The organism is Brevibacterium marinum, from assembly GCF_011927955.1.
Classification (GTDB): Bacteria; Actinomycetota; Actinomycetes; order Actinomycetales; family Brevibacteriaceae; genus Brevibacterium; species Brevibacterium marinum.
The window spans coordinates 2,593,172-2,707,169 of record NZ_JAATJN010000001.1 but is presented as its reverse complement, the minus strand read 5'-3'; the positions used below and the strand labels follow the sequence as shown (position 1 = coordinate 2,707,169).

The 113,998-nt window shown below is 63.4% G+C and carries 110 protein-coding genes, 5 tRNA genes, 1 other RNA gene and 1 pseudogene (2 of these 117 cut by a window edge); 50 read left to right on the top strand and 67 right to left on the bottom strand.

The genetic code is table 11. The annotated features are described in order from the left end of the window. A protein-coding gene (istB, locus tag BKA07_RS11990) for an IS21-like element helper ATPase IstB (protein ID WP_167950409.1) crosses the window boundary here: on the top strand, positions 1-298 show its 3' portion. Its footprint begins 479 nt before the window's first position; 298 of the gene's 777 nt are visible here — the last part of the coding sequence; the start codon falls outside the window, past its left edge; it ends in the stop codon at positions 296-298. Between the two features lie 835 nt (positions 299-1,133). Here the strand turns inward: istB and ctaF are convergent. The 6 genes from ctaF to BKA07_RS11960 all read right to left on the bottom strand — a co-directional run bounded on the left by ctaF (position 1,134) and on the right by BKA07_RS11960 (position 6,770). After that, entirely contained in the window at positions 1,134-1,535 is a 402-nt protein-coding gene (gene ctaF, locus BKA07_RS11985) for an aa3-type cytochrome oxidase subunit IV (protein WP_167951086.1), read from the bottom strand. Next, positions 1,532-3,229: an aa3-type cytochrome oxidase subunit I gene (ctaD, locus tag BKA07_RS11980; RefSeq protein WP_167951085.1), complete on the bottom strand. Its 1,698-nt coding sequence runs from the start codon at positions 3,227-3,229 to the stop codon at positions 1,532-1,534. The genes ctaF and ctaD overlap by 4 nt, the downstream gene beginning before the upstream one ends. Continuing rightward, complete coding sequence (ctaC, locus tag BKA07_RS11975; protein WP_167951084.1) at positions 3,226-4,098, bottom strand: aa3-type cytochrome oxidase subunit II; 873 nt, start codon at positions 4,096-4,098, stop codon at positions 3,226-3,228. Before ctaC ends, ctaD begins: the two co-directional genes overlap by 4 nt. 108 nt (positions 4,099-4,206) lie before the next feature. Beyond that, a complete protein-coding gene (locus tag BKA07_RS11970; protein ID WP_167951083.1) occupies positions 4,207-4,911 on the bottom strand; it encodes a leucyl/phenylalanyl-tRNA--protein transferase in 705 nt (234 codons plus the stop codon). A 36-nt stretch (positions 4,912-4,947) separates the two neighbouring features. Next, positions 4,948-5,301: a HesB/IscA family protein gene (locus tag BKA07_RS11965; protein WP_101618722.1), complete on the bottom strand. Its 354-nt coding sequence runs from the start codon at positions 5,299-5,301 to the stop codon at positions 4,948-4,950. Between the two features lie 95 nt (positions 5,302-5,396). Beyond that, the gene (locus tag BKA07_RS11960; RefSeq protein ID WP_167951082.1) at positions 5,397-6,770 is read right to left on the bottom strand and encodes a dipeptidase; all 1,374 of its coding nucleotides are present in this window, start codon (positions 6,768-6,770) and stop codon (positions 5,397-5,399) included. Between the two features lie 77 nt (positions 6,771-6,847). Here BKA07_RS11960 and BKA07_RS11955 point away from each other — a divergent pair, with 77 nt between their 5' ends. After that, on the top strand, positions 6,848-7,408 hold the full coding sequence (locus BKA07_RS11955; protein WP_342449047.1) for a DUF3043 domain-containing protein: 561 nt from the start codon (positions 6,848-6,850) through the stop codon (positions 7,406-7,408). Positions 7,409-7,436: 28 nt separating this feature from the next. On the opposite strand, the gene BKA07_RS11950 is transcribed toward BKA07_RS11955, so the two are convergent. Continuing rightward, positions 7,437-8,531, bottom strand: coding sequence for a quinone-dependent dihydroorotate dehydrogenase (locus BKA07_RS11950; RefSeq protein ID WP_167951080.1), 1,095 nt, complete (start codon positions 8,529-8,531; stop codon positions 7,437-7,439). 163 nt (positions 8,532-8,694) lie between these two features. On the opposite strand from BKA07_RS11950, the gene BKA07_RS11945 reads away from it, so the two are divergent. From BKA07_RS11945 to sucB, 3 genes are all read left to right on the top strand, one after another. Further along, on the top strand, positions 8,695-10,188 hold the full coding sequence (locus tag BKA07_RS11945; RefSeq protein ID WP_167951079.1) for a leucyl aminopeptidase: 1,494 nt from the start codon (positions 8,695-8,697) through the stop codon (positions 10,186-10,188). 152 nt (positions 10,189-10,340) lie between these two features. After that, positions 10,341-11,729 (top strand): dihydrolipoyl dehydrogenase, encoded by a 1,389-nt coding sequence (gene lpdA / locus BKA07_RS11940; protein ID WP_167951078.1) that lies wholly within the window; start codon positions 10,341-10,343, stop codon positions 11,727-11,729. A 20-nt stretch (positions 11,730-11,749) separates the two neighbouring features. Next, complete coding sequence (sucB, locus tag BKA07_RS11935; RefSeq protein WP_167951077.1) at positions 11,750-13,678, top strand: 2-oxoglutarate dehydrogenase, E2 component, dihydrolipoamide succinyltransferase; 1,929 nt, start codon at positions 11,750-11,752, stop codon at positions 13,676-13,678. A gap of 92 nt (positions 13,679-13,770) precedes the next feature. On the opposite strand, the gene BKA07_RS11930 is transcribed toward sucB, so the two are convergent. Continuing rightward, positions 13,771-15,225, bottom strand: coding sequence for a hypothetical protein (locus BKA07_RS11930; protein ID WP_167951076.1), 1,455 nt, complete (start codon positions 15,223-15,225; stop codon positions 13,771-13,773). Between the two features lie 178 nt (positions 15,226-15,403). Between BKA07_RS11930 and lipB the strand changes: the two genes are divergently transcribed. Genes lipB through BKA07_RS11915 form a run of 3 tightly spaced genes read left to right on the top strand, consistent with a single transcriptional unit; the run spans position 15,404 to position 17,892 of the window. Beyond that, entirely contained in the window at positions 15,404-16,042 is a 639-nt protein-coding gene (gene lipB / locus BKA07_RS11925) for a lipoyl(octanoyl) transferase LipB (RefSeq protein WP_167951075.1), read from the top strand. A 10-nt stretch (positions 16,043-16,052) separates the two neighbouring features. Further along, positions 16,053-17,105 carry a lipoyl synthase gene (gene lipA, locus BKA07_RS11920; RefSeq protein ID WP_167951074.1) on the top strand — a complete coding sequence of 351 codons (1,053 nt, stop codon included), beginning with the start codon at positions 16,053-16,055 and terminating at the stop codon, positions 17,103-17,105. A gap of 55 nt (positions 17,106-17,160) precedes the next feature. Then, complete coding sequence (locus tag BKA07_RS11915) at positions 17,161-17,892, top strand: DUF4191 domain-containing protein (protein WP_167951073.1); 732 nt, start codon at positions 17,161-17,163, stop codon at positions 17,890-17,892. A 193-nt stretch (positions 17,893-18,085) separates the two neighbouring features. Here the strand turns inward: BKA07_RS11915 and BKA07_RS11910 are convergent, their stop codons facing one another. Further along, positions 18,086-18,526, bottom strand: coding sequence for an RDD family protein (locus tag BKA07_RS11910; RefSeq protein WP_167951072.1), 441 nt, complete (start codon positions 18,524-18,526; stop codon positions 18,086-18,088). Between the two features lie 143 nt (positions 18,527-18,669). Between BKA07_RS11910 and glnA (BKA07_RS11905) the strand changes: the two genes are divergently transcribed. Both glnA (BKA07_RS11905) and BKA07_RS11900 read left to right on the top strand, forming a co-directional pair. Then, positions 18,670-20,094 (top strand): type I glutamate--ammonia ligase, encoded by a 1,425-nt coding sequence (gene glnA / locus BKA07_RS11905; RefSeq protein ID WP_167951071.1) that lies wholly within the window; start codon positions 18,670-18,672, stop codon positions 20,092-20,094. Positions 20,095-20,249: 155 nt separating this feature from the next. Next, the gene (locus tag BKA07_RS11900; protein WP_167951070.1) at positions 20,250-21,719 is read left to right on the top strand and encodes a mycothione reductase; all 1,470 of its coding nucleotides are present in this window, start codon (positions 20,250-20,252) and stop codon (positions 21,717-21,719) included. Positions 21,720-21,763: 44 nt separating this feature from the next. Here the strand turns inward: BKA07_RS11900 and BKA07_RS11895 are convergent, their stop codons facing one another. Genes BKA07_RS11895 through BKA07_RS11885 form a run of 3 tightly spaced genes read right to left on the bottom strand, consistent with a single transcriptional unit; the run spans position 21,764 to position 26,375 of the window. Further along, on the bottom strand, positions 21,764-24,805 hold the full coding sequence (locus BKA07_RS11895; protein WP_167951069.1) for a bifunctional [glutamine synthetase] adenylyltransferase/[glutamine synthetase]-adenylyl-L-tyrosine phosphorylase: 3,042 nt from the start codon (positions 24,803-24,805) through the stop codon (positions 21,764-21,766). Positions 24,806-24,809: 4 nt separating this feature from the next. After that, positions 24,810-26,168 carry a type I glutamate--ammonia ligase gene (gene glnA, locus BKA07_RS11890; RefSeq protein WP_167951068.1) on the bottom strand — a complete coding sequence of 453 codons (1,359 nt, stop codon included), beginning with the start codon at positions 26,166-26,168 and terminating at the stop codon, positions 24,810-24,812. A 3-nt stretch (positions 26,169-26,171) separates the two neighbouring features. Then, complete coding sequence (locus tag BKA07_RS11885) at positions 26,172-26,375, bottom strand: hypothetical protein (RefSeq protein ID WP_167951067.1); 204 nt, start codon at positions 26,373-26,375, stop codon at positions 26,172-26,174. Positions 26,376-26,691: 316 nt separating this feature from the next. On the opposite strand from BKA07_RS11885, the gene ald reads away from it, so the two are divergent. Then, positions 26,692-27,810 carry an alanine dehydrogenase gene (ald, locus tag BKA07_RS11880; RefSeq protein ID WP_167951066.1) on the top strand — a complete coding sequence of 373 codons (1,119 nt, stop codon included), beginning with the start codon at positions 26,692-26,694 and terminating at the stop codon, positions 27,808-27,810. 38 nt (positions 27,811-27,848) lie between these two features. Here ald and BKA07_RS11875 read toward each other — a convergent pair whose 3' ends face one another. Continuing rightward, complete coding sequence (locus BKA07_RS11875) at positions 27,849-28,574, bottom strand: FadR/GntR family transcriptional regulator (RefSeq protein WP_167951065.1); 726 nt, start codon at positions 28,572-28,574, stop codon at positions 27,849-27,851. Positions 28,575-28,735: 161 nt separating this feature from the next. Between BKA07_RS11875 and map the strand changes: the two genes are divergently transcribed. From map to BKA07_RS11860, 3 genes are read left to right on the top strand one after another with little or no spacing between them, the layout of a single operon-like run. Beyond that, the gene (gene map, locus BKA07_RS11870; protein WP_167951064.1) at positions 28,736-29,644 is read left to right on the top strand and encodes a type I methionyl aminopeptidase; all 909 of its coding nucleotides are present in this window, start codon (positions 28,736-28,738) and stop codon (positions 29,642-29,644) included. A gap of 1 nt (position 29,645) precedes the next feature. Continuing rightward, positions 29,646-30,479, top strand: a complete 834-nt coding sequence (ppgK, locus tag BKA07_RS11865; protein ID WP_167951063.1) for a polyphosphate--glucose phosphotransferase — start codon at positions 29,646-29,648, stop codon at positions 30,477-30,479. Between the two features lie 31 nt (positions 30,480-30,510). Then, positions 30,511-31,143: a hypothetical protein gene (locus BKA07_RS11860; protein WP_167951062.1), complete on the top strand. Its 633-nt coding sequence runs from the start codon at positions 30,511-30,513 to the stop codon at positions 31,141-31,143. 12 nt (positions 31,144-31,155) lie between these two features. On the opposite strand, the gene rnpB is transcribed toward BKA07_RS11860, so the two are convergent. Further along, an RNA gene (gene rnpB, locus BKA07_RS11855) (RNase P RNA component class A) lies at positions 31,156-31,523 on the bottom strand. Between the two features lie 152 nt (positions 31,524-31,675). Between rnpB and BKA07_RS11850 the strand changes: the two genes are divergently transcribed. Then, on the top strand, positions 31,676-32,452 hold the full coding sequence (locus tag BKA07_RS11850; protein WP_342449045.1) for a YaaA family protein: 777 nt from the start codon (positions 31,676-31,678) through the stop codon (positions 32,450-32,452). 20 nt (positions 32,453-32,472) lie between these two features. On the opposite strand, the gene BKA07_RS11845 is transcribed toward BKA07_RS11850, so the two are convergent. Both BKA07_RS11845 and BKA07_RS11840 read right to left on the bottom strand, forming a co-directional pair. Further along, a complete protein-coding gene (locus BKA07_RS11845; RefSeq protein ID WP_167951061.1) occupies positions 32,473-33,201 on the bottom strand; it encodes a zinc ribbon domain-containing protein in 729 nt (242 codons plus the stop codon). Positions 33,202-33,247: 46 nt separating this feature from the next. Next, a complete protein-coding gene (locus BKA07_RS11840) occupies positions 33,248-34,081 on the bottom strand; it encodes a Nif3-like dinuclear metal center hexameric protein (protein ID WP_167951060.1) in 834 nt (277 codons plus the stop codon). Positions 34,082-34,225: 144 nt separating this feature from the next. On the opposite strand from BKA07_RS11840, the gene BKA07_RS11835 reads away from it, so the two are divergent. The 3 genes from BKA07_RS11835 (at position 34,226) to BKA07_RS11825 (ending at position 38,061) form a co-directional block, all read left to right on the top strand. Then, positions 34,226-35,767, top strand: a complete 1,542-nt coding sequence (locus BKA07_RS11835) for a fatty acyl-CoA synthetase (RefSeq protein ID WP_167951059.1) — start codon at positions 34,226-34,228, stop codon at positions 35,765-35,767. A 214-nt stretch (positions 35,768-35,981) separates the two neighbouring features. Next, the gene (locus tag BKA07_RS11830) at positions 35,982-37,262 is read left to right on the top strand and encodes a uracil-xanthine permease family protein (RefSeq protein ID WP_209044242.1); all 1,281 of its coding nucleotides are present in this window, start codon (positions 35,982-35,984) and stop codon (positions 37,260-37,262) included. A 58-nt stretch (positions 37,263-37,320) separates the two neighbouring features. Further along, positions 37,321-38,061 (top strand): L,D-transpeptidase family protein, encoded by a 741-nt coding sequence (locus tag BKA07_RS11825; RefSeq protein ID WP_167951057.1) that lies wholly within the window; start codon positions 37,321-37,323, stop codon positions 38,059-38,061. Between the two features lie 63 nt (positions 38,062-38,124). Here BKA07_RS11825 and BKA07_RS11820 read toward each other — a convergent pair whose 3' ends face one another. The 4 genes from BKA07_RS11820 to BKA07_RS11805 all read right to left on the bottom strand — a co-directional run bounded on the left by BKA07_RS11820 (position 38,125) and on the right by BKA07_RS11805 (position 41,060). Next, entirely contained in the window at positions 38,125-38,670 is a 546-nt protein-coding gene (locus tag BKA07_RS11820; protein ID WP_167951056.1) for a YceI family protein, read from the bottom strand. A gap of 232 nt (positions 38,671-38,902) precedes the next feature. Continuing rightward, positions 38,903-40,207 (bottom strand): M24 family metallopeptidase, encoded by a 1,305-nt coding sequence (locus BKA07_RS11815; protein ID WP_167951055.1) that lies wholly within the window; start codon positions 40,205-40,207, stop codon positions 38,903-38,905. Between the two features lie 243 nt (positions 40,208-40,450). Next, a tRNA-Val gene (locus BKA07_RS11810) sits at positions 40,451-40,524 on the bottom strand. A 53-nt stretch (positions 40,525-40,577) separates the two neighbouring features. Further along, complete coding sequence (locus BKA07_RS11805) at positions 40,578-41,060, bottom strand: TetR family transcriptional regulator (RefSeq protein WP_167951054.1); 483 nt, start codon at positions 41,058-41,060, stop codon at positions 40,578-40,580. A gap of 83 nt (positions 41,061-41,143) precedes the next feature. Here BKA07_RS11805 and BKA07_RS11800 point away from each other — a divergent pair. Next, positions 41,144-41,217 (top strand) — tRNA-Pro (locus BKA07_RS11800). A gap of 63 nt (positions 41,218-41,280) precedes the next feature. Here BKA07_RS11800 and BKA07_RS11795 read toward each other — a convergent pair. Continuing rightward, positions 41,281-41,625: a cupin domain-containing protein gene (locus tag BKA07_RS11795; RefSeq protein WP_167951053.1), complete on the bottom strand. Its 345-nt coding sequence runs from the start codon at positions 41,623-41,625 to the stop codon at positions 41,281-41,283. 100 nt (positions 41,626-41,725) lie between these two features. On the opposite strand from BKA07_RS11795, the gene BKA07_RS11790 reads away from it, so the two are divergent. Next, a complete protein-coding gene (locus BKA07_RS11790; RefSeq protein WP_167951052.1) occupies positions 41,726-42,325 on the top strand; it encodes a DUF2249 domain-containing protein in 600 nt (199 codons plus the stop codon). Positions 42,326-42,360: 35 nt separating this feature from the next. On the opposite strand, the gene BKA07_RS11785 is transcribed toward BKA07_RS11790, so the two are convergent. Beyond that, a complete protein-coding gene (locus tag BKA07_RS11785; RefSeq protein WP_342449044.1) occupies positions 42,361-43,236 on the bottom strand; it encodes an ABC transporter substrate-binding protein in 876 nt (291 codons plus the stop codon). 307 nt (positions 43,237-43,543) lie between these two features. Between BKA07_RS11785 and BKA07_RS11780 the strand changes: the two genes are divergently transcribed. After that, entirely contained in the window at positions 43,544-44,356 is an 813-nt protein-coding gene (locus BKA07_RS11780) for an AraC family transcriptional regulator (RefSeq protein WP_167951050.1), read from the top strand. On the opposite strand, the gene BKA07_RS11775 is transcribed toward BKA07_RS11780, so the two are convergent. Further along, complete coding sequence (locus tag BKA07_RS11775; protein WP_167951049.1) at positions 44,311-44,787, bottom strand: Lrp/AsnC family transcriptional regulator; 477 nt, start codon at positions 44,785-44,787, stop codon at positions 44,311-44,313. The two genes, BKA07_RS11780 and BKA07_RS11775, sit on opposite strands and share 46 nt — an antisense overlap. 109 nt (positions 44,788-44,896) lie before the next feature. On the opposite strand from BKA07_RS11775, the gene BKA07_RS11770 reads away from it, so the two are divergent. Beyond that, positions 44,897-46,078 carry a trans-sulfuration enzyme family protein gene (locus tag BKA07_RS11770; protein WP_167951048.1) on the top strand — a complete coding sequence of 394 codons (1,182 nt, stop codon included), beginning with the start codon at positions 44,897-44,899 and terminating at the stop codon, positions 46,076-46,078. A 91-nt stretch (positions 46,079-46,169) separates the two neighbouring features. Further along, positions 46,170-46,940 (top strand): MerR family transcriptional regulator, encoded by a 771-nt coding sequence (locus tag BKA07_RS11765; RefSeq protein ID WP_167951047.1) that lies wholly within the window; start codon positions 46,170-46,172, stop codon positions 46,938-46,940. 10 nt (positions 46,941-46,950) lie between these two features. Here the strand turns inward: BKA07_RS11765 and BKA07_RS11760 are convergent, their stop codons facing one another. Genes BKA07_RS11760 through BKA07_RS11750 form a run of 3 tightly spaced genes read right to left on the bottom strand, consistent with a single transcriptional unit; the run spans position 46,951 to position 48,321 of the window. Beyond that, positions 46,951-47,355 (bottom strand): HIT family protein, encoded by a 405-nt coding sequence (locus tag BKA07_RS11760; protein WP_167951046.1) that lies wholly within the window; start codon positions 47,353-47,355, stop codon positions 46,951-46,953. A gap of 58 nt (positions 47,356-47,413) precedes the next feature. Beyond that, positions 47,414-47,881 carry a redoxin domain-containing protein gene (locus tag BKA07_RS11755; protein ID WP_167951045.1) on the bottom strand — a complete coding sequence of 156 codons (468 nt, stop codon included), beginning with the start codon at positions 47,879-47,881 and terminating at the stop codon, positions 47,414-47,416. Beyond that, on the bottom strand, positions 47,878-48,321 hold the full coding sequence (locus tag BKA07_RS11750; RefSeq protein WP_245161934.1) for a DUF3052 domain-containing protein: 444 nt from the start codon (positions 48,319-48,321) through the stop codon (positions 47,878-47,880). Before BKA07_RS11750 ends, BKA07_RS11755 begins: the two co-directional genes overlap by 4 nt. Before the next feature lie 262 nt (positions 48,322-48,583). On the opposite strand from BKA07_RS11750, the gene aceE reads away from it, so the two are divergent. The 6 genes from aceE (at position 48,584) to BKA07_RS11720 (ending at position 56,326) form a co-directional block, all read left to right on the top strand. Continuing rightward, positions 48,584-51,346, top strand: a complete 2,763-nt coding sequence (gene aceE, locus BKA07_RS11745) for a pyruvate dehydrogenase (acetyl-transferring), homodimeric type (protein ID WP_167951044.1) — start codon at positions 48,584-48,586, stop codon at positions 51,344-51,346. A gap of 118 nt (positions 51,347-51,464) precedes the next feature. Then, complete coding sequence (locus BKA07_RS11740; protein WP_167951043.1) at positions 51,465-52,664, top strand: PucR family transcriptional regulator; 1,200 nt, start codon at positions 51,465-51,467, stop codon at positions 52,662-52,664. Positions 52,665-52,719: 55 nt separating this feature from the next. Then, the gene (locus BKA07_RS11735) at positions 52,720-53,625 is read left to right on the top strand and encodes an acyltransferase domain-containing protein (RefSeq protein WP_167951042.1); all 906 of its coding nucleotides are present in this window, start codon (positions 52,720-52,722) and stop codon (positions 53,623-53,625) included. Positions 53,626-53,644: 19 nt separating this feature from the next. Continuing rightward, entirely contained in the window at positions 53,645-54,646 is a 1,002-nt protein-coding gene (locus tag BKA07_RS11730) for a beta-ketoacyl-ACP synthase III (protein ID WP_167951041.1), read from the top strand. 118 nt (positions 54,647-54,764) lie between these two features. Continuing rightward, entirely contained in the window at positions 54,765-55,016 is a 252-nt protein-coding gene (locus BKA07_RS11725; RefSeq protein WP_167951040.1) for an acyl carrier protein, read from the top strand. A 65-nt stretch (positions 55,017-55,081) separates the two neighbouring features. Then, complete coding sequence (locus tag BKA07_RS11720) at positions 55,082-56,326, top strand: beta-ketoacyl-[acyl-carrier-protein] synthase family protein (RefSeq protein ID WP_167951039.1); 1,245 nt, start codon at positions 55,082-55,084, stop codon at positions 56,324-56,326. Between the two features lie 396 nt (positions 56,327-56,722). Here BKA07_RS11720 and BKA07_RS11715 read toward each other — a convergent pair whose 3' ends face one another. From BKA07_RS11715 to BKA07_RS11690, 6 genes and pseudogenes are all read right to left on the bottom strand, one after another. Next, on the bottom strand, positions 56,723-57,214 hold the full coding sequence (locus BKA07_RS11715) for a DUF3145 domain-containing protein (protein WP_143921891.1): 492 nt from the start codon (positions 57,212-57,214) through the stop codon (positions 56,723-56,725). Between the two features lie 534 nt (positions 57,215-57,748). After that, a tRNA-Ile gene (locus tag BKA07_RS11710) sits at positions 57,749-57,822 on the bottom strand. Positions 57,823-57,934: 112 nt separating this feature from the next. After that, complete coding sequence (locus BKA07_RS11705) at positions 57,935-59,194, bottom strand: EAL domain-containing protein (protein WP_167951038.1); 1,260 nt, start codon at positions 59,192-59,194, stop codon at positions 57,935-57,937. A gap of 84 nt (positions 59,195-59,278) precedes the next feature. Next, complete coding sequence (locus tag BKA07_RS11700; RefSeq protein WP_245161932.1) at positions 59,279-60,688, bottom strand: MFS transporter; 1,410 nt, start codon at positions 60,686-60,688, stop codon at positions 59,279-59,281. 187 nt (positions 60,689-60,875) lie between these two features. Beyond that, positions 60,876-61,928: pseudogene (locus tag BKA07_RS11695) on the bottom strand (LLM class flavin-dependent oxidoreductase). Positions 61,929-62,086: 158 nt separating this feature from the next. Continuing rightward, positions 62,087-62,159: transfer RNA gene (locus BKA07_RS11690), tRNA-Asn, on the bottom strand. A 266-nt stretch (positions 62,160-62,425) separates the two neighbouring features. Between BKA07_RS11690 and BKA07_RS11685 the strand changes: the two genes are divergently transcribed. Next, positions 62,426-63,337, top strand: coding sequence for a DMT family transporter (locus tag BKA07_RS11685; protein ID WP_342449043.1), 912 nt, complete (start codon positions 62,426-62,428; stop codon positions 63,335-63,337). Continuing rightward, positions 63,338-64,552: a glycosyltransferase gene (locus BKA07_RS11680; RefSeq protein ID WP_342449146.1), complete on the top strand. Its 1,215-nt coding sequence runs from the start codon at positions 63,338-63,340 to the stop codon at positions 64,550-64,552. 5 nt (positions 64,553-64,557) lie between these two features. Here BKA07_RS11680 and gluQRS read toward each other — a convergent pair whose 3' ends face one another. The 13 genes from gluQRS to BKA07_RS11615 all read right to left on the bottom strand — a co-directional run bounded on the left by gluQRS (position 64,558) and on the right by BKA07_RS11615 (position 76,274). After that, positions 64,558-65,517 (bottom strand): tRNA glutamyl-Q(34) synthetase GluQRS, encoded by a 960-nt coding sequence (gene gluQRS, locus BKA07_RS11675; protein WP_167951036.1) that lies wholly within the window; start codon positions 65,515-65,517, stop codon positions 64,558-64,560. After that, entirely contained in the window at positions 65,514-65,831 is a 318-nt protein-coding gene (locus BKA07_RS11670) for a GNAT family N-acetyltransferase (protein ID WP_167951035.1), read from the bottom strand. Before BKA07_RS11670 ends, gluQRS begins: the two co-directional genes overlap by 4 nt. A gap of 101 nt (positions 65,832-65,932) precedes the next feature. Beyond that, positions 65,933-66,781: an amino acid ABC transporter permease gene (locus BKA07_RS11665; RefSeq protein ID WP_167951034.1), complete on the bottom strand. Its 849-nt coding sequence runs from the start codon at positions 66,779-66,781 to the stop codon at positions 65,933-65,935. Then, positions 66,778-67,440, bottom strand: coding sequence for an amino acid ABC transporter permease (locus tag BKA07_RS11660; protein WP_167951033.1), 663 nt, complete (start codon positions 67,438-67,440; stop codon positions 66,778-66,780). Before BKA07_RS11660 ends, BKA07_RS11665 begins: the two co-directional genes overlap by 4 nt. Before the next feature lie 67 nt (positions 67,441-67,507). Continuing rightward, positions 67,508-68,407, bottom strand: a complete 900-nt coding sequence (locus BKA07_RS11655; RefSeq protein WP_167951032.1) for a glutamate ABC transporter substrate-binding protein — start codon at positions 68,405-68,407, stop codon at positions 67,508-67,510. A gap of 71 nt (positions 68,408-68,478) precedes the next feature. Next, the gene (locus BKA07_RS11650; protein ID WP_167951031.1) at positions 68,479-69,228 is read right to left on the bottom strand and encodes an amino acid ABC transporter ATP-binding protein; all 750 of its coding nucleotides are present in this window, start codon (positions 69,226-69,228) and stop codon (positions 68,479-68,481) included. Between the two features lie 121 nt (positions 69,229-69,349). After that, positions 69,350-71,044 carry an AMP-binding protein gene (locus tag BKA07_RS11645; protein ID WP_167951030.1) on the bottom strand — a complete coding sequence of 565 codons (1,695 nt, stop codon included), beginning with the start codon at positions 71,042-71,044 and terminating at the stop codon, positions 69,350-69,352. Positions 71,045-71,068: 24 nt separating this feature from the next. Beyond that, the gene (locus BKA07_RS11640; RefSeq protein ID WP_167951029.1) at positions 71,069-72,763 is read right to left on the bottom strand and encodes an ABC transporter permease; all 1,695 of its coding nucleotides are present in this window, start codon (positions 72,761-72,763) and stop codon (positions 71,069-71,071) included. A gap of 51 nt (positions 72,764-72,814) precedes the next feature. Beyond that, positions 72,815-73,570: a molybdate ABC transporter substrate-binding protein gene (gene modA / locus BKA07_RS11635; RefSeq protein WP_167951028.1), complete on the bottom strand. Its 756-nt coding sequence runs from the start codon at positions 73,568-73,570 to the stop codon at positions 72,815-72,817. Between the two features lie 154 nt (positions 73,571-73,724). After that, entirely contained in the window at positions 73,725-74,126 is a 402-nt protein-coding gene (locus BKA07_RS11630; RefSeq protein WP_167951027.1) for a TOBE domain-containing protein, read from the bottom strand. Next, entirely contained in the window at positions 74,123-74,545 is a 423-nt protein-coding gene (locus BKA07_RS11625; RefSeq protein WP_167951026.1) for a molybdenum cofactor biosynthesis protein MoaE, read from the bottom strand. The genes BKA07_RS11630 and BKA07_RS11625 overlap by 4 nt, the downstream gene beginning before the upstream one ends. Continuing rightward, entirely contained in the window at positions 74,542-75,012 is a 471-nt protein-coding gene (gene moaC / locus BKA07_RS11620) for a cyclic pyranopterin monophosphate synthase MoaC (RefSeq protein ID WP_167951025.1), read from the bottom strand. The genes BKA07_RS11625 and moaC overlap by 4 nt, the downstream gene beginning before the upstream one ends. Next, a complete protein-coding gene (locus BKA07_RS11615; protein WP_245161930.1) occupies positions 75,009-76,274 on the bottom strand; it encodes a molybdopterin molybdotransferase MoeA in 1,266 nt (421 codons plus the stop codon). The genes moaC and BKA07_RS11615 overlap by 4 nt, the downstream gene beginning before the upstream one ends. 42 nt (positions 76,275-76,316) lie before the next feature. On the opposite strand from BKA07_RS11615, the gene moaA reads away from it, so the two are divergent. Together moaA and BKA07_RS11605 are read left to right on the top strand one after the other, a co-directional pair. Further along, positions 76,317-77,405, top strand: a complete 1,089-nt coding sequence (moaA, locus tag BKA07_RS11610) for a GTP 3',8-cyclase MoaA (protein WP_167951024.1) — start codon at positions 76,317-76,319, stop codon at positions 77,403-77,405. Further along, the gene (locus BKA07_RS11605; protein WP_167951023.1) at positions 77,406-77,651 is read left to right on the top strand and encodes a MoaD/ThiS family protein; all 246 of its coding nucleotides are present in this window, start codon (positions 77,406-77,408) and stop codon (positions 77,649-77,651) included. Between the two features lie 60 nt (positions 77,652-77,711). Here BKA07_RS11605 and BKA07_RS11600 read toward each other — a convergent pair whose 3' ends face one another. Both BKA07_RS11600 and BKA07_RS11595 read right to left on the bottom strand, forming a co-directional pair. Next, positions 77,712-78,824: a ThiF family adenylyltransferase gene (locus tag BKA07_RS11600; protein WP_167951022.1), complete on the bottom strand. Its 1,113-nt coding sequence runs from the start codon at positions 78,822-78,824 to the stop codon at positions 77,712-77,714. 17 nt (positions 78,825-78,841) lie between these two features. Beyond that, the gene (locus BKA07_RS11595; protein ID WP_167951021.1) at positions 78,842-80,071 is read right to left on the bottom strand and encodes a molybdopterin-binding protein; all 1,230 of its coding nucleotides are present in this window, start codon (positions 80,069-80,071) and stop codon (positions 78,842-78,844) included. 87 nt (positions 80,072-80,158) lie between these two features. Between BKA07_RS11595 and BKA07_RS11590 the strand changes: the two genes are divergently transcribed. Continuing rightward, positions 80,159-81,007 carry a CPBP family intramembrane glutamic endopeptidase gene (locus tag BKA07_RS11590; protein WP_342449042.1) on the top strand — a complete coding sequence of 283 codons (849 nt, stop codon included), beginning with the start codon at positions 80,159-80,161 and terminating at the stop codon, positions 81,005-81,007. 102 nt (positions 81,008-81,109) lie between these two features. Here the strand turns inward: BKA07_RS11590 and BKA07_RS11585 are convergent, their stop codons facing one another. Both BKA07_RS11585 and BKA07_RS11580 read right to left on the bottom strand, forming a co-directional pair. Beyond that, positions 81,110-82,579, bottom strand: a complete 1,470-nt coding sequence (locus BKA07_RS11585) for a peptide MFS transporter (protein ID WP_167951020.1) — start codon at positions 82,577-82,579, stop codon at positions 81,110-81,112. Between the two features lie 139 nt (positions 82,580-82,718). Then, positions 82,719-83,981 (bottom strand): MFS transporter, encoded by a 1,263-nt coding sequence (locus tag BKA07_RS11580; protein WP_167951019.1) that lies wholly within the window; start codon positions 83,979-83,981, stop codon positions 82,719-82,721. A 292-nt stretch (positions 83,982-84,273) separates the two neighbouring features. On the opposite strand from BKA07_RS11580, the gene BKA07_RS11575 reads away from it, so the two are divergent. After that, on the top strand, positions 84,274-84,687 hold the full coding sequence (locus BKA07_RS11575; RefSeq protein WP_167951018.1) for a phage holin family protein: 414 nt from the start codon (positions 84,274-84,276) through the stop codon (positions 84,685-84,687). A 109-nt stretch (positions 84,688-84,796) separates the two neighbouring features. Continuing rightward, positions 84,797-85,027 (top strand): hypothetical protein, encoded by a 231-nt coding sequence (locus tag BKA07_RS11570; RefSeq protein WP_167951017.1) that lies wholly within the window; start codon positions 84,797-84,799, stop codon positions 85,025-85,027. Positions 85,028-85,113: 86 nt separating this feature from the next. Here the strand turns inward: BKA07_RS11570 and BKA07_RS11565 are convergent, their stop codons facing one another. After that, the gene (locus BKA07_RS11565; protein ID WP_167951016.1) at positions 85,114-85,992 is read right to left on the bottom strand and encodes an alpha/beta fold hydrolase; all 879 of its coding nucleotides are present in this window, start codon (positions 85,990-85,992) and stop codon (positions 85,114-85,116) included. Beyond that, on the bottom strand, positions 85,989-86,888 hold the full coding sequence (locus BKA07_RS11560) for a universal stress protein (protein ID WP_167951015.1): 900 nt from the start codon (positions 86,886-86,888) through the stop codon (positions 85,989-85,991). The genes BKA07_RS11565 and BKA07_RS11560 overlap by 4 nt, the downstream gene beginning before the upstream one ends. Positions 86,889-87,704: 816 nt before the next feature. On the opposite strand from BKA07_RS11560, the gene BKA07_RS11555 reads away from it, so the two are divergent. Together BKA07_RS11555 and BKA07_RS11550 are read left to right on the top strand one after the other, a co-directional pair. Next, the gene (locus tag BKA07_RS11555) at positions 87,705-87,932 is read left to right on the top strand and encodes a hypothetical protein (protein ID WP_167951014.1); all 228 of its coding nucleotides are present in this window, start codon (positions 87,705-87,707) and stop codon (positions 87,930-87,932) included. Positions 87,933-88,107: 175 nt separating this feature from the next. Beyond that, positions 88,108-88,180: transfer RNA gene (locus BKA07_RS11550), tRNA-Ala, on the top strand. 19 nt (positions 88,181-88,199) lie between these two features. Here BKA07_RS11550 and BKA07_RS11545 read toward each other — a convergent pair. The 4 genes from BKA07_RS11545 to yczR form a co-directional block, all read right to left on the bottom strand. Next, on the bottom strand, positions 88,200-88,751 hold the full coding sequence (locus BKA07_RS11545; RefSeq protein WP_167951013.1) for a methylated-DNA--[protein]-cysteine S-methyltransferase: 552 nt from the start codon (positions 88,749-88,751) through the stop codon (positions 88,200-88,202). After that, entirely contained in the window at positions 88,742-90,268 is a 1,527-nt protein-coding gene (locus BKA07_RS11540) for an Ada metal-binding domain-containing protein (RefSeq protein WP_167951012.1), read from the bottom strand. The genes BKA07_RS11545 and BKA07_RS11540 overlap by 10 nt, the downstream gene beginning before the upstream one ends. Positions 90,269-90,337: 69 nt before the next feature. Then, positions 90,338-91,117 (bottom strand): YggS family pyridoxal phosphate-dependent enzyme, encoded by a 780-nt coding sequence (locus tag BKA07_RS11535; RefSeq protein WP_167951011.1) that lies wholly within the window; start codon positions 91,115-91,117, stop codon positions 90,338-90,340. A 23-nt stretch (positions 91,118-91,140) separates the two neighbouring features. After that, complete coding sequence (gene yczR, locus BKA07_RS11530) at positions 91,141-92,631, bottom strand: MocR-like transcription factor YczR (RefSeq protein WP_245161929.1); 1,491 nt, start codon at positions 92,629-92,631, stop codon at positions 91,141-91,143. 90 nt (positions 92,632-92,721) lie between these two features. On the opposite strand from yczR, the gene yczE reads away from it, so the two are divergent. Beyond that, positions 92,722-93,387: a membrane protein YczE gene (gene yczE / locus BKA07_RS11525; protein ID WP_167951010.1), complete on the top strand. Its 666-nt coding sequence runs from the start codon at positions 92,722-92,724 to the stop codon at positions 93,385-93,387. 93 nt (positions 93,388-93,480) lie between these two features. Here the strand turns inward: yczE and BKA07_RS11520 are convergent, their stop codons facing one another. Next, positions 93,481-94,854, bottom strand: a complete 1,374-nt coding sequence (locus BKA07_RS11520; protein WP_167951009.1) for a pyridoxal phosphate-dependent decarboxylase family protein — start codon at positions 94,852-94,854, stop codon at positions 93,481-93,483. 219 nt (positions 94,855-95,073) lie between these two features. Between BKA07_RS11520 and BKA07_RS11515 the strand changes: the two genes are divergently transcribed. The 5 genes from BKA07_RS11515 (at position 95,074) to helR (ending at position 101,280) form a co-directional block, all read left to right on the top strand. Continuing rightward, positions 95,074-95,946 (top strand): TetR family transcriptional regulator C-terminal domain-containing protein, encoded by an 873-nt coding sequence (locus BKA07_RS11515; RefSeq protein ID WP_167951008.1) that lies wholly within the window; start codon positions 95,074-95,076, stop codon positions 95,944-95,946. Further along, entirely contained in the window at positions 95,946-96,857 is a 912-nt protein-coding gene (locus tag BKA07_RS11510) for a beta-keto acid cleavage family enzyme (RefSeq protein WP_167951007.1), read from the top strand. The genes BKA07_RS11515 and BKA07_RS11510 overlap by 1 nt, the downstream gene beginning before the upstream one ends. Next, positions 96,854-98,305, top strand: coding sequence for a 3-hydroxyacyl-CoA dehydrogenase NAD-binding domain-containing protein (locus BKA07_RS19810; protein WP_342449040.1), 1,452 nt, complete (start codon positions 96,854-96,856; stop codon positions 98,303-98,305). Before BKA07_RS11510 ends, BKA07_RS19810 begins: the two co-directional genes overlap by 4 nt. A 76-nt stretch (positions 98,306-98,381) precedes the next feature. Continuing rightward, on the top strand, positions 98,382-98,933 hold the full coding sequence (locus BKA07_RS11500; protein ID WP_167951006.1) for a YdeI/OmpD-associated family protein: 552 nt from the start codon (positions 98,382-98,384) through the stop codon (positions 98,931-98,933). A gap of 190 nt (positions 98,934-99,123) precedes the next feature. After that, positions 99,124-101,280 (top strand): RNA polymerase recycling motor ATPase HelR, encoded by a 2,157-nt coding sequence (helR, locus tag BKA07_RS11495; protein WP_167951005.1) that lies wholly within the window; start codon positions 99,124-99,126, stop codon positions 101,278-101,280. Here the strand turns inward: helR and BKA07_RS11490 are convergent. Then, complete coding sequence (locus BKA07_RS11490; protein ID WP_167951004.1) at positions 101,272-101,655, bottom strand: DoxX family protein; 384 nt, start codon at positions 101,653-101,655, stop codon at positions 101,272-101,274. The two genes, helR and BKA07_RS11490, sit on opposite strands and share 9 nt — an antisense overlap. A gap of 129 nt (positions 101,656-101,784) precedes the next feature. On the opposite strand from BKA07_RS11490, the gene BKA07_RS11485 reads away from it, so the two are divergent. Next, on the top strand, positions 101,785-102,006 hold the full coding sequence (locus tag BKA07_RS11485; protein WP_167951003.1) for a hypothetical protein: 222 nt from the start codon (positions 101,785-101,787) through the stop codon (positions 102,004-102,006). Positions 102,007-102,334: 328 nt separating this feature from the next. Here the strand turns inward: BKA07_RS11485 and BKA07_RS11480 are convergent, their stop codons facing one another. From BKA07_RS11480 to BKA07_RS11470, 3 genes are all read right to left on the bottom strand, one after another. Continuing rightward, positions 102,335-102,961: a hypothetical protein gene (locus tag BKA07_RS11480; protein WP_167951002.1), complete on the bottom strand. Its 627-nt coding sequence runs from the start codon at positions 102,959-102,961 to the stop codon at positions 102,335-102,337. A 255-nt stretch (positions 102,962-103,216) separates the two neighbouring features. Beyond that, positions 103,217-104,071 carry a hypothetical protein gene (locus BKA07_RS11475; protein ID WP_167951001.1) on the bottom strand — a complete coding sequence of 285 codons (855 nt, stop codon included), beginning with the start codon at positions 104,069-104,071 and terminating at the stop codon, positions 103,217-103,219. A 177-nt stretch (positions 104,072-104,248) separates the two neighbouring features. Further along, complete coding sequence (locus BKA07_RS11470; protein ID WP_167951000.1) at positions 104,249-105,334, bottom strand: IS630 family transposase; 1,086 nt, start codon at positions 105,332-105,334, stop codon at positions 104,249-104,251. Between the two features lie 11 nt (positions 105,335-105,345). On the opposite strand from BKA07_RS11470, the gene BKA07_RS11465 reads away from it, so the two are divergent. Then, on the top strand, positions 105,346-106,413 hold the full coding sequence (locus BKA07_RS11465; RefSeq protein ID WP_167953147.1) for a PDDEXK nuclease domain-containing protein: 1,068 nt from the start codon (positions 105,346-105,348) through the stop codon (positions 106,411-106,413). Positions 106,414-106,539: 126 nt separating this feature from the next. Here BKA07_RS11465 and BKA07_RS11460 read toward each other — a convergent pair whose 3' ends face one another. Further along, a complete protein-coding gene (locus BKA07_RS11460) occupies positions 106,540-107,154 on the bottom strand; it encodes a TetR/AcrR family transcriptional regulator (RefSeq protein ID WP_167950999.1) in 615 nt (204 codons plus the stop codon). Between the two features lie 100 nt (positions 107,155-107,254). Here BKA07_RS11460 and BKA07_RS11455 point away from each other — a divergent pair, with 100 nt between their 5' ends. Together BKA07_RS11455 and BKA07_RS11450 are read left to right on the top strand one after the other, a co-directional pair. Next, positions 107,255-108,031: an SDR family oxidoreductase gene (locus tag BKA07_RS11455; RefSeq protein WP_167950998.1), complete on the top strand. Its 777-nt coding sequence runs from the start codon at positions 107,255-107,257 to the stop codon at positions 108,029-108,031. Positions 108,032-108,062: 31 nt separating this feature from the next. Further along, the gene (locus BKA07_RS11450; protein WP_167950997.1) at positions 108,063-108,464 is read left to right on the top strand and encodes a GlcG/HbpS family heme-binding protein; all 402 of its coding nucleotides are present in this window, start codon (positions 108,063-108,065) and stop codon (positions 108,462-108,464) included. 240 nt (positions 108,465-108,704) lie between these two features. Here BKA07_RS11450 and BKA07_RS11445 read toward each other — a convergent pair whose 3' ends face one another. The 6 genes from BKA07_RS11445 to BKA07_RS11420 all read right to left on the bottom strand — a co-directional run bounded on the left by BKA07_RS11445 (position 108,705) and on the right by BKA07_RS11420 (position 112,956). Next, positions 108,705-108,986 carry an N-acetyltransferase gene (locus tag BKA07_RS11445; protein ID WP_167950996.1) on the bottom strand — a complete coding sequence of 94 codons (282 nt, stop codon included), beginning with the start codon at positions 108,984-108,986 and terminating at the stop codon, positions 108,705-108,707. 97 nt (positions 108,987-109,083) lie between these two features. Continuing rightward, a complete protein-coding gene (locus BKA07_RS11440; protein WP_209043953.1) occupies positions 109,084-110,529 on the bottom strand; it encodes an MFS transporter in 1,446 nt (481 codons plus the stop codon). Continuing rightward, the gene (locus BKA07_RS11435) at positions 110,519-111,796 is read right to left on the bottom strand and encodes an alpha,alpha-trehalose-phosphate synthase (UDP-forming) (protein ID WP_342449039.1); all 1,278 of its coding nucleotides are present in this window, start codon (positions 111,794-111,796) and stop codon (positions 110,519-110,521) included. Before BKA07_RS11435 ends, BKA07_RS11440 begins: the two co-directional genes overlap by 11 nt. Positions 111,797-112,064: 268 nt before the next feature. Then, complete coding sequence (locus BKA07_RS11430) at positions 112,065-112,262, bottom strand: CsbD family protein (RefSeq protein WP_167950995.1); 198 nt, start codon at positions 112,260-112,262, stop codon at positions 112,065-112,067. A 61-nt stretch (positions 112,263-112,323) separates the two neighbouring features. Beyond that, entirely contained in the window at positions 112,324-112,596 is a 273-nt protein-coding gene (locus BKA07_RS11425; RefSeq protein WP_167950994.1) for a GlsB/YeaQ/YmgE family stress response membrane protein, read from the bottom strand. A gap of 48 nt (positions 112,597-112,644) precedes the next feature. Further along, the gene (locus BKA07_RS11420; protein ID WP_167950993.1) at positions 112,645-112,956 is read right to left on the bottom strand and encodes a YflT domain-containing protein; all 312 of its coding nucleotides are present in this window, start codon (positions 112,954-112,956) and stop codon (positions 112,645-112,647) included. A 263-nt stretch (positions 112,957-113,219) separates the two neighbouring features. Between BKA07_RS11420 and BKA07_RS11415 the strand changes: the two genes are divergently transcribed. Beyond that, positions 113,220-113,885 (top strand): TetR/AcrR family transcriptional regulator, encoded by a 666-nt coding sequence (locus BKA07_RS11415; RefSeq protein ID WP_167950992.1) that lies wholly within the window; start codon positions 113,220-113,222, stop codon positions 113,883-113,885. A gap of 42 nt (positions 113,886-113,927) precedes the next feature. Beyond that, positions 113,928-113,998, top strand: partial view of a hypothetical protein gene (locus BKA07_RS11410; protein WP_245161928.1) — the beginning only. Its footprint extends 1,018 nt past the window's final position; the window shows 71 of its 1,089 coding nt (coding positions 1-71); the start codon lies at positions 113,928-113,930; the stop codon falls past the right edge of the window.

Genomic DNA, 113,998 nt, shown 5'->3' with positions numbered 1-113,998 from the left:
GACCGTGGAGCGGTTGCTGCGAGCCGATCTGGTCGTCGTTGACGATATCGGGTTGCTGCCGGTCAGCGAGGATGCTGCCGAGGGGCTGTATCGGCTTGTCGATGCTGCTTATGAGAAACGCTCGATCGCGATCTCATCGAATCTACATCCGGCGGCATTTGACCAGCTGATGCCCAAGACCGTAGCCACAGCCACCGTCGATCGCCTCCTTCATCATGCTCACCTGGTTCAGACCAGTGGCGAATCGATTCGGTTGAGCCAGGCTGTTTCTGGTGCGGGGGTGGTCGCCTTGAACTGAGGGTGATCGAGCCCGGTGGCCACGACCAGACACGAGTTTCGGATGGGCAGAAATCGTGGCCACCTATGGGCAGTTCTGCTGGCCGCCCATGGGCAATTCCCACTGGCCGTTGACACCCCACACGGGCCCTTCACATCTATGCTCTGCCGCCCACCGCCCCGGGGAGCCACTTCGGCGTTCCACAATGCTGCGTGAAGTTCCCAGGCGATGCGAACTGCATCTACACACGCTGGCTCAGCCACACGCGAAGGAAGCGGCGAGTCGGCAGTCCCCGATTCGGCGTAGCCCCGACAGTCTGCGCGGCGCACGGCAGCCTCCGCAACGGATCAACGCCCTGCCGCGGAGCGCCGCCTTGCCTCGGAGCTGTGCACAGCTCCGGGAGGCGTTCTCACAGTCCCCGGAAGCGTTCTGAAATGCCGTGGCCCCGCGCACACCATTGTCGACTACTTGTGAGGGCTACTGAACCCTCGACGCGCTGGTGCCGCAAGACGCGATCGGCGGACCCCAATGACGTGAATATTCACGGCCTTCGGGAATTGCCACGGCCTCCACGACACGTACCCGCTGTCGACCACCGAACTTGCCCACGAACGGCCACACACCCGTGCTGTACGACGGCGGGATCGCGGGCACCGTGAGCGGATTATGGGTGGCGACGGGCGCAGGTCCATCACCACACCAAGGCACCTGCAAGAGGCCCTGCACCAGTGTCCGAAGCCGAGACGACCGATGAGACTCCGCAACGACATCGCGCATGAATAGACCGCTGGCCCGGACTCAGATGAGTACGGGCCAGCGGTCTGTTATCTGGTGGAAGCCTCAGCTTCTCCGCGGATCAGTGGGCGTGGTCCCCACGGTCGTGTTCGAAGGCGAGGCCGACGAGGGCGACGAGCCCGAGAAGAGCACCGAAGGGGAAGATCCACCATCCCATGGCAATTCCGTAGAACGACACTGCGGCCGCTCCGGCACATGCAATCGGCCACCAGCTCCACGGGCTGAAGAAACCGTAGTCGGCATCGGCATCGGAGATCTCGGCATATTCAGCATCCTGAGGCTGGCGACCGACGCGACGGTCGGTCAGCCACAGGTAGACGCCGATCATGCCGGACATGAAGCCGGTGAGAAGCAGCGCAGGGAATCCGACCATCTCGGTGAACTCCGTGTAGAGACCGTAGATGAACGCCACGACGACGAAGAACACGGCATTGACCAGGAACAGGGTGATCGATGACTTCACTTGACGTTACCTCCGGCGAGTTGCGGTTCAGCGGTGCCATGCCCGGCGTATTCGAGCAGCTCCGGATGGTTCACGTCGAACGCCGGACGCTCCGAGCGGATGCGAGGCAGAGAGGTGAAGTTGTGGCGGGGAGGTGGGCAGGAAGTCGCCCATTCCAGAGAACCGCCATAGCCCCACGGATCATCGACTGTGACCTTCGGTGCATTGCGAGCCGTGATCCACACGTTCCAGAAGAACGGAACCATCGACAGACCCAGGATCATTGCGCCGACCGTGGAGACCTGGTTCATCCAGGTGAAGCCATCCTGCGGCAGGTAGTCCGCGTAACGACGCGGCATACCATCGACACCCAACCAGTGCTGAACGAGGAAAGTGCCATGGAAGCCGATGAACAGCATCCAGAAGTGGATGTGTCCGAGCTTCTCGTTGAGCATCCTTCCGGTCCACTTCGGCCACCAGAAGTAGAAACCGGCGAACATCGCGAACACGACGGTGCCGAAGACCACGTAGTGGAAGTGCGCAACGACGAAGTAGGTGTCGGAGACCTGCATATCAAGTGCGGGGCTGGCCAAGATGACACCGGTGAGACCGCCGAACAGGAAGGTGACGAGGAAGCCGAGGGACCAGACCATCGGGGTCTCGAAAGTGATCGACCCTCGCCACATCGTGCCGATCCAGTTGAAGAACTTCACTCCCGTCGGAATGGCGATCAACATCGTCATGAACGCGAAGAACGGAAGAGCGACGACACCGGTGACGTACATGTGGTGAGCCCACACTGTTACGGACAGGGCGGCGATCGCAATCGTAGCGAAGACCAGCTCCTTGTAGCCGAAGACCGGCTTCCGGCTGAAGACAGGGAAGATCTCGGTGACGATGCCGAAGAACGGCAGGGCGATGACATAGACCTCAGGGTGACCGAAGAACCAGAACAAGTGCTGCCAGAGGATCGGTCCCCCATTGCCGGGGCTGAATACATGCGATCCCAGTATTCGGTCCGATCCCAGGACGAGCAGAGCCGCCGCGAGGGGCTGGAAGGCCATGAGGACCAGAATGCCGGTGATGAGCACGTTCCAGGTGAAGATGGGCATCCGGAACATGGTCATACCAGGGGCACGCATCGTGATCACGGTGGTGATGAAGTTGACCGAACCGAGGATCGTTCCGATTCCCTGCAGGGCCAAGCCGAGAACCCAGAGGTTGCCGCCGGCACCCGGTGTGAACGTCGTATTGCTCAGCGGCGCGTACGCAGTCCAACCGAACGACGCCGCACCCTGAGGAGTGAGGAAGCCGGAGAGGGCGATGAGCGAGCCGAAGAGGAACATCCAGAAGGCGAAGGCATTCAGACGTGGGAATGCCACGTCCGGGGCACCGATCTGCAGAGGCATGATGACGTTGGCGAAACCGGCGAACAGAGGAGTCGCAAACATCAGCAGCATCAGAGTGCCGTGCATCGTGAACAGCTGGTTGTACTGCTCCTTGGTCTCAATGATCTGCATGCCCGGGTCGAAGAGCTCGAGACGGATGATGAGCGCCATGACGCCGCCGACACAGAAGAAGATGAACGACGCGATGAGGTACAGGTACCCGATCGTCTTATGGTCGGTCGACGTGATCCAGTCGACGATGATCTTTCCCTTGCTCCGCGGAACGACCGGGGCGTCAAGGGCCGACTGATTCATCGTTGCGGTCATTTTTCAGCACCTTCTTTCGGGTACCAGTTGCGATCGTACTCAGGACCGAGCTGACCGGTGTTGCCTTGGTCGGCGAGTGACTGGGTGTAGTCCTCGAACTCCTCCTGGGAGACGACCTTCACATTGAAGAGCATCTCGGAGTGGTATTCACCGCAGAGCTCGGCGCACTTGCCCACGTACTCGCCTTCCTTCTCCGCGCGCAGATGCAGACTCTGGTCGTGACCAGGAATCATGTCGCGCTTCTCGAGGAATGCGGGCACCCAGAACGAGTGGATGACATCGCGTGAATGCAGTTTGATCTCGAGGTCGGTGTCGACGGGGAGGTAGAGGGTCGGTGCCTTCTCCCCCGGCTCCTCGCTGCCGTTGAGGTGGACCTGTGTTCCAGCGAAGTACACATCTTGATTGACGTAGTTGAAGTCCCATGCCCACTGTTTGGCGCCGACTTCGATGACCTGATCACCCGGTGTGGTGTCGTCGGTCGTCTGCTCCATGACCTGGACGCTCTGGAAGAAGAATCCGAGGACCAGGATGACAGGAGTGACGGTGAACAGGATTTCGATGGGCATACTGTAGCGCAGCTGCACAGGCAGTCCGCGATCGTTCTTGCGGCGGCGGTAGGCGACCATCGACCACAGAATGAGCCCCCACACGATCAGCCCCACGATCAGCAGGGCGATCCATGCACCGTTCCACAGCGAGGTATACGCCTCTGTGTGGTTGGTGGCGCCCTTTGATTCGGCGGGGAAGAATCCTGTGGAGACCTGCTCTTTCGTGCAGCCGGACAGCAACGCCAGTACAGCGACGGCGCCCAGAGTGCCGAGCCGCTTCGCCCAGGACCTTCCCGGTCCTGCCTGATTCGGAGAATCCACGTGCAGCCTTTCACAACCTTCTTCGTCCTACGGGGCCCGTAGGACGAATTCTTACTTTGTCACTCCCCAGAGTACCGCTACAAGCGGTAGAAATTCACATGCGAATGATCATTTGTTGAGAAATACCTGACAATGATCGCCGCGGAGAGCGGAATCAAGCCGGGCAGCGTACTCGAGACCACTGATCTCCGACACGCCGAGACTGGCCAGATGTGAGGTCTGCCACTGTGTGTCGATCAGCCAGTCCGGGGCCTCCTGCCGAGCGTCTGCCGAGGTGGGATCACTCGAACCGATCGGCGTCGCAGCCCGAGTGGTGGTGTTCGCCGGTGGAGGGTCGTCGAAGAGCGAGACGAGGTGGACGAGTGCCGCCTTCGACGCGTCTCTCTGATTGTGGAACATCGACTCACCCGCGAAGAGCGATCCCATGGCGACCCCGTAGAGCCCTCCGACGAGGTCGCCCTGTGATCGGACTTCCACCGAATGCGCCCAACCGTCTGCGTGAAGTCCGAGATAGAGCCCGATCATGTCCTCGGTGATCCAGCTGCCTGGCCTGCTGGGGTCCGCGCAGGCGCGAATGACCTGCTCGAAATCCGTGTCGATGCTGTAGTCGAAGCGGCGCATCGATTTGCGCAGACTCTTGGTGACTCTGATATCGCCCGGCAGCAGGACACCGCGTCGTCGAGGTGCCCACCAACCCATTCGTCCGGTGCCACCGCTGCCGATGCCCATCGGGAACAGTCCGGCCCGATACGAAGAGAGGACCTGGGGCTGCGTGGCCGTGTACGACACAGCACGCAGATCCTCCAGGTCCATCTCAGTGACTTTCAGGTCTGTTTCAGCGGGCGGACTTCAGTGGAACGAGTCGCCGCACGCGCAGGATCCACCGGCGTTCGGGTTGTCGATCGTGAAGCCCTGCTTTTCGATGGTGTCGGCGAAGTCGATGGTCGATCCGCCGAGGTAGGGCACGCTCATCCGGTCGACGATGACCTCGACGCCATCGAAGTCGCGCACTGCGTCACCGTCGAGCTGACGTTCGTCGAAGTACAGCTGGTAGATGAGACCGGAGCAGCCGCCGGGCTGCACGGCCACACGCAGACGCAGGTCATCACGGCCCTCCTGCTGCAGCAGGCTGCGCACCTTGTCCGCCGCCGTGCTGGACAGTTCGACCTCGTGCGTGGCCATCGCTTCGTTCGTCACAGTCATGGTTACTCCTTAATACGGTCCTGCCTCAAGGCTACACCGCCGACAACAGCAGATGGGCTGAACCTATTCCCGATCGGCTCTTACGAGTCCGAGAATCAGGCGCCGGCCAGGCTCTGCAGCAGCAGTGCTTCCGCGACGATCGCAGACTTGAAGTCGGGCAGGTAGAGCGATTCATTCGCACTGTGCGCCCTCGCGTCAGGGTCCTCGACCCCGGTGACCAGGATCGAAGCCTGTGGGAAGACTTCCAACAGGTCGGCGATGAATGGAATCGAGCCGCCGATGCCCATGGTCACCGACTCCTGCCCCCACGCGTCGGTGAGGGCACGACGTGCCGTCTGAACGACAGGATCGTCCATATCGGCTTGCCACGGGCTGCCGCCCTCGGTGTCGCCGATGCTCAGGGTGGCGCCGAACGGCAGATTCTTCCGCAGATGCTCTTCGACGGCTTCGACGGCATCGTCCGGTGTGTCCCCGGGAGCGAGGCGGATCGACAGCTTCGCCCTCAGACTCGACTGGAGGGTGTTCGAGGACACGTCGACGTCCGGGATGTCGAGCCCGATCATTGTGATCGAGGGCTGTGTCCACAGGCGGGAGGCCAACGATCCCGAACCGATGAGCGCGGTCGAATCGAGAACGCCGGAGTCGGAGCGGATCGTCGTCTCGTCGTAGTCGATCTCACTGTCCGACCGTGATTGCAGGCCGCTGACGGCCACGGATCCGTTCTCGTCGTGGAGGCTGCTCAACACCCGAGTCATCGCGAGCATCGCATCGGGCACGATGCCGCCGTACATCCCGGAGTGCACCGCGTGATCGAGTGTCGAGACCTCGAATTCGACGGCGCACATGCCGCGCAGGCTCGTAGTCAGCGCCGGAGTGCCGGCCGCCCAGTTGCCCGAATCGGCGACAACGATGACGTCGGCGGCCAGCCTGTCCCGGTAGGTGTCGAGGAAGTTGCGGAAGCTCGGGCTGCCGGCCTCCTCCTCGCCCTCGATGAAGAGCGTCACGCCCACGCCGAGGCGGTCGCTCAGGAGGCGCAGTGCGGTGAGGTGGACCATGATGCCGGCTTTGTCATCGGCGGCGCCGCGCCCGAACAGGCGGTCGTCCGACCGCGTCGCCACGAAGGGTTCCGTGTTCCAGTCCTCGGGGCGGCCGGGTGGCTGCACATCATGGTGGGCGTAGAGGAGCACCGTGGGAGCTCCCCTGGGTGCGGGAACCGAGGCGACCACGGCCGGGTAGCCGTCGGTGCCGTCCTCCTGCGCTGCGGTGAGGATGTCGACGTCGAGTCCGAGGTCGCGGGCGAAGCCGGCAACTGCCTCGGCGCTGGCACGGACATTCGCCGGATCGAAGCTGGGCCAAGCGACCGAGGGGATCGCGACCAACTCGGTCAGGTGCTCGACGACCTCGTCGAAAATGGTGTCGAGTTCGGTATGCAGTTGTGCACTGTCAAGTGCTGAAGTCGATTCGCTCATTCTCCAAAGGTAGTATTCATTAGGTGTTCGGAAGCAAGAAATCTCATGAGGATGCACAATCCTCCGACAATCAGCCGGTGAACGACGACGATTCACGTCCCGACGCTGCCTCGCAGCGCGAGGCGGAACAGAAGAAAGGACGGCCGACGCCCAAACGCAGCCAACAGGAATCGGTGCGCAGACGACCACTGGTGTCGAAGGATCGCAAGGTCGCGAACCAGAAGGCCAAGGAACAGACGCGCAAGGACCGCGACCGTGCCCGCATCGGCATGATGAACGGCGAGGAGCAGTACCTCACCCGACGGGACAAGGGGCCGCAGCGCCGCTACGTCCGCAACTACATCGATGCCCGGTTCTCGATCGGTGAGCTCTTCATCCCGGCCGCGATCCTGATCCTCGTCGTCGCCTTCACCCAGTCGGTGCAGATCCAGCAGTACTTCACCTTTGCGGTCTGGGGCCTGCTCGCCTTGGTCATCCTCGACGGAATCATCGTCAACTACATCCTCAAGGGGCGGCTCAGGGCCAAGTTCGGAAGCGTCGAACGGGGTCTGGCGTTCTACGCGATCATGCGCAGCATCCAGATCCGCCCGTTGCGCATGCCGAAGCCACAGGTCAAACGGCGCCAGTACCCGGAGTGAACTCGCGCCGAGTCAGCGCCGAGTCGGCTCAGCGCCGAGTCAGCAGAGACCTCGCGCGGCCGGTCCGGATGATGCGCCCGGGCCAGAACGGTCCGGAGTAGATCATCTCCGAATAGGCTTGAACCAGATCAGCGCCCGCCGCAAGTCGGGCGCTGATGTCGTTGGGCTCGCAGATTCCGCCGACCGAGATGATGCTGAGCTCCTCGCCGATGGTGGCCTTGACCAGGCGAAGGACTTCGAGTGAACGCTCGGCCAGGGGGCGACCCGAGATGCCTCCGGCCTGGCTGCGGGCGAATTCCGCCTCACTGCCGGTCAACACGTTCCGGTCGATCGTGGTGTTGGTGGTGATGAGGCCGTCGACTCCCGAGCTCACCGCCAAGTTGCAGATCCCGATGACGTCGTCGTCATTGAGGTCTGGAGCGATCTTGACCAGCAGCGGCACATGCCCGAGCGTGGAACGCGGACTGGGAACCACCTCGGCGGCGGCAGCGCGCACGGCCTCGATGATGGGGGCCAGACTCGACACGGACTGCAGATCACGCAGACCGGGCGTATTCGGCGAGCTGACATTGATGACGAGATAATCGGCCAGAGGCGCGAGGAATCGTGCCGAGCTCGCATAGTCCTCGACGGCATCGGCCGCATCGACGACCTTGGTCTTGCCGATGTTGATCCCGACGATCGGTCGCTGCGACTCCGTCAACGAGGTCAGAGACTTCCGCTGCCCGTCGATGTTGAAGGCGGCCTGGCGTGCGCCCTGGTTGTTGAACCCCATTCGATTGAGCAGCGCGACATTGTCTCGGAGGCGAAACAGCCGCGGTCGGTCGTTTCCCGGCTGAGCGTGAGCGGTGATCGTCCCGACCTCGATGTGCCCGAAGCCCATCGCAGACAGGGCCCGAATCCCCTCCCCGTTCTTGTCGAAACCGGCGGCGAGGCCGAGCCGGTTCGGAAACCGCAGTCCGAGCACATCCACCTCATCGCGTGTGCCGCGGGCGAACACCAGGCGGAGCAGTCGTCCCAGTCCGGGGATCGCATCGAGGATTCTCAGCGCCGTGAACGACAGATGATGTGCCCGTTCGGCGTCCATGGGGGCAAAAACGAGTCTGAAGATAAGTGAGTACACAGCATCAAGAATATGTCAGCTCGGAGCATGACCGGTGGACGGGGCAGTGTGATGACCTCGGGAATTCATGTCCCATCGCACCGGTCAATCGCGAACGTTTATCCATCGCCCCTGAAATGGCATTAGGATCGATTCAACGTTCAAAGACGATGAAAGGGAATATATGCCCAGCAGTGCATCCACGCCCACAGGCTACGCTTCGACCTCACCCGTGAAAGCCACCGCTTCCGTTCTGGTGTTGGGCGTCTCCGAGGGCAAGGTCCTCGGCCTTGACACCGCGAAAGCCGCTCGCGCCGCACTCGACGATGTGGCCGACGCCATCGGATTCACCGGGAAGGCCGGATCCACGGCGCGTGTCGGCGCCCCGAAGGGCTTCTCGGCCAAGAGTATCCTCCTGGTCGGCCTCGGATCGTTCGACCCCACGCCGCACGGCACCGAAGAGGCGGCCCAGACACATGAGGTCCTGCGCCGGGCAGCCGGCAGCGCCCTGCGCGCCCTCGACGGTGTGGACACGATCGCTGTGGCCCTGCCCGCGACCAGCGCCGAGGCTGTCGAAGCCGTCACCGTCGGTGCCGGACTGGGTGCCTACCGCTTCGTCGAATACCGCAGTCAGGACGAGGACACGGTGCCCGGAGCGGTGACCGTCCTCGGACCCAAGGGCAAGGCGCACTCGAAGGCACACGCGACCGGTGCGGTCATCGCATCCGCGACGAACCGTGCCCGCGACCTCGTCAACACTCCACCACTCGACCTGTATCCGGAGTCATTCGCGCAGCGCGTGAAGGAGCAGGGCAAGGAGCGCAGGCTCAAGGTCACCGTCCTCGGCGAGAAGGAACTGCAGTCCGGCGGATACGGTGGCATCATCGGCGTCGGTCAGGGCTCCACCCGCGGGCCCCGTCTGGTCAAGGTCGAATACAGCCCCAAGGGCGCCGACCGCCACGTCAGCCTCGTCGGCAAGGGAATCACCTTCGACTCCGGCGGCATCTCGCTGAAGCCGGCGGCAAGCATGGAGGACATGAAGTCCGACATGGCAGGAGCAGCGGCAGTGGTCCAGTCGCTGTTCGCAATCGCTGACCTGGGTCTGCCGGTGCGGGCAACGGCATGGCTGCCGCTGGCCGAGAACATGCCGGGTTCATCGGCGCAGAGGCCCAGCGATGTGCTGCACATGCGCAGCGGCAAGACGGTCGAAGTCACGAACACCGACGCCGAGGGTCGCTTGGTCCTCGCGGATGCGCTGGCGGACGCAGATGCGGAGAACCCCGACCTGCTCATCGATGTCGCCACCCTGACAGGAGCGCAGGTTGTGGCCTTGGGTAATCGCACTTCCGGAGTGATGGGTGCTGAGACAGCACGCAGCCTCGTCACCGCCTCGGCGACGGAGGCCGGAGAAGAGATGTGGGCGATGCCCATTCCCGAGGAGATGCTCTCCGGCTTCGACTCGAACGCCGCAGACCTCAAGAACTCCGGTCCCCGTCCCGGCGGCATGCTCGCAGCGGGAGCGTTCCTGCGGGAGTTCGTCAGTGACGACGCCAACTGGGCGCACATCGACATCGCGGGGCCAAGCTTCAACACCGGCTCCGCCTTCGGGTATACACAGGTGGCCGCGACCGGAGCGGCCGTCCGGACATTGATCCAAGCAGCGAAGCAGGTGAACTGACACCCCAATTTCTACACGCTGTCGATGTGGACGTGATCATCCACACCTGTGTCCAAACAGACAGTGTGTGCTTTCGCCCCTGGCGAGAAAAGTGGAAAGATAGAAGGAAAGCTGCGTACGGCAGGCTTATTCACAGCTACGAGGAGTAATCCGTGAGTGACTCATTGACCTACGACCTTGTCGTCCTGGGTGGCGGAACCGGCGGCTATGCCGCGGCTCTGCGCGCTGCAGAGCTCGACATGAAGGTTGCTTTGATCGAACGCGACAAGGTTGGCGGCACATGCTTGCACCGCGGTTGTGTTCCCACGAAGGCGCTGCTGCATGCCGCAGAGGTTGCCGATGCTGCGAAGGACTCGGGGACCTTCGGCATCGACGTCGAGTTCAAAGGCATCGACATCGAGAAGGTCCTCGACTACAAGAACAATGTGATCTCCCGTAACTACAAGGGCCTGCAGGGTTTGGTCAAGGCTCGCGGGATCGACACCTACTTCGGCACCGGCAAGCTCGCCGGCAAGGACACGGTCGAGGTCGAGGGCGAAGACGGCACGCACAGCGTCACCGGCACCAACGTCCTCCTATCGACCGGTTCGACGTCGAAGATGATCGGCCTCGACGTCACCGACCGGGTCATCACGAGCACCGAGGCTCTTGAGCTCGACAAGGTGCCAGGCTCCGCGATCGTCCTCGGCGGCGGTGTGATCGGTGTCGAGTTCGCCAGCGTGTGGTCGTCATTCGGTGCCGAGGTCACCATCGTCGAGGGGCTCAAGCACCTCGTGGCCAACGAGGACGAAACGATCTCGAAGAACCTGGAACGGGCGTTCAAGAAGCGCAAGATCGGCTTCAAGCTCGGCACCATGTTCAAGGGTGTCGAGGAGACCGCTGACGGAGTCAAGGTCACACTCGAAGACGGTTCGGTCCTCGAAGCCGAGTACCTCCTCGTCGCCGTCGGCCGCGGCCCGGTCACTGACGGGCTCGGCTTCGAAGAACAGGGCATCCCGATGGATCGGGGATTCGTCCTCGCCAACGAGCGCCTGCACACCGGTGTCGGAAACATCTACGCCTGCGGCGACATCGTTCCCGGACTGCAGCTGGCCCATCGGGCCTTCGGCCAGGGGATCTTCATCGCAGAAGAGATCGCAGGACTCAATCCGGCTCCCGTCCTGGAGTCCGGCATCCCACGCGTGACCTACTGCGAACCCGAGATCTTCTCGGTCGGACTCTCGGCCACGCAGGCTGAAGAACAGTACGGAGCCGACAACGTCGAATCCCTCGAATACAACCTGGGTGGAAACGGCAAGTCCGTCATTCTCAACACCAGTGGCCTGATCAAGGTCATTCGAGAGAAGGAAGGACCCGTCGTCGGCGTCCACGGCATCGGCGCTCGACTGAGCGAACAGGCCGGTGAAGCCCAACTGATCGTCAACTGGGAGGCCTTCCCAGAGGAAGTTGCGCAACTCATTCACGCTCACCCGACGCAGAATGAAGCAATCGGCGAGGCCCACCTGGCTCTCGCCGGCAAACCCCTGCACTTCCACTCTTAAGATCCGAGGAGACGAAAGACATGTCGAATTCCGTGCAGATGCCGGCTCTCGGTGAGTCGGTGACCGAAGGAACAGTCACTCGCTGGCTGAAATCCGTCGGCGAAGAAATCGAAGTAGACGAGCCCTTGCTCGAGGTGTCGACCGATAAGGTCGACACGGAGATCCCCAGCCCCTACGCGGGTGTGCTGGAGAAGATTCTGGCCGACGAAGACGATGTCGTCGAAGTCGGTGGAGATCTGGCCTACGTCGGCGACGGCAGCGGGTCCGATTCTGCAGACTCCGATTCTGCAGACTCCGATTCTGCGGACACCGGTGACGACCAAGCCGCCGCCGAAGAAGAGCCCTCCGAGGCGGCTGAGGAAGCCGAGCCCGCAGCGGCCGAGGAAACCGAGGAGGCATCCTCGGGCTCCGCAGATGATTCAACGTCCGAAGCACCGGCCACGTCGGGTTCCGAGGGAGAAGGCACAGAGATCACGATGCCCGCTCTCGGCGAGTCCGTGACCGAGGGCACCGTCACCCGCTGGCTCAAGGACGTCGGCGAAGAGGTCGAGGTCGACGAGCCTCTCCTCGAGGTCTCAACCGATAAGGTCGACACCGAGGTGCCCTCCCCCGTGGCCGGCACCGTGCAGGCCCATCTGGCCGAAGAAGACGATACCGTCGAGGTCGGCGAACCGCTTGCACGCGTCGGCTCCGGGGCGCCTGCCTCTTCCGATTCGGGATCGTCCGATTCAGCGCCGGCCGAAGAGGCAGCGTCCGAACAGCCAGAGGAAGAAGAGGCTGCGACCGAAGAGGCACCGGCCGAAGAAGCTACGTCCGAAGAGGCACCGGCCGAAGGAGCCCCGGTCGGGGGTCAGCCCGAGGCTGGAGCCGAATCGGCGCAGGCCGAGGCCGAAGCTCAGGCCGAACCCTCGAAGCAGGACACCGCCGCCCCGGAGGCTCCGAAGTCTTCCGAGACGAAGCCCGAGAGCTCCGGATCGTCGAACGCGGCGGCAGACACCGTCGGTGAGAACGCCGCGTACGTGACTCCGCTGGTGCGCCGTCTGGCGCGCGAGGAGGGCGTCGACCTCTCCACGATCACCGGCACCGGTGTGGGTGGCCGCATCCGCAAGCAGGATGTTGTGGCGGCCGCCTCCAACCGCGGAGCGGATTCGTCCGGCTCCGCAGCTCCTGCCACCGGTGGGTCGAAGGCGCCGTTCAAGCTCGAGATCCCCGAGGAGGCCGCCAAGCTTCGCGGCACGACCGAGAAGGCTTCGCGCATCCGGCAGACCATTGCCAAGCGGATGACCGAGTCCCTCGAAGTGTCGGCCCAGCTGACTCAGGTGATCGAGGTCGACATGTCCCGAGTGGTGAAACTGCGCAAGGCCAACAAGGAGGCCTTCCAGTCCAAGCACGGTTCGAAACTGACCTACCTGCCGTTCTTCGGAAAGGCGATCGTCGAGGCGCTCAAGCAGCACCCGAAGGTCAACGCACAGTACGATTTGGACTCTCAGGAGATCACGTACTTCGATCGTGAGCACCTGGCCGTCGCGGTGGACACACCGCGGGGTCTCCTCGTGCCCGTGATCAAGGACGCCGGTGACCTGAGCATCGCCGAGCTGTCGAAGTCCATCGACGATGTCGCAGATCGGACCCGCAACAATAAGATCATGCCCGATGAGCTCTCCGGCGGAACGTTCACCATCACCAACATCGGTTCGGTGGGTGCTCTGTTCGACACCCCGATCATCAACCAGCCGCAGATGGGCATTCTGGGCACGGGCACGATCGTGCGTCGTCCCATCGTGGTCAAGACCGAGGACGGCGAGGAATCCATCGCCATCCGCGATATGGTCTACCTCCCACTGACCTACAACCATCAGCTGGTCGACGGTGCCGATGCGGGGCGGTTCCTGCAGACGATCAAGGCGCGCTTGGAGGAGGGCAACTTCGAGGCGGACCTCGACCTCTGAGTCATAGGTCTGACGTCTTGGTCGGGAGCCCACAGGCTCAGCGGCGCACGCGGGGCCGGTCACTGTTGTGGCCGGCCCCGCGTGCGTCTCGTTCAGCCGTCGATCTCCGTGACCTCGAGGATCTTCCAGGCTGCGGCGTCGCGGCCCAGCTCGAACTGCACGCTCTTGGGAGCGAACTGCGATTCCTCACCGCCGACGGTGGCGCTTCGAGACATCTGAGCGTCGATGAGGATGCGACGGTCGGTGAGCTCCCGGACCTTCGCCTCGTCGACGTGGATCGAGTACTCGATGCCGACGAACGACCGCAGGTCGAGGAGCTCGTCCGCGGCGGCGGCCGAGGAGTCGGGAACGGTGAGTTTCTTCAGTTCCTGTCCGTCACCGTCACTCAGCGCCGCCGATCGTCTTTGGCACAGATCCTCCAACAGGGCCACAGCCTCCTCGTCCGTCATGGCCACCTGGCTCCTCTGCTCCGTGTCCACCGACGCCGCCGGTTCCGAACTCCACGCACGAACCATCACCGCACCTCCCAGCAGTGTCAGGCACACTGCGACAAGGACACCCACACGCAATCCGGTCATCGACTTCCGAGGCCGGCCCTTCGACGAGGAATGACGGTGGAGCAGATCCCTCCCCCGAGCCCCCAGCGCCCGTGCCATGGTCACGGCCCGTGAGATGCCGGGCTCGCGCGCAGCGTCGCGGCTGCGGTGCCTGCGGGCCCCGCGACGACTGGCCTCCCGCAGTCGGCTTGGTTCACCGGACCGCTCCCCCGGCTTCGAGCCTGCCTCCGCATTCGCATGTTTCTCCAAGCCCACAGGTGTCCCCGGTTCGGCCTGTGTCCCCGGTCCCTCGCCTGGTCCCCGCTTCCCGGTCGCGCCCGGATCAGCTGCTCGCAGGCGTGCTGTCAAGGCCTGGCCCGGATCCAGGTCGCGCTCGGCAGGCAGCAGCGGAAGGACATTCGGTGCTCCGGTCGCGCGAAGGGACACCGATACCTCGGCGACGGTCGTCTGCAGGGGTGAGTCGTCATCGGTGTCATCGAGCAGCTGCGCCACAAGGCTCCGCAGCGGCCGGGAACACTGTGGCAGCGCCAGATCAACGGGCAACAGGCTCTCCGCCCACGGTCGGCCGTGGGCCGCGTGGTACATCATCTCCCCGAGTGCAGAACGCGTCGAGGATGCGAGCCTCCGCCTGATGCCCGGGATGAGTCGGGGTCGCCCGTCAGCTGTGAGACCGATGCCATCGAGACAGAGGCGGGACGCGGCGTCAGAGCTGTTGAGCAGCTCGTCGAAGATCCCGAGGAACAGGGTGGTCAACTCGCCTTCCATCAGGCCCTGATACGAACGCACGGAATCGAGGATGAGTCCGCCGGGAAACGGCCTGACCAATAGGAGGGACCTTCGGCCACTTGGAAGATCGACATCGACTTCGCCGAGAGCTTCCGGATGGTCGGCATCAAAACCGTCATGGACGACTCCCCACAGTGTCTCGCCCTGTCCGCCGGTGAGCCGATGAATGTGATCCGAGACGGTCGCTTGGAATTGCCACATCATTCTTTGTCATCTCCATTGATGAAAACAACTGCATCTTCGATGCGTTTCGATAGTGTTTGTGTGTGTTTAATAGTGCTAGATGCGTCACTCCAAGTCAATGGTCTCAGGCGTGTGAAAGGTGTCGAGGGTCATCCGCGATGAAATTGAACCCCCGCCACAAGAGTCATAGTCTGGAGGCATGCCTCTGGTCACAGAAACGCTGGGTTTCGCACCGGTCTTCTCGGACTACCTGCGAACCTGGGACTTGCAGAAGAGATATCACGAAGAAGTGCACGCCGGGAGTCGTCGCTCGACGATCCTCCTGCTCGAACACCCGCCGGTGTACACCGCTGGAAAACGCACTGAGGACCATGAGCGGCCCACCGACGGCACCGAAGTCGTCGATGTCGACCGCGGGGGGAAGATCACCTGGCACGGCCCCGGACAACTGGTCGCCTACCTCGTGTACAGACTCAACGACCCCAAAGAGGTCAGACTGTTCGTGTCGCAGCTCGAAGATTCGATGATCGAGCTTCTCGCGGAATACGACATCGATGCCACCACCATCGAAGGACGGGCCGGAGTGTGGGTACTCGGTGACGGTACCCTCCGCGATCGGAAGATCGGAGCGATCGGGATCCGCATCCACGAAGGGGTGACCATGCACGGTCTCGCGCTGAACTGCAGCAACGACCTCGGTGCCTATGAATCCATCATCGCCTGCGGGATCGCAGACGCCGACACCACGACCATGAGTGCAGAACTCGGTCGGAACGTGACACCTGAGGATGTCGCGAACCGTCTCGACGAGATTCTGCACGACCGCATCACAGCCTAGGAGAGTTGACGTGACCATAGCGCCAGAAGGCCGCCGCATGCTCCGTGTCGAGGCACGGAACTCAGAGACCCCTATCGAGGACAAGCCCGCCTGGATCAAGGCGAAAGCCCATATCGGCCCCGAATACACCTCGCTGAAGTCACTCGTTCGCAAGCAGGAGCTGCACACGGTCTGTGAGGAAGCCGGCTGCCCCAACATCTTCGAATGTTGGGAAGACCGCGAGGCCACGTTCCTCATCGGCGGCGAACAGTGCACGAGACGGTGTGACTTCTGCCAGATCGACACCGGCAAGCCTGCTGACTTCGATGCCGACGAGCCGCGACGCGTTGCTGCCTCGGTCGCCGAGATGGGCCTGCGCTACTCGACGATCACCGGTGTGGCACGTGATGACCTCGACGACGGCGGTGCATGGCTGTATGCGGAGACCGTGCGTCAGATCCACGACCTCAACTACGCCGACGGCAGCGGCACAGGGGTCGAACTCCTCATCCCCGACTTCAATGCCGAACCCGATCAGCTGGCCGAGGTCTTCTCCTCTCGTCCGGAGGTGCTGGCCCACAATGTCGAGACGGTCCCTCGGATCTTCAAACGCATCCGCCCGGCCTTCCGCTACGAGCGCTCCCTGTCCGTGCTCACCCAGGCGCGTGACGCCGGACTGATCACGAAGTCGAACCTGATGCTGGGCATGGGCGAGACGAATGAGGAGGTCATCGCAACATTGCAGGACCTCCACGACGCCGGGTGCGACCTCATCACGATCAACCAGTACATGCGCCCCTCCCCCCGGCACCATCCCGTCACCCGGTGGGTCAAACCGGCCGATTTCGTGATGCTGCGCGACGCAGCGGAGGAGATCGGCTTCCTCGGCGTCATGTCGGGCCCGCTGGTGCGCTCGTCCTACCGTGCCGGACGCCTGTGGGCAACGGCCACGCGTCACCGTGGGGACGAGATTCCCGCCCATCTCACCCACCTTGACAAGCACACACCCGCCAAGCAGGAGGCTCAGGCCGTTGTGGATACCTTCGGCCCCGGCGAAGAGGTAGACTTGAGTGCTGAGCAATGAGAGCGTTCGGGGCCCGGCCTCAACGCCGTGACGCCATTCAAGAGCAAGTGAGAGCATGAGCGAAGAACCGCGCAAGGGACTATTCCGCCGGAAGCCCAAGGACCCGAACAAGAAACCGGGTCGCCTGGCGCAGATGAAACAGGTCTACGAGCTGTCGGCCAAGCACAACAAGGCGACGCCTTGGCTGCTGGCCGCGGCAGTCCTCGGCTGCACGATTCTGGGACTGTTGGCCGGGCTTCTGTTCGGCGGAGCGGTCTTCACAACGATCCTCGGCTTCATGGTCGGTCTGCTGCTGGGCATGTTCATGCTCGGTCGCTTCGCCGAAACCGCTGCCTTCGCCCAGATGGACGGACAGCCCGGAGCCTTCGGCGCTGTGCTCAACACGGCTCGGCGCGGCTACCTCATGGACGATCAGCCCATTGCGGTCGACCCGAAGAGCCGTGACCTCGTCTTCCGCTCGACCGGTCGCTCCGGCGTCGTCCTGCTCAGCGAGGGCCCGAAGGGACGCAGCGCGAAGCTGCTGGCCAAGGAGAAGAAGCGCCACGAGCGCATTCTGCCCAATGTGCCTGTTCACACCTTCCAGGGGGGCAAAGAGGACGGTCAGCTGACGATGAAGCAGGTCGTCCCCTCCGTACAGAAGCTTCCTCGCAAGCTCAACAAGGCCGAGGTGCTTGCCGTCCGCAACCGTCTGGCGGCGCTGGGAACACAGAGTACGCGTCCCCCGATCCCGAAAGGCATCGATCCGAACAAGGCTCGACCGAACCACAAGGCCATGCGCGGCCGCTGATACGCCGGCTGCTTCTCCGGCGTGTCCTGGCAATGGGGCAGCCTGGTCTTCAGCTCGCGACTCAGAAGCGGAGGGCACCGACTCGTGTGAGTCGGTGCCCTCCCCTGTTTCGGGCCGGCGCTGCTTGCGGTCATCGGAAGATCACCGCGCTGCCGCAGCCTGACAGCGTCGTAACGCGCCAGGGCCGACTCTCTCACCGTCTGAGGATGACGGTGCCGGCAGCGAGATCGTGCAGACCGCGGTTGTCGCGATCGAAGATGAGCGCAGGGATGACGAGGATGACCAGGAGCGTGCGGATGAGCGATTTCAGCAGACCCGGCACGTGACCGTCGAGGCGTCGGACTTCGATACCGACGATCCGGTGGCCGACCGAGTATCCGAGAGTGGCCACGAGAAGCACGTGCTCCAAAGCGAAGATGCCCGGAGCCAAGAACGGGTTCGAAGAGCCGATGAGGTTCGCGATCGCCAAGCACATGAACCAATCGACCACGAGCCCCAGCAGCCTGCGCCAAGCGGGTGCCAGCGAATGCGAACCGGACTCGGGCAGGCCCAACCGCCTTCCGGGCCAGTCGCCGTCTTCTCTGTCGATCCGGGGCCCCTCGAGCCAGGAGCCGAGGTCATCACGATTTATCACGGTTCCAGTCTAGCGAAGACGAACCTGGACGACCCCTCAGGAAACATGCCCGAAACATGGACGACATCATCACTTCACGTGCTTGCAACTAAGATTGGCAGTGGTCAAGACAAACGGCCACCATAACCTAACTAGGAGACTAAGTGTTCTCGTCTGCTGAAGAACTCGTCAACTACATCTCGGAGAACGACGTCAGATTCGTCGACGTTCGCTTCTGCGACCTTCCCGGTGTCGTACAGCATTTCAACCTTCCAGCGGCCTCGTACGGCACGGAAGAGATCACCGAAGGTCTGCTCTTCGACGGTTCCTCAATCACAGGCTTCCAAGGCATCCACGAATCGGACATGAAGCTGCTCGCGGACGTCTCATCGGCCTACATCGACCCCTACCGGGCGGCCAAGACACTGGTCGTGACCCACTCGATCGTCGACCCATTCACCGATGAGCCCTATTCTCGGGATCCCCGTCAGGTCGCGGCGAAGGCCGAATCGTACCTCGAAAGCACCGGCATCGCCGACACCGTCAACTTCGGAGCCGAGGCGGAGTTCTACCTCTTCGATTCGATCCGGTACGAGAACACACCGGGCAGCAGCTTCTACAAGATCGACTCCGAGGAGGCCGCCTGGAACATGGGCGAGGACGAGCCCGGCGGCAACCTGGGCTATAAGACGCCCTTCAAGGGCGGATACTTCCCGGTCTCGCCCCAGGACAAGTTCGCCGACATCCGCGACCAGATGTCGCTGACCCTCGAACAGATCGGCTTCGAGATGGAGCGCGCCCACCACGAGGTCGGCACCGCGGGCCAGCAGGAGATCAACTACAAGTTCAAGACTCTCCAGCACGCAGGCGATCAGCTCCTCGACTTCAAATACGTGATCAAGAACACGGCGTACGAACTCGGCAAGTCGGCCACCTTCATGCCGAAGCCGCTCTTCGACGACAACGGTTCAGGCATGCACTGCCACCAGTCACTGTGGAAGAACGGCGAACCGCTGTTCTACGACGAGAACGGCTACGGAGGCCTGTCCGACCTCGCCCGCTGGTACATCGGCGGCCTCATCGAACACGCCGGCGCCGTACTCGCCTTCACCAACCCGACGATCAACTCCTACCGTCGCCTGGTGCCCGGCTACGAAGCTCCGGTCAATCTCGTCTACTCGGCCCGCAACCGCTCGGCCGCGATTCGGATCCCCGTGACCGGTTCGTCGCCGAAGGCCAAACGCCTCGAGTTCCGGGTCCCCGACCCCTCGAGCAACCCGTACCTGGCCTTCTCGGCGCAGCTGATGGCCGGTCTCGACGGCATCCGGAACCGGATCGAGCCGCCTGAACCGATCGACAAGGACCTCTACGAACTGCCTCCCGAGGACGCAAAAGACATCAAGCTGGTTCCCAGCTCGCTCGATGAGGCCCTCGTCGAACTCGAGAAGGACCATGACTTCCTCACCGCGGGCGATGTGTTCACCACCGATCTGATCGAGACCTGGATTCGGATCAAGCGCGAGAACGAGATCGAGGTTGCTCGCCTCCGTCCCACGCCGACGGAGTTCGAGCTCTACTACGCACTCTGAGGCGCAACCTCGGATATCACACACTGCAGCTGCAGGGAATACGGCGAGGGCGTCATGGGGTTTCACCCGTGGCGCCCTTCGCAGCTTCCGTTCCGGACGGATTCCCCGGGCCGCCCACGGCTCAACCACGGCAACGACACAAACAGGGATGGACAATGACGCATTTCGATCTCCTCCTGATCGGCACAGGTTCGGGGAACATGTTCCTCGACGACAGATTCTCCGGCCTCAAGGTCGCCATCGCAGAGGAATGGCACTTCGGGGGCACATGCCTCAATGTGGGATGCATCCCGACGAAGATGTTCGTCTATCCCGCCATGCTCGCCGAACATGCCGCGGACGCCGGCCGCTACAACCTGTCGACGGACTTCCACGGCGTCGACTGGCCGGCCCTGCAGAAGCGAATCTTCGACCGCGTCGACGCCATCGAAGCCGGAGGTCGGGACTACCGCAGCGGTGACCGCCAGCCCCATGTCACCGTTCTGCCCGAACACGTCCACTTCACCGGGCAGAAGACGGTGAGCACGGCCTCGGGTGAGCAGATCACGAGCGATCGAATCGTCATCGCCGCCGGGGCCTCCCCGGTCATTCCCGAAGCTGAGGGCCTCGATCCGCAGTTGATCGACACGGACGGCTATCCGGTATTCACCTCGAACTCGATCATGCGCATGCCTCGTCTGCCCGAACGGTTGGTCATCATCGGTTCCGGCATCATCGCCATGGAGTTCGCGCACGTGTTCGCGGGCTTCGGCACCGAGGTGACTGTCATCGCCCGTGGCCCTCGGCTGCTCGGCAGCATCGACGAGGAGGTCTCGGACGAGTTCACCGAGCTCTTCGAACGCTCCCATCGGGTCCACCGCGGCGCCGAGGTCTCCTCCTACCGCTTCACCGGTGACCGGGTGACGGTGACGCTGAAGGCCAGCGGTCGCCTCGGCGATGTCGACCTTCCGCCCGAACTCGATGCGGACGCCGTCCTCATCGCCACCGGACGGACACCGAACACCTCGAGTCTGCATGCGTCGATCGCCGGGTTCGACGTCCTCGATGACTCACGTCTGCGCGTCGATGCCCAGCAGAGGGTGCTCTCCGACGGCGAACCGGTTCCCGGCGTGTTCGCACTCGGCGACATCAGCTCCCCGCACCAGCTCAAACACGTCGCCAATCACGAGGCGAACGTCGTCGGCGACAATCTTGCCGTCGATGTGGCGGCCGGAGAACCGGGAAGCGGCGCCGAGGCGGACCTGACCGCGGTCAATCACGATGCGGTGCCGGGTGCGGTATTCACATCACCCCAGGTCGCCTACGTCGGCATGACCGAACGCGAGGCCAGGGACGCCGGCCACGAGGTGACGGTGAAGGTGCAGAAGTACTCCGACGTCGCCTACGGGTGGGCGATGGCCGATGACCCGGGCATCGTGAAGATCATCGCCGACAGACGATCGCGCCGGATCTTGGGTGCTCACATCGTCGGTCATGAAGCGTCGATGATCGTTCAGCCCCTCATTCAGGCGATGGCGTTCGGTCAAGCCGCGGATGAGATGGCTGCACGTCAGTACTGGATCCATCCAGCACTGCCCGAGGTCATCGAGAATGCCCTCCTCGGCCTCGAGTTCGATGCGCACTGACCAGTTCTCGGCCACACAGCCGACCGAAAGCGCGCACTGCAGGCTCAGAAGCCGTAGAAGTGATGCTCCATGATATTGCGTGCGTGTCGGGTGACGCGCAGGTAGTCGTCTTCGAGTTCGTGTCCGCCGCCTTCCGGATATCCCAGCAGCCGGGCGGTGGCTTCGAGTTCTGAGTGCTCCTCGGGCAGGGACTGCGCCGTGCGCCCGCGGTAGAGCATGACTGCTGAGCGGACATCGGTCGCCAGCTGCCATGCCGCCGCAAGTTCCTCCGCGTCGTCTTCCGGAATGAGGCCCGCCTCGGTGGCCGCCCGCAGCGCGACGAGCGTCGAAGTCGTTCGCAGGGCGGCGATGCGGTGGGCGTGCTGGAGCTGCATGAGCTGCACCGTCCACTCGACGTCGGACAGGCTGCCCCGTCCGAGCTTGAGATGTCGGCGTTTGTCCGCGTTGCGGGGCAGTCGTTCATCTTCCATCCGCGCTTTGAGCGTGCGCACCTGCGTCAGAGACTTCGTCGGCATCTCGACCGGGTACCGCAGAGGATCGATGAGCTCGGTGAAGTCGTCGATGAGGCCCGAGTCGCCTGCCACCGGTCGGGCCCTCAGCAGCGCCTGGGCCTCCCAGGGCTGGGACCACTTTGCGTAGTAGGCCCGGTAGGACGACAGCGCGCGAACCAGCGGCCCGTTCTTGCCCTCCGGACGGAGATCCGGGTCGAGATCGACGCCCTGGGACGCGTCGCTGGCCTTGAGCCTGCTCGTCAGACTGAGCGCGACCTTGTTCACGTGTTTGCTCAGTTTCGCCTTGTCGTCGACCCCCAGCTCCTCACCGACATGACGGTAGACGAAGGTGACATCGGCGTCGGAGAAGTAGCCGATCTCGTTGCCGCCCCAGCGTCCCATCGCGATGATCGCGAACTCATAGGGCGGTGTCTCGGGTTGGTCGAGGTCGATCCGAACGGCCTGCAGAGCGCTGCTGACGGTCAGATCCATCAGCGCGGACAGGTCGCCGGGGATCTCCGCCCGGTCGCCGACGTCGAGGACGTCGCGCAGGGCGATGCGCAGCAGCTCGCGGCTGTAGGTCTCGCGGATCGGGGCGATCGCGGCCTCGCCGTGCCGTTTGAGCAGTCCACCGACCTCGGCTTCGCGGGTCTTCGGGTCGCGGGCGGTGAGGTTGTCGAAGTCGTCCAGCCACGCCACGGCCGCCGGTTGGCGCAGCAGCAGCTCGCTCGCATAGCCGGACAGCGAGAGGACCTCGGCAACCGACTTCGCTGCCAGACCGGAATCGCGCAGCATCTTGAGGAACCACCCCGAGCTCGACAGCGAGTCGGTGAGTCGCCGGAAGGCCAGGAGCGCGGCGTCGGGACTGACCCCGTCGGAGAACCAGTCCAGCAGGGCCGGCAGCACCTGTTTGATCACCAGTGCGGTGCGCGACATGCCCGAGGTCAGCGCCTTGATGTGCCCCAGAGCGCCCTGCGGGTCGCGGTAGCCGAAAGCCTGGAGGCGATCGGCGGCCGCCTGCAGGCTGCTGCCCCGGTTGTGGGCGTCGACGACGGCGCCATGAACTCCGACCGCCGCGTCGAGGATGGGGCGGTAGAAGATCTGATCGTGCAGGTGGGTGACCTGTTTCGCATAGTCACGCCGCGTCTCCTCCAACCGAGCGCCGGTCCGAGAGCCGGAAGTGAACACCGAGCGGGCGAGGATACGCAGCTTCTCATCGTCATCGGGGATAAGCGCGTTTCGCAGCATCCGCGGTATCTGCACCCGGTGCTCGACGACGCGCATGAAGCGGTAGGCCGAGGAGAAGACGAAGGCGTCCTCCTTCCCGATGTAACCGTGGTCGCCCAGCTCCTCCAGAGCGATGAGGGTGTTGGGGGTCCGGATCTCCTCGTCGGTGCGTCCGTGCACGAGCTGAAGCAGCTGGGCGGAGAACTCCACATCGCGCAGACCGCCGCGACCCAATTTGATCTGCCGGGGCGCCTCGGCCGCTGGAATCAGGTCGACGACGCGACGCCGCATCGACCGGATGCCGTCGATGAATCCCTGTCGGCTGGCCGCCTCCCACACGAGCGGCAGCAGCGTCTCCACGAACTCTTCGCCGACACCGACGTCCCCGGCCACCGGGCGTGCCTTGAGGAGGGCCTGGAACTCCCAGTTCTTCGCGATGTCGGCGTAGTAGTGGGTGAACTCGGACATCGTGCGCACGAGTGCTCCGGCCTTGCCCTCGGGGCGCAATGCGGTGTCAACCTCCCACAGGGCAGGTTCCGCTCCGGCGTCGGAGAGGATGCTGCGCATCCGTTGGGCGATCTCCGTAGCCAGGTCGCGCTGCTCATCGCTCGTTGCCGAGTCGAGTACGAAGACCACATCCACGTCGGAGACGTAGTTGAGTTCGCGTGCGCCGGTCTTGCCCAGGGCGATGACGGCGATACGGACCCTGCCTTCGGGGTCGAGCTCTCCCCTGGCGATGGTCAGTGCCGCATCCATCGCGGCGGCGGCCAGGTCGGAGAGCACGGCCATGACGTGATCGACGATCTCCTCGGGCGCCTCGGCGACGAGATCATCGGCGACCAACCGCAGCTGTGCATCACGATAGGTTCGACGCAGATCCTTGACCGCTTCCTCGCCGAGGTGGTCCGCCGTGGGCGCCGGATCGCCCGGATCCGCGCCCACACTTGCCAGCAGATCGTTGCGCAGCGAGGCCGCGGAGGCCGCGGGCGTCGAGATCATGAGGAACGGCGACTTCTCCACCAGCTGCGGCAAGGATTCGGGATGGCGCACGAGGTGGTCGACCATCGCCTCGGTGGTCCCCATGACGGCGAGGACGCGACGCAGCAGAGCACGGTCGAGATCATCCTCGGCAAGCTCCTCGGAAACCCCTGAGCGCACGGCCTCGAGGAACTGCGGGGCCGCGTCTCCCGCGGCCTCGAGGACGCGCAGCAGACCGAGCGCTGCCGCGTGCGGATCCGGTGTGGCCTCGAGGAGATCGATGAATCGCGAATCGGTGGCCAAGGGCTGGCCGAGGAGCTCGTTGATCTCGTCGAGGAAGCGGGCCGCCGATTCGGATACGGCGGAGGTGCGCGAAGTGATCCGGGCCATGACGCTACATCGACGTGAAGTGTTTGCTGAGTTCGAACGGGGTGACCTGAGCGCGGTAGTCGTTCCATTCCCGGCGTTTGTTGCGCAGGAAGAAGTCGAAGACCTCTTCGCCCAGCGTCTCCGCGACCAGGTCGGACTGCTCCATGATCTCGAGAGCGTGCGACAGGCTCGTCGGCAGCGCCTGGATCCCCATGGCCCTTCGTTCGGTGTCCGAAAGCTGCCACACGTTGTCCTCGGCCTCTTCGGGCAGCTCGTAGCCCTCTTCGATGCCCTTCAGCCCCGCTGCGAGCATGAGCGCATAGGACAGGTACGGATTCGCAGAGGAGTCGAGAGCCCGGTATTCGATGCGCGCCGAGGAGGACTTCCCCGAATTGTACTGAGGCACGCGCACGAGGGCCGAGCGATTGCGGTGACCCCACGAGATGTAGGACGGAGCCTCATGACCGGTCCACAGACGCTTATACGAATTCACGTGCTGGTTCGTCACCGCTGTCAGCTCCGCGGCATGAGTGAGCAGACCGGCGATGAATTGCCTGCCCGTCTTCGACAGCTGGTACATCGCACCGGGTTCGAAGAAGGCGTTGTTCTCACCTTCGAAGAGCGAGACGTGGGTGTGCATTCCGCTGCCCGGGTGGTCGTTGAGCGGTTTGGGCATGAACGACGCGTAGACCCCCTGCGAGATCGCGACCTCTTTGATCACGGATCTGAATGTCATGATGTTGTCGGCCATCGTCAGTGCGTCGGCGTAGCGCAGATCGATCTCGTTCTGCCCGGGACCCGCCTCGTGGTGGGAGAATTCCACCGACAGGCCCATGGCTTCGAGCATCGTCACCGCCGAACGCCGGAAGTCATTGGCGGTGCCGCCGTTGACGTGGTCGAAGTAGCCGGCCGTGTCGACGGGAATGGGCTTCGTGCCTTCGAGGATGCCGGTTCCCGGGTCGAGGTTGTCCGTCTTGAACAGGTAGAACTCGATCTCAGGATGAACGTAGAAGGAGAAGCCCTTCTCCGCGGCCTTCGCCAGCGTACGTTTGAGGACGTTGCGCGGATCGGCCTGCGCCGGTTCGCCCCCGGGCACGTTGATATCGCAGAACATTCTCCCGGTCGGCTCCTTCTCCCCGCGCCACGGCAGCAGGGAGAAGGTCGAGGGATCCGGTTTGAGGACCATATCGGCCTCGTAGACGCGCGAGAGACCCTCGACCGAGGAACCGTCGAAGCCGATGCCTTCGGAGAAGGCTCCCTCGAGTTCGGCGGGGACGACTGCGACCGATTTCAGCCCGCCCAGGACATCGGTGAACCACAGGCGGATGAATCTGACCTCACGATCTTCGACGGTGCGAAGAACGAACTCTTCCTGACGCGACATTCCTCAGCCGTTCCACTTCTTGTCGTCCTCGTCCCATTCCTCGTTGCGGGCCTTGGCCCGTTCGAGGGCGGCGCGAGCCACCTCCTCCGTCTCATAGGGGCCCATGCGATGATCCGCATCGCTGACCAGACCACGCTCGACCGTGTTGGTCTTGAGATTGAAGTAGTACTTCGAATCGGCGTCGTCGATATCCTCGAACAGTCCCATGTCGAACCCTCCATCGCGGGTGTGGTGAATTCCTGACGGATTTCAGCTTACCGGTTCTGCCTGTCAGCAGCATCGATGCCTCCCCTGCGAGGACCCGTTCATCATAAAGTGAGACGATTCTGCACCAAATGAGGACAAAATATGGCGATTTCGTGTTCAACCTGTTCTCATTCCACGGATTCCGCAATCGACGTCACGGATCCGGGCGGTAAAGGTTTGCCCTCCAGACCTTCAACGGAATAGAGTGAGCTGTATCCTCAGCCACACTTCGATCTGGCTGGAACTGCCCACGGGGCAAAATGAGAGAAGGAAAGCTATGCGCATTTCAGTGCCCACAGAGGTCAAGAACAACGAGTTCCGCGTCGCCATCACCGCTGCCGGTGTCCACGAGCTCGTCGCCCACGGACATGACGTCACCGTTCAGGCGGGTGCGGGCCAGGGATCATTCATCACCGATGATGAGTACACCGAGGCCGGCGCCACCATCGCCCCCGACGCCGAGTCGACCTGGACCGCCGGCGACATGGTCCTCAAGGTCAAGGAGCCCATTGCCCAGGAGTACGGTTTCCTGCGCAAGGACCTCATCCTGTTCACCTATCTCCACCTCGCCGCCGATGAGGCCCTGACCCAGGCGCTCATGCAGGCCGGCACCACCGCCATCGCCTATGAGACCGTCCAGCCCGACGGCGGCGGTCTGCCGCTGCTGGCACCGATGAGCGAGATCGCCGGTCGCCTCTCGACACAGGTCGGGGCCCACAGCCTGCTCAAGGCCTCGGGCGGACGCGGCATCCTCCTCTCCGGCGTCCCGGGCGTCGAACGCGCCGACGTCGTCGTCATCGGTGCCGGCGTCGCCGGCACCAATGCCGCTCGCATGGCACTGGGGCTGGGGGCCGACGTCGAGGTCATCGACATCAACATCCCCCGCCTGCGCCAGATCGATGAGACCTTCGCCGGTGCGATCGCGACGAAGGTCTCGAACAAATACGAGATCACGAAGTCCCTGGCCTCTGCCGACCTGGTCATCGGTTCGGTCCTCATTCCAGGAAAGAAGGCTCCGAAGCTCGTCACCGATGAAATGGTCGCCGGTATGAAGCCGGGCTCGGTCCTCGTCGACATCGCCATCGACCAGGGCGGCTGCTTCGAGAACTCGCATCCGACGACCCACGACGATCCCACGTTCGCCGTCCACAACTCGATCTACTACTGCGTGGCCAATATGCCCGGTGCTGTGCCGAACACGGCGACGGCGGCCCTGACGAACGCGACTCTGCCGTTCGCGGTCACGATCGCCAACCGGGGCTGGCATGCCGCCCTGTCGAAGGATTCGGGCTTGGCTCGGGGACTCAACATCCACAACGGCCACGTCACCAACGACAATGTCGCCGAGGCGTTCGGTTTCGAGTCCGTCTCCGTCGAGCATGCCCTCGCGAACTGACATTGCCCACGCGCACCTCGGTCATGGGGTGGGGCATCTCAGTCATGCGGCGGCATCGTCGTCGACCGGAAGTGCTCCTCGCAGAGGCGGCCGGCCGCCTCTGCGTCACGAGTCGCGATCGCGTCGACGATGGCCGCATGGTCGGCCACCGCATGGTCGAACAGCTCAGGTGAGAAGGGATCATGGCGGAAACCGGCGTTGATCCTCGTATCGATGTCGACGGCCATGCGGACGAGCTCGGGGTTGTGCCCGGCTCGCGCGATCGCGAAGTGGAACTGCGCGTCGGCCGTTCTGGCCACTGAGGCCTCGGCGCGTTCGGAGTATCTCTGCGCCAGCTCTCGCAGTCCGGCCAGCTCCTCTTCGGTCCGTCGCAGAGCGGCGGTCGCGGCCAGACTGTTCTGGAAGATCGCCCGGGCATCGAGGAGGTTCATGCGTTCGGCATGGAATTCGCCGATCCGACCGGCCACGGGTGCCAGTGCGGTCGCCTCCGCATTCGATACGAATGTGCCGCCTCCTCGACCGCGGCGTCGTTCGACGACGCCGAGACGCTCGAGTCGCAGCAGCGCAGCACGCACACTGGAGCGCGAGACCTGCAGGTCGGCGGCAAGAGCCCGTTCACCCGGCAGAAGAGTGCCCACGGGCAGGGCACCCACGGCAATGCCTGAGAGGATGTGGTCGGCGATCTGCTGCGGTGCACTCGTCAGACTCACCACATCGCTGAGACCGGAGAATTCGGGGCCGGTCGAGCCGGTCTGCTCGTTCATCACTCCCCATCTCGGTTCAGCGCACCCATCGGTGACGGTTTCACAGTGGCGCGAAGACGTTCGTCCTCTCGAGTCTAGTCGTCTCCCGGCAAGTCGGGCGCACCGACAGGCACTGCCATTGTGGAATATCTGCGTCCATCCGCTCTAGAATCGAAGTCACCATGACTGATACCCCTCACCTGCTCACGCCCGGAACCGTCTCCCCCGAATTGCCTGTCCCCCACACCATTGCCAGACCCGAGTACGTCGGTCGCGCGGATCCGGACGAAGGTCGTGGCAGCAACTTCTATTCCGACGAGGAGGTCGAACAGGTCCGGACTGCCGGCCGGATCGCGGCGAACGCGCTGGCCGCCGTCGGCGACATGATCGAACCCGGGGTCACCACCGACGCGATCGACAGGGTCGCCCACGAGTACATGTGCGATCACGGGGCATACCCGTCGACCCTGGGCTACCGCGGCTTTCCGAAGTCGGTGTGCACCTCCCTCAACGAAGTCATCTGCCACGGCATCCCCGACTCGACGGTGATCGCCGACGGTGACATCGTCAACGTCGACATCACCGCCTTCATCGGAGGCATGCACGGTGACACGAACTACACGTTCTTCGCCGGAGACGTCGACGAGGCGTCCCGACTGCTCGTCGAACGCACATGGGAGGCCACGATGCGCGGGGTCAAAGCGGTCAAGCCGGGACGTGAGATCAACGTCATCGGGCGCGTCATCGAGAAGTACGCTAAGCGCTTCGACTACGGGGTCGTCCGCGACTACAGCGGTCACGGCGTCGGTCGCGAGTTCCACTCCGGTCTCATCGTCCCCCACTACGACGCCGCACCCGCCCACGCCGAGGTGATGGAGCCCGGGATGATCTTCACCATCGAACCGATGCTCAACCTCGGCACCGTCGACTGGGACGTCTGGGACGATTCCTGGACCGTGGTGACGAAGGACCGCAGACGCTCCGCCCAGTTCGAACACACCCTCGTCGTCACTGAGACCGGCGCCGACATCCTCACCCTCCCCGACGCCGATGCGGCCATCGCCGCGGGGCCGATGACTCGACAGGACTGATATGACCGACGAACAGCAACGGCGCTTCGCCATCGGTGTCGACGTCGGCGGAACCGGCATCAAAGCCGGTCTCGTCGACACGGAGACGGGGGACCTCGCGTTCAAACGGGTGCGGGTGCTGACCCCCGAATCGAGCACACCCCCCAAGGTCGCCGCCGCGACCGCAGAACTCATCGAGCTCCTCGCCTCCACCGCACTCGACCTCGGAGTCGTCGATGACCGATCGGCACTCGACGCACTGCCCATCGGCTGCGGGTTCCCCGGTGTCATCCGAGACGACCACGTGGAGTTCGCGGCGAACCTCGATCAGTCGTGGATCGGCTCCGACATCATCGCAAACCTCGACGAGCAGACGGGCCGTCGCTTCTTCATCATGAACGATGCGGATGCGGCCGGGCTGGCAGAGATGACCTTCGGCGCCGGTCGCAAGCATCGCAAGAAGACCGTTCTCCTGACGACTCTGGGAACCGGCATCGGCACGGCTCTCTTCACCCAAGGGCGACTGGTCCCCTACACCGAGCTGGGCCACATCGAGATGAACGGTCGCGATGCGGAGACACAAGCCGCGGAATCGGTCAAGGTCCGCGAAGGGCTGAGCTACGAGGAATGGGCCGACAGGCTGCAGCAGTACTATTCGCAGATCGAACTGCTCGTCGCCCCGGACGTGATCCTCGTGGGCGGTGGGATCTCGAAGTCCCATTCGCAGTTCCTGCACCTGATCCGGACTCGGGCCGAGATGAAGCCGGCGAAGCTTCTCAACAATGCCGGCATCGTCGGGGCGGCCATCCTGGCCGCCAACGAAGGCAAGGCCAAGGTCAAGAAGGGCTCGGCGTAGGTCCGGAGACGAACTGGAGGAAGGAATGGGAATGTCAGCACTCGGCAGGCTGCTCGGCCTCGTGGTTCTGCTGGTCACTCTGTGCATCGGCCTCGTCGTGGCCTTTGCGATCACTGCCATCCGACCTCAGGCTCTGCTTGCAGGCATCGTCATCTCCTGCACCACTGTGATCCTCGTGATGATCGGCACCATCGTCGTCAGCCGGCCCGGCTGGATTCTGTGGCTGGCCCTGCCCGCGTTGGCGCTGACCGGTCTCGGCGCGGTGATGTTGGCCGAGGACCTCGGTGTGAGCCGCTCGGGAGAGCCGACCGAGGTCGTGGTCGTCGAACACACCGTCGACGTCGATTCGAGCCTCGATTCGAGCTCGGATCGGCACCGCAAGGCGTATACGCATACGTACGAACTGGAGCGCACCGACGGAAGCCCCGTGGAGAAGCCGATCATCTACCGCGGTGAGGACGGCTACGATGACTTCGACACCGGGGATACGATCACTGCGCTCGTCGATCCCGAGGGTGAGGCGCCGACGGAACCGGCCGACAGCGTGAATGTCGGTGCCGACCTCGCCATCCTCATCGTGGGCTTCATCGGCGTCCTCGGCGTGTACGGCATGTCCTCGCTTCTGCTGTTCCTCAAGCCACCGACGGCACGGGACGCTCGCTGAACCGTTGGAGGTGAGGACAGGCCACCGATACGCCGGGTTCTGTCATCGAGTCGGTCGCCCTTCTCGACGGACGGTCATCTATCTGGGACCGCTGTTGCCACCGGCCTCGAGCAATCCACCCGACGACTCGGCGAGCAGCCTCGAACGTCGCCTGTCTGATCTTGCTCCGGATGGGGTTTACCCAGCGGCACCGGTCACCCGGCGCCCTGGTGGTCTCTTACACCACCGTTTCACCCTTACCCAGTCGGAACTGGGCGGTCTGCTTTCTGTTGCACTGGCCCGCGGGTTGCCCCGGGTGGGTGTTACCCACCATCCCTGCTCTGCGGAGCCCGGACGTTCCTCAGCCCTCGTGAGAGAGCCGCGACCGTCTGGTGACCTGTCCTCAAGTTCGCAAGTCTACCCTCCACTCACGCTCTCGTGTGCCGGGCCTGCCCACCCCTGCCCACGGATGACCGTGGGCAGGGTCGAAAGGTGATGAAGCTAACGCCGAGGGTCGGACGAAGCTCGCTTCATCGCACCCTACGATGGTGTGGTGAAGATCCTGCTGCCGCCTTCAGAAGGTAAGGCGCCCGCCAGTGCGGGCGCCCCGCTCGACCTCCCCGAGCTCTCGGCCCCGGATCTCAACCCCCAGCGGAAGAAGGTCCTCGCGACATTGCAGCGGGTCTCCGAACGCGAAGACGCCCTCGACCGTCTCGGGGTGGGGGCGTCGCTGGCCGCTGACGTCGAGCGCAATGTCAGTCTCGACACCGTGGCCTGCGCTCCGGCTCTGCTGACGTATTCCGGTGTTCTGTACGAAGCCATGGGCGCACCCGAACTCGTGGCCCAAGCTACGGGAAGCGAGGATCTGGCCCGGCGTCTGCGGAACGTCCACGTCTTCTCGGCCCTCTTCGGCCAGGTGAACGGGCTCGATCCGATCCCCGCGTATCGCCTGGCGATGAAGACGGATCTGGGCACCCTGGGAAAGCTCTCTGCCTGGTGGAAGCCGATCCTTGCTCAGTCCTTCACGGTCGACCCCGCCGAGGTGATCCTCGACTGCCGCTCCAGCGATTACCGGGCAGCATGGCCGGGGCCCCACGAGCAGGTCGTGACTCTGGGCGCGGTCAAGGTCAGCGGCACGAAACGCAACGTCGTCTCCCACTGGGCGAAGTACTATCGCGGCGAACTCGTGGGACGTCTGCTCTGGGACGACAGAGGTCTGCCGTCGAGTGTCGACGAGCTGCTGTCCCGGGCAGAGGAGTCCTATGAGGTCGAGTTCACGCCTCACGCCAAGAACAAGCCAGCGGCGTTGACCATCGTCCTGCGAGACTGAAGCGCACAGCTGCGTGTGCCTCAGGACTTGCGCAGCAGAACTGCCTCGCACTCCTCGCACTCATACGTCTCGTTCGGATCCTCGAGCAGCATCTCCTTCCACTTCATGCCGCTGATCTCCTGGCCGCAGGCCTGGCAGTTGGGGCCGCTGATGATCGCAGCTCCCGGTCCGCCCGCGGCGATATTGTGCTCGAACCGTCGCACCAGCTCGTCCGGCAGATCGGATTTGCGAGTCTGGGACTGCGAGGCATTGGCTTCGAGTTCTGCGGCCAATTCCGTCTTGCGTTCCTTGATCGCCGTCTGTGTGGCACGACCCGTTGCTGTCACCTCGGCGAGGGCGGTCTCGGCCTCTGACAGTGTGGTCTCGGCAGATTCGAGCTTCTCCATGGAATCGAGCTCGACCTCTTCCAGTTCCGCCACCTTCTCTTCGTGTCCGGAGATCTCGCTCTGCAGGTTGACGAGGTCTCGGCTGGTCAGGCCGGTACCGTCGTTGAGTTCGGCGGTCTTCTTCTTGATCTGGCTGTTCTGGGTCTCGATGGCTGTGGCGTGTTCGGCCACGTCGGCACGGAACTTCTCGACCACTTCGGCGGCTTCGGTCTTCTCGGCCTCGACCTCCTTGTGCTTGGCCACGAGCTCCTTGAGCTCCGCGGCTTGTGCGGGATTGTCGTGCTCGTGTCGAAGCGCGCGTCCGTGGGCGGCGAGTTCGATGAGAGACTCGAGTTCTGTCCGTTGCTCGGCAGTGATCAGCATTGTGTGTTTCCTTGTCATCGAAGCGTCGGTCGGCGTGTGCAGGCGGTCAGTAGCGTTCGACCCAGGGGTCGGTGCTGACGGCCGAGTGCTGCAGGGTGACGCGAAGTCCGCGCGCGGCGAATTCGGCCTCCAGCTGCTTCGCGGCGGCGGTGAGCCACACGGTCTCAGAGGCCCAGTGGGAGACGTCGATGAGCTGTGGGCGTCCGCCCTGTCGGTTGGCGGTGTCGCGGGCCTCCGTGGCGGGATGGTGACGGAGGTCGGCGGTGATGTAGACCTCTGCACCACTGGCCCGGACCTCGTCGAACAGCGAATCCCCGGCTCCCCCGCAGACGGCGACCCGCGTCACCGTCGCCGCTGGATCGCCGGCGATGCGCACACCCGTCGTCGTCCGGGGCAGGCGGTTCGACAGCGTGCGGGCGATGTCGCGCACGGGCGTCGGCGTCGTGAGGTCTCCCACGCGACCGATTCCGGTCTCTGAGCTGTCGGCATGCGGCGCGATCGGCTGCCCATCGTCGATGCCCAGCAGGGAGATGAGCGCATCCGAGACTCCCCCACGTGCCGAGTCCGCGTTCGTATGGGCGTTGAAGAGGGCGATGTCGTTGCTGATCAGGGTGTGGACGGCACCGCCCTTGAGCGTTGAGGCATTCACCGACTTCACGGGTTTGAGCATCAGCGGGTGGTGGTTGAACACCAGATCCGAGCCGAGGACGACCGCCTCGGCGATGACGGCGTCCATGGGGTCGAGAGCGAGCAGCATCGAGCGCACCTCGGCATCGGGGTCGCCCACGGCCAGACCCACGGAATCCCAGCTCTCCGCCAGGCCCGTCGGCCACAGTGTTTCGAAGACGTCGACACATTCGCTGACCTTCGGGTATCTCATGCGTCCACAGTATTACATCCGGCCGGCCGGGGTCAGCAGTCCTTGCGCTCGTGGGTCCGCGACGGCTGTCGGAGGATTCCCGCGACACGCAGAAATCCATGGGACGTGGTTCTCTTGACGATCGCTGCGCTATAGATTTGGCCCATGACTACGAATGCCTCGACTACGACATCGTCCGATCTGCACTTCTCCTCGACCGTCGCCGACATCGTCCGCCGCAGCGCAGGCAGATTCGGCGAGGACGCCGCCGTCGAATTCGGTGACCGCACGTGGACCTACGCCAGTCTGGACACCGCTGTCACCGCCGTCGCCCGTGAGCTGCTGAGCCTGGGGGCGAAGAAGGGCGATCGCATCGGCGCCTACGGGAAGAACTCGGATCTCTATCTCCTTCTCTACCTCGGATGTGCTCGGGCCGGTCTCATCCACGTGCCGGTCAACTATCAGCTGAAGAACGACGAACTCGACTACATCCTCGACAACTCGGGAGCCACGATCGTCTTCGCCGATGAGGACCTCCTCGAGGCGGTCCGAGCGACGCCGTCCGGAGCAGGCTCACAGGTCAGGGACTTCTCCACGCTCCTCGCACCGGCCACCGCCGCAGACGTTGCCCCGGCCACGACCGGCGAATTCGACGTCGCGGACGCCGACGTCGCTCAGCTGCTCTACACCTCGGGAACCACCTCGGCGCCCAAGGGTGCAGTGATGACGCACCGGGCGCTCGTCCACGAATACATGTCATCTCTGATGAGCCTCGACTTCGCTGCCACGGACCGCGTCGTCCACGCCCTGCCCCTCTACCATTCGGCGCAGATGCACGTGTTCCTTCTGCCGCTGCTGTCCATCGGTGCGCACAACATCATCGTCCCCGCCCCGGTCCCCGAACAGCTGCTGGCGATCTTCGAAGAACGCGAGATCAACTCCTTCTTCGCCGCTCCCACCGTGTGGGTCGCCCTGGCCAACAGCCCGGACCTCGAGACCCGCAATCTCGAGAGCCTGCGCAAAGGCTACTACGGCGCCTCGATCATGCCCGGTCCGGTGCTGGCGAAGCTGCGGAAGCGTCTTCCGAAGCTCGGCTTCTACAACTGCTTCGGCCAGTCCGAGATGGGGCCGCTGTGCACGGTGCTGCGGCCGGAGGAACACGATGACCGTCCGTCATCCGCCGGTCGCCCGGTCCTGTTCGTCGAGACCCGAGTCGTCGATGCCGACGGCGAGGACGTCGCCGTCGGCGAACAGGGCGAGATCCTCTATCGGTCGCCGCAGCTCTGTGAAGGATATTGGAAGCGCCCCGAAGCGACGGCCGAGGCCTTCGACAACGGGTGGTTCCATTCCGGAGACCTCGTCACGGTCGACGCGGACGGATTCGTCGAGGTCATCGACCGGGTCAAAGACGTCATCAACACCGGTGGAGTCCTCGTGGCCAGTCGGCAGGTCGAGGATGCGATCTTCGAACTGCCCCAGGTCGCCGAGGTGGCGGTCGTGGGAGTCGCCGACGAGAAGTGGATCGAGGCGGTCACCGCGTTCGTCGTCCGCAGATCCGATCAGGGTGACCTCGCCGAGGCGGCTGTGCTGGCCCATGTCAGGGACCGTCTGGCCGGTTTCAAGATTCCCAAGCGCATCGAATTCGTGGCCGAACTGCCCAAGAACTCGGCAGGCAAGATCCTCAAACGCCAGCTGCGCGAGGCCTGAGCCACGTCCACGGCCCATATCGGAGTCGAAGGCGAATAGACTGCTCACGGCAATGAACGCACGATGAGCACGGGCCGAGGTCTTCGGGCCGCGGATGAGGAGACCAGTGGTGGCATCCCACAACGACGCGACATCTGCTTCCAGCCCCTTCGACGGGCACTGGGGCTGGAAGCAGCACGGGGACGGAAAGACCATCCGCCCTGGTGAGGCCGTCATGCCCGAGGAGCGGATGAGCTGGCCGCGGACCGTGGGCATCGGGGCACAGCACGTCATCGCCATGTTCGGAGCCACGTTCCTGGTTCCCCTGCTCACCGGTTTCCCGCCCTCGACGACTCTGTTCTTCACCGCGATCGGGACACTTCTCTTCCTGCTGATCACCAAGGGCATGATGCCCTCGTATCTGGGGTCGTCGTTCGGACTGCTGGCCCCCATCGGCGCCGTCACCGGTTTCTCGGCCAGTTCGGGTGAGGACCTCGAACCCCAGGCCATGGCGCTGGCCCAGGGTGGAATCATCTCCGTCGGCGTCACCCTGGCGATGGTGGGACTCGTCGTCCACTTCGTCGGAGTCCGCTGGATCGAGATCACCATGCCTCCGGTCGTCACAGGAGCCATCGTCTCCCTCATCGGACTCAACCTCGCACCCGCGGCCTGGGACTGGGTCAGCCAGGCACCCCTGACCGCGGTCATCACGATCGCTGCCATCCTGGTCACCACCGTTGTGTTCCGAGGGATGCTCGGGCGGCTCTCCATCCTCATCGGCGTCCTCGTCGGCTATACCGCGGCCTGGGCACAGGGGCAGGTCGATTTCACCACGGTCGGTGAAGCCGACTGGGTGGGTCTGCCCGCGTTCCATGCTCCCGCGTTCGATCTGGGCTACCTCGGCCTCTTCCTCCCCGTCGTCTTCGTCCTCATCGCGGAGAACATCGGACATGTGAAGTCGGTGTCGGCGATGACCGGCCGTGACCTTGACAAGATCACCGGCCGGACGCTGTTCGCCGACGGATTCTCCACGATGCTTGCGGGATCGGGCGGTGGATCGGGCACGACGACCTATGCGGAGAACATCGGAGTCATGGCCGCGACCCGGATCTTCTCCACCGCCGCCTACCTGTGCGCAGGTGTGATCGCTCTCATTCTGAGCCTGTTGCCGAAGTTCGGAGAGATCATCGCCACCATCCCGCCGGGTGTCCTCGGCGGTGCGGCGACCGTCCTCTACGGCATGATCGGACTCCTCGGCGTGCGCATCTGGGTCGAGAACAGGGTCGACTTCTCCAATCCCATCAACCTCAACACCGCCGCAGTGGCACTGATCGTGGCGATCGCGAACTTCACGTGGACGCCCGGTGGACTGCAGTTCGAAGGCATCGCACTCGGATCAGCCTCGGCGATCATCATCTACCAGGTGATGAGAGGCATCGCGAAATGGCGCGGCACCGACCAGGATGACCTGATCGAGACCGGTCCTGAGATTGCTGAGCGAACGCCTCCTGCATGAGCGATGACACGTAGGTCCTTCCCCGAATGGTGGGAATCGGAGAATGAGGAGAGACGTCATGACACCTGCAACTTCACGATCACGCGGTACTCACCGGGCGCTGGCCTGTGCCTTCGCCGTCGTCTTCGTCGCCGGATCACTGGCGGCAGGGACGGCGGCACGGGCCTCAGCAGGCCTCGGAGCGGGGCTGGTCGACGGCGATGCCGCCGACAAGCCGTCTCACCTCGGTGAGACGTGCTCGGTGCCATCGGCGGCGACAGCAGGGAAGGTCATTGCTGTCAAGAGCACAGGTGGGGCGAGGGCCACAGTCACTGCCTGTGAGGAATGGGAAGGCGACTACTACCAGGCGATGAGCGTCAACGGGCACGTCGGCTACAACGGCATCGCCGAGGCCGGGCAGAAACGTGAGGGCGATGGCATGACGCCCTCCGGGGTGTACAGCATGGGCTACGGGTTCGGAGTCAAAGCGGAGCCCGAGCAGTTCCATGGAGCGAAATACGTCACGGTCACCGAAGACGACGTCTGGGTCGACGGCGATGCCGTGAAGGACTACAACACGATGCAGAAGAAGTCCGAGGGATACAGCGGCGAGCCCATGTACCAGACCCCGGCATACGACTACGGTCAGGTCATCGAATACAACACTGCGGGGACACCAGACAAGGGATCCGCGATCTTCCTCCACGTCAGCACAGGCAGCGGCAAGACCGCAGGCTGTGTGTCCGTGTCGCAGCAGAACCTGCTGAAGTTCCTCGACTGGGAAGACGACAGCGAGGTTGAGATGGCGATCAGCAGTTGAAAACGGTCGGCAGGTGCCGTTCCGCGCGCCTGTCGACCGTTCCCTTGGCTGCCGTCTGAGCAGCTACTGCTTGATCAGGGAGAGCTCAAATTCCAAGGTGATCTTGTCGCTGACGAGCAAGCCCCCTGAGTCCAAGGTCGTGTTCCATTCCACGCCCCAGTCCTTCCGGTCGATGCGGCGTTTTCCCTCAAGCCCGACCCTCAACGCGCCCTGATGATCGCGGTCGATGCCCAGCAGCTCGAGAGGAATCGAAACCTGACGAGTGACATCCCGAATGGTCAGATCGCCATTGACGATATAGCTGCCTTCTTCGACCTCGTCGACTCCGGTCGATGTGAAGGTGATCTTGGGGTATTTCTCGACGTCGAAGAAGTCCGCGCTTCGCAAGTGTGCATCTCGGTCGGAGGTTCGGGTATCGACGCTGTCGACGTCGATGGTGATGGTCACCTTGGTGCTGGCGAGGTCATCGGCGTCGACGACCGCCGTGCCTTCAACGACGTTGAAGGCACCACGAATACGCGTGACCATCGCGTGGCGGGTCGAGAAGCCGAGCCGGGTATGCGCGGGATCGATGACCCATGTTCCGGTCAGCTGTTCGTCTGATGACATGATCGTGCTCCTTTGGCCGATTTCAGTTCGAGGAACCCGGTACTGAGAGTCCAAGTCAGCAGCGCGAGAGTCCTGGCATACATATACGGCCAGCGTATCGGCTTTTCGGCTCTACTGTCATGTCGAGCGCGGGTCGATCTGACAAACCTCCTTGAACCAGCTTGCTCGCAGGTTCTCCGCATCGAGCAAAGGACGTCTCGGCTCTCTGCGCCGGGCGTCATCCGGCGCTCCCCTATCGCTGCGTTCCTGTCGCGCGCAGGATCTGAGCTGTGTACGGGTTGAGCTCAAGTGGATCGTCGTCGCCGACGATGACGGTGCCGCCGAGGTAAGCCAGGTGCTTGCCGTAAGCATAGTTCGGCTCGAGAGCGAAGGTCATCCCCGAAACGAGTTCCATATCAGAAGCCATGGTGGGCCTGTCGACTTCGGGCGGGTATGCGTCAGCGCCGACCATCGTTCTGCTGGCTTCTCTGGGGAAACCGCTGGCTGCGATCATAGGGTTGAGCGTGTGAATGGAGGGACCGAATTCCCAACCGTCCGCATTCAGGTACGGCGCGCGGATGGTGTCAACGACTTCTCCGAACGTTCGGCCGGGGCGCAGTGCGTCCAGGCCGGCTTCGTATGCCTCGCGCGCGATCTGCTCCGCCCGCAACAGCTCGGCATGCGGTTCTCCGAGGCTGATGGTGGCCTGGTGCTGTGAATGACGACCGCCGACGTTACTGAACACTTCGGCCGAGATGACATCGCCGTCCTGCAGGATCCGAACATTCTGAGGCCGGTAGCTCCACGGCGGCAGCCCCGAAGCGAGAGGAGCTGGCCCGGACCAGAAGTGCATGGCCGCCGGGGTCGTTCCTTGGAGATAACCCGCAGCCATCCCTGCGGCATAGACTTCGCTTTCAAGGACACCGGGAGCCGCGGCTTCGACCATAGCTCTGACCATGGCATCGCCGATGGCGGCCGAATGGCGGACGATGCCGACTTCTTCGTCCCCCAACGCCATGATGAGTTGGGAGAAGGCCATCCCCACCGGTCTGAATGTCGCGGCTGGAAGCTCGTCGAGGACTGCGTTCCACATCCGGTACGGAATAATTCCTTCGGGATACCACGGAGGATACGGATCCAAGCCGATGACACCGATGATGCTCTGCGTGAGTCCCAACTCGTGGAGCGTGTCAACGATGGCTCGGGAATCGCGAGAGGACCGAATACATGCCGGACGAATCCAGCTCGGGTCCCCGCGGCGAGCCGATTCGAGGTGGTCCTTCGTGAACATCTCCATCGGGAACAGCGACAGGGGTTCGCCGTGCCGTGGAAGGACGATCGTCGTCCCGGCTCGGCCGTTGCTGAACCAGGTGTCGTAGGCGAATGGGGCCGGACCCACGTCTTCGTGCTCTCCGTAGACGAGCAGTGCGTCCAGCCCCTCTCGCTGCATGAATGTGCGTGCAAGATCCCAACGGCGATCTCGCTCCGATGTCGAATAGCTCGGGGAGCCGTCAGTGATCAGGGCAGCGGCCGGGTGGTGTGAAGTGTCAGGCGTCATGTGACCAGGCTATGGCGCTGGTTCTGAACTGAGAATAGCTGATAGTCCACCATTCTTGCTCGAGAGTACAGGCAGACACGGCGCGGCATTGTCCGAGGTACGGATCGACCCGCTTGTAATAGATTTCGGCGACGGCGGCAGCCCCGGATTCGATGAACGGCTCGATTCAGACCGTTGCGATGTCGCTTTGGATCACTTTTCGGAAACGCTGCATTCTCGCAAACAACAGTCGAAAACGGGAGGTGGGCCCAGAGGGACTTGAACCCCCGACCCTCTCGGTGTAAACGAGATGCTCTAGCCAACTGAGCTATGGGCCCCACGCGAACGTGCCTGCTCAGTATGCCATAGGCCCGCGGCGCAGACGAATCCCTCAGACCTCGAGCAACTTTGCTGTGATCTCCGCGAGACGCTCTCCGGGACCGACGGCTGCGATGCCGAAGGCGCTGCGATTCTGCTCGATCGTCACGGCGCCGAGGACATGGGCCATGATTCCGTGTGAGGCGGAGGCCCCAAGAACGGAGACGCTCAACGCCGCCGGGGTCACCCTCTCGGGGGCGATGGAATATCCCAGCAGCATGATCTCGGCACCGTCACGATATGTGAGAAGTATCTCGCGCAGCGCCATGACCGCCGCCACCGGATCCGAGGTGGACGGGCAGCGTGCGTCGACGACTGCGTTCATCCGTGTGGCCAAGAGGACGAACAGCTCCTGCTTGTCTTTGACATGCCAGTACAGCGCGGATGGCTGGACCTCGAGCTCACGGGCGAGCCTGCGCATCGACAGGTCACCCAAACCGTAGCGGGAGAGGATGTCGAGAGCGGTCGTCGTGATGCTCTCGGCTGTCAGTGCCAATGAGACGTTCCTTCCATTTGCGGATGATCGGCCGCGCCGATTTTTCAGAACGCGCCACCATCGCTATAGTAGTTGCTGGTCACCGGGATATAGCGCAGCTTGGTAGCGCGCCTCGTTCGGGACGAGGAGGTCGTGGGTTCGAATCCCGCTATCCCGACCGTGTGAAGTGCCGCAACATCGTCGAGTCGATGTCGCGGCACTTCTCCTGTATCTGCGCCGGTCAGCTGAGGTCGATTCGGGTTGTCAGCAGGAACGCCGAATCCTCCTGAATCGCGACGGAGTGCCGCTCTGGAGGGACCGTCATCAAATCACCGGTGCCGAGGTCCCAGGATTCCGCCGTCGACGACAGCGTCACACTGCCCTGGATCATCTGCAGAGTCGCCTCGGGCGGCGACTCATGCTCGTCCATCGTCGAACCTGCGGTGAATGTCAACAGCGTCTGTTTGAGATACTGACCGCTGTAGACTGTGCGGGCGGCGCGGCCGCTGTGCGCGCTGCGCGCCTTATCCAGAAGATCCGCGGTCAGCTCACCGAGGTTGTTGACCTGATCGTGTTCGGCCATCATCCGTCCTGTTCCTCGAGTGGATCATGTTCATCGGGTCGATCGTGCACTCACGATGCTAACTTGTACATCGTTGGCCTGAAACAGACATCGGAGGATCACCATGGCCCAAACTGCCGCACCCGAACACATCGATGTTCGAGACGTTCCCAAGTCGCAGAGGCACCCGCTCATCATCGACGCATACCGCAAGCTGGAGGTCGGCACCGCACTGATCCTCGTCAACGATCACGAGCCCAAGAACCTCAGAACCGAGATGGAGTCCGAATTCGCCGAGGCGCTCGGCTGGGAGCCACTGCCGGAGGCAGGGGACGGATTCCGGGTTCGAATCAGCAAACGCGCGGCAACACCCCTCCCCCGTGTCATCGTCGATGTCGGCAATCTCGATGGGGTGCCCGAGTCTTCCGGATCCGTGTGGCAGTTCCAGCCCCAGCAGCGCGATCTCGATGCGAACATCATTGCGTTGGCTCCCGGCGGCGAAATCAAGGAACACGTCGGGCCGAAACTCGACGTGCTCATCCACGTCCTCCACGGTGCCGGAACTCTGGAGACAGAGCTGACTGCGCTCTCCCTCGCCCCCGGACAGATACTGTGGCTGCCGCGTCTCTCTCGTCGTCGGTTCCTCGCCGACGAGACTGATGGCCTCACGTACTTTTCGGTCCATCAGCGAAAACAGGGACTTTCAATCACGAGTCGACCCTGACAGCTTCGCCTTGAGCGGCGAGAAGGACGAAGAATCTACCTGTTCTTCCGGAACTTCGCCTCGATCGTGTCGAGCAGCGCAAGGGCCTCATCGTAATCGCCGCGAATCGCCCAATACGGCAGATCGTAGGCCTGTCCCGACGCGAAAGCCGGCACACGATTGTACGGTGCTTCCCGTTCGAGGTCGTCGACGCCGATGTTCGCATTGTTGAAGCCGACCACGAATACAGTCTCCGAGCGAAGTACATCAGGCAGCACCTCGAGCGACGGACCGAACGTGTCTCCCCCGGCGGTGTACGGTTCGATGTCGTTCTCGCGGAACAGGGGAGCCGTCGCAAATCCCAGCCTCTCTAGCTCGGCAGACAGGCTCGTTCCCTCGATGAGAATGTACGGGGTATCCGCGCGATCGAGAGTCAGAACGGACACTTCCCCTGCAGGAACGGCGATGTTTGCCTTCACCTCGGCAACTCGATCCTCATACGCGGATTCGAACCTCTCGTAATCATCTTCACGTCCCAGCACCTCGGCAGCGATGAACGAGAACTGGCCCTGCCAGCTCTCCTCCTCGCCGGAGACGATCACGGTCGGTGCCACTTCGGTCAACCTGGCGTAGGCATCCTTGGCGTGCTTGAGCGGGAAGCCGATACCGCCGGCGACGATGAGATCCGGATCCGCAGCGATGATGGCTTCCAAGTCGAAGCCATCGCTGCTCCACGGAAGGAATTCCGTTCCCTGGGCCTCGGCCCTCTCCGACCAGAACCGCGAGTACTCGCCAGTGGAATCCGTCACCTCCGGGGTCGTCGCAACAACCTGCTCGCCGAGGTCGAAGAGATAGCCGGCCAGGGCGTAGTTGAGCACGACTACTCGCTTCGGGTCGGCGGGCACGTCGATCTCGCCCTGTTCCGTGGACACAGCACGGGTGTCGGCGTCTGATGATGTGTCGTCGGATTCCGAAGTCTGAGAGCAACCGCTGACGAGGACGAGACTTGCCGCGGCTATGACTACACCGAGTCGATGAAGAACGGACATTGACCACCTCTGAAATATGGACCGGGCTCCCACGAGCAGATCACTCCGAACGTGGGAATCGGATAATATAGCCAAGCCTAACCAAACCAATCGACGAACACTCGACAGAGGCGACATCATCATTCGACCAGCGCGACACAATCTGCTCCGCACGAGCAACCGGGACTCGGGCGGGGGCAGACCGGTGGCCATGACTGGCCACGAGTTTCACTCACACGACTATCCGCTGCTCATTCACGTCGTCAGCGGATCTGTCGAGGTTCAGATCCGTCGACGCCGTCCTGCAACGCACGCCGTCGCGACAGAAGAGGCGGACGACATCGTCACGATGACGAAGAACCTCTTCCTCTGCGCCGGCTCCAGCGTGTGGCTGGGTTCCGGAGTCGAGCACGCGGTGACGACACTGAACACCAGCATCATGCTCGGTCCAAGACTGTCATCGCACACCGAACCTCCGGAAGGCGCACACGTCCTCGAACAGTCACCGGCCGTCCACGAGATCGCGCTGATCATCCTGGCCTCGGCTCCCGCCAGCGAGCCGGAGCGGCTGCCGTTCAGAACTGCGCTCGACACAGAACTGAATGCACTCGTCATCGACGACTTCGCCATTCCCGAGCCGCGACATCAGATGGTGCGAGCCGTTGTCCGTGATCCTGTCGCGATTCTCAGTACGGTCAACGCCTTGGCGGACAGGTTCGCGGTGAGCAGGCGTCATCTCGAACGGATCGTCAAGGACGATCTCGGAATCTCATTCCTCGGTTGGCGTACGCGGAGGCGGCTCAACCTCGCTCTGCTCCGAGTCCGCAGCGGCTCCACGGTGAGTTCGGCGGCACGATCAGTGGGATACGACAGTGCGGACGGACTCATCAAGGCTGCGTGTCGGATGACCGGTCTGCCGCGGCAGCGATTGTCGGAGGATTTCGCCGGATCCATCAGGGCATGGGCCACGTCCGCGGCTCAGGGGCCGTCGGGCAGCGAGGCAGTGCCGTCCTGCACTCTGTAGATGAGATTGGTGCGGGTATGGGCCACCGCCGGATAGCGGGTGAGGTAGTCGAGGACGAAGGACTGCACCGCCTCGGTGTCGGTGGCGACGATATGGAGCAGATAGTCATCGGCTCCGGCCATGTGATAGATCCGCACGACGCCGGGGAATCGTGGGGCGGCGGTCGTAAAGGCGTCGATCTCCGCCCGGTCGTGCTTGGCCAATCGGATCGAGATCAGGGCCTGCAGCGGAATCCCGACGGCCGCGGCATCGATGTCGACGCTGAACCCTCTGATCACTCCCATGGTCTTCAGGCGCTTGAGGCGCAGGGAGACCGTGGACTCGGAGACGCCCACCGCTGCGGCCAGCACGGTGCCCGAGGCCCGAGCATCATCGCCGAGTGCCTTCAGCAGTCTCCGGTCGACGTCATCGAGTTCCACTTTCTGCGACATGACTCACAGTCTGGCATACCCACTGCAAGGAACTTCGAACCACAGACACGATTTCACAGATCCTTGACGATTGTTTGCAGCTCGTCGCAGGAATGGCTTGAATGCCGATATGACCTCTATGCATCCAGAAACGCACATGGTCCACGGCGGAATGGACGGCCTCACCGATGCGGGAGTCCACGTTCCGGCCATCGACCTCTCCACCACCAATCCGGTCAACGATATCGCCACCGGAGGTGATTCCTACGAATGGCTCGCGACCGGGCATCCCCTCAAGGACGGCGACTCGGCGGTCTACCAGCGGCTGTGGCAACCTGGTGTGGCGCGCTTCGAGACCGCACTCGCCGAGCTCGAGCACGCGGATGAAGCCGTCGCCTTCGCCACCGGGATGGCCGCGATGACCGCGGCCCTGCTCGCGGCCGTCAGCGCCGGCACCCCGCACATCGTGGCTGTGCGTCCCCTCTACGGCGGCAGCGATCACCTCCTCGAAACGGGCCTGCTGGGCACCAGGGTCACCTGGGCGAAAGAAGCCGACATCGCCTCGGCGATCGAGGACGACACCGGGCTCGTCATCGTCGAGACCCCGGCCAACCCAAGCCTCGATCTCGTCGACCTCGACGGTGTCGTCGCGGCAGCGGGCGACGTGCCGGTGCTCGTCGACAACACCTTCTGCACGCCGGTCCTCCAGCAGCCGATCGCACACGGCGCGGCGCTCGTGCTGCACAGTGCCACGAAGTACCTCGGTGGACACGGTGACGCCATGGGAGGAATCATCGCCACCAACTCCGCCTGGGCGATGCGCCTGCGGCAGGTCCGGGCGATCACGGGCGCACTGCTGCACCCGATGGGCGCATACATGCTGCATCGGGGGCTGCGCACCCTGGCCGTGCGCATGCGCGCCGCACAGGAGACCGCCGGCCGGCTGGCCGAGCGACTGTCGGGGCACCCAGCCCTCGCCGCCGTCCGCTATCCGGGGCTCGAGGGGCAGGATCCACGTCAGTTGCTCGGGCGTCAGATGTCCGGTGGCGGCGCGATGATCGCGTTGGAGCTCGCCGGCGGTTTCGGGGCCGCCCGCAGCTTCGTCGAACACTGCAGCCTCGTCGTCCATGCGGTGTCCCTGGGCGGTGCCGACACACTCGTCCAACATCCGGCCTCACTGACCCACAGACCGGTCGCCGCCACGGCCAAACCCGGAGACGGACTGGTCCGACTCTCCGTCGGTCTCGAACACGTCGACGACCTGGCAGACGATCTGATCGCCGCCCTCGACGCCGCCAGAGCCGCCGCCTGACACGCCTGATCGGGAGAGGCCGATCCGGGATGGGAAACCATCTCCCAGCACCGTTGACATTGACGCGACGTCAACTTCTAAGCTGATGGTCATGGACCGGTCCATACAGGAAACAGCACGGATGACGGGGACGACGAGCCGAACACTGCGTCACTATGACGCAATCGGCCTGCTGCCGCCGGCTTACGTCGCCGACAACGGATACCGATACTACGACGAGGCGGGCCTGGTGCGTCTGCAGCGCATCCTCCTACTCAAGGAGCTCGGGATGCCGTTGAATCGGATCGCCGAAGTGCTCGAGAGCGCCGAGGATCCGATTGCGGCGCTGTCCGAGCACGTCCGCAGCCTCGGGCGCGAGCGTGCTCGGATCCAACGGCAGATCGTCGCCGTCACCGCGACCATCTCACGATTGGAAGCAGGTGAACCTCTCATGGCAGAGGAGATGTTCGATGGGTTCGACCATCGACAGCACGAGGACGAAGTCACCGAGCGCTGGGGTCGGCGCGCCTATGAGACCTCCGCCCACTGGTGGGAGTCGCTCAGCGCCGACGACAGGCGGTCATGGCAGGCGAGAGTCGAACAGCTGAGCCAGGACTGGAGCAGTGCCGTCGCAGCCGGTGCCGACCCCGAGTCGGACCGCTGTCAGAAACTGGCGCGTCGGCACGTGGAATGGCTGAGCGCCACACCCGGGACCCCCGCCAATGATCCCGAGGGCGACCTCGATGGATACGTTCGCGGGCTCGCCGACATGTACGTCAGCGATCCCCGTTTCGCCGCCAACTACGGCGGCATCGAAGGGGCGGAACTGGTCCGTGACTCGCTCAACGTCCATCTGGACGCACGAGCGGCGAGAGGGGACTGACCGCAGTCGATCAGGACTGTGATTCCAGGGCCCGTCGAATCCTCTCGGCGGGCCCTGCCAGCTGTTCGGGGCTCTGCATCTCGGCGCGGTCGGAGATGTCGAAGTCGGAGATCGAGTTCGTCGGCCAGACGTGGATGTGCAGGTGCGGGACCTCGTATCCCTGGATCATCACGCCGATGCGTTCGCAGTCGAAGGCCTCCTGCTGAGCACGTCCGATCACTCGACTCACCGCCATCAGGTGGTCAAGCAGCTCCTGGTCCGCGTCGATCCAGTGTGAGATCTCCTCCCTGGGGACGACCATCGCGTGGCCCTCGGTCATCGGCGAGACATCGAGGAACGCGACGCAGACGTCATCCTGATAGACGAAGGTGCCGGGGATCTCCCCATTGATGATCTTGGTGAAGATGGTGGCCATGATTCATTCCTCCTGATTGGATCTGCTCCAGCGTGGCAACGCGTTTCGCACCCTGGACTCACATGCTCGCTCGGGCGGAGCCGATGTCGGCCGTGAAGTCGCGCGCCTCGGCGCGCGCTGCCTGTCGACTGCTTTCGATCGTACCTGCCCGGGAGATGACGAAGACGCCGCGTTCGGCGACACCGTGCTCGGCGTCGAAGACGCCATATGACCGCGCGACCTGCCCGTGCGGCCAGAAGTCCGAGCCGAGGTTCACGGAGACGTCGCGGGCCTGGGCCCAAGCGGCGAGGGTGTACTTCGAGTCCGCTGTCATTGCGATGATCTCGATGGGATCACCGGAGCCGACCAGCTCCGTCTGCAATTCGTCGAGGGCGCGGATCTCATCACCGCACACAGGCGAGAAAGCGAACGGGAAGAAGACGAGGATGAGCGTCGAACGACGAAGAACCTCGGCGAGGTGAAGCGTGGACCCGAACTGGTCGGGCACACAAAAGTCAGGGGCCCGCACTCCGGGCCGAAGGATCATGAATAGTTCTTCTTGCCCACCAGACGGAACCCGGCCCAGTCATCGGCCGCGCTGACGGTCGACGTCACATGCATGCCGGCGGTGGGGGCCGCCTCGGAGATTTCGGCGGGGCTGATGTGGCCGGGGCGACTGGCCTTGGGAGAGAGCAGCCAGACCACTCCTCCGTCCTTCAATGTGACCTGCGCGTCGACGAGACCATCGATGAGGTCGTCATCGTCCGAACGCCACCACATCAGAATGACGTCGAAGACATCATCGACATCACCGTCCGCGATGTCCTCACCGATGATGTTTTCGATCGCCTGACACAGATCCAAGTCGACGTCATCGTCGTAGCCGACTTCTTGCACATAGTCTCCCGCTGCCAGACCGAGGTTCTGGCCCAGCTCGCTCGGGAGGGTCGACGTGGAAGATGTCCTTTCAGAAGAGGAGTTGCTCATGCCCTTATTGTTCCGTCAAGAGTGCCGGAGGCGCAAATGACGGCGTGCCTAGCGGCGGCAATCCACCTCAAAGGACAGCGAAGAACATGAAGTCGTCATCGAGATCACAATATTTCGGCCCAGCGAAGATCGCGCGGGAGTACTAGGCTGATGGGAGTATCTGGTGGACCCTGGGCTCAATCATGATTTGACCTTCCATTCCACCTGATCAGCCGGATCTCGACACCAACGAAGATCGTGGAGCGGAAGAGAGGACCACACCGTGGACAATCGGAAACAGGGCGGCCCCATACTCAACGGGCTGCCCAGCCAGGTGCCCGACATCGATCCCGAAGAGACAGAGGAGTGGCTGGCGTCGCTGGACGGCCTCATCGACGAGGGCGGACGCTCACGTGCACGCTACGTGATGCTCCGGATGCTCGAGCGTTCGCGCGAGAAGCAGATCGGTGTCCCGAGCCTGACGGCCACCGACTACGTCAATACGATCGGCCCCGAGAACGAACCGTGGTTCCCCGGCGACGAAGAAGTCGAACGCCGCTACCGTCGGTGGAATCGGTGGAACGCAGCAATGCTCGTCCACCGTGCACAACGACCCGGGGTCGAGGTCGGCGGACACATCTCCACCTATGCCTCCTCAGCCACTTTGTACGAAGTCGGACTCAACCACTTCTTCCGCGGAAAGGACCATCCCGGCGGCGGCGACCACATCTTCTACCAGGGGCACGCCTCTCCGGGCATGTACGCTCGTGCCTACCTCGAAGGCCGGATGGGCGCAGACGACCTCGACGGATTCCGTCAGCAGCAATCCCACCAGATCGACGGCAAACCCGCCGGTCTGCCCTCTTACCCGCACCCGCACCAGCTCCCGGATTTCTGGGAGCATCCGACGGTGTCCATGGGTGTGGGCCCGGTGAATGCGATCGCGCAGGCCCAATTCGACAAGTACCTCCAGAACCGCGGCATCAAGGACACGTCCCAGCAGCAGACCTGGGCCTTCCTCGGTGATGGTGAGTTCGACGAACCGGAGAGCCGCGGCATGCTCCATGTCGCCGCCTTCGAGGAGCTCGACAACCTCAACTTCGTCATCAACTGCAACCTGCAGCGTCTCGACGGGCCGGTCCGCGGCAACGGCAAGATCATCCAGGAGCTCGAGGCCTACTTCCGCGGCGCCGGTTGGAACGTCATCAAGGTCGTGTGGGGCCGCGAATGGGATGCCCTGCTGGGCAAGGACCGCGACGGGGCGCTGGTCAACCTCATGAATGCCACCCCCGATGGCGACTACCAGACCTACAAGGGCGAGTCCGGTGGATTCGTCCGCGACAACTTCTTCGGGCGCGACCCTCGCACGAAGGCCATGGTCGAGGACTACAGTGACGAGAGGATCTGGAACCTCAAGCGCGGCGGCCACGACTACCGCAAGGTCTTCGCCGCCTACAAGGCCGCGATGGAACACACCGGGCAGCCGACGGTCGTCCTCGTCAAAACCGTCAAAGGCTACTCGCTCGGACCTCATTTCGAGGCCCGCAATGCGACGCACCAGATGAAGAAGATGACGATCGACGACCTCAAGCTGGCCCGCGACCACTTCCAGATCCCGATCTCCGACAAGGACCTCGAGGCCGATCCTAAGTTGCCGCCGTACTACCATCCCGGGCAGGACGCACCGGAGATCAAGTACCTGCAAGAGCGTCGACAGGCGCTCGGCGGGCACTCCCCCGAGCGTCGGGGCACCCATATCGATCTCAAGCTGCCCTCCGACAAGGCCTTCGACGCCGGCAAACGCGGATCGGGCAAGCAGACGATCGCCACCACGATGGGATTCGTCCGCGTGCTCAAGGACCTGATGCGGGACAAGGAGTTCGGCAAGCGCATCGTGCCGATCATTCCGGATGAGGCACGAACCTTCGGCATGGACTCGTTCTTCCCGACGGCGAAGATCTACAACCCCCACGGCCAGAACTACATCTCGGTCGACCGCGACCTGTTCCTGGCCTACAAGGAGGCCACCGACGGCCAGCTGCTCCACATGGGCATCAACGAGCTCGGCGCCACCGCCGCTCTCACCGCCGCCGGCACCTCCTACGCCACGCACGGCGAGCCGATGATCCCGTTCTACATCTTCTACTCGATGTTCGGCTTCCAGCGCAGCGGCGATTTCTTCTGGGCCGCGGGCGATCAGATGGCACGCGGATTCGTCCTCGGCGCCACAGCCGGGCGGACGACGCTGGTGGCCGAGGGCCTCCAACACGGGGACGGCCATTCTCATCTGCTGGCCTCGACCTATCCGTCGGTCGTGTCCTACGACCCTGCCTACACCTACGAGATCGCCCGGATCGTCCGCGACGGCATCCATCGCATGTACGATCCCGACGATGAGCGCGACCCCAACGTCCTGTATTACCTGACGATGTACAACGAGCCGATGGTTCAGCCGCCCGAGCCCGAGGGTCTCGACGTCGACGGCGTGCTCAAGGGCATGTACCTGTTGGCCAAAGGCCCGGACAACGACGGACCGAAGGTTCAGCTCATGGCCTCCGGAGTCGGTGTCCCCTGGGTCCTCGAGGCGCAGCAGCTGCTCGCCGATGACTGGGGCGTCTCGGCCGACGTGTGGTCGGTGACGTCGTGGACGGAGCTGCGCCGAGACGGTCTTGACGCGGAGGATGCGCGCCTCCTCGACCCCGACGCCGACGCGCGCGTGCCGTACGTGACGCAGAAGATGTCCGAAGTCGACGGCCCGGTCGTGGCGACCTCGGACTTCATGCGCGCGGTTCCGGACCAGATCCGGCAGTACGTGCCCAGCCACTTCACGTCGCTGGGCACCGACGGCTATGCGATCTCGGACACCCGTCCGGCCGCTCGCCGCTACTACCATGTCGACGGAGCCTCGGTCGTCACTCAGGCCCTGATCTCCCTCGCCGATACCGGCGCGATCTCGATCGACAAGGCCGCCGAGGCGGCGAAGAAGTACCAGCTCGACGACGTTCGCGCCGGAATTTCGGGCTCGACCGAAGGGGCAGGTGCCTGACCTGTATGACACCGAATATGGCCGGAGCCTCCAAGGCTCCGGCCATATTTGTGCCAAGTGACAGTGACTTGTGAGTCGCGCACAAGATCATTGTCGTCAATCGTATAAACTTGTTCCCATGACAACTGACGCCGAGACGCTCCGGCGCCGCGCCGAGACGGCACGTCGGCTGCGCGCAGGAGTGGGAGTCCTCTCCACCGTGACCCTGCAGAGGCTCGAAGCTCGGCTCCCCTGGTACCGCGGTATGTCCCCCTCCGACCGCTCCTGGGTCGGCTTGCTGGCTCAGTCGGGAATCTCGTCTTTCATCGACTGGTACCGCAAACCCGATACGGACCTGCGCGTCGTCAGCGAGATCTTCAAATCCGCCCCGCGCGACCTCATCCGCGCGATCAGCCTGCAGCAGACTCTGCAGCTGCTCAAGATCGTGGTGGAAGTCGTTGAGGAGAGGGTGCCCGACATTGCACGCGCGGTCGAGCAGCCCGCGCTGCGGGAGGCCGTCCTCGTCTACTCCCGGGAGATCGCCTTCGCCGCCGCCGATGTCTACGCCCGGGCTGCCGAGGCCAGAGGCAGCTGGGACGCGCGCCTGGAGGCGATGGTCGTCGACGCCCTCGTCCGCGGTGATTCGGTCGACGAGCTTGCCAGCCGCACCGCGGCCTTCGGATGGCAGTCGGAGGGACCCGTCAGCGTGCTCGTGGGACGGGCCCCACAGCGGTCCGCGAAGCGCGGTCTCGACGTCATCCGACGCAGGGCCAGGAAATGGGCCGATGACGCGCTCGTCGGCATTCATGACAACCGTCTGCTCATCGTCCTCGGCGGTGCCACCGAACTCGACACCGCCGTCGAAGACCTGTCCGAGTGCTTCGGGCCATCCGAGGTCATCGTCGGTCCCAGCGTTCCGAGCTTGGCCGAGGCGGCCACCTCGGCCAAGGCAGCGATCATGGCTCTCAAGGCCGCCACTGCCCGCCCTGACTCGCCACGACCGGTCAAGGCCGAGGAGCTCCTGCCGGAACGGGCACTGGCAGGCGATACCGTGGCCCTCAACGACCTCATCACCCGCTACTACGAACCCCTGACGTCCGGAACCGGGCAGCTGCTGAAGACAGTCAGCGCCTATGTCGAATTCGGTTCGTCTCTGGAAGCCACGGCCAAGGCCCTGTCCGTGCACCCCAACACGGTGAGATACCGGTTGCGGAAGATCACCACGGCGATCACACTCGACCCGACGGTCTCACGCGATGCCTTCGTCATCCACATCGCATTGGTCTACGGACGACTGTCAGATGCCGGGCTGTTGTCGACCACCGACAAAACACACTGACCGACGCCGACCATCCACTAGATTGAACACTGAAATCGAGCGAAAAGAGAACCGAGTGCTAGCAATCACGTGCCCGGGCCAAGGGGCCCAGAAGTCGGGCTTTCTGAGTTCCTTCCTGGAACTCGACGCCTTCGCCGCACAGATCGACGAACTCTCCGCCGCGTCCGGCATCGACCTGCGACTGCACGGGACCGAATCCGACGATGAGACCATCAAGGACACAGCACTGGCACAGCCGCTGCTCGTCGCCTCGGCGATCGCCTGTGCCGCCGAACTCGGTGTCAGCCCCGACTACGTCGCCGGACATTCGGTCGGCGAGATTGCGGCCGCACAGATCGCCGGCATCTTCACCCCCGCGGACGCAATGCGCTTCGTCGCGGTGCGTGGGTCCGGCATGGCAACGGCCGCGGCGCAGACACCGACCGGCATGGCCGCAGTCGTCGGCGGCGAACCCGATGACGTGCTCGCAGCGATCGAGGCCGCCGGAGCCAGCCCCGCCAACGTCAACGGCGGCGGACAGACCGTTGCCGCAGGTTCGACGGAGAGCTTGGAGGAACTGGGTGCCAATCCCCCTCAGCGAGCACGTGTCATCGCTCTTCCCGTGGCCGGGGCCTTCCATACGGAGTACATGGCGCCCGCGACCGACGAATTGACTGCGACCGCTTCGGCGCTGGAGATCGCGGATCCGAACCTCGACATCCTCAGCAACTCCGACGGAACCGTGGTCTCCAGCGGTCAGGACTACGTCGACCGGATCGTCAAGCAGGTCACGAATCCCGTCCGCTGGGACCTGTGCCAGGCGACCTTGCTCAACGCGGGAATCACCGGAATGATCGAGCTGGTCCCCGGTGGCACACTGACCGGAATCGCACGACGCGCCATGAAAGGCGTGGAGACGTTCCCCATCAAGTCCGCCGCCGACATCGACGGTGCGCGTGAGTTCGCCGCGGCCCACGCCTGATCACAAAAGGAAGACCACCATGCCAACACTGAAGACCGCAGAGCCAGGAAGCTTCTCCTCGATCATGGGCATCGGCGCCTACCGCGCCGAGAACCTCGTCACCAACGACGACATCGCGGGCCCGATCAACTCCTCGGACGAATGGATCCGCCAGCGCACCGGCATCATCACCCGCCGTCACGCCAGCAAAGACGTCGGCGTCCTCGACATGTGCGAGGAAGCCGCACTCGAAGCAATCGCCTCCTCGGGCCTCAAACCCGAAGACATCGGCGGCATCATCATCTCCACAGTCACCTTCGAATACTTCACCCCCTCGGCCGCATCGGCCCTGACCGATCGGCTGGGGACCGGCCCTATCCCCGCGTGGGACATCAGCGCGGCCTGTGCCGGATACTGCTACGGCATCGGCCAGGCCGATGCCCTCGTGCGGTCGGGAGCTATGGACAACGTCCTCGTCATCGGGGCCGAGAAGCTCTCCGAAGTCATCGATCCCGAGGATCGCTCGATCTCGTTCATCCTCGGTGACGGCGCCGGAGCCGTGGTCGTCTCGTCCTCCGAGGAGCCGGGCATCTCGAAGACGGTCTGGGGCTCGAAGGGCGAGAACTGGTCGACGATCCGGATGACCGAATCGCTCTACGACGTCCGCGATGACCGTGACACCCCGTTCCCCACCCTGCGCCAGGACGGGCCGACCGTCTTCCGCTGGGCTGTCTGGGACGGTGCCGAGGTCGCCAAAGAAGCTCTGGCCGCCTCCGGCGTCGAGGCCTCTGATCTGGCGGCTTTCGTCCCTCACCAGGCCAACATGCGCATCATCGACGAACTCGCCAAACAGCTCAAACTGCCGGATTCCGTCGTCATCGCCCGCGATATCGCCGACAACGGCAACACCTCGGCGGCATCGATCCCGCTGGCCACCGAACGACTGCTGCGCGAACAGCCCGAACTCAGCGGCGGATTGGCTCTGCAGATCGGCTTCGGAGCCGGACTGGTCTTCGGTGCGCAGGTGATCCGCCTCCCCTAATCGGACCCATTCACGGAAAACTCTCCGTGAATGTCTTAAGATATTCGGCGGGACACTCGTCGAAAAGTTCCTCAACCGGTCGAACAACCCTCGGCTGACACTAGAAAGTAGGAAAGAAATGGCATTCACCGAAGCTGACGTCCTCGCTGGACTGGCAGAGATCGTCAACGAAGAGACCGGTTTGGCTGCGGAAGCAGTCGAGGCCGACAAGTCCTTCACCGATGATCTCGACATCGACTCCATCTCGATGATGACCATCGTCGTCAATGCCGAGAAGAAGTTCGGAGTCAAGATCCCGGACGACGACGTCAAAGACCTCGTCACCGTCCAGGACGCCGTTGACTACATCAACAAGGCTCAAGAGGCCTGAGAAACTAGCCGCACACGGCCCGTCCACCGACGGGCCGTGTCCACTCTATCGACGAGGTTTGTACCATGACACCTAAAGTTGTCGTCACCGGGATCGGTGCGGTAACCCCATTGGGCGCGACTGCCGATGCCACGTGGCAAGCCATCCTGGCCGGCAAGTCCGGCGTCCACACGATGGACAATGAATGGTCCGAGAAGTACGGCCTCGCCGTCGACTTCGCTGCACAGGTCGACCCACAGGTCGTCCCCGACAATCTCAAACGCGTCCAGGCCAAGCGCCTCGACCCCTCCAGCCAGTTCGCTCTGATCTCTGCCCGCGAGGCCATGGCCGACGCCGGCCTCGAAGAGACCGATCCTGATCGCACGGCCGTCTCCTGGGCGACCGGAATCGGCGGGGTCTGGACACTGCTCGACGCCTGGGACACCCTCCAGGAGGAGGGCCCGCGCCGGGTCATGCCCCTGACGGTGCCGATGCTCATGCCCAACGGGCCGGCGGCGGCAATCGGAATGGAGTTCAAGGCCCGCGCCGGTGTCCAGACCATGGTCTCCGCCTGCGCCTCCTCGACCGAGAGCCTGGGCCACGCCTACGATGTCGTCGCCAACGGACACGCCGACATCGTCATCGCCGGCGGCTCGGAAGCTGCGATCCACCCGATGACGATCGCCTCGTTCAATTCCATGCAGGCACTCTCACGTCGCACCGATTCGCCCGAGACGGCATCGCGTCCCTACGACGTCGACCGAGACGGCTTCGTCATGGGCGAGGGCGCAGGCACACTCATCCTCGAGACCGAAGAGCACGCGAAAGCCCGCGGTGCCACGATCTATGCCGAGGTCTCCAGCTGGGGCATCTCGAATGACGCCTACCACATCACAGGCGGTGAGCCCGGTGGTCAGTACGCGCTGCGCGCCATGCAGAGCGCACTCGACAATGCCGACCTCAAGCCTGCCGACATCAAGCACGTCAATGCCCACGCAACGTCGACACCTGTCGGCGACATCCCCGAGTCCTTGGCGATCACGGAGCTCCTGGACTCCCACGTCGGCGACGCGCTGGTCAGTGCCACGAAGTCGATGACCGGACACCTTCTGGGTGGCACCGGTGCCGTCGAATCGATACTGACTGTCAAGGCGCTGGAGACACGCACCGCTCCCCCGACGATCAACATCGACGAACTCGATCCGAAGGTCGTCGGCATCAACATCGTGCGTGACACACCGGCGGAGCTTCCGTCGGGAGATATCGCCGCGATCTCGAACTCCTTCGGCTTCGGCGGCCACAACGCCGTCGTCGCCTTCAAGTCGGTGTGACGCAGTAGTCGTCTTCGCTTGGAGGCTTTCGCGTCCCGAGCGTCGACGGCCTTCAGGCAGCGAACCGTCAGGCCCTCAGCAAATCGATGCTGGGGGCCTGATCCGTCGCCTTCGCACAAGCAGGGGTCAAGACTCGGGCCACGAGCCGCGAGCATCGATGAGGCCGGCTCGTCCAACGCTGAATCGGTCGATCCCTGGTGCCTCGACGCGAAAATCCGATTCCGCATTGAACGAGACGAAACCAGACGGCACTGAGGCACATCTCGTCGCATCGTGCGCAGACACTTTTGAACACGACTTTGGGCACACCCGAGGTAGGTAGGTGTGCCCAGAGTCTTCGTTGAGCTGTGCTTGCAAGCGCCGATGTCACGGCGCAGGCAGATCGTTGTGGGAGGGTCAGCCGACCTTGGTCAGCCAGCGGACGGGTGCGCCCTCTCCGGCGTGGCGGAAGGCGTCCAGTTCCTCGTCCCAGGCTTCGCCGAGGGCCAGGGCCATCTCGGTGGAGAGTTTCGTGGGGTCACCGGAGGCGCGTTCCATGACGGAGCGGATGCGATCTTCGGGAACCAGGATGTTGCCCGCAGAATCGGTGACTGCGTGGTAGATGCCCAGATCCGGAGTGTGGCTCCAGCGGCCACCGTCGACTCCGACAGATGGCTCCTCTGTGACTTCGTACCGCAACGAGTCCCACCCGCGCAGAGCGGATGCGATGCGGGCACCGGAACCTGCCGGCGCTCGCCAGCAGACCTCGGCACGCACAAGACCTGGCGCCGCCGGCTGGGGTGTCCAGTCGAAGCGTGCCTGTGCGCCGATAGCCCCGCCCGCTGCCCATTCGATGTGCGGGCATAGCGCGCGAGGTGCTGAGTGGACGAAGAGTACGCCCTGTGTCATATCCATTTGTGCCTCCTACCTCGGATACGTCTTCCCCTACGATCCGAATGGAGGTGCTAGACACCATATTAGACGAGTTTTGCCTGTTGGCCAAGCACCGAAATACCTGGTGGCACTGCGTGTGGTGATGAGGACTCTTTGACTCCGTGCCGTGCCATGACGACATGGGGTGAGACAGTCGCAAGCCGATCACAGTGCGGATGTTCCCTGACTGGACTGACACTTCGCTTTGGCTGGAGGGCCGCGTGGACTGTGAGGAATCCGGGCTGTCGACTGAACTGATTCGTGGTCGATAGGGATAGGAACAATCGTACTGCAAATCACTGGATACGGACCTGCAATGGGAATCGCCGAGCGCCGCTCGAGCCTTCACTGCTGTGGGCTTTGATATGGCTGGCCAGGTTGCAGACGAACTCGGTTGGCGAATTCGCTGTCGAGTTCGCCTCCTACGACGACGGTACACCCGCTCTCTGGAGCGGTCTTCACCTGGCACGGCCGGGGGCGACGGACAGATGATGCCGAGTGACGTGGCAGTGCCCCCGGCCGGACTTGAACCGGCGGCCAAGGAATTATGAGTTCCCTGCTCTGACCAGCTGAGCTACGGGGGCAAGCAGAAACAAGATTAGCACCAACTGACAGTCGGGACCCATTCGGCACGACGCGGGCCCGTCGACCGACGTCGCCGTGCAGTTGCGGGGTGCCTCTTCAGAGCATCCCGCCTCAGCTGGAGGCCGAGACCGGCGATATCCGGGTCAGTGCGCTTCGGGCGGCGTCGACGCACGTGTAGCGTTCGGTCGTAATGTAGACATCGAACACGGTCTGACCATCACTGCCCGGGTCATTGCGCTTCGACGCGGCGACGAGACCCGACCAGTCCGGGCCGACCACGACGACACCGTGCTCATTGCGCATGGGATCCGAGGCATCGACGACGCCGGTGCGTACGCCCGGGATCGGCGGCTCTGTGAAACCGCCGGAGAACATCGCGCTCAGGCCCGCCGTATCGCGGATGCGCTCATAGCGATCGCGTGTGTCCTGCGAGAACGTCTCGTCCTCCCCGAAGACCCCGAGGGTCACCGTCGCGGCACCCGAGGCGAGTGCACGCTCTTCGAGAGCCGCGATCTGGGCGATGAGCAGTTCGCGATTCATCACGAGTGGTTCCCGACGCAGACCCTGAGCGATGGAGTACGGAGTCCCCAGGGCCGGAAGGTTGCGGGAATGGTGGTCGACCAGACCATCCTCGATCGGATCGGTGAAGGGATCGGGGTTTTGGGTTGCCTGACCGAAGAACGGTCCTGTCATGAATCGGGCGCCCAATGCGCGGACACGGTCGAGATCGTCCTCGGTCGTGACGCCATCGGCGAGGATCACGGCGCCGGTGCGCTCGAGGTGAGCGTGGAGCAGCCTGTTGAGCTCCGCCAAATGCGAATCACTGTCGATGCGCAGCACGTCGGGATGGAGGCCGACCACGGAGGGATTGACCAGGGGAACGAAGGAGGTGCTGCGCAGATCCGGGCCGACCGAGGACATTCCCACGCCCCAGCCCATCGACCGAGCCTGGCGCACGGCGCGGAGGACCGATGCCGGTGACGACGACACACGGGAGGCGTCGAGCTGGAGGATGACGGACCGGTCGGGCTCTTCGGTGCGATCTTCGAGCGTGGCGAAGGATTCGCCCTCGGCGTGCAGGAAGAGCCTGTTCGATTTGGCCAGACCGGCGTCTTCAGCCGTCCGAAGGGCTGCTGCCCGCAACGAGGCGTCGATGTCGCCGATCATGGCCGATGCATGCATCTCGCGACGGAGATTCTCCGACTCGGCATGACCGAGTGCAGGGTCGTCGATGGGAGCCTGAAGGATCTGATAACCAACCTTGTCGAATGTGTACGCATCGACGACGGGGGCGAAATAGGTTTCGATCCCACCCGAGCGCACCAGCTCTTCGAGAGCCTGGTCCAGATCGTGTACCGCCTCAACCACCATATGTCCTTCCATGGGCAAACGTGCGTGAACAGTCTTCCACATGAGGGCACGGGCGATTGTCTAAAATCAGTAACATTATTGCGCTCAGAGCTGACGGCGGCGACCTCGCCTGACCTCTGCCAGTCCGACACCGCCGGCGAGGACGACGATGACCGCGATGGCGGCGAAGGAGCTGATCATGCCGACGTTCCAGTCACTGACGGCCGTGACTGCGAAGGCCAGCGCGGTCATGATCGCCAGTCCCATCGACGTGCCGATGCGCTGACCGGTCTGCAGGACTCCCCCGGCAGAGCCCGCGTACTTCAGCGGAATCTCCTGCAGAGTCAGGGTCTGGTTCGGACTGATGACCATGCCCTGTGCAGCACCGATGAAGCATAGCGTCAGCAGCATCCACCACTCACTTCCGATGCCCTGGGTGAGCAGGAAGACGACGAACATCGTCGAGACCAGGCCGACCAGGCACGTGATGATCCCCCAGACGACGAGTCTGCGTCCGATCTGGAACACGAACCGCCCGGAGACGTCGGCGGAGACTGCCGACAGCAGCGCCGCCGGCAGCCCGATCATTCCGGCCGCCAGGGCGGTGTGGCCCAGCCCCTGCTGCATGTATATGGCCACGAGCACCCAGACGCTCGTGACGCCCATAAAATAGAGCGTGATGATAATCGAGCCGTTGCTGAAGCTTCTGATACCGAACAGGTCCAGGTCGACCATGGGAGCGTGCCCTCGGGAGGAATATCTGCGCTCCCACCGAATCCACAGCCAGAGAGTGATCAGCCCCAGAGGCAGGCCCAGCCAGATGAACCATCCCACTGTGGATTCGACGAAGGGCAGCAGCACGAGGAGAACGCCGAGGCCGAGCAGGATGACCCCGACCGGGTCGAGGTCGCGTTCGCGTTTCGGCGCCCGTCGCTCATTCGCCGAGGCGGCGGTCGGATCAGCATCGGGATCGTCGTCGGCCGGAATCGGGTGCCAGGCCGACGTCGGCAGCCAGGCCCTGGCGAGGATGATAGAGATGATCGCGAAGGGGACGTTGACGAGGAATGCCGCTCGCCAGCCCAGTTCAGGGCCGAACAGTGCGATGAGCACACCCCCGAGGACGGGGCCCGTTGCGACGGAGAGACCGACCGTGGTGCCCATCAGACCGAAGGCACGGCCGCGCTGCGGGCCGTGGAAGTACTGCTGCAGAAGACCGACGACCTGTGGGTTGAGCAATCCCGATCCGAGTCCCATGAATACGCGTGAGATGTTGAGTGTCAGCGTTCCGGGGGCGATGCCCGCGACGAGCGAGGCGAGACCGAATAGGCCCACTCCGATCATGAACAGTTGGCCTCGACCGAAGACGTCCCCGGCACGTCCGGATGCGACGAGCACGACGCCGAAGGCGAGTGCGTAACCGGTCAGGACCCATTGGAGCGCCGATGACGATGCTGCGAGATCCGACTCTATGGCGGGCAGAACGACGTTGATGATCGACACCGAGAGCAGGGACATGAAGAGCGGAACAAGACCTATGAGAACGATTCGTCTCTGAATCCGATTCATCCGCTGGCCGTCGCTCACCTGATCACCCTTTTGGACCGATCCCGCCCGGATGCCTCCGTGCAGGACGTCGTCGATTCGACTGCCCCGTTCAGGGGACTGTCTCATCATACGTGTCAGAGTCCGAGGTCGGACATGTTCACCTTTGACTGCCTGTCACCGGTCCGCCGGCACTGGGCTCCCACCCCAGGGACGGAGCGACGTGTGTCGCGAACGATTCGAGAATGTGCAGATTCTAGTCCACACCCACTTGGCTCGGCACGGTCAGCAGCACGGTGTCTGCGGCTTCGACGGCGGGATCGGCCTTGAGCGCTTCGATGAGGTCATCGGGCTCTCCCGCGTAGGTCTTGCCGAAGGTTGAGCGGGCACCATCGATGATGCCGACCTGATCCCTCTGTCCTCCGGAGCGGCGCCCGAAGTAGAGATCGTCGAGGTTCGTGGTGATCGGGAAGATGCTGCGGCTGACAGAGACCCGTGGGGTCCAGTCGTGGCCGACGTCGCGCAATGCCGTTCGGTATCGGTCGATCTGCTCGCGCTGCAATTCGCCGAAGGAGGCACCGGTGGCCTCGGTCAGCAGGGTCGAACTCGTCATATTCACCCCTTGGACCGCTGCCCATTCTGCAGTTTCGACCGTGCCCGCGCCCCACCAGATTTGCCGGTCGAGACCAGGTCAGTGCGGTTCGATCCGCAGCCTGTGGCCCGGTCCGAACTGCATGGGGTCGGCCGGTGCAAGCTTCTCACCCCTGATTGCGGACATGAAGGTCGCGAACTTCTCACGGGCCATGTCGGCGCCTTTCGCGTCTTTGCTGTCGCTGTAGCCGAAGACCTCCCAGCCTCGCTCCGCCGGCTCCGGTGATCCCCTGCTCACCCCCAGCACAACTCTCTCATCGGCGATAAGGTCGAGAGTAGCGGCTTCCTCGGCGAGATAGAGGGGGTTCTCGTAGCGCATGTCGATGACTCCGGTGCCAACCTCGATCCGAGAGGACCTGGCCGCGATCGCAGCCAACAGAGGCATCGGCGATGCTGCCTACTCGGCGAAGTGATGGACACGGAAATAGGCGCCGTTGACTCCGATTTCGTCCGCACCGACAGCGGTCTCGACTGTCTGCTTGAGGGCCTCCTTCGCGCCGTACTCCCCTGGAGCGGCGCCCGACCCGTAATGCCCGAAGCTCAAGAATCCGAATGCCTTCATGCCGCGGCCAACTGCATTGAATGATCAGCTATTCCCACGGCACACCGGAGTCCCACGGCACGGTGCGTCCGGGAGCCATAGAGGATATGGCTTGTAATCCAGCTGATCGGGTCGCGAAGATGAGAAAGGCCCCGTCCGCATGGACGGGGCCTCGACTGCTCCCCCGGCTGGGCTCGAACCAGCGACCCTTCGATTAACAGTCGAATGCTCTGCCAACTGAGCTACGGAGGAAAGGCGCAACTTCGTGCGCAGGAATCAGCTTAGCAAAGACTTGAGGACCTGGACAAAGCGAACAGCAGTGGGTTGGCTCACAACTGCAGGTCGGTTCCGTGGGTCTCGCTGCCCGCCGGCGATCGTCCGCTACGGTTTACCCCATCGTCGAACGCCATGGAATCCTCACAATCGGGACAAACCCGGTCAACAACCACCTCGGCGCGGTGACCGCACTGTAAAATCAAAGGGTCCCTCACCCCTGCCAGGCTTCGGAAGTAGTGCACGTGACCATTGTGGCAATAGCCCTCGCCGTTCTCGCAGCGGTGGCACTGGCCTATGGGGCCCTGTATCAACATGAGGCGATCGCCGGCCAGGATGACTCCCACAATGGGCTGAATTGGGCTCATTTCAAGGAGCTGCTCAACAACAGGAGATGGCTCGTCGGCCTGGTCATCACCGGCATCGGCACCGTCGGCAACATCATCGCTCTGGCGTTGGCACCGGTCATGGTCGTACAGCCCATCGGCGCCTTCTCCCTCATCGTCTCCGTTCTCCTGGGTATTCGACATCGGGGGCTCAAGGTCAATCGTCGGCTGGTCCAGGCCGTTGTCTGGTGCAGTGTGGGCGTGACGGTCTTCGTGGCGCTCTCGGCCACGACAGCACGGTCGGAGGTGCAGCTGGGTGCGGATGCGATGCCCCTCGTCTGGATCACGGCCGTCGTCGTGCTCATCGGCGGTGTCATCATGCTGTTCTTCCGGCATGCCCCGCAGCTCGTCCTCATCACCGCCGCCGGGCTGCTGTTCGCATGTGTGGCGACGAATACGCACCTCGTCAGCGTGCAGCTGCTGCGGGCGGGGTTCGACCAGGTCACTTGGCTCAATGTCGCCGGACTCCTCGCCGCGGTCGCGATCGGATCGTGGTTCGTGCAGAATGCCTATGCCGCGGGCCCGCCGGAGATGGTCATCGCCGGCCTGACTGTCATCGACCCGATCGGCGCCGTGATCCTCGGCTCCGTAGTCCTCGGTGAAGCGGCGGACGCCCCCGTTTGGCTCGTCCTGGCGATCACAGCCACCGGATTGGTCGCGTGTCTGGGCGTCGTTGTATTGTCGCGGTACCATCCGGATGTCAAAGACCGAGAGCTCCAGCGCCGAATCGCTCGTCGCCCACACCAGCAGACCGACACCGAGGAGAGTTGAATCCTGTCCGCGCACAGCCAGACCCCAGCCCGCCGCATTCTCATCCCGACGGAGACCTACGCACCCGAGATCAATGGTGCCGCGAAGTTCGCAGAACGGTTGGCGGCCGGGCTCGCGGCCCGCGGCAATGACGTCCACGTCGCCTGCCCCTCGGCCACCGGGAAAGCATCGGTCAGCGTCGAGGGCGGGGTGACGGTTCACCGTCTCACCTCTCACCGGTGGCCGCTGCACCCGACGTGGACCATCTGCATGCCGTGGGAGACGAAACCGGAGCTCGCCCACCTCCTCGACACCGTGCAGCCCGAGGTCGTGCACACCCAAGCCCACTTCGTCATCGGTCGTTACGCGTTTTCCGAGTCGCACAAACGGGGCATCCCCGTCGTCGCCACGAACCACTTCATGCCCGAGAACGTCCTCCCCTACCTGCGGGCGCCCAAACCCCTGCTCGACGGCGGAACGGCTGCGGCCTGGTGGGACCTGCGCAGGAAGTTCCAATCGGCGGAGTTCATCACCGTGCCGACACAGCTGGCGGCCGATCTGCTCACACAGAACGGGTTCACCTCACCGATCAGGGCGGTCTCCTGCGGCATCGACCTTGAGCGGTTCTCACACATCCGACACGACGAACCCGTCCCCGAGGATACGGAGCTGACACCGCCACGAGTGCTCTTCGTCGGCAGGCTGTCGACCGAGAAGCATGCTGCTGACATCGTCGAGGCGGTGGCGAAGACCGATCCCGAGCTCGGTCTGGAAGCCGATATCGTCGGCGGCGGCGACCAGGAGGAACCGCTCAAGGAGCTCGCCGCCGAACTCGGCATCTCCGATCGCATCCACGTCTTGGGCAAGATCAGCGACAGGGAACTCATGGACGCCTACGAGCGCTGCACATTCTTCTGCATGCCCTCCACTGCGGAGCTGCAGTCGATTGTGACCTTGGAGGCTCTCGCTTCCCGTAAACCTGTCGTCCTCGCAGACGCTGTCGCACTCCCCCACCTCGTCAGGGACGGGGTCAACGGCTATCTGTTCCCGCCCCGCGACATCGACGAGCTGGCGGCGCGCTTCACGCAGCTGTGTGAGATGCCTGCGGCCGAGATGGATGCCATGGCTAGGGCCTCACTGGACGTGGTCGCCAAACACGACATCGAACATACTCTCGACACCTTCGAAGCGATCTATGCACGGATCATCGCGGAACGCCTCGACACAGCCGCCTGAACCCGTCAGACAGCGGCGTTCGTCGGCGGGACGAAAACGGTCTCCTGCCGCGGCAGACGGGCCGGATCCACGCCGACGACCATATCGTCGATCGTCGACCATGCCGTCGGGTCGTCGGCGAACCCCAGCGAGGTCTGCATCCAGGCGTAGACATCGTGTCGCGTCCAGCCCAGGACGCGCAGCTGCTGGTAGGTGACCGCGCCATCGCGTTTGGCCAAGCGCCTGCCGGCCGTGTTCACGACCAGCGGCACGTGCATCCACGTCGTCGGCGGCAGTCCCAGCAGATTCGCCAGATGAGCTTGACGAGGCGCCGAGGTGGCCAGGTCGTCCCCGCGCACGACTTCGTCGACGCCGCTGGCGGCGTCATCGACGACGACCGTGAGATTGTAGGCGAAGACTCCGTCGCCGCGTTTGAGGACCAGATCGTCGATCGGGGCGGTGATCGGGCCCAGAGCCCTGTCCTCGACCGTGATCTCTGTGTTGTCCGTTCTCAGACGCAGGGCCGGGCCCCGGCCCTGCTCAGTGAGGCGCCGACGCTGCCGCTCGCGATGACTCTCTGTCAGGTTGCGACAGGTTCCGGGATAGGCTCCCGGCGGAGAGTGCGGTGCCGAAGGAGCCTGTCGGATGTCCTTGCGCGAACAGTAGCACTCGTAGACGAGGCCCCGATCCTGTAGCCGGTCCAGTGCCTGGGTGTAGACATCGAGGCGTTCGGATTGGACGAGCGGAGGCTCGTCCGGGGTGATGCCGAGTTCGGAGAAGACCTCGAGCTGCGACTCCGCCGAACCGGGACGGACCCTGTCGAGGTCCTCGATCCGCCACAGGAATCGTCGACCGGTCTGCCGCGCGCGAACATAGGCCAACAGGCCCGAGCGGATATTGCCGATGTGCAGATCCCCGCTGGGACTCGGTGCGAATCGGCCGGCACCTGTGTGTGGTCCGCTCGCACTGGTGGTGCCAGCGCTCAAGGCTGTGCCACGAGGTCGTCGTACTGCGGGAACCGCTCCAGGTAGTCCTGGACATAGCTGCACGTCGGAACGATGCGACCGCCTGATTCCCGGATCCGGTCCAGGACGGTGGTGACCAGTGTGCGGGCGAAGCCGCGGCGGGAGAAGCCCTCGGAGATGATCGTGTGCTGGAGTTCGACGGTTCGATCGTCGATGACCCGATAGGCGAGGAATCCGGCGAATTCGGCCGGGTCCTCGGCGGTGAAGATCTCATAGCGTTCGCGATCGGGGTTCTGGACCACGGTCACAGGGGTGGAACTGAGTTCGGGCTGCATCTGCGACTCCTTGTCAGCGACAACGTACGTGTCACGAACACTACAGGGTGACGCCGCAATGATCATCGTCCGTGCATCCGCTCGGTCCTATGCGCCTTCGCTCAGTCCATTGCGCCCGTCGTCCCCGACAGACCCGCCGCGCCCGATGGCGCCGTCGTCTTGCGCTGCAACCTCTTCTCCAACCAGCGGGCGATACCGGCCACGATGAGGTTGATGATGATGAACAGCACCGCACCGACGAGGAAGGTCGGCAGCAGATTCCGGTATTCGCGGCCGATGAGGTTCACCTGGTAGAGCAGATCCTGGTACGTGACGATGAAGCCCAACGCCGAGTCCTTGAGCAGAACGACGATCTGGGCGATGATCGTGGGCATCATGGCGCGCAGTGCCTGCGGCATCAGCACCTGGACCATCACCTGACCGGGTCGCAGGCCGATCGCCATCGCCGCTTCTCTCTGTCCCGTAGGTACGGCGAGGATGCCGGCGCGGATGATCTCCGCGAGCACCATTCCGTTGTAGAGGGTGAGTCCGATGACGACGGACCAGAACGGACCGATGCTGTTGCCGAAGATGAGGAACATCGCGAAGATCAGCAACAGGACCGGGACCCCGCGGAAGAACTCGAGGACGATGGTCCCCGGCAGGGAGATCGCCGTCTTGTTCGACAGTCGCAGCAGGGCGAACACGACGCCGACGATCATCGCCAGCACCGAGGCGACGAGAGCGACCTTGAGAGTCGCGACCATGCCTTCGAGCAGGACGAGCTGGATCTGAGAGAACGTGAATGGATACCACTTCTCGGCCTCCAGCTGCCCGGCATCGGCGAACTTCCAGATGACGAACGCAACGAGTGCGAGCAGGACGATCGCGGAGACGATCGAGAAGACGATGTTGTTGCGCCGGGCTTTGGGCCCGGGCTCGTCGAACAGGACCTGAGTCGGTGCGCTCATCGCAGGATCACCAGCTTCTTCTCGAGATGGTCGAAGACGCGACCGAGGATCAGCGCCAGGATCAGATAGGCCAATGCCGTGCCGAACAGCAGCGGGATGACCAGGTCACCACGGACCTCGATGGCGTTGCGCATCGCCGAGATCAGCTCCCGATTGTTGAACGCCGAGGCGATCGAGGTGTTCTTCAACATTGCGATGATGACGCTGCCCAGGGGTGGGATGACCGTGCGGAACGCCTGCGGCAGGACGACCTGCCCCAATGTCTGAGAGAAGGTCAGACCTACGGCGCGGGCGGCTTCCGCCTGCCCGACGGGAACCGTCGCAATTCCGGATTTGAGGGTCTCGGCTACGAAGCACGCGGTGTAGGCCGTCAGCGCGATCGTGGCATAGACGAAGGAGTTGAACGAACTCGTCGAGCCGAAGCGGATGTCGAGGAAGGGCAGACCGAAGGCGCAGAAGAACATCACCAGCGTCAGCGGCGTATTCCTGACGACGTTGATGTAAGTCGAGGCCGCGATCCGCAGGATGGGGGTCGGCGATACCCGCATGCCCGCCAGGAGGGTCCCCAGCAGGAGGGAGCCGACCAGAGCGACGGTGAAAAGCCTGACGGTTCCCCAGATGCCGGAGAGGAACAGTTCGAGAAGTTGCAGAAAATCCATACCAGATTCCTTAATCGATGCGGGGGCGTCGCTCGACGCCCCCGCATCCTGTCAATCTGAGGACCTGTCAGTAGCGGTCGACTTCGGGCATGTCGACATCATCGGCGGAGCCGAGCGTGTATTCGAATGCCTGCGTCCAGTCCCCATCGTCCATGCCCTTTTCGAGGGCGTCGTTGACGGCCTCGCGCAGTTCTTCATCGCCCTTGGGCAGACCGACCCCGTAGGGCTCTTCGGTGAACGGCTCCCCGACGACCTTGAACTCGCCCTCATACTGTGCGGCGTAACCACGCAGGATCGCATCATCAGTGGTCACAGCGTCGGCCGAGCCGGACTGCAGATCGGTCACGCATTTCGAATAGGTGTCATAGGTGACGAGCTCAGCGTCCGTGTACTTGTCCTCGATATTCTGAGCCGGAGTCGATCCATCGACGGAGCAGACCTTCTTGCCGGCCAGATCATCGGGTCCGGCGATGTCGGAATCGGCGGCCACGAGCAGATCCTGTCCGGCGACGTAGTAGGGTCCGGCGAAGTCGACGACCTTCCTGCGTTCGTCATTGATCGTGTAGGTGGCCACGATCATGTCGACATTGCCCTGCTGCAGGAAGGGCTCGCGGTTGGCTGAGACGGTTTCGGTGTAGTCGATCTGGTCCGGGCTGAAGCCCAACTGTGCCGCCACCATCTTCGCGATCTCGATGTCGAAGCCTTCAGGCTGTTCGGATCCGGCCGTGACGTTGCCGAGTCCCGGCTGGTCCTTCTTCACGCCGATGGTGATCTTGCCGGTATCCTTGGCGGCCTTCCAGGTCGGGGAGTCTGCGACATCGGCACTGTCGTTGACCGTATATTCGGGCGCCTCGGCCTTCGCACCGTCACCATCGGCCGGGGCGTCGGGTGTTCCGCCCTGGCCGCAGCCGCTGAGGGCGAGCATTCCGATCGCGACAGCAGCTACCGACAGTCTGAGCTTCTTCATCGTTTCTCCTTGTGAGTGAGGTGGTGCGGGATGAGGTGGTGCGGGCCAGAGAGCAGACTCTGCGGAATCGATCAGTGGGTGAGGAGTTTGGACAGGAAATCCTGCGCACGCGGAGTCTGCGGGTTGTTGAAGAACTCCTCCGGCTCCGCGACCTCGACGATCTCACCGTCAGCCATGAACACGACTCGGTGAGCGGCTTTCCGAGCGAAGCCCATTTCGTGGGTGACGACGACCATGGTCATGCCCTCTTCGGCGAGGCCGACCATGACGTCGAGGACCTCGTTGATCATTTCGGGATCCAGCGCCGAGGTGGGTTCGTCGAAGAGCATGACCTTCGGCTTCATCGCCAGAGCACGGGCGATCGCGACTCTCTGCTGCTGTCCGCCGGACAGCTGCGCCGGGTATTTGTCGGCCTGGGGAGCGACTCCCACGCGTTCGAGCAGCGCCATCGCCTGTGTGTCTGCTTCGGCCTTCGAGAGCCCGCGGACCTTGATCGGGCCCAGGGTGACGTTCTCCAGGATCGTCTTGTGGGCGAAGAGGTTGAATGCCTGGAAGACCATTCCGACGTCGGAACGCAGCTGCGCCAGCGCCGCACCTTCGGCGGGCAGCTCCTTGCCGTCGATCGTGATCTCACCGGAGGTGATGGTCTCCAGGCGATTGATCGTCCGGCACAGGGTCGACTTTCCGGAGCCCGAGGGGCCGATGACGACGACGACTTCGCGTTCACGGATAGTGAGGTTGATGTTCTTCAGGGCGTGAAAATCACCGAAGTGCTTTTCGACGTCTGTGACGGACACCAACGGTTGTGATTCAGCTCTCATGGGATTCCATCTTAGTGAACAACGCTCTCACATGAAAAACGGGGCGTCTTGCCAGAAAGAACTGCAACCGACTTGTGACCTGTTTCGGTCGTCGGCTGCAGTCCTTCGAGGTCATCGGGTCTCAGGGTGAGGTCGCGGTCTGGATGATCCTCTCCCCCTCGTCGCGCAGCTCGACCTTGCGGATCTTGCCCGACACCGTCATCGGGAAGGATTCGCGGACCTCGACATAGCGTGGAATCTTGAAGTGGGCGAGTTTACCGGAGCAGAACTCCTTGACCTCTGCAGCGGTGAGCGCCTCGAATCCGTCCTTGAGGATCACCCAGGCCATGAGCTCTTCGCCGTACTTCTCGTCGGCGACGCCGACGACCTGGACGTCCCGGATGGACGGGTGGTGGTAGAGGAACTCCTCGATCTCACGCGGGTAGACGTTCTCGCCACCCCGGATCACCATGTCCTTGATCCGCCCGGAGATGTCGACGTATCCCTCGTCGTCCATGATCGCGAGGTCACCGGTGTGCATCCAACGAGCCGCATCGATCGCCTCGGCGGTTTTCTCCGGCTCCTCCCAGTAGCCGAGCATGACCGAGTATCCTCGGGTGCACAGTTCGCCCTTCTGCCCCCGCGGGACTGTCTGGCCGGTAACGGGGTCGGCGATCTTGACCTCGAGGTGGGGCATGACCCGACCGACCGTCTGCGTGCGCGCCTCGAGGGTGTCGTCGACGCGGGTCATGGTCGAGACCGGAGCGGTCTCGGTCATGCCATAGCAGATGGCGACCTCGTCCATGTTCATGTCGTCGATGACACGACGCATCACATTGACCGGGCACGGGGACCCGGCCATGACGCCGGTGCGCAGGGTGCTGAGATCGAATCCGGAGAACTCCGGATGCTCGAGTTCGGCGATGAACATCGTCGGCACACCGTAGAGTGATGTCGCTCTCTCCTCGGTCACGGCGCGCAGACTGGCCAGCGGGTCGAAGCCCGGAGAGGGCAGGACGATGGTCGAGCCGTGGCTCAGTGCCGCGAGGTTGCCGATGACCATGCCGAAGCAGTGGTAGTAGGGAACAGGGAGGACGACGACGTCCCGCGACGAATATGAGAGCAGTTCGCCGATGAAGAAGCCGTTGTTGAGGATGTTGTGGTGGCTGAGCGTCACTCCCTTGGGGAAGCCTGTGGTCCCGGACGTGTACTGGATGTTGATCGGGTCATCGCTCGAGAGCTCGTCCATGACCTGCTGCAGACGCACGGAGTACTTCGCACTCCGATCCTCAAGAAGCTCTCGCCCTGTCCCGATGAGATGGGCGAAGGACTCACGTTCACCGATCGAGACTTCGCCGAGGATGTCCGCCGGGACCGTGTCGATGAAGACGAGTTCCAGCCCGGGCACCTTCGCCGCAACCTCGGTCGCGATCCCATGGTAGTCCGAGTGCGGAGGAGCCGAGATCTGGGAGACGAGGAGGGTCATGCCCGACTGCTTCGCCACGTACTCGAGTTCGTGGCTGCGATAGGCCGGGTTGACGTTGACGAGGATCGCGCCGATCTTCGCCGTGGCATATTGGATCAGAGCCCATTCCGCGACGTTCTGGGCCCAGATCCCGACTCGGTCGCCCTTCTTCACCCCGCGTTCGAGCAGCCCGATCGCCAAAGCATCGGTGTCGTGATCGAACTCGGCGTAGGTCCACCGACGGTCGGAATGACGATCGACGAGGGCGGGTTCGCTCGCGTGAGCATCCGCTGTCGCCTTGATATGTGCGGGGATCGTCTGGCCCAGCAACGGTGTGTTCGACGGACCTGAGGAATAGGAAAGCTCTGCCACGCCTTTGTGCTCCTTCGCGCGCGTTCAATCTGATCGATGTGACTGACTGCACAGTATTCCTTCTCCGTCCGCGGCGCAAAAGCTGTCGAGGAAATCGTGGCCCGGTGTGCTCGCACCATCAGCGAGGAGCTTCTGCTCGACGTCTCCCACCGGTGCTTTGAAGGCGATCGCCCCGGAGTCGACGAGCACCAGCGTCGAGGCCAGAGCGGTGACGTCGGCGACGTCATGGGTGATGATGACGGCGCTGCGACCGGCGAGGACGTGCCCGAGCACCCGTCTGGTCTCGATCTTGACGTCGACATCGAGCGCTGCCAGCGGCTCGTCGAGCAGCAGGAGCTTCGGGTCGATGACCAGTGCCCGGGCCAGAGCGATCCTGGCCGCCTGCCCCCCGGACACGGCCCCGGGCCCACGATGCGCGCAGTCGCCGACTCCGAGGCTGTCGAGCATGTCCTGGGCGATCGTACGCGCCTGATCGCCTCGGTGCCCGTGAGCCCGGAGTCCGAACGCCACGTTGTCGATGACACTCAGGTGTGGGAACAGGAGCGGATTCTGCGCCAGGTGGACGATGCCGCGAGCGTGGACAGGTGGCCACGTATCGGCCGCGAGGTCGAAGATCGTGTCATCGCCGATGTGCAGGGCACCGGATTCGGCGGCTATCGCGCCCGTGATGAGCTGGAACAGGCTCGACTTCCCGGCACCGTTGCGTCCGATCAGCGCCGTCGTCGACCCGGCCGGAACGGTGAGGTCGACGCCGAGGCTGCGCTCGGGCACAGCTGCGGTGAGCCGAATCGTCGACGCGCTCGCCTCGCCCGTGCTCGGCCCGACGGTCGTCGAGACGTCTGTGACCGTTGTGTCGGCCGACGATGTCGGCCGTGGTGCCCGTAATCGTGAGGCACCCTCTTGTGGGCCCTTCGCCCCTGGGGAGCGCAACTTGGGTGAATGGGGCGAACGATAGGCGAGGACGATGATGACGAGCGCCACGACGATGAGCAGCAGGGACAGGGCGATTGCCGACTGTGGATCGGATTCGCGGACGAGATAGATCTGCAGCGGCATCGTCCGGGTCACCCCCGACAGCGAGCCGGCGAACGTCAGGGTCGCCCCGAACTCCCCCAGCGCGCGGGCGAAGCAGAGGACCGCGCCGGTCATGATGCCCTGACGCAGAAGCGGGAGGGTGATATGGAAGAACACGCGGTTGGGTGTGGCGCCGAGTTCGGCCGCCGCGAGCTCGAAGTCCTGGCCACGGGCGGAGACCGCCGTCTCGACGGACATGACCATGAATGGCAGTGAGACGAAGATCTGCGCGAAGACGACCGCCGACGTCGTATAGGCCAGGCCCAGGCCCAGGCCCGTGAGCAGTGAGCCGAGGAACGCGGCCCGCCCCCAGGTGTAGAGCAGAGCGAGGCCGCTGACCACGGGCGGCAGGACGAGGGGCAGCAGGATGAGGGTTCGAACGACCTTCTGCCCACGGAAGGTGCGCGTGGCCATCAGGTGGCCCAGGGGGAATCCGATGAGCACGCAGACCAGAGCCGCGATGATGGATGTCAGCAGCGAGATCCCCATCGCCACACGAGACTCGGGGGCAATGATGACCTCGCCGAGGTGGCCGGGATCGATCCGTGTGATCATTCCGATGATGGGGACGAGGAGGAAGGCGATGCCGAGCCCGGCGGGAATCCAGACCCATGTCGGGACTGCGGAGTGGCTGCGGTGCGTCATTTCGGGGCAATCGTGTCGGCGGGGCTCATGTCAGTGTCGGCACAGTTCCTATCAGGGTGTGGAGAATCCGGCGTCCTCGAGCAGTCGCGCGGCCTTCTCGGATCTGAGGAATCGGATGAACGCATCGGCTTCCTTCGTGTTCTCACTCGCTCCGACCGCGGCAGCCGGGTACCTGTTGACGACCTTTTCGGCTCCGTCGAGTTCGACCTGTTCGACCGCCGAGTCGGCTCGGGCGACGTCTGTGACGTAGACGATGCCCGCATCGGCCTGACCGGAGCTGACCTTGCCGAGCACGTCGGTGACCGAGTTCTCTTCGCTGACGGGGTCGAGACTCACTTGATTCTGCTTGGCCCACTTGTTCGTGGCCGCCCCGCACGGAACCTGCGGGGCGCAGACGACGAGGTCCTTGCCCGTGAAGTCGTTCGAGGTCTCGATGTCCTCCGGGTTGCCCTCGGGCACGGCCAGAGTGAGAGTGTTCGATGCGAAGATCTCGGGCGCACCGGCCAGCAGCTCATCCCCGGCCAGAGTGTCCATGGTCGCCTCGTCGGCGGTGGCGATGACATCCGCGGGGGCTCCTTCGGAGATCTGGGCGACGAGGTCCGAGGATCCGGCGAAGGAGAACTTCACCTCGATATCCGGTTCTGTGCTGTTGAACTCCTCGGCGACATCGGCGAAGACGTCCGTCAGTGAGGCCGCGGCGAAGACGGTCAGTGTCGTCTTCCCCGACTCTGAGTCGGAATCGGAACCTGTGGAACAGGCGGTCAGTGAGAGCAGGGCGAGGATGCAGGCTGCGGATAGAAACTTCATCCATCCATTAAACCCGCATATGAGGAGTTTTTGGATGTTTGTTTCAACATTTGCGGGAATAAATTGTGAAGTGTCGCAGGTGTACGTGACACCTGCGACATACGAACGCGAGCGGTGTGAGCGGTGCCAGCGAACCCAGCGGTGTGAGCGAACCTCAGCGGTCGGCGGCCGTGTCGATCGAGACCATCGTCGCCTTCACCGAGGCCGTGGCGAGGCTGCCCGGTTCGAGTTCGAGCTGCGAACAGGCCTCGGCCGACATCAATGACACCACCCGGAACGGTCCGCACTGGAGGTTCACCTGAGCCATCACACCGTCGATGACCACATCGGTGACCAGGCCGGTGAACCGATTGCGCGCGGAGCTGACGACTCCGGTCGGGTCCTCGAGCGCCTCCGACCCGGACTGGGCCAGGGCCACGAGCTCTCGACCGTCGACGACCGCGCGGTTGGACGAGTCCTTGCCTTGGGTGAGCCTGCCGTCATGGACCCAGCGTCGGATGGTGTCATCGCTGACACCGAGGAAACGGGCCGCATCGTTGATGCGCAGCCGGTTCACTCGAGGGCTCCGACCCACTCGTCGTCGCCGTCGGCGAAGAACTGGTGCTTCCAGATTGCGACTCGGGCCTTGACCTCGTCGACGAGCTCCGAGCACGCTTCGAAGGAGTCCCGACGATGGGGTGAGGCGACGACAGCGGCCAGGGCGACGTCGCCGATCTCGAGGCCCCCGACGCGGTGGACGACGGACAGCCGTACGGCCGGGTGCTTCGCCGCGATCTCGGCGGCCACCTCGGCGATCTGGGCCGGCGCCACCGGGTGGGACTCATAGGTCAGGCGCTGGACTCCGCGTCCGTCGTCGTGGTCGCGGATGACGCCGGAGAAGCTGACGACGGCGCCGCAGGTGCGCGTGAGGACATCAGTCTCGAGGTTGGCCGTGCTGATGGGGGTCTCGACGATGTCGGTGCGGATGACGTTCATGCGTCCCGGCTCCAGTCCCCGCTGCGTCCGCCCGACTTTCCGACCACCTTGATATCGCCGATGATCGCCTGATTGTCGACGGCCTTGATCATGTCGAATATGGTCAAGGCCGCGATGGACACGGCCGTCAGCGCCTCCATCTCGACCCCGGTCTTCGACACAGTCTTGACCGCCCCGTTGATGCGGACCGCGTCGTCGAGCAGTTCGAAGTCGACGTCGATGCCCGTCAGCGGCAGCGGATGGCACAGCGGGATGAGGTCGCTGGTGCGCTTGGCGCCCATGACGGCGGCGATGCGGGCCACGGGCAGGGCATCACCCTTGGGCAGGCCCGCCTCGGCGATCATATCGATGACCTCGGCTCGTGTCGTGATGAGTGCTGTGGCCGAGGCGCGACGCTTGGTCACGTCCTTGTCGCCGACGTCGACCATCTGGGCGGTTCCGGTGTCGTCGATGTGCGAGAGGTTCATGTGATCTTCCACGTCTTCAGCTTATCGCCTTCCCCGGTATGCACATCGTTCGCGTCGGGGGCCGGATCCGTGGGCGGGATGAAGACCAGGTGGGTGCTCCGGGCGTAGCTGTGGAGCAGATGCGAACGTGATCCGCCGACGAACTCGAGACCTTCCTCGGCCAGGACGGCCCGCCGCACCTGCAGCTTCGAGCTCGGCGGTGCTTCGTCGAATCCCCCGCGCAGTCGGTGGTATTCGGTCTCGCGGGGCTCTTCGTCGACGCCGAGTCCCAGCAGAACCGGACGGATGAACATCTCGAAGCTGATCAGGGCGCTGACCGGGTTGCCGGGCAGAGCCACCCACGCGCTTCCGGCCAGTCGTCCGCAGCCCTGCGGTCCTCCCGGCTGCATGGCGATGGGTTCGAAGACCATCATCGACTCCGGGTCGAGGTCGGCGGCGAGTTTGACGACTTCGTGCGCGCCCTTGGAGATGCCTCCGGTGGAGACGACGAGCTCGCAGTCGGCGGCGCGGACCGCGTCGAGCAGCGCCTGCGGGTCATCGGGCACCGTGATGATCGTCGTGTCGACGCCCAGGCGCCGCAGGCCGGCCCCCAGAGTCACCGAGTTGGCATCGTGGATCCCGGCGGCCGCATCGGCTGTGATCTCATCCCCGGTGCTCACGACGAGCACACGCGGCAGAGTCCGGACCTGAAGTTCCGTGATGCCGCAGGCCGCGGCGATGCCGAGGTGGGCCGGACTCAGCATCAGACCGGACGTCAGCACCGTGGTCCCGGCCCCGACGTCGCTGCCGCGCGATCGGACGAATGCGCCGGGTTGCGGGCCCGACTCTGTGGTCGGCAGAGTGATGGTGATCTCCGGTGCTGCGAACTCTGCTGGGTCTGTGGCTTCGATGGCGATGACGGTATCCGTGCCTGCAGGCAGTGGCGCTCCCGTCATGATCTCGACTGCGGTGCCGGCTGCCGCCTCGGCGCCCATTGCGCCGGCGGCGACTCTGCCGCGGACCGGAATCGGTCCATAGACCGTCTGGTGGATCCCTTGCGGATCCTGCTCCTGCTTCTGCGCCGCAGTGCGTAGGGTGGAGGCGGCCACGGCATATCCGTCCATGCTCGAGTTGTCGAAACCGGGGACGTCGATCGGTGAGTCGACACTGGCCGCAAGCCGACGCGGTGTGTCGAGGAGTTCGCCGATCGGCACAGACCGCGTGTCGAGGAGCGGAGAAATCGTCTCGAAGACACGCTGACGATGCATCATGGCGGTAGTCATGGGACGATGATATCCAAGATGTTGATCAAGGAGGATGGCAGAATGCGGAAAATCAGCCTGCCCACACCCGTGCTGAGAACTCCGACCGTGGATCCGGGCGAGACATTCACGGGGCATCAGGAGGATTCGCTCCTGGACACCTTCGACCGTCGTGCCCGCGATCTGCGGATTTCGCTGACCGATTTCTGCAATCTGAGGTGCAGCTACTGCATGCCCGAGGAGGGTGTGGAGTTCATGTCCCGCGATACGGCGATGACCGCCGAGGAGATCGTCCGCTTCGTGCGCATCGGCGTCGAGAAGTTCGGCGTCGACCAGGTCCGCTTCACCGGTGGAGAGCCGTTGACCCGCAAGGACGTCGCCGACATCATCGCCGGGGTCGCCGGACTCGAGCCGCGACCCAACATCGCGCTGACGACGAACGCGATCGGTCTCGACAAGCGTGCTGCGGCGCTGCGTGATGCCGGGCTCGATCGCATCAACGTCTCCCTCGACACCGTCGACGACGAGACCTTCCGGGAGATCACCCGACGACCGTTCCTGTCCCGCGTCCTCGAAGGCATCGAAGGAGCACAGTCGGCCGGTTTGGACCCGGTCAAGGTCAATGCAGTGCTCCTCCCCGGGGTCAATGACCACCAGGCCCCCGACCTGCTGCGCTGGTGCATCGATCGTGGCCTCAAGCTGCGCTTCATCGAGCAGATGCCACTCGACGCCGGCCATTCCTGGGAGCGCGGCACCATGATCACTGCGGCGGACATCTTCGCCCTCCTCGAACCCCAGTTCGTCCTCACACCGGATTCCGCCCCGCGCAACGGTGCACCGGCGGAGAAGTTCCTCGTCGCAGACAGACAGGAGCCGGAGACGATCATCGGCGATGTCGGCATCATCGCCTCGGTGACGCGACCGTTCTGTGCCGACTGCACCCGCACCCGCCTGACGGCGGAGGGGCGCGTGCGCACCTGCCTGTTCTCGCACACGGAGGTGGATCTGCTCACCGCCATGCGCGATGGCGCCGGCGACGACGCGATCGCGAACCTGTGGAAGGGCGCGCATTGGAACAAGCTCGCCGGACACGGCATGGACTCCGACAGCTTCGAACAGCCCCAACGACCCATGAGCGCAATCGGAGGATAAGTGCCGCAGATCAGAGTCCGCTTCTTCGCTGCCGCACGAGAGGCCTTCGGCACCAGGGAATGCAGCACCGCAGCCACCACCCTCGGGGATCTTGTCACAGCGCTGAACGAGGGGGCCGGCACGGAGGCGAGCACCGTCCTCGGTCGGTCGAGTTTCCTCGTCAACGCCATCGCGACCACCGATCGTGACGTGACCTTGAACGAGGGCGACACCGTCGACGTGCTCCCACCCTTCGCCGGCGGCTGAGACTCACAGGCGGATCGCGGGTGAGCCCGTCAGTGCTGACTCGGATCGTGGGTGAGCCCGTCAGCGCGGTAGTGACAGATACGCGAGATATCCGCCGGAGACCGAACTGACCTGCCGTCCCAGGGCGCGCAGCTGTGCACATGCTCTGGCCGAGCGTGCCCCCGACCGGCAGTACAGCGCCACCGCGCCATGCCCGTCGATTCTGCCGGGGTCGGCGATCAGTTCGTCCATGGGCACGTGTTCTGCTCCGGAGACCATGCCGGCACTCACCTCGTCGGTCTCCCTGATGTCGATGAGGTGAGTGCCGGGGGCCAGGTCCGTCCACGTCAGTGTGGGTGCCGGATCCCCGCCATCGGCCCCGGGTCGCGCGGAAGCGTCATCGCCGAGGCGACCCTCGGGCTCCATGGCAGGCTCCAGGTCCGTGACGGGTTCCCGGTCCGGGATCCGCCCCACGGGGATCGTCTCCCAGCTCGTCTCCAGGCTGCTGTGGATGGCGACCGCGTTGTACAGTGGCGTGCCGATGCCGGTGAGGACCTTGATCGTCTCCATCGCCATGGCTGAGCCGATGCTGCCGCACAGTGCCCCGAGCACACCCGCCGTGGCGCAGTCCGGGACCGAGCCCGGAGCGGGAACGACCGGGTAGAGGTCGCGCAGTGTCGCCCCGCGTGTGGTGTCGAAGACCGCCACCTGCCCATCGAAGCCGAGGATGGTCCCCCAGACGAGGGGTTTGTCGAGGATTTCGCAGGCGTCGTTGGCCAGGTATCTGGTCGCGAAGTTGTCACTGCCGTCGATGACGACGTCAGCGGTTCCGACGAGCTCGAGCGCATTGTCCGGTGTCAGCAGCATCGGGTAGGTGACGATGTCGAGGCTCGAATTGAGTTCGGTGATCGAGTCCTTCGCGGAGTCGACCTTCCTCGCACCGACGCTGGCTTCGGAATGGATGAACTGTCGGTGCAGATTGCTCAGCTCGACCGTGTCGGGATCGAGGATGCTGATCCGACCGACCCCGGCCGCCGCCAGATAGGTCAGGACCGGGGACCCGAGCCCGCCGGCCCCGATGACGAGCACGTGGGATCTCAGGAGTGCGGCCTGGGACTGCGGGCCGAAACCGTTGAGGCGGATCTGGCGCGCATAGCGGGCCGTGTCCGCGGGGCGAAGAGCATGTCCTGACATGTGCCTCAGTCTAGTCGTCATCGGCAGTCGAGGACGGCGATGGCATCGCCTCGACGAATGACCTGCGGATGACGAGGAAGACGGATGATGACGTCGGCTCCCGCGAAGTCACGCAGTCGTGACCGCGTCGCCGCCTCGACGTCTCCGTCTGCGGTGAAGCGTCCCGGGACGAGGCTCATCGCCTTCTCGTGACCGATGACCTCGTCACCGGCGAACACGGCTGTGCGCCACCGTGCACGCAGAGGACGGGCCTCGATCAGAGATCGCCCGAAGAGGTGGAAGGACAGGAGCGCCCCCGTCGGTGTGCCGGGAAAGTGCAGCAGCGCGGTGGTGCCGAACCGGCCGTGGCCCTGCGGTCCGCCGGGACGCTGCGCGAGGCGCAGGAAGGTCGAGTGCTCGCCCTCGAGTGCCTGCCGCACGACTTCGAAGGCTCCCGCGCTGATGCCGCCGGTGGTGATGATGAGATCGACTTGGCCCTGGAGCTCCTTGAGAATCGTCAAGAAGGCCCCGGGATCGTCCCCGCAGCTGCGTTCGACGGGCACCGCACCGAGATTCGCGATCGCGGAGCCGAGCATGGGCAGATTCGAGTTGTGGACGAATGGCTGCTCGGGCTCGCCAAGCCGGTCCGGGCCGCTGAGGCCGATGCGGTCGTCCGTGCCGGTCGGATCGCAGCTCAACTCGTCGCCGGTGACGATGAGTCCGATGGTCAGCGCTCGTTCGACCCTCACGCTCGCCAACCCCAGCATCGCCAGCGTACCCACTCCGGCTGGGCCGATCGTGTCTCCGGCGAAGATGACGGCTTCGCCTTCCCGCGTGTCCTCTCCCACTGCCCTGATGTTCCAGCCGGGCCGCTGTGGGCTGGGCAGGGAGGAGACGAGGATGCGGTTCGGGGCCGGACCGGTGCGGGGTGCGTCGGTGATTTCGACAGGGACGACCACCTCGGCGGAGGTGGGAACCTGTGCCCCGGTCATGACTCGCACCGCTGTGCCGGGCGTGGTGGCCATCGGCACGCTTCCGGCGGGGATATCTCCGCTCACGACCACCTCGGCGCCGTCCCGGGCCCGGTGCAGAGCGGATTCGTCGAGGGCGAAGCCGTCCATCGCCGAGGTGGCGAAGGCGGGGATCGGCGTTTCGGCGATCACGTCTTCGGCGGCGGTCCTCCCGAGGGCCGCAGCGACGGGAACCGTCTCCACGGTGCGATTCGGGATTGAGGCGATGAGGCGATCGCAGTATTCCTCGGGTTCCACTGATGTCCTTTCGTCTGCCCCAGATCCTACGATCCGCCGCCGGTTCAGGCGACCGTGTTCGGACTGTGGTGCTTTAGGGTGTGAATCGTGGACACGCGCATACGGCACGAGCCCGGCCCCCGACGATTCGACCTCTTCTCCCGGCCAGGGCTGGCGGCATCGCTGCTGGCGCTGTCCGCGTTCGGCCTCTTCGCCCTCGGAACCTCGTTTCCCGAGGTCAGGAGCCTCGGGTACGTGCCGATGGTTCTCTCGCTCATCATCGCATGGATCGCCGACCGGGAGTTCGCACGGGACCTCACCATCATCGCCGGCTGTCTGGGGCTCATCTCCGCGATCTCTGTGGAGGCCGACATATCATGGTCCAATATCGCGCGCATGGGCGTCGTCCTGTCCGCGGTGGTCATCGGGCCCTGGCTGATCACCCGGTACGGGTTGAAGGATCGGACGATCGTCTTCCCGCTGCGACGCGGGCAGAGGTGGTCGCGTCTGGAATGGGCGTGGCTGCTGTTCGTCGTCGTCGTGGCCTGGCTGGTCCTCCCCCAGTACTTCATGCGCACCGGTGTCTATCTCAATTGGCCTCCGCTCGAGAGCTGGTCGGAGATCATCCGACTGTTCTTCGGCGTCAACGCCGTCGGCATCTGGGACGAGCTGTTCTTCATCTGCACGGTATTCGCGCTGCTGCGCAAGCACTTCGCCTTCTGGACGGCGAATGTGTTCACCAGCGTGATCTTCGTGTCCTTCCTGTGGGAACTCGGCTACCGGTCGATCGGTCCGGTGCTGACGATCCCGTTCGCGCTCGTGCAGGCTTATATCTTCACCCGCACGAAGTCGCTGCCCTACACAGTGACCGTGCATCTGCTCTTCGACGCTCTCGTCTTCCTCACGATCGTCCATGCCCACCACCCCGAAGCGCTGCCGATCTTCATCGGGGTGTGAGAAGCTGCCGGCGCTGCCCCACACAGGGCGAACGCCCTTGCCCACACAGCGTGAGCAAGGGCGTGTCGAGCTCCGTCGAGTCGGGAACCAGCTGCCGAGGCGTCAGCGGATTCCGCGCAGTGCCTTCAGCATCGGTTTGGTCAAGGTCAGGGCGAGCAGCCCGAGAATGATCGAGGCCGCTCCGACCGATGTCCAATACGGCGTCTGGTTCTCGGCGGAGTAGTATCCGCCCAGCACACCGGACAGCGCCGTACCCACGCCCGAGGCGAGGAAGAACACGGCGATCATCTGCGACTGGAACACCTTCGGAGCCACCTTCGAGGAGAAGGACAGGCCAATCGGTGAGATGAGCAGTTCGGCGAAGACGAACAGCAGCAGGATGAAGGCGACCCACAGCAGCGGGGTCTCATGCTCTCCTGAATTCGCGAACGGGAGGAAGAGCAGGAAAGCGATGCCGATGAGGATGAGCGAGAGTCCGGCCTTGACCGGAGTCGAGATCTGACGAGTACCCAGCTTGAACCAGATGGCCGAGAAGACCGGGGCGAAGGCGATGACGAAGATCGGCGGGATGAGCTGAAGCCAGTTGATCGGCATCTGCCATCCGAAGATCACTCGGTTCATCTGTGTGTCCGAATACGCGGTGAGGGTCCCGAAGATCTGCTGATACAGGGACCAGAACACGACGCAGGTGAGGAAGAAGGGAATGAACGCGAGCACGCGTGAGCGCTCATCGGCGTTCGTCTGCGGACTGGCGCACATGACGATGAAGTAGCAGGCCGCTGCTGCGGCCGAGATCCCTGCGATCCACCAGTCCAAGTTGTCGGGATTGACGATGCCGGTCATCCACAGTGCAACGATGAGGACGACGGCGACGACGATGGCCAGCAGGAACAGGTAGAGCTTCGACGTCGGCAGCGGGTTGACCGCTCCCCGCGATTCGTCCGGCAGGTTCTTGCGGCCGGTTGCGTAGATGATCAGGCCCAGCGCCATACCGACGGCTGCGGCGCCGAAACCGAAGTGGAAGCCGATCTCCTTCTGCAGGAGTCCGGTGACGAGTGGCCCGAGGAAGGCACCGATGTTGACGCCCATGTAGAAGAGGGTGAACCCGGCGTCCCGGCGCGGGTCCTTCTCGTCATAGAGCTCGCCGACGAGGGCAGAGGCGTTGGCCTTGAGGCCGCCGGAGCCGAGTGCGACGAGGATGAGTCCGGCTGCGACTCCGCCGAAGCCGGGGATGAGGGCCAGGCAGATGTGGCCGATCATGATGATGATCGCCGAGTAGAAGAGGATCCTCTCCGCGCCCAAAACCCTGTCGGCGACCCAGGCGCCGAGGATGGTGGCGAGGAAGACCGCACCGCCGTAGGCGCCGACGATGCCGATGGCGGTCGGCTGAGGCATGCCCAGGCCGCCGTCGGTGACCTGGAAGTACAGGTAGATGGCGAGGATGCCGTTCATGCCGTAGTAGGAGAACCGCTCCCACAGCTCGAGGCTGAAGAGCTGCATGAGTGGGAGCGGGTGCCCGAAGAAGCGGGTATCGCTGTGCGCGGCCTCGGTGGTCGAGGTGCTGGATGACATAGATTGTTGCTTTCCCTTGTGACGAGCGAACGCGCACTGTGGTGCGCGAATCACTGTGAACAACCGGCAATGCTACTCCCGGATATTGTTCAGGTCACATGCTGACAATGGTGGGACACGTCGTCCCAGAAAGCGGAAACTACGAGTGAACCAGGTCTCTTTTCCGGGCGTTCTTCCCGACGCCGAGGTTGAGCAGGCCCGCGACGAGGACGAGCGAGGAGGCCGCTATGGGCACGGTCATCGCGGCGGCTGTTCCGGCCTCCTCGGCGAGGACTCCGTTGACCGCCGAAGCCACCGATTGGCCGACGATGATTGCGGACCCGGCCATGGACATGACGGTGGCCGAACGACCGAGCGGGCTGCGCTCGGCGGCGAGGCTGAACAGCGTCACCAGTGTCGGTCCGACCGCGCACCCCATGAGCAGGAGTGCGATGACGACGGTGACCATGGAGGTCGAGGTCGACATGATGACGGCGCCGATGAGCATCAGCGGAGCGAAGGACAGCAGCCGTGCCCACAGCGCAAAACGCGGCGAGAAGAGCGCAACGGTGATCGCGAGGACCGCCGAGCCGATGCCCATGATGCCGTAGATGAGGCCGGCTTCCTCGGGGCGTCCGAGGTCGTTCGTCAGCGAGGTCAGCGCCGTCAGCGTCGATCCGAAGACGAGGCCGATGCCGAAGACGCCGAGGACGACGACGAAGACGCCGAAGGTGAACAGCTCCTTCGCCGGAGCCTGAACGCGCGGCTGGGACGATGTGCCCACATGCGCCCGACCGGTGGGGTGGAGGGCGAATGAGGAGATGAAGACGAGTGTCATGATGACGGCGCCGATGATCGGTGCGACGGGGTGGAAGGCCGTGGCGAGGAGGCCGACGATGAAGGGGCCGAAGACGAAGACGACCTCATCGGCCGCGGACTCGTAGGCCATGGTTCCGTTGAGGGTCTTCTGCTGGCCGGGGCCGGCGAGCTTGGTCATGATGATCTCGACGAGTCGCGAACGCGACATCGGTGCCGCCTGCGGTGCAGTGGCGCCGATGGCGAAGGCGGCGATGAGCACCACGGCATCGGACAGTGGGCTGTAGACGACCCACGCCATGAACACCAGCGCGAGGCTGTTGAGCAGGCCGACGGTCAGCAGCACGGGCCGCTGCCCCCAACGGTCGGCGGCGGCGCCGATGAAGGAACCGAAGATCGCCGTTCCGAGGCCGACCATCGCCGAGTTGATTCCGCCCAGGCTCAGGGAACCTCTGCCGGCGACGACGAGAGTCAGGACCCCGATGACGACCATGGCATAGGGCAGACGGGCCATGAACGCGATCGGAAAATAGCTGCGGCCCACGACTTTCAGCAGCTTCGGTGCTGCAGTCTCATCGGGGCGGGTGCGGGTTTCGTTGCTTGGCATACCAATCCAGTTCCTCCCCATCACCGTGATGGGGATCCGTGCCGCCGTGGTGACCTGGATCAAATCACTCGGTAGATGCACTCTGCTGTCGCTGTCTGTGCCTTTCGGCGCTCCTCCCAGGCTACCGGGATCGGGGCGGGCGGACGAGGGTGAAGCAGTTGAGCTTGCTCACCATCGCTCCCCGACGGTCGGACGCGACCCCCTGCTTCGCTGGGCTCGGCGATCACCGGTACGGACCTCATTCCCACCGTCGACTCAGTAAGAATGCAGACGAGGATGGGAAGATACCAGCATGAACTTCCTCTCTCGAGTAGTCGTCAACGCATGTGCGATCTGGGTTGCGGCTTGGATACTGCCCGGCGTCGCCATCGCAGGGAACAGCGTCGTCGAAGAGCAGACCGGGCCGATCCCCGCCATGATCATCTCCTACCTCGTGATCGGGCTGATCTTCGGTTTGGCGAACGCGTTCATCAAGCCGATCCTCAGCTTCGTCTCCGCACCGATCACGTGCCTGACGCTGGGCCTGTTCTCGATCGTCATCAACGCGATCATTCTGGCCCTGACCAGCTGGCTGTCCGGCTTCACCCCGTTCGAGTTCACCATCGACACGTTCTTCTTCTCCGCCATCTTCGCCGCGATCATCGTCTCCGTCGTCTCGGCGCTTCTGGGGTGGTTGGTTCCGGAGAAGAGTTCGCAGCGTGACTGACCGGAGGCCATGACGACGCGAAGGACCGTTCGCACCGGAAACTTCTCTACGACATGTAGACTTAAGTGCAGTGTGTCAGACTGCACCCCATTGACCGTCGGAGGAGAACATGTCCAATATCGCCACTACGAAGAGAACACGGAACTCAGCATCGCCGGCTGACGTCATCGTCTTCGTTCTTTCGTTTGCCCTCTTCGTCTTCGGGCTCTATCTCTTCGGCGCAGGCTTCTTCGGCGCTTCTGGCACGCAGTTCTGGCTCTTCTGGGCCGGGCTGCTCGCCTCGTGCTTCGCCTTCCTCATCCCCATGGTCTACCACTGGGTCGTCGACCGTAAGGCCTGAGACCTTACGACCACACGACTGAGGGCCGATGCGTTGATTCGCATCGGCCCTCAGTCGTGTGGTCGTGGCGACCCAGATCCCTTGGGTCAGTCGACGTTCCGACAGAATCCCATGATCGCCGAGGCGGCTTCGTCGGGACGTTCATAGTGGACCAGGTGCCCCACACCTTCCAGTTCGATCAAGCTCGCATCCGGCAGTTCCGAGACGAATCCTCGGGTGGCTCCGATCGGGGCGATGGCATCCTTGTCGCCGGCGATGACGAGGGTCGGCATCGTCAGCTGCTCGGCCACCTCGGTGACGGTGTGTGCGACCGAGACGTCGAATGCCTGGGCCAACGAGGTTCGGTCGCTGAATGTGGAGAAATGTTTCGCATGCTGGTCATGGATATAGCGGCGCAGTCCGCGGTCTCTGCTCGTGGCCATGACCTCGCTCATCGCCCGCACGATCATCGGATTGGCCAGGAGCTGGTGTCCGATCGACTCCGGCAGGCGGGCTCCGAGCCCGTAGTAGAAGCGGGTGAGAGCCGTGAGGAATTTCGCCGGTCCCTCGAGCGCCGGTGATGTGATCGGGTTGATGAGGATGAGCTCGGGGGCGGTGTCCGGTCGTCCGGCGGCCATGTGTGAGACGAGTATCGACCCGAACGAGTGCCCCAGAACGATCGGCGCGAGCTGTCGACGTCGGATCACCTCGGCGACGATGCCGGTCAGGTGATCGCAGTAGCGCTCGAGGCTCAGGCCCTGCGGCAGCGGAGAGCTCGCGCCGAATCCCGGCAGGTCGGGCACGATGACCTCGCGATCTCGGATCGCTCCCGCGATCCGGTCCATCCCATGGTGGTCGCCGCGAAAGCCGTGAACCATGAGGAGCGGGCGGACGCCCACGGGAGTCGACGGTGAGGAGTGCAGCCAAGCCGCGGTCCGGTGACCGTCGACGTCGAACTCGATGCGTACGGCATCCGAGGCGCTCACTGTCTCGGTACGGTGCCGACGGCACGGCGCGGCACAACGACGACGGGCACCGGGAGGACCCGCAGCAGACGCCTGGCGCGGGCACCGATGAAGACCCGCCCGCCTCGTCCGAGGCGGCTGGAGCCGATGAAAGCGATCTCGCCGGGCTTGAAGTCGACATTGGCGGCGGCCTCCTCGATGTCGGCTCCGGCCTGGGACTTCACACGGGCACGGCCGGAGGCGAACATGTCTGCGGCGCGCGCGGCGAGCACCGCTCCCCCGTACTCCTCGGCGAACTCCGTGATCTCCGCGACATCATCCTCGCGAAGGCCGTCGTTCTCGATCAGCGAGAGCAGGCGAAGGTCGACGTCGAGAGCCGCAGCGGACCGGACGGCGGCTCCGATGAGGGCTGCAGCGCCGGGTCGGGCACCGAAGAGCGTCGTGATCCGGGAGACGGGCCCGATGTCCGAGTTTCCGGACGGAGCCAGAACGACCGGAACCTTCGCCGAGTGCAACAGAGAGGTGGCGACGGTGCCGATCCTGAATTGGCGCATCAGCGTCGTGGCACGGGCACCGACGACGATGCCGATGGCACCTTCGGCCTCAGCAACCTCCATCAGTCCCTTGGATTCGTTCGACGAGGTGTGGATGACACCTCGGGCAGATACGTCCTCGGGCACGAGAGCCAGTGCTTCGTCGAGCCAGTCGTCGAGCTGCTGAGAGACGATTCCGCTGCCGTCCTGAGGAATCGAGTTGCCCGCGGTGAAGGTCGATGCCTCCGGGCGCACGATTGTCACGACGAGTTCGATGCCCGCCGAGCGGGCAAGGGAGATGGCGAGAGCGATGGCATCGCGGCCACGGTCGGTGGCGATGTATCCGACGACCAGTCGTCGAGCGGTGGCAGGTTCCTGTGACATTGTCTTCCCCCAAAGAGTCGCGAGTCTGGGAAGATTCTACGTCGGCACGGCGATATTCCTCGACTTGGTCGCGCAGCGAACCGGACGCCGACGCGGGAGCCACCCGGATGAGGTGCGCATGCCGTCACCGGAGACAGACGTCATTCGTCATAAAGTTCAAAAAGATTGAGCAGAACTCACATGGAATTCGTATTGTGTGATAAATTCGACAGTGCAATTACGGATTCGCATAAACCCCAGGAATTGCACCAATGAATGACGAGCGCTGACGCCGCTCGAACGAGATCCACGACCAAGAAAGGAGCGCAGCAATGATGATGAAACTTATCGCAACTCCGTACTTCCAGCACCGCTGGGCCGGGAACACCACTGCCTGCTTGATTGGCGGACAAGGACTCGCCGGCTGAATCCCAGCCGTATCTTTCGTCTTTCTCCACCGGTCGACTGAACGCCGGTACGTTTCTTCCGCACGGTCGCATAGGCCACCTGCTGCTCTGACGCCTCTGCTGGCGCTCATCGGCACGTGATCGGCCTCTCGCGTAGGACAACGTCGTTCACCTAGGTACGTGTTGGTTCACGTCCACCGCTGGCTCTCCACGTCATGAGTCGCTCAACCCGTTCTGTCCGCGCCTCGGCGCCTCCGCTGCATTGACCCATCCACAGTCGGAAGCGGCCGGTCGCAAGAATGTTTGAGTTCATTTCCGGAAAGCCACATTCATTCGAATCATCGAGTCGTCGCAACGCTCTTTGATATCGATCATTTCGTCATATCGACATTCGGGGATACTCCCTGCCTGAAAACATTGAGGAATCGCTTTGTCCGCAACATTTCCATTCACATATCCACGGCGAGTGGCCCTGTCCGCCGGACTGCGGCTCGTCCGGTGGGCCCGCCGCCCCGCGGTCACCGCCGAAGACCGACGGTTCTCCGCACAGAGACGCCGCAGGGCGAAGCTGCGCGAGCTTGCACGCGACGAGTGGGTGCAGGAGCAGCGCAACCGCGACGTCGCGAAGTACCTCTACCGCGTGCGGCCGATGATCTGATGGCATCGGGCCCAACCGCCGACAACGGCCGGGACCGTCCCCGGCCCCGGCCGTTGTCGGCTTCACGCGCGTGGGTCCCGAGCCCGCTCACGCGCGTGGGTCCCGACTGTGGTCAGGGTCACTGTCTGCCGATTTGTCGTCACGAGTGCATCTGGGTAATATTGTTTCAGCACGCGGGGGTATGGCGCAGTTGGTAGCGCGTCTCCATGGCATGGAGAAGGTCAGGGGTTCGAATCCCCTTACCTCCACCGCCTGAAGGGCCCGGACTCAGTCTTCTGAGTTCGGGCCCTTTGCCGTGTCGGCCTCGAGGTCGAGCAGGAAGCGCTTCTTCTCCTCTCCCCAGGCATAGCCGGTCAGTGCCCCATCGGCCCCGATCACACGGTGGCAGGGGACGATGATGCTGATCGGATTCCTGCCGTTGGCCGCGCCCACCGCCCGTGCCGCTGTCGGTCGGTCGATCCAGGCAGCGAGTTCGGCGTATCCGGCGGTAGCGCCATAGGGAATCGTCGTCAGTGCCTGCCATACCTGCCGCTGGAAGTCGGTTCCATGCGGAGCCAAGGGGAGATCGAAGGTCCGACGGGTGCCCGCGAAGTACTCGGCGATCTGCTCCCCCGCTGTCGCGAACAGATCCAATCCGTCGTCGGCGACCGTCTCGACTCCGGTCCTGGTCGCCAACCGGTCGAGGATGTGGTCGAAGTCGTCGAGGTACAACCCGCTCAGGTGTTCACCGTCGGAGGTCAGCAGGATCTTCCCGAGGGCCGAGTCGATGCTCGTGTGCCTCAGCGCGGCCGCTGTCGGCCGGATCGATGTCAAGGGCATGGTGTTCTCCGTGTCTCGTTGTGTCCTTCGTGCGTCTGAGTTTGCGCTCGGTCCTGCTGGCGCCGGTGGCGTGTCCGGGCATGATGGGCCCACAGCAGGTGTGTGACATAGGATCTCCACGGTCGGCAGTGTTCCAGCTGCCGCGACCAGTCGTTGCTGCCCTCACCCGAACCGTGGAGGGACCGCAACGCCTTTGCGACTCCGAGATCCGAGCCGAGGTGGATGTCGGGATCTCCGAGTGCCCGCATCCGTATGTACCCGAGGCTCCATGGCCCGATCCCGGCGATGGCGAGCAGGGCTTCGCCGGCGGCCTGCCTGTCGCCGCCGGGACCGAGATCGATCGAACCCTCCGCGAGCCGCGTCGCCACGGAGCGGATGGTCTCGATCCTGCGGGTCGGCAGTGACCAGTCCGCCTCGGGCACGTCTGCGATTGCGGCTGCCGTGGGAAAGACTCGGTCGACGGAGCCGACCCGCAGCTGCGCGGGCAGCTCCTCGCCGAACCCGTCCACGAGCCGGTTCAGGTGCGTGCGTGCCGCACTGACCGAGATCTGCTGTCCCAGGACGGTGCGGATCGCCAGTTCGACGGGGTCGCCGGTTCCGGGCGAGCGGATGCCGGGGAAACTGTCGGTCAGTGTCGACAGCCCCGCCGCCGTGAGGGTCGAGTTCACGGCGACTGGATCCGCGTCGAGATCGAGGATTCGTCGGGATCGGGACACCGCACTGCCCAGGTCACGGGTATCGGCCAGCCGGAGTCTGCATTCGATGAAGTCCCCGGGCCCCGGCGTGAGGGAGACGACGGCCGGCCCGTGGGCCAGGCGCAGTGAGCGCGTGTAGTGAGCGGCTCCGACGTCTTCGACGCCGGAGATCGCGCGAACGCCGAGATAGGCGAACAGGTGGGACAGGTCGAGAGGAGGACGATAGGCCAGGCGGACGACGATGCTGTCAGTGGTGTTGGCAGAGATGCGGCCGGTGCGCAGGTGTCTCGGACTCGACTCATAGACGTCGCGGAAGGACTCGTTGAACTGGCGGATGCTCGAGAAACCTGCGGCGAAGGCGATCTCACTCATGCTCATGGTCGTCGATTCGACGAGGGTGCGAGCGGTGCGCACGCGTTCCGTGCGGGCGATCGCGAGCGGGCTCACCCCCAGTTCGGCCCGCAACACCCGTCCCAGCTGTCGTGGACTGTATCCCAGCGCCGAGGCGAGACCCGGGATCCCCTCGCGGTCGACGAGGCCGTCGCGGATGAGCCTCACCGCCCGCGCGGTGACGTCGGCCCGGATGTCCCACTCCGGAGAGTTCGGGCTGGCATCGGGCCGGCACCTCTTGCAGGCCCGGAATCCTGCCTCCGCCGCCGCGGCCGCAGTCCGGTAGAAATCGACGTTCTTGCGCAGAGGAGTCCTGGCCGGGCACGAGGGCCGGCAGAAGATGCCTGTCGAGTGCACCGCGGTGAAGAACATTCCGTCGAACCGTCTGTCACGCCCCGCCACCGCCTGGTAACACTGATCCGTAGTGAGCATACGACCATTCTGCGCCCGGCCACGCTGCATTGCCAGCGGTTTTCGGACATCGCTGTGTGGGGCCGTCGCTCAGTCGTTCTCCGGCCAATAGTAGCTGTCGGGCAGTGCTCTCCTGCCGAAGATGGCCTGACCCACGCGCACACAGTCGGCGCCTTCCTCTACGGCGACCTCGAAGTCACCGGACATGCCCATCGACAGGCGCCCTGCGCCCACGAGGTCCGGATCGGCCTCGCGTGCCCGGTCACGCAGTGTCCGCAGGCGCTGGAAGCAGGTGCGGACGCGTTCGATGTCGGAGGAGAACACCGCGAGGGTCATCAGGCCCCGCACGTTCAGCCTCGAGAACTGCGGGAGCCGCCTGAGGAAGTCGGGCAGCTCTTCCGGCGGCATTCCGAACTTGGAATCCTCACCGGAGGTGTTGACCTGCACGTAGACGTCGAGCTCGCGTCCTTCCGCTTCCAGCCGCCGCTCGAGCGCGGCCGCCACCTTGAGACGGTCGAGGGCTTGGAACTCGGAGGCGAACTTCGCAACGTCGCGGGCCTTGTTCGACTGCAGATGACCGATCACCGCCCACTCGATGTCGAGATCGGACATCTCATCCGACTTCCGGAAGGCCTCCTGCACCTTGTTCTCGCCCAGCCTGTGACAGCCGGCGGCAACCGCTTCGCGGATCCGCTCCTGGGCCACGGTCTTGCTCACGGGCAGCAGTTCGATCTCGCCGGGGTCCCGGCCCGCTCGCGCAGCCGCCGAGGCGATGCGTCGCTGCACCTCGGCGATGTTGAGCCTGAATTCCTCCGCGGTCGACGCCGTCGAGTACTGTCCGTCGTGGTTGAGTCCCTCACGTGCATCCATATCCTCATGGTACTCAGACCTGATCAGGCGACGATTCGTGCGCGTCCGGGCGGGATCCGACCGCTGAAGCTCAGGGCCTCATCCCAGGCCGCGGCCAGGCGGGGCCCGACCTCGTCCATTTGCGCCTCGGGGACCGTGTAGGGCAGGCGGATCCACCGGTCCAGTCCCCCGGCAGGGGCGAAGTTGGGGCCCGAGACCAGGCTGAGCCCGTGCCGCCGCGCAGCGATGGCCAGGGCCGCCGAACGGTCCTCGGGCAGTCGGCACCACAGGGCCATTCCGCCCCGTGGCACGTCGACCTGCCACGACGGGAGATGGGTGCGCACCTGCTGGGCAAGGCTGTCCCTGGCCGCCCGCAGCCTCGTCCGATACTCGCCGACGATCATGTCGTGCTCATGCATGAGCTCGACGGCGACGAGCTGCTCGAGAACCGGAGCACCGAGGTCCAAGCACAGCCTCGTCGCCGCCACCTGGTCGATGCGATGACTCGGAATCCGCATCCACCCGACGCGGAGCCCTCCCCAGAAGATCTTGCTCGTGCTTCCCACTGTGATCGAATCGGGCACGAAGGCCGCCATCGGTGTCGGTGTGGGGTCGCCGTCGAGACCGAGTTCGGCCAGGGACTCGTCGAAGATCGCCACCACACGGTTGCGTCTGAGCATGGCACCGAGTTCGGGCCTCTGCTCCTCGGGCAGGAGGGCCCCCGTGGGATTGTGGAAGTCGGGGATGAGATAGGCCGAGCGCGCGTGGGCCTGAGCGGCGATGTGCCCCATGGTCTCGATGTCCCAGTGGTGGCCGTGGTCGTCGAGCTCGAGGGGGTAGGAAATCAGTGAGGCCCCCGCGCCTTCGAGGGTCGCGATCGCATTCGGATAGGTCGGGCTCTCGACGAGAACGCGCCCGCGTCCCTCGATGAGTGGGACGCGCCCGCGTCCCTCGATGAGTGCCCGCACGGCAATGGCCACAGCGCCGAAGGCACCCGAGGTGATGAGGATCTGGTCCGGATCGGTTCGGACGCCGCGAGCAGTGTAGCGTTCGGCGATGAGTTCTTTGAGCACCGGCAGGCCCGATGGGTAGTAGCCGGTGCCCGGCAGATAGGCGTGGACCTTCGCGACCGCGCGATCGTAGGCACCCAGCAGCCGGGGAGGTGCCGTTGAGGCGGTGCAGGTGAGGTCGATCTCGGTCTCGTCCGCATCCGCAGGCGTCAGCAGATGGTCGATGCGGCCGCCGGGAACCTCCGGCAGTCGGACCACGCTGCCCGAACCGCGTCGGGTGAGGACGAAGCCCTGCTCGCGCAGCTTCGAGAACGCCCGAGTGGTCGTGGTCCGGGACAGGCCGGTGGCAGAGGCGACCTCCCTTTCGCTGGGCAGACGAACGCCGACCGGGATGCGCCCGTCGGCGATGGCACGCGACATCGCGGTCGTCAGGGACTCGTAGGCGGGACCGGGCCAGGGGCCAGTGCCGATGACGCCCGCCAGTCTGGTCCCGCTCATCACCGTCGAGTTCAGGGCTGTGCTCATAACGACCACTTTCTTCCAATTGGCTCTTTAATACAAGGCCAGTTCGAGACATGATGGTGAGATCAGCCCGCACGAACCGAAAGTCCAACGATGTCATCGACACCAGCACCGAAGCGCGAACTCGCGAATATCGGTCCGATCCAGCAGCTCAAGAGCGGTCGCCTCCCCCGGCGGCTGCCGCAGCTGATCCTCGGCCTCTACCTCTTCGGCGCATCGATGGCGATGCTCGTGACCTCGGGACTGGGCATGATGCCCTGGGACGTTCTCCACTCGGGCATCATCAAGCACCTGCCGCTGACCTTCGGCACCATCGTCACGATCACCTCGCTCCTCGTCCTGCTCATCTGGATACCGCTGAGGCAGCAGCCCGGACTCGGGACCGTCCTCAACGCCCTGCTCATCGGCCCGTTCCTCGATCTCACCCGACTGTTCCTGCCTCGGCCCGAGGAACTGTGGTGGAACATCGCGCTCCTCCTCGGCGGCATCATGCTCAACGGAGCCGCCTCGGCGATGTACATCGGTTCGCAGTTCGGGCCCGGCCCCCGCGACGGACTGATGACGGGGCTGTCGCGGGTGACCGGGCGGTCGATCCGGCTGGTCCGCACGCTCATCGAGGTCGGTGTCGTCATCGTGGGCTGGCTGCTCGGAGGAGTCTTCGGCCTCGGTACGGCCCTCTACGCGGTGAGCATCGGACCGATCACACAGCTCCTCCTGCCTGCCTTCACCGTCGAGCTCAGGCCGAAACCGCACAGCTGATCCGCGCACCCCGATGAGGCCGGCGCGTATCCGATCAGCCCGGCGCGCACCCCGATCAGGCGCGTATCCGACAACAGCCGAGAACCGACGCTCTCACTCCATGGTGTCGAGAATGTCGACGAGGTCCTCGAAGGTCGTGAGCGGGTTGACGATCGCGAATCGAGCATTGGGCCGGCCCTGGTGGGAGCTGGGCACGACGAAGGCACGCTGGTCCTCGAGCAGGCGATCCGACCACTGCTGGTAGTCCTCGCGGTCCCAGCCGTCGCGTTCGAAGACGACGACCGAGAGCTCGGGTTCGCGGACCAAGCGCAGATTCGGCCGTCTCTTGATCTCGGTCCCGATCTGCATGGCCAGATCGATCGAGTTCCCGATCGCCTCGCGGTAGGTCTCCGCCCCATAACTGGCCAGCGAATACCACAGGGGAAGACCCCGAGGCCGGCGCGTGAGCTGGATGGCGTAGTCCGATGGGCTCCACTCCTGGGAGTCGGTGAGTGTGTCGAGGTATTCTGCGCGCTGCGTGTGCGCTCGCCTCCCCAGTGTGGGGGCACGATAGATGAGGGCGCAGGCGTCGAAGGGCGCGAAGAGCCACTTGTGCGGATCGACGATGACCGAGTCGGCGGACTCGACTCCGGCGAACTTGTGCCGGACCAGCGGTGAGAGCATCGCGGCCAGGCCGTATGCGCCGTCGATGTGGAGCCAGAAGTCGTACTCCTCCTTGAGCGTTGCGATCCCGGCGATGTCGTCGATCGTGCCGAAGTTCGTCGTTCCCGAGGTCGCAACGACCGCGATGACGGCCTCACCGTGCTCGTCCAGAGCCGCACGAACGCCGTCGGGGCGCAGAATCCCGTCGTCGCCGGTGGGCACGGGCGCAACATCGACATCCATCACTTCAGCCGCCGAGGCGACCGACGAGTGGGCTTCGGCGCTGCACACGATGACCCAGCGACCCGGCTTCGCGTCCCCGAGCTTCGCCTTCTGGGCGTTCCGGGCCGCGACCAGGGCGGAGAGGTTGCCGACCGTCCCGCCCTGGACGAAGACACCGCCGGCGTCTGTCGGCAGTCCGAATTCTCCGGCCAGCCAGGCCAGGACTTCGTTCTCAGCATGGACGACGCCCGCACCCTCGAGCCAGGAGCCTCCATAGAGCGCGCTGGCCGAGACCACCAGGTCGAAGGCCACTGCGGCCTTCGTCGGCGCGCTCGGGATGAAGGACAGGTACTTCGGGTGGTCCGTGGTGATGCAGGCGGGGGCGAAGATGTGTTCGAAGATCGCCAGGGCACGCGACGAGCCGACGCCCTCCTCGGTGATGGTCGGACCCGCCAAGCGCTTGAGCTCGGATTCCGTCGTCGGGTGGTCGAGCGGGGTGTCAACGGCCAAGGTGCGTCGGCGTGAGTAGTCGAGGACGAGGTTGACCAAGTTGCGGGTCTCGTCCGAGACGACGTGCATGCGGGAATGGAGATCGTCGTTCATGGGTCCCTCCGGTGTGGAACGAATGGCGGATGGTTCAACCCTTCGAGAATATCCGCTCGACCGGGAGTCGGTGACGACGAAATCCGCAGCAGGTGTCCCCACCACCCCACCGCTGCATTCGCCTCTGTCGGGGAACCGGCCGGTCGGAGCCACTCGCAACTATTGATTAACAATCAATCTTATTTGCGATACGCGCATATAAGGGATAGATTGGACGCCATGACGGACAGCACCAGAGCCGAGCTCACGGCGCAGCGTGCCAGACAGGCCCTGCGCGGCAGCGGACTCTCCCAGCGGCAGGTGGCCGCGAACATCGGGATCGACGAGACGAAGCTCTCGAAGTCCCTGTCCGGCCGCCGCAGGTTCGCCGCCGAGGAGCTGCTGGGTCTGGCCACCGCGACGGGGGCCACGGTCAGGTGGCTCCTCGGCGACGAGTCAGAGGTGTCGGTGACACCCGCGAACCTGCGTCCGGAATCCCGACAGCGTGCGGGTGCTTCCCTGGATTCCTCGCCCCGCAGACTCATCGTCGAAACCGCGTGGGACCTGTTTGCCCGCCACGGCTACGACACCGTGCGGATCGCGGACATCGCCGAGGCCGCCGGCGTGTCGAGCGCGAGCATCCACTATCACTTCGACGGCAAGTCCGAGCTCTTCGACGCCACTCTCGACTACTCGGTCAAGCTCGCCTTCGACCGTCAGATCGCTTGGCTCGACGCGGTCCGCAGCCCGCGCAGCAGACTCCAACGGCTGCTCGAGCTGCAGTCACCCATCGGACGCACCACACGCAGCGAGTGGTCGATCTGGCTCCAGACATGGAGCAGGCTCGCCCTCGAGGATCCTCACGCCTCCGACTACCCCGCAAACTACGATCGCTGGTCGCAGACCGTGCGTTCGACGATCGAAGCCGGCCAGGCCGAGGGCGCGTTCCGGCGCGGTGACAGCGGGGCGATGGCCGATGAGCTGACCTCCCTGCTCGACGGCCTCGGGGTCAAGGTGCTGACCGGGATCATGGATGCCGCGACCTTCCGACGCCGGCTCTCCAATTACCTCAAACGCGCAATATTCACACCCAATCCTGATGAGGAGTCATAATGAATCGCAAGGTCATTCTCACCTGCGCCGTCACCGGCGCCGGCGATACGGCGAACAAGAGCGAACACGTGCCGGTCACACCGGCCGAGATCGCCGGCGATGCGATCGCGGCCGCTCGTGCCGGGGCCTCTGTCGTGCACATCCATGTCCGCGATCTCGAGACCAAGCAGGGTTCGCGTGAGGTCGCCCACTACCGGGAGGTCGTGCGGCTCATCCGCGCCTCGGATGTCGACCCCGTCATCAACCTCACTGCCGGGATGGGCGGCGACCTCGTCATCGACCCGCAGGATCCGACCACCCATATGCCCGGCACCGATCTCGTCAATGCCCTCGAGCGTCTTCCACACGTCGAAGAGCTGGTCCCCGAAATCTGCACCCTCGACTGTGGATCGCTGAACTTCGGGGACGGTTCGAACGTCTACGTGTCCACTCCCGATATGCTGCGCGAAGGCTCGAAGAAGATCCAGACGCTGGGCGTCCGACCCGAGCTCGAGATCTTCGACACCGGGAATCTGTGGTTCGCCAATGTCCTCGTCGAAGAGGGACTCATCGATCCCCCGCCGCTCTACCAGCTGTGCATGGGCGTTCCCTACGGGGCGCCGGTCGATGTGGGGCTCCTGACGGCGATGGTGAACATGCTGCCCGCCGGTGCCCAGTTCACATCGTTCGCAATCGGCCGCAATCAGCTCCCCTGGGTGGCGCAGTCCGTCCTCGCCGGTGGACACGCCAGGGTCGGTCTCGAGGACAACCTGTACCTGTCCAAGGGTGTCAAAGCCACCAACGAATCACTGACCGGGCGTGCGGTCGACGTCATCGAGGGTCTCGGGGCAGAGGTCGCGACACCGGACGAGGCCCGCAACATCCTCGATCTTCGTGTGCAGGCGCCGACCGTGACCGGAGGCGATCTGTGAACGCCACCGCACCGACCTACCCCGACATCGGGTCGATCACGACGGTCACCTGCATCGGAGCCGGAACGATCGGCGGCGGCTGGGCCGCCTTCTTCCTCGCACAGGGATTCAGGGTCAGGGTGTGGGACCCTGCACCCGACGCGGGCGAGAAGCTGTCCCGTCTCATCGATGCCGCATGGCCGGCCCTGGCCGAACTCGACATGGTCGAGGGAGCCGACAAAAGCGCATGGACCGTGCACACCGATCTCGCCGAGGCGGTGGCCGGGACCGGCTTCGTCCAGGAATCGGCACCGGAGAACCTCGAACTCAAGCGCGACCTGCTGGCTCGAATCGACGCCGTGTGCGAGGAAAATGTGGTCATCGGATCGTCGACGTCCGGCTACAGCATGACCGAAATGGCGGTCGAGGCGCAGCATCCCGAGCGCCTCGTCGTCGGCCATCCCTTCAATCCTCCTTATCTCATTCCGCTCGTCGAAGTCGTCGGCGGCGAAGCCACCACCGTTGAAGCCGTCGACTGGGCAGCCGATTTCTACACACGCATCGGCAAATCCGTCATCCGAATGGATCGAGAGGTTCCGGGGTTCATCGCCAACCGGCTCCAGGAGGCCCAGTGGCGCGAGGCGCTGCACATGATCGATCAGGGCGAGGCGACGGTGGAGCAGATCGACCGTTCCATCACCGACGGCCCCGGCCTGCGCTGGCCCTTCCAGGGACCGATGCTGACCTTCCATCTGGCCGGCGGCGAGGGCGGCATGGCCCACATGCTCGACCACTTCGGGCCGTCTCTGAAATCTCCCTGGACCCGCCTCGACGCGCCGGAGCTGACGCAGAGTCTGCGTGATGACGTCGTCGCCGGCTGCGATGCCGCCAGCGGCGACATGACGATCCCCGATCTCATCGCCGGACGGGATGCCGGCATCATCGCCCTGCGCCGGCTCACGGCCGAACTCGGCCGAGCACAGACAGCGGTGCCCCAGACGACGGGGAACACCGATACGTCGACGGCTCCGATCGAACTCGATGTATTTCGCACCGAGGTCATCGATGACTGGATCGACTACAACGGTCACATGTCCGAGGCCTTCTACGTCCTCGTCTTCGGTTTCGCGACCGATCAGGTGATGGACCGGATCGGTCTCGATGAGGACTGTCGCCGTGCGAACAAGTCGTCGCTCTACACTGTCGAGTCCCATATCCGCTATCTCGACGAGGTTCCGCTCGGGGCCGTCCTCGAGGTCGCACCGAAGCTCGTGTCGGCCGGGTCGAAGAAAGTGCACCTCGCCTATGAGATGCGCGTCGACGGCACGCTTGTCTCCACCGAGGAGATCATCGCGCTCCATGTGGATCAGACAGAGGGCTCGACCGCCCCGTTCCCCGACGAGGTGATAAAGCGCATCGAGCGGGTTCGCCGTGAGGTTCCCGATTGGGTCGGGCGCCGACTGGGATGAGCAATCGGGGATCGGAGCCAGCGATCCATCAGGAATCGAGAAGTCGCTCCGGTGCCCGCAGGCTATGCTGGTGAGCATGAACACGAACAAGGCCACAGTGACGCCGATCGAATTCTCCACACAGCTGGAGGTCATCAACGACAGGCCGCTGCTGCGCCTGCCGGCCGATGCCAGTGCCGACCTGCCCTCCCGGGGGCAGGTCGCCGCCCGGGCGCATGCGAACGGGGTCGACTTCACCACAGTCGTCGAACCCGACGGCATGCGCGGACACTGGATCAACGTCAGCGACGAACTCGTCGATCAGCTGCGAGCAACGGCTGACGAGACGGTGAGCGTCACGCTGACGCCCACGAAGGACTGGCCGGAGACCTCGATACCCGCCGACTTCGGCGCTGCCCTCGACGATGCGCCCGAACTCACCGATGTGTGGGCCGGACTGACGCCGATGGCGCGGTGGGAGTGGGTGCGATGGATCAGGGCGACGAAGAATGCGGATACCCGCGCTCGGCGGGTCGAGGTCGCGATTTCGAAGCTGGAGTCTGGCAAGCGGCGCCCCTGCTGCTTCGACCTGTCCTCCTGCACCGATCCGGAGCTGTCGAAGAGCGGGAAGCTCCTCGGAATCTCCTGACATCGGCCTGTTCGGTGCGCCGAGGAGACGCCTGCGGTGAAAGCGAGGCTCGTCACCGATGCCGGTGCCCGCCGCGGATCGGGATCCGATGTGGCTGCCAGTATCAGAATATGCCACAGACGGGGCCTTGCCGCAAGGCCCCGATCAGGGTGAACAATGGTGCTCTCACTCTTCCGACCTTGGAGCTCGCGTGCCTGCCACCACCTTTGATCTGCCCTCTCGGTTCTCTGCCAAAACCACTCCGAATCTCATTGCCGCCGACGACCGCCACTTCACCGCCGTCGCAGACCGGCTCGATCATGAACTCGCCGACGTCGAATCCCGACTCGCGCAGCTTCGGCGCTCGCCGGGAGGATCAGGCGCGGACGCACTCGAACGTGACACCGCCATCCACAGGCTCACCTCCGAACTGACTCTGCTGCGTCGTTTCGGTCTCGACATGTGCCTGGGTCGAATGGTGTTCGCCGACTCGGACGAGATCGTGTATATCGGCCGAATGGGGTTGCGCGGTGAAAATGGAGACTCTCTGCTCATCGACTGGCGAGCTCCCATGGCCGAGCCGTTCTTCGCCGCCACACTCGCCTCACCGATGGGCCTGTCCTCGCGTCGACGTTATCGCTGGTCCGATGGTCGGATCACAGACTACTGGGACGAGACGTTCACCTCGGCGACAGTCGACGACACCACGTCCTTGGACGACCAGGCCGCCTTCATCGCTTCTCTCGGCACGAACCGTTCGGAGAAGATGCACGATGTCCTCGGCACCATCCAAGCCGACCAGGACACGATCATCCGCGCTCCGGCCAACCGGCCACTGGTCGTCGACGGCGGGCCGGGAACCGGCAAGACCGTGGTCGCGCTCCACCGTGCCGCTTACCTCCTCTATTCCGAGCCCCGCATCTCCAGCGGTGGCGGGATGCTCTTCGTCGGCCCCAACGGAGCATTCCTGTCCTATGTCGATGATGTGCTGCCCCGCCTCGGTGAGGACGGTGTCCGCCTGTGTACGCTCGACGATCTGATTCCGGACGTCACCACCTTCACCGAGGATGAGCACAGCGCTCGTCTCAAGGGAAGCCTGGACCCCGATGCGGTGATGGGGCGAGCAGTAGGCATCTACGAACAGCCGCCGGTGACTTCCCTGGTCATCGACACTGTGTGGGGCGAGCTCGTGGTTGGAGCAGGAGAATGGTCGGCGGCGTTCGCCTCGGTCGACTCGGACGTCGACCACAATTCGGCACGCGAGGAGGTCTGGGACGAATTGTTGGAGAATCTCACTGCGACAGTCGTCGATGCGGTTGAGGACGCGGAACCGGACCAGGTTCGCACCTTTCTCAGTCAGGATCCCGAGCTGCGAGACTGCCTCACTGCAGCCTGGCCGATCCTCGATCCCTTGGACATCGTCGGAGATCTGTGGAGCGTGCCGGCCTACCTGAGTCTGGCCGCACCGAAGCTGGATGAGTCCGAGGTGGCGTGTCTCCAGCGCACGGAGCCCAGGAACTGGACAAGCTCCGATATCCCGCTCCTCGACGCGGCCAGACGCCGCATCGGCGACCCCGCCGATCTGGGAAGGAAGCGTCGAGCCAGAGCGGAGATCGCCGCCGAGCACGATCGCATGGCCGACGTCGTCGACGACCTGATCAATAACGATGACAGTGAACTCATGCCGATGACGATGCTCGCAGGCGATGATATGAGCGGTGCACTGGACAACCCGACCGGACGAGATCCGGTCGCGTCTGACCGTCTGGCCGGGCCATTCGGCCACATCATCGTCGACGAGGCGCAGGAGCTCACGGACGCCCAGTGGCACATGCTCCTCGCTCGGTGCCCGTCGAAGCGCTTCACCATCGTCGGTGACCGGGCGCAGGCCCGGCATGGGTTCGGCCAGACCTGGGACGAACGACTGCACACGATCGGTCTCGACGTCGCTCAGGTCCATCTGAGCATCAACTATCGCACCCCCGCCGAGGTGATGGCTGAGGCGGAACCGGTGATCCGCAGCGTGGTCCCCGACGCCAACGTGCCGCAGTCCGTGCGGCAGTCGGGAGAACCTGTTCGGCACTGTACGGCCGCCGATGCACCATCATTGGTCGAGGCCTGGTTGGAGGCTCACAGCGAGGGGATCGTCTGCATCATCACCGTCTTACCGCACGCGTGGAGTTCCATCGCCGTTGAGCGGGTCAGCGTCTTGGAACCGGGCGAGGTAAAAGGCCTCGAGTTCGATCTGGTGGTCCTGGTGGATCCGGAGAGCTTCGGCACAGGAGTGCAGAGCGGGGTGGACCGCTATGTGTCGATGACTCGCACAACCGCGGAGCTGGTCATCGCGACTGATGAGGCGTCAGCGTGAGCCTTCGTTCCGATCAATCGCGATGTTCCAGGACGCCCATACCAGGGGAATCTGCAACGGCAGACGGGCGAGGGCGATCGCACGTCCCCGGGGGCTGTGCCAGTGCTTCTTCACCGTATAGATGTTGGCAGGATAGACCGCAACCATGAGTGCCGCGGCTGCCAGTCCGCCCAATCGACGTGTGGGAGGCAGTGCCAGCAACGTCGCACATCCCAGTTCGGCGGCACCACTGGCGTAGGTGAGGAATCGTGGATCACCCAATCGGGGCGGAACAATCGAGTCGAAGGCCTCAGGTCGGAGGAAGTGTGCGATGCCGGCAAGACCGAGGATGCCCGTCATGGTCATTGACTGTCGCTGCGTTACCTGTCGCTTCATCTCGCGATCACCTTCACGTGGAGCTTAGGGGCTTCCCAGACAAGCTCAACGCCTGGGAAAACAGTAACCCTCAATATTTGAGGACTATCTGAGGACTAGGTGACCAACACTCACAGAAGGAAGATCACCATGACCACCGTACTCGAACAGCAAGCCGAACATATCACCACACTCTCCGCGAAGATCGAACAACTCGAAAACGAAATCGACTACACGGCCACCATGATCGCCAGTGACAGCGCCGACAACAACGTGGGCGCAGGCTTCGAATCCAACGTTGCACGATACAAAGTGATACGCGACAGCCTCAAAGCCGCGGGACAAGCATATTGGGACGTCCTCGACGCGTAACACTCCCTAGAACGTACGAAACACCGCCACACGGGCCTTATAGAGGGTAAATGTGTGGGTTCGTTCTGTTCGGGCACGACAACGGCTCTACGGTGCACACAGGAGCGCGGGGCTACTACCTTCTATCATCGTCACGACGCTCGTTAGAACGCACAATCGCAGCAGTGAGAAACACGGCAACAGCAAGCAGCACAACCGAAATCGGAAGACCCGGATGGGCGGGGAACTCGAAACCGAGCACAACACCGAGAACGACAACGAACAAACCCCAATACGTAAGCTTCTTCGACAGACTCACAACGCCCTCTCACTCTAAAACAGAAGACCACTACTTCATTTCCTGATCCCAACACCACACCGCGTCAACAGTTTCAGGTAGACCCAACTCAAGCACGACCGGGTAAGTGACCTTAACACCAGGCTTCACAGTCTCAGGCTGATCGAAAGCATCAGCCACATCAAGCATGCGATTGTAGGTCTCAGCTTCTGCCTGGCCCCCGTACTCACTCATCCAGGTGAGTTCAGCAACGTAATCGGAGGGGTCCGTGATGATGCCGTACTGCATCTCGTCACCCACAATGGTGATGTCAACGTAGTCGCTACCGGACTCCATCGAGCTTTTGGTGTTGTCGATGGTGAGTGATGCCCATTCGGTGAGGCCATCAAGGTCGGTCGCGTCAACGTCATCCTCGTATGCCATGGCTTCAGCAATTGCCTCGTCTGCCGCGTCAGTGTCGTCATCAGTGTACGGGTTCAGGTCGAGCGTGTAGACGGTACCGTTCTCATCTTCGAGGGTGTAAACGTTCGCATCTTCCTTAGCTTCACCGGCTTCAGTTCGGGAAGCGTCGACTTGCTCCGCAGCCGCTTCTGCTGGTTTCGCGGCAGGCTCCTGCGTCCCACAACCAGCAAATGCGACGAGTGAGGCAAGTGCTGTAATGCTGATAATCTTTTTCATGACGCCGCTCCTATTTAGCGTTGTCGTGCGGGTCACTCGGTTGCATCGGGTGACTCGCTTCTATATCGGTAAGCTGAAGCTATCACTACTGCTGTTGATTCGGACGCTAGTTATTACGATTCTTCGCCGTCCCCTACGATTCGTTACCGGATTGTGTCCGTGAATGCAGAAAGGCCCGCACAGCCCGAGAACGAGACACCCTGGGGGGCAACAGTCAGTTACAGCCCGACACCGGCGCTATGGGCACACAGGAGCCTAGAAAGCCGCGCTCCGCTGTTCATACAAGCTCAGCACACGATTCAATAGCAGCACGATCGACATGAACGCCATGGCCGTCTGCGGGAGATCACCATAGCTCTTGGCGACCAACACACCATTTTCCTCGGCGGTCTCGAATCCACGCATAAGCGTCGGCCAAAAATACCCATGGGCCGAACCACTGCCCATGCGCCAACTCATCAGGTACGTGTGAACGAGAACTGGATTATCATCAAGCTCGGGAAGATACTTCGCCGCAGTCTTGATAATGCCTGTGTCACTGGTCTTCTTCCAGCCCCTCACGCGGGACTGAAGCAAGCCCAAGATCTCGCCGTGTGCCCTCTCAAGCTCCTTTACCCTGCCCGACAACCCTTTAACCCCGTAGGCATCATTGAGCTGCTTATCTTTCGTGATGTCCTCGACCGCGTTAGCCTCATTCCGAAGCTCGGCCAGCTTCACCTCCAGGGCCCGATTCGCCTGCAGGTCGGTACTCTCTGCATCAAGAATCCACAGCGCACGGGAGGCGGCAAGCTGTGACGAACGCAGGAAGGCATGCGTGGCCGATGGAGTCAGATACGGCGACCAAAATTCTTCGTCAACGTCCCCCTTAACGATCCTCGCGACCGCCAAGACGTGCTCAAGGGCGATCGAGATCCCTTGCCACGCTACTGTGCTCACTTCGGCCCTTTTGCAGCGTGCGTCCGACAGACCCAGGAGGCTTCCCCTCTGAACCCGCATGGGTGATTGAATATACGACCCCCACCGCTCGAGGAGGTTAATGCAATCCATGAGCCTCTGCTCGGAGCTGACCCCTGAGAACTCCGGATCTCCCGTGGCGCTGTCTGCAGTCATGACCCAACATTAGTTAATGTGTTGCTACACCTGACGTAAACGGCACTAGCACGAATATAACAAAACGATAACGCTGTTCAGTGTTGTAGATCGGCCACCCTAACCACATTGGCGCAAAAGGCTCGCACAGCTGGTGCTCCGGAACACCCAATAACCCCCTAGTGGTGTGTCTCTGTATTAGCTTGCTCGTTCGGTCAGGGTGGTGCGCGCTCGGGCGACTTTCTCCAGGATCGACTCGGCTGTCGCCGTCCACACATACGGTTTCGGGTCATCATTATTGGCATCGATATAAGCCTCGATGCTGTCGATGAGATCGGGCACCGAGTCGAAGATCCCCCGACGCAGATTCTTCTCCGTCAGATCGCGAAACCACCTCTCGACCTGATTCAGCCACGACGATGATGTCGGCGTGAAGTGCAGGTGAAAGCGTTTGTGGTTGGCCAGCCAGTGCTTGATCACGGCATGTTTGTGCGTGGCATAGTTATCAAGCACGAGGTGGACCTGCAGACCCTTGGGCACCTGCGAATCAACGGTTTTGAGGAAAGTCAGGAACTCCTCATGCCGATGCTTGGGAAGACACTGCCCGATGACTTTACCCGTGAGGACATCCAGTGCGGCGAAGAGCGTCGTCGTGCCGTTTCGTTTGTAGTCATGCGTCATCGTCCCGGCCCGACCGGGAACCATCGGCAACGATGCCTGAGTGCGATCGAGTGCCTGGATGGAAGACTTCTCGTCCATGCACAACACCACCGCCTTCTCCGGTGGGTTGAGGTAGAGACCGACGACATCGATGACCTTGGCATCGAAGTTCGGATCGTTCGAGACTTTGAACGTATCGTGCCGGTGGGGTTTGAGCCCGAGTTCGGACCAGACCCTGTGGACGGTCGAGCGGGAGACGCCGACCTTCTTGGCCATCGACCGCACCGACCAGTGGGTTTCGGCTTCAGGAGTCTCGGTCGTCGTCAGACGTACGATCTCAGCGATTGTGTCCTCAGGGATCGAGGGTTTACGTCCGCGTCCTTTCTTCACCGTGCCCCACTGCGTGAGTCCCTCGGCTGTGAACGCCTCGCGCCAGGCGCGCACCGTCATCGCCGACACACCATGGTCGCCGGCGACGGTGCGGATGCCCACACCATCGGCGGAGGCGAGGAGGACTCTGGCGCGGACGACTTCCCGGTGCGCGGCTGTCGATGACCGAGCGATGATCTCGAGGACTTCTCGATCGGTGTCGGTCATGGTCAACGGGGCTGCTGGAGCTGACATGCCCTCATTCTATCGCCCAACGGTATAATCATTTACGAGACACACCACTAGCTCTTCCCGCCGATTATCGCCAGACACTCGAGGCGCTTAAGCAACGTGTCCACCAGGCCCAGTCCCAAGCCCAGCGCACGGTCAATACCGAGTTGATCCAGTTGTACTGGTCGATCGGACAGGAGATTCTGACCCGACAAGAGCAGCAGGGGTGGGGCGGTAAGACCATAGCCCGCCTCGCGGAAGATCTGCGAGCTGAGTTCCCGCAAATGCGGGGCTTCTCTCCTCGGAACTTGCAATACATGACCACGTTCGCCCGTCACTGGGCCGTGGACTCGATTGCGCCACACCCTGTGGCGCAATTGCCTTGGGGCCACATCCGCACTCTCCTCGACAAGCCATTAAGCCAGCAAGCACGTCAATGGTACGCAGCTGCAGCCGTCGAGCATGGGTGGTCGCGCAACGTCTTGTTGAACATGATCATGAACAACACGATGGAACGCAGTGGGGCAGCGCCGTCGAACTTCTCCCGCCAGCTCCCCACCGTTGATTCCGAACTCGCCCAACAAGTAGCGAAGGACCCGTATACCTTTGAGTTCCTCGGCCTGTCAGGACAGGTCGCTGAACGCGAACTCGAACAAGCACTCACCGACCGCATCGTGGAGACCCTGAACGAGCTGGGGCCAGGATTCGCCTTCGTGGGACGGCAAGTCCACTTCGAGGTCGGCGAGGACGACTACTACATTGACTTGCTGTTCTTCCACGTCGAGCAGCTGCGCTACTTCGTAATCGAGCTCAAAACAGGAAAGTTTCAACCCGAGTACGCCGGCAAGCTCAACTTCTATGTGGCAGTCGTTGACGACAAACTCAAACGCCCCGCGCACAGTGCCACGGTGGGGATTTTGATCTGTGGCAGCAAAAACGAGCACAGTGTCCGCTACGCCCTGACACGGTCAGATTCTCCTATGGCTGTGGCCACCTACACTTATGAGGCACTGCCGGCAGCCGAGAAGGCGGCACTGCCCAAGGAAGCCGAACTCTCTGCGGCCTTCGAACAAATCGATACCACCGACGAGTCCCTCCTCTAGGACTTCACTGCCAGAGCCAAGCAGGTAGGGACTGATGCAGGGTTTGATGTCATCGAACCTGGCTCCAGTCCTTCGGTGAGTGTGTCGTAAACTATCCGTCGCAAAACACAAGGGTTCTGAGGCACTTTAGGTGCGAAACACCTTCGATCTGCTCTCAGATTCAGAAGAAGGTAGTGCTGTGTCGTACTTCGCGGCGCCAACGAGGGCATCGACGGAAGTGATCAGCAGGGCCCGGTGCTGCTGAATGCGGGATGCTGACCACGGATCGCCTGGCGCATGTGCCCGCAGGGCGGCGGACGCGGTTTGCCATGCAGTGACTTGGCCAAGCAGCAGGGCGATCACATCGACTGCCATCTCACCGAAGAACTCAGTCAGCACTGTCACTTTCGGCTCATAAGCTTGAACCTCATTCGGTGACGCCTCAGCTCGCTCAAGTCCGGCCCAAGTGGTCAGTCGCAAAACCTCAGGGTGTGCAATGAGATAGTCGAACAGCGCCCCCGCGTAGGCAGGCAAGTCCTCAGCGGTGAACGGCACCGACTCCGCCATATCGGTCAACGCTGATGCCACGACTCGATCAAACAGATCGTTCTTCGATCCGAAATGCACATAGATCGACCTTTTGTTGGCTTGCCCCGTCTCGGCGATCCGGTCCACGCGCGCGCCAGCCAACCCGTACTGGGCAAATTCGGCGCGCGCTGCAGCGAGAATCCGTCGCTTGGTATCTGTGGCATCAGGTGGCATTTCTTCATTCTAAAGGTAACCATCTAGTTATTGACGACGCGAGTGTGGTGTGGAAGCATCGTATTTGTAAGTATCCAGATAGTTACATTGAGGAGTAAGTATGTCCCAGAAAATTCTCATCACCGGTGCCAGCAGTGGCTTCGGACAAGGCGTGGCTCTTGAACTTGCCCGCCGGGGTAATGACGTCATCGCCGCGGCGGAGACGTGGCCACAAGTACGTAGCCTGAGAGCTAATGCCAAAGACGCTGGTGTTGACCTCGAAGTCATCAAGCTCAACCTGCTCGATGAAATCGATATCACCCATGCTGGCTCTTTCGACGTCGACGTCCTCGTCCTCAATGCCGGTGTGATGGAAGGTGGGGCAATGGTCGATATCCCGCTGCAGCGGGTGCGGGAATCGTTCGACATCAATCTCTTTGGACACCTCGAATTGGTCCAGGCGATCGCGCCGAAGATGATCGCCCGGCAGAGTGGGCGAATCGTGTGGACGTCGTCGATGGGAGGGATCCTCGTTGTCCCGTTCCTCGGCGCTTACTGTGCGACCAAGCACGCGATCGAGGCCGTCGCTGGCTCTATGAAGGCTGAGCTGGAGCAGTTCGGCATAAAGGTTGCCACCATCAATCCCGGAGTCTTCGGAACCGGGTTTAACGACACCGGCGCTGAGAGCTATGTTCAGTGGCACGACGCCGAGACCGCACATGTGCCCATGCCTGACTTCGGGCCTTCGCTGGCTGACCAGGCTGATCCGCAGGAGATGGTTGATGCGATGGTCGAGACCATCGTCTCCGATAACCCGGACTACCGGACCATGCGTCCGCTGGAGACCATCGAGGCTGCCAAGCAGTGGCAGGAAACCGAGTGGACGCAGAAGGCCTGAGTCCAGTCATCCCCAGAAAGGAATCGATCACATGTCACATCCGACGATCACCCTGGAAGCCGCGAGCAAGATCATCGACGCCGGGCAATTGAAAGCGCGCGATCTCGGACTCAACGCCGTCTTCGCCGTCCTTGATGCCGGAGCGAATCTCGTCGCCTTCGAACGCATGGATGGAGCCTGGTTGGCATCGAATGATCTCGCGCTGGCGAAGGCCCGCACTTCCGTCATGTTTGAGGCACCGAGCGAAGCGTTGAATGCTCCGCTCCAACTCGGTGAGCCAGTCGCTCACTTCGATCACACAAATGGCGGACTGCTCCTCATGGGTGGTGGTGTTCCGCTCTTCGACACGAGCGAACGAATCATCGGGGCAGTTGGAGCCTCAGGCGGAACACCTGAACAAGACGCCGAGATCGCCCGCGCTGCGGCCGGCTAACAACATGGCGTCGGAGGGTGCCGCCGTGCGTATTCGCAGGGCGACACCCTCGAACGCAGGGTCTGCAGAATCGTCAACTTCTCCAGGGGGCCTATCGATCGGGTAGGCAACACCGATTGGATTCTCAAAAGCCATGCCTCCGGATGAAAAACATGAGGGCAACCCGTACGAATCATCGTGGCACATTCAGCTGGGGCTGCACGGCACTCTGGGCCTGCTCATCACGACCCATATGGGAAGTCACTTCTGGGGGTGAGTGGCTCGTTTTCCCAGTGCAATGAATTTGCGAGCGATGGGGCATGTGATGGTGAGTTTCAAGCGGCGACTTTTGACGTCGTCGAGCACCCGTCGCATGAGTTCCGTGCAGTGGTGGGCTGCTTCCTCGGTGTCAATGGCTTCGCAGTAGATGAGCATGATCTCGCTCTCTTCTGATTCGAGCTTGTAATGAAGTGCCGCGACGAGCTTTCCGGGAAGATAGAGATCGTATTTTGACGATTCTTGGTTGTTGAGCATCGTGTACATCGCACCACACCTTAATGGTCGGGTGTATCGCGTCTTACGGAATGTGAGAGCAGGTGGGGCCGTCGTGAGGTGTCAACGATGATAGCTATGGGTTCGGTCACCGTGTGTCTTGGGCCTCTGCATCGTCGTTGTTGTCGTTGAATCCGATGAGTTCGTAGCCCATTTCTGCAAGTTCTTCGTCTTCGGATCCCGGGGGAGTGTCACCGTCGATCGGGCGTCCGGCCGTCTCGTTGAAGAAGTGGATGCCGATGAGGCCGATGATGCCTGCACCGACGAGGTAGACGGCCGGGAACAGGTCGAACCCGGTGGCCTGTATGACGAAGGTGTTCACCGCAGCCGTGGTCCCGCCGAAGATTGCGGTCGAGATGTTGTAGCCGATGGCGAAGCCGGAGAACCGGACCTGGGTCGGGAAGATCGCCGGCAGCGTCGCCGAGACGCACGACTGCATCATCACCTGGAGCAGAGCGATGATGCCCAGTCCGAGGAATTGGAGGAAGCGTCCTTCGGCATGCATGAGCATGAAGGCCGGGACGGAGAGGACGATGAAGCCGATCGCCGAGGTGTAGAGCACCGGTTTGCGCCCGATCGAGTCCGTCAGTCGGCCCAGCGGGCTGACGACGGCGATCATTGCCAGCAGCAGTCCGACGAGCATGAAATTGCTTGTGACTTCGGAGTGGCCCAGGATGCTGCTGAGGTAGGTCGGCATGTACGTCAGGACCATGTACTGGCCGACATTGAGAAGCACGACGAAGGCCATGAGCATGACGATCTGCTTCTTGTACCCGGTGAAAAGTTCTCGGAACGGTTTCCGGTTGGCCTGCTGCTTGGAGGTGGTCTGTGAGAATGCCTCCGGTTCGTCGAGTTTCATCCGCAGCCAGAGGGCGACGGCGCCGAGCGGCAGGGTCAGCAGGAAGGGCAGGCGCCACCAGCCGGCCTCCATGCCGTCCGATCCGACGACGACGAGGATGATGGTGCAGACGAATGCCGCCGAGGCGGTTCCCGCCAGGGTGCCCATCTCAAGGAAGGATCCGCAGAAGCCTCGTCGTCTGTCGGGTGCCGACTCCGCCATGTAGACGGCGGCCCCGCCGTACTCGCCGCCGGTGGAAAAGCCTTGGACCATGCGGCACAATAGCAGCAGGACCGGTGCGAATGCCCCGAGGGTGGAGTAGCTGGGGAGGATGCCGATGATCGTGGTCGGAATCGTCATCATGATGATGGTCAGGACCATCACGTGCTGACGCCCCACCTTGTCGCCCAAGGGCCCGAGGATGAGCCCTCCCAAAGGACGGAACACGAAGGAGAGGGCGAGGGTGGCGAATGTCAGCGCGACTCCCCATTCGCCGGGGAAGAAGGCGCTGGCGATGTAGACGGACACGTAGGAGTAGACACCGTAGTCGAACCATTCGACGGCATTGCCGAGGGCCGATCCTCCGATCGCCCGCTTCAGCGTCCGCTTCTCGTCGGGCGGCATCGTGTTGATGTCGATGCCATCGGGGGTGGGTACCCGATGGTCCTGCGCGTCGTGTGCTGCTTCATCTGCCAACGTGTTTCACCTCTCGCAGATTTCTGGTGGCCTTCCTGGTGGGCATTTTCAGAAGCGGCGAGCCTGCGTCCGTCGGGTTCTGCAGATCGTTGAGGAAGCTTCGAGCCCAGTGGTGGACATCGTTGTCTTCGACGATCGCTGCCATCGCTGCAATTTGCTCATGGGCGTCGTCACGGGTGAGGCTGGCGGCCTGACTTATTCCGTTCTTCAGCCCGGAGCTGTCATGCGGGTTGACGATGATGGCTCGGTGGAGCTCATCAGCGGCCCCTGCAAATTCTGAGAGGACGAGAGCCCCGCTGCGCCCTTGGCGCGCTGTGACGAATTCTTTAGCGACGAGGTTCATTCCATCACGCAAGGAAGTCACCAGAAGCACGTCCGCGGCGAGGTACAAGGCGATGGTGGCTTCAAACGAATATGGCTGATGAGAATACTGAACAACACCTCGCTCGAGCGTGCCGAAGCGGCCATTGATCCGACCGACGAGGCGTTCGACTTCATCACGCAGGTCTTGATATGCCCCGATTCCTTCGCGTGAGGGCACAGCCACTTGAGTCAACATTGTTGTCTGCGGGGCAAGGACTCCGTCTTCGAGGAGCTCTTCAACGGCCCGGAGGCGATGTGGGATGCCTTTCGTATAGTCGAGTCGATCGATACCGAGCATGAGAACATCGGGGTTGCCGAGATCGTGCCGAAACTGTCGGGAGAGTCGAGCAACTGATTCAGATTCGGCTGCTTCACGAATCGCATCGACATCGACTGAGATGGGGTAGGCACCGATGACGTTCGAGACGCGATCGGGATCGATGCCGAGAAACCTTTGACTCGCATCGCGGAAATTCCTCACATCGGACTCGCGCTGGAAACCGATGACATCGGCCCCGAGCAGCCCATCCAAAACAGCCTCGCGCCACGGAAGTTGCCCCACCAGCCCGACTGGGGGAAAGGGAATATGGTTGAAGAAGCCGATTCGCACATCTCGACGCTGGCTGCGGATCATCCGCGGTACGAGCTGCAGTTGATAATCGTGAATCCAGATGGTGGCCCCATATGCCGCTGTTTCAATCGCGGCCTGAGCGAACCTGGCATTGACGGCCTCATAGGTGCGCCACCAGTCCCGCCGGTATTGAGGCGCGACGATGAGATCGTGATAGAGGGGCCAGAGAACAGCGTTGGAGAAACCTTCATAGTATTGGCGATGCTCTGCACAACTGAGTGGAATGGGGACAAGGTGCATGCCGTCTGCCGAAAAGGGGTTCAATTGTTTCATCGCAGGTCCCCGGCCAGCCGATCCATGCGCCGCTTTCGGCTTTCACAATCGGCGCCAACGCTGAGACGAGGCCTCCCGGTGCTGTGTGCCACGAGTCTCTGCAGCGATCCACGGGTAGGCGGTTGGCCATCACGATGAAGGATTGGCCGTCGCGTCTTGGTGGCATTTCAGCATCCTCTCTTTCGTTAAGGCCTCAGCCCGCACCTGTCGCCTTCGCCAGCTATCCGGGGGATGGGAACTCATGCCCCATCCCCCAGAACCGACACTGTTAGTGTTTCGGGCCGTTTCTGAGCGAGTCAGCGACCCCGCGGGCAGTGTTCTTGACGTCGTCGCCGGCTTGTTTTCCTTCAGCCTGGACGACATCGGTTTTTCCTTCGGCTTCAAGACTCTTATCACCAGTGGCCTTGCCAGCAGCGGTCTTCGCCTTACCTTTAATTTCTTCTGCTTTATGAGAATTTTCGTTCATTGCTTTTCCTTTCAATTTCACTGCATCGGCCAAAAGCGTCCGATGCTGCCGGTGAGATCGGCTATGCCTTCGCCGTCCGTGTGCGACCTGTCAACAGGCCCCACACCAAAAGAACGATGATGGAGCCACCGATGGCGCAGAGCCATGTCGATAGCGAGAAGAACGAGCCGATTCCTTCTCCGAAGATCAGGCCGCCCAGCCAGCCGCCGACGAGGGCGCCGACGACACCGAGGATCAACGTCGCGATCAGACCGCCGCGCTGACGGCCCGGTAAGATCGCTTTGGCGATAGCTCCAGCGATCAGTCCGAGCACCAGGTACGCGATAACACCCATTCAGTTCTCCTTAGTCAAGTGTGACGATTGATCAGTTGAATCAAGCACTTAGGTGTTGATCAGCAACAGGATCTTCCCGTGGTCGAGTTTCTCTTCGAGATCGCTGGCTTCATCGGAACTGAAGTCGAACTCCTCGAAAATCGCTCGAAGTTCCTCACCTTTCTTGGTGTACCGGGTCCCAACCAGCTCGTTGAGGTCGGCAGGCTCATTCGCATCAGTGGCGCCTGCCACACGCTCGGTGCGATCATCGTCATGCGAGACGACGTACAGGTCGTGTTTGGAGATCCCGCTTGATGCCTGGCGCCTGACTTCGGCCATGAGTTCAGTGTCGTCGTGGAATTCCTTGACTGCAGGTTTCATCTGCTCCTCCTTCATGTTTACGACGTAATCAGGCTAGCAGAGGTAAAGCGCTCGTGCGACCATGAGTGATCGCATGCAAAACATTGCGCTTTTATTGTTTTCCTCTTAATGGTAACTTTTTCCACCATGGCATGTTTACAAGGTAAGTGCAACGGAAAGGGGGCTTATGTCTCCGGCTCTGGAACGCATAGACTGCTTGTGGAAGCTCGGCAGTTGTTTGCTCGAGCAGTAGCAGAGCCACGAAATCGGGCAGGGAGGGATCCATGGCCCAGAAACGCCTCACCAGAGACCACATTGTCCTCACATCCATCGCTTTCGTCGATGAACATGGTCTTGATGCCCTCACGATGCGTCGCCTCGGCGACGTCCTCGGGGTAGAGGCGATGTCCCTGTATCGTCATGTCTCGGGACGTGGAGATCTCCTCGAAGGCATGGTCGCCAACCTCATTGACAACCTCTTTGAGAATGAACTCATGATCGAGACACCGACGTCATGGGAGGACTACCTCCAGCGCGTTGCCAACGCGACGTTGCAACTAGCACGCGAACATCCCGAGATCTTCCCATTGATCGCGACTCAGCCCTCACAGGCTCCCTGGTTACGGCCCCCGCTGCGCAGCCTGCGATGGGTCGAAGACTTCCTCTCTACACTGCAGAGATTCGGATTCTCCGACCAAAACGCAGTCAGCGCCTACAAAGCATTCACAAGCTTCCTCGTCGGTGATCTTCTGCTGCAGGTTCATTCCACCGGAGTCGACGACGTGATCGGCTTCGATGGCGACGAAGCTGCAAACGAAGAAGCCGACTTGTCGGGCTACCCCACAGTGATCAGGCTCAGCGAACTTCTGGGTCACGATCATTCTCAACGGGAGTTCGACGATGCCCTCGATGATCTCATCGAACGCATCCGCACGACTCTGACCAAATAGCCACTTCTAAACAACTCGTCCATCGAGTTGCGGAGGACCATTATGCTCGACACCACATCTCAGGCCCTCAAGGTGCTGCTCGTTGCTGATCCGGGACTGCCCAGCCGACGAGC

Bases quoted from the DNA above. Each gene is read 5' to 3' on its own strand.
- BKA07_RS11700 (WP_245161932.1), bottom strand. From the start codon at position 60,688: ATGTCCCTGCTCTCGGTGTCGATCATCAACGTCGTTCTGCCCGCCATA.
- BKA07_RS11820 (WP_167951056.1), bottom strand. From the start codon at position 38,670: ATGTCATCAGACGAACAGCTGACCGGAACATGGGTCATCGATCCCGCG.
- BKA07_RS11615 (WP_245161930.1), bottom strand. From the start codon at position 76,274: ATGACTACCGCCATGATGCATCGTCAGCGTGTCTTCGAGACGATTTCT.
- BKA07_RS11545 (WP_167951013.1), bottom strand. From the start codon at position 88,751: ATGCCCTTGACATCGATCCGGCCGACAGCGGCCGCGCTGAGGCACACG.
- BKA07_RS11930 (WP_167951076.1), bottom strand. From the start codon at position 15,225: ATGATGTGGCAATTCCAAGCGACCGTCTCGGATCACATTCATCGGCTC.
- BKA07_RS11825 (WP_167951057.1), top strand. From the start codon at position 37,321: ATGACACCTGCAACTTCACGATCACGCGGTACTCACCGGGCGCTGGCC.
- BKA07_RS11425 (WP_167950994.1), bottom strand. From the start codon at position 112,596: ATGGGTGTTATCGCGTACCTGGTGCTCGGACTGATCGCTGGAGCTATC.
- BKA07_RS11670 (WP_167951035.1), bottom strand. From the start codon at position 65,831: ATGCAGCCCGAACTCAGTTCCACCCCTGTGACCGTGGTCCAGAACCCC.
- BKA07_RS11625 (WP_167951026.1), bottom strand. From the start codon at position 74,545: ATGAACGTCATCCGCACCGACATCGTCGAGACCCCCATCAGCACGGCC.
- BKA07_RS11775 (WP_167951049.1), bottom strand. From the start codon at position 44,787: ATGTCGCAGAAAGTGGAACTCGATGACGTCGACCGGAGACTGCTGAAG.
- lipB (WP_167951075.1), top strand. From the start codon at position 15,404: ATGCCTCTGGTCACAGAAACGCTGGGTTTCGCACCGGTCTTCTCGGAC.
- map (WP_167951064.1), top strand. From the start codon at position 28,736: ATGACTGATACCCCTCACCTGCTCACGCCCGGAACCGTCTCCCCCGAA.
- BKA07_RS11740 (WP_167951043.1), top strand. From the start codon at position 51,465: ATGACAACTGACGCCGAGACGCTCCGGCGCCGCGCCGAGACGGCACGT.
- BKA07_RS11535 (WP_167951011.1), bottom strand. From the start codon at position 91,117: ATGGATGCACGTGAGGGACTCAACCACGACGGACAGTACTCGACGGCG.
- BKA07_RS11470 (WP_167951000.1), bottom strand. From the start codon at position 105,334: ATGTCAGCTCCAGCAGCCCCGTTGACCATGACCGACACCGATCGAGAA.
- BKA07_RS11720 (WP_167951039.1), top strand. From the start codon at position 55,082: ATGACACCTAAAGTTGTCGTCACCGGGATCGGTGCGGTAACCCCATTG.
- BKA07_RS11885 (WP_167951067.1), bottom strand. From the start codon at position 26,375: ATGGGACTGTTCGAGGATATCGACGACGCCGATTCGAAGTACTACTTC.
- BKA07_RS11875 (WP_167951065.1), bottom strand. From the start codon at position 28,574: ATGAACGAGCAGACCGGCTCGACCGGCCCCGAATTCTCCGGTCTCAGC.
- BKA07_RS11945 (WP_167951079.1), top strand. From the start codon at position 8,695: ATGCCCAGCAGTGCATCCACGCCCACAGGCTACGCTTCGACCTCACCC.
- BKA07_RS11570 (WP_167951017.1), top strand. From the start codon at position 84,797: ATGTCCAATATCGCCACTACGAAGAGAACACGGAACTCAGCATCGCCG.
- BKA07_RS11915 (WP_167951073.1), top strand. From the start codon at position 17,161: ATGAGCGAAGAACCGCGCAAGGGACTATTCCGCCGGAAGCCCAAGGAC.
- BKA07_RS11835 (WP_167951059.1), top strand. From the start codon at position 34,226: ATGACTACGAATGCCTCGACTACGACATCGTCCGATCTGCACTTCTCC.
- ald (WP_167951066.1), top strand. From the start codon at position 26,692: ATGCGCATTTCAGTGCCCACAGAGGTCAAGAACAACGAGTTCCGCGTC.
- BKA07_RS11655 (WP_167951032.1), bottom strand. From the start codon at position 68,407: ATGAAGAAGCTCAGACTGTCGGTAGCTGCTGTCGCGATCGGAATGCTC.
- BKA07_RS11860 (WP_167951062.1), top strand. From the start codon at position 30,511: ATGTCAGCACTCGGCAGGCTGCTCGGCCTCGTGGTTCTGCTGGTCACT.
- BKA07_RS11480 (WP_167951002.1), bottom strand. From the start codon at position 102,961: ATGAAAAAGATTATCAGCATTACAGCACTTGCCTCACTCGTCGCATTT.
- ppgK (WP_167951063.1), top strand. From the start codon at position 29,646: ATGACCGACGAACAGCAACGGCGCTTCGCCATCGGTGTCGACGTCGGC.
- BKA07_RS11765 (WP_167951047.1), top strand. From the start codon at position 46,170: ATGGACCGGTCCATACAGGAAACAGCACGGATGACGGGGACGACGAGC.
- BKA07_RS11585 (WP_167951020.1), bottom strand. From the start codon at position 82,579: ATGTCATCCAGCACCTCGACCACCGAGGCCGCGCACAGCGATACCCGC.
- BKA07_RS11730 (WP_167951041.1), top strand. From the start codon at position 53,645: ATGCCAACACTGAAGACCGCAGAGCCAGGAAGCTTCTCCTCGATCATG.
- BKA07_RS11665 (WP_167951034.1), bottom strand. From the start codon at position 66,781: ATGAGCGCACCGACTCAGGTCCTGTTCGACGAGCCCGGGCCCAAAGCC.
- BKA07_RS11475 (WP_167951001.1), bottom strand. From the start codon at position 104,071: ATGACTGCAGACAGCGCCACGGGAGATCCGGAGTTCTCAGGGGTCAGC.
- BKA07_RS11430 (WP_167950995.1), bottom strand. From the start codon at position 112,262: ATGAACGAAAATTCTCATAAAGCAGAAGAAATTAAAGGTAAGGCGAAG.
- BKA07_RS11460 (WP_167950999.1), bottom strand. From the start codon at position 107,154: ATGCCACCTGATGCCACAGATACCAAGCGACGGATTCTCGCTGCAGCG.
- sucB (WP_167951077.1), top strand. From the start codon at position 11,750: ATGTCGAATTCCGTGCAGATGCCGGCTCTCGGTGAGTCGGTGACCGAA.
- BKA07_RS11560 (WP_167951015.1), bottom strand. From the start codon at position 86,888: ATGTCACAGGAACCTGCCACCGCTCGACGACTGGTCGTCGGATACATC.
- BKA07_RS11840 (WP_167951060.1), bottom strand. From the start codon at position 34,081: ATGAGATACCCGAAGGTCAGCGAATGTGTCGACGTCTTCGAAACACTG.
- BKA07_RS11845 (WP_167951061.1), bottom strand. From the start codon at position 33,201: ATGCTGATCACTGCCGAGCAACGGACAGAACTCGAGTCTCTCATCGAA.
- BKA07_RS11575 (WP_167951018.1), top strand. From the start codon at position 84,274: ATGAACTTCCTCTCTCGAGTAGTCGTCAACGCATGTGCGATCTGGGTT.
- BKA07_RS11900 (WP_167951070.1), top strand. From the start codon at position 20,250: ATGACGCATTTCGATCTCCTCCTGATCGGCACAGGTTCGGGGAACATG.
- BKA07_RS11450 (WP_167950997.1), top strand. From the start codon at position 108,063: ATGTCACATCCGACGATCACCCTGGAAGCCGCGAGCAAGATCATCGAC.
- moaA (WP_167951024.1), top strand. From the start codon at position 76,317: ATGCGGAAAATCAGCCTGCCCACACCCGTGCTGAGAACTCCGACCGTG.
- BKA07_RS11815 (WP_167951055.1), bottom strand. From the start codon at position 40,207: ATGACGCCTGACACTTCACACCACCCGGCCGCTGCCCTGATCACTGAC.
- BKA07_RS11455 (WP_167950998.1), top strand. From the start codon at position 107,255: ATGTCCCAGAAAATTCTCATCACCGGTGCCAGCAGTGGCTTCGGACAA.
- ctaD (WP_167951085.1), bottom strand. From the start codon at position 3,229: ATGACCGCAACGATGAATCAGTCGGCCCTTGACGCCCCGGTCGTTCCG.
- BKA07_RS11715 (WP_143921891.1), bottom strand. From the start codon at position 57,214: ATGACACAGGGCGTACTCTTCGTCCACTCAGCACCTCGCGCGCTATGC.
- BKA07_RS11500 (WP_167951006.1), top strand. From the start codon at position 98,382: ATGAACACGAACAAGGCCACAGTGACGCCGATCGAATTCTCCACACAG.
- BKA07_RS11580 (WP_167951019.1), bottom strand. From the start codon at position 83,981: ATGCCAAGCAACGAAACCCGCACCCGCCCCGATGAGACTGCAGCACCG.
- BKA07_RS11725 (WP_167951040.1), top strand. From the start codon at position 54,765: ATGGCATTCACCGAAGCTGACGTCCTCGCTGGACTGGCAGAGATCGTC.
- BKA07_RS11780 (WP_167951050.1), top strand. From the start codon at position 43,544: ATGACTGGCCACGAGTTTCACTCACACGACTATCCGCTGCTCATTCAC.
- BKA07_RS11600 (WP_167951022.1), bottom strand. From the start codon at position 78,824: ATGTCAGGACATGCTCTTCGCCCCGCGGACACGGCCCGCTATGCGCGC.
- BKA07_RS11795 (WP_167951053.1), bottom strand. From the start codon at position 41,625: ATGATGGCCGAACACGATCAGGTCAACAACCTCGGTGAGCTGACCGCG.
- BKA07_RS11515 (WP_167951008.1), top strand. From the start codon at position 95,074: ATGACGGACAGCACCAGAGCCGAGCTCACGGCGCAGCGTGCCAGACAG.
- glnA (WP_167951068.1), bottom strand. From the start codon at position 26,168: ATGTCGCGTCAGGAAGAGTTCGTTCTTCGCACCGTCGAAGATCGTGAG.
- BKA07_RS11705 (WP_167951038.1), bottom strand. From the start codon at position 59,194: ATGGTGGTTGAGGCGGTACACGATCTGGACCAGGCTCTCGAAGAGCTG.
- BKA07_RS11640 (WP_167951029.1), bottom strand. From the start codon at position 72,763: ATGACGCACCGCAGCCACTCCGCAGTCCCGACATGGGTCTGGATTCCC.
- BKA07_RS11520 (WP_167951009.1), bottom strand. From the start codon at position 94,854: ATGAACGACGATCTCCATTCCCGCATGCACGTCGTCTCGGACGAGACC.
- BKA07_RS11970 (WP_167951083.1), bottom strand. From the start codon at position 4,911: ATGGACCTGGAGGATCTGCGTGCTGTGTCGTACACGGCCACGCAGCCC.
- BKA07_RS11790 (WP_167951052.1), top strand. From the start codon at position 41,726: ATGGCCCAAACTGCCGCACCCGAACACATCGATGTTCGAGACGTTCCC.
- BKA07_RS11660 (WP_167951033.1), bottom strand. From the start codon at position 67,440: ATGGATTTTCTGCAACTTCTCGAACTGTTCCTCTCCGGCATCTGGGGA.
- BKA07_RS11445 (WP_167950996.1), bottom strand. From the start codon at position 108,986: ATGTACACGATGCTCAACAACCAAGAATCGTCAAAATACGATCTCTAT.
- BKA07_RS11770 (WP_167951048.1), top strand. From the start codon at position 44,897: ATGACCTCTATGCATCCAGAAACGCACATGGTCCACGGCGGAATGGAC.
- BKA07_RS11750 (WP_245161934.1), bottom strand. From the start codon at position 48,321: ATGAGCAACTCCTCTTCTGAAAGGACATCTTCCACGTCGACCCTCCCG.
- BKA07_RS11485 (WP_167951003.1), top strand. From the start codon at position 101,785: ATGACCACCGTACTCGAACAGCAAGCCGAACATATCACCACACTCTCC.
- BKA07_RS11435 (WP_342449039.1), bottom strand. From the start codon at position 111,796: ATGAAACAATTGAACCCCTTTTCGGCAGACGGCATGCACCTTGTCCCC.
- yczR (WP_245161929.1), bottom strand. From the start codon at position 92,631: ATGAGCACAGCCCTGAACTCGACGGTGATGAGCGGGACCAGACTGGCG.
- BKA07_RS11490 (WP_167951004.1), bottom strand. From the start codon at position 101,655: ATGAAGCGACAGGTAACGCAGCGACAGTCAATGACCATGACGGGCATC.
- yczE (WP_167951010.1), top strand. From the start codon at position 92,722: ATGTCATCGACACCAGCACCGAAGCGCGAACTCGCGAATATCGGTCCG.
- BKA07_RS11755 (WP_167951045.1), bottom strand. From the start codon at position 47,881: ATGATCCTTCGGCCCGGAGTGCGGGCCCCTGACTTTTGTGTGCCCGAC.
- moaC (WP_167951025.1), bottom strand. From the start codon at position 75,012: ATGAACCTCTCGCACATCGACGACACCGGAACCGCCCAGATGGTCGAC.
- BKA07_RS11895 (WP_167951069.1), bottom strand. From the start codon at position 24,805: ATGGCCCGGATCACTTCGCGCACCTCCGCCGTATCCGAATCGGCGGCC.
- BKA07_RS11830 (WP_209044242.1), top strand. From the start codon at position 35,982: ATGCCCGAGGAGCGGATGAGCTGGCCGCGGACCGTGGGCATCGGGGCA.
- BKA07_RS11960 (WP_167951082.1), bottom strand. From the start codon at position 6,770: ATGAGCGAATCGACTTCAGCACTTGACAGTGCACAACTGCATACCGAA.
- BKA07_RS11540 (WP_167951012.1), bottom strand. From the start codon at position 90,268: ATGCTCACTACGGATCAGTGTTACCAGGCGGTGGCGGGGCGTGACAGA.
- BKA07_RS11415 (WP_167950992.1), top strand. From the start codon at position 113,220: ATGGCCCAGAAACGCCTCACCAGAGACCACATTGTCCTCACATCCATC.
- BKA07_RS11760 (WP_167951046.1), bottom strand. From the start codon at position 47,355: ATGGCCACCATCTTCACCAAGATCATCAATGGGGAGATCCCCGGCACC.
- BKA07_RS11510 (WP_167951007.1), top strand. From the start codon at position 95,946: ATGAATCGCAAGGTCATTCTCACCTGCGCCGTCACCGGCGCCGGCGAT.
- BKA07_RS11965 (WP_101618722.1), bottom strand. From the start codon at position 5,301: ATGACTGTGACGAACGAAGCGATGGCCACGCACGAGGTCGAACTGTCC.
- modA (WP_167951028.1), bottom strand. From the start codon at position 73,570: ATGAAGTTTCTATCCGCAGCCTGCATCCTCGCCCTGCTCTCACTGACC.
- BKA07_RS11650 (WP_167951031.1), bottom strand. From the start codon at position 69,228: ATGAGAGCTGAATCACAACCGTTGGTGTCCGTCACAGACGTCGAAAAG.
- BKA07_RS11420 (WP_167950993.1), bottom strand. From the start codon at position 112,956: ATGAAACCTGCAGTCAAGGAATTCCACGACGACACTGAACTCATGGCC.